Raw genomic sequence first — 111,690 nt, 5'->3', positions numbered from 1 at the left:
GGCTTCACGGCCAGATGCCGGTCGGTCAGCCGCACCGAGCGGACGAGGTCGTCGAGGCGCGCCTTGAGCGCCTTGCCGCTCAAGCCTGCCAGCCGCTTCAGAGCGCGGCCGATCAGATGCCTTATCGAATGCGAGCGGTTAAGTGCGGAGTCCGGATTCTGGAAGACGATCTGCATCGCCTTGACCTGGTCGTCGCTGCGGTCCCCCAGCAGCGGCGCCAGCGCCTTGCCCTCGAGCTCGATGCTGCCGCCGTCGTCGGGCGGCACGAGGCCGAGCAGCAGCCTGGCGAAAGTGGTCTTGCCGCTGCCGGATTCGCCGACCAGCCCGAGCGTTTCGCCCGGCCTGAGATCGAGCGACACGTCCTTCACCGCGCGCAGCGAATGGCCATGGCTGGCAAAGGTCTTGTTCAGCCCGGCGACCCGCAATACCGGCGCGGCTGCGGCTTTCGGCGCGGCGGGCGCGTCGCTGGGCGTCGCGCGCGGCAGGGATTGCGCCTTCTCGTGATAGTGGCAGCGCGACAGCCGGCCGCCCAGTTCGTAGAGCGGCGGCAACTCGTTGCGGCAGCGGTCGGTAGCGAGAGCGCAGCGGTCGGTGAAGGGGCAGCCCTTGATGTCGGCCCCGATGCCGGGCAAAAAGCCCGGGATGGTGTCGAGGCGGCCCTGGTCCTTGCGCTGGCCGCCGCGCGGCAGGCAGCGCAGCAGCGCTACCGTATAGGGATGGCGCGGATCGTTGAAGACGGCCTCCGTCGGCCCTTCCTCGACCAGCATGCCGGCATAGAGCACGCCGACGCGATCGCACATGTTGGAGACGACGGCGAGATTGTGGCTGATGAACAGGATCGAGGCCGACAATTCTTGCCGCAGCTGCGCGATCAGGTCGAGCACCTCGGCTTCGACGGTCGCGTCGAGGCCGGTCGTCGGCTCGTCCAGGATCAGCATCGAAGGATCGTTGGCCAGCGCCATGGCGATCGCCACGCGCTGCTGCATGCCGCCGGAAAGCTGGTGCGGATAGCGTTGCATGACGCTGACCGGATCGGAGATCCGCACCCGGTTCAGCATGGCGATTGCGCGATCCTCGGCTGCCTGCCCCGTTTTGCCCCCAAGCTCGAAGATCTCGGTCAGCTGGCGACCGATGCGGATCGACGGGTTCAGCGCCTTGCCGGGGTCCTGATAGACCATTGAGACGCTTTCGGCTCGCATCTTTCTGAGCGCCTCGGCATCGAGCTTCATGACGTCCTGTCCGTCGAGCGAGATCGCGCCGCCTGATATGGAACCGTTTCGCGGCAGGTAGCGCACGACGGAAAGGGCGACCGTGGATTTGCCGCAGCCGGATTCGCCGACCAGCCCATAGGCCTCGCCTTGGCCGATGGTGAGACTGAGATTGCGCAGCACCGCCCGGTTTCGGCCGGAAACACGATAAGCGACCGACAGGTCGTTGAGGTCGAGTGCGTTCTGGGCCTGCGCCTTCCGGGTCTTGGAGGGTTCAGTCATTGAAGGCTCCATGCACGCCGTCGGCCGCCAGGTTGACGCCGATCACCAGCGAGGCGATGGCGAGCGCGTCGAACAGCACGGTCCACCAGAAGCCGCCGCCGATCATGCCGTAATTGCTGGAAATCGAGAGCCCCCAGTCCGGCGACGGCGGCTGGATGCCGAAGCCCATGAAGGAAAGCGTGGCAACCGCGAAAATGGCATAACCAAGCCGCACGGTCGTTTCAACCAGGATCGGCGGAATGACGTTGGGCAGGATCTCGACGAACATCGTATGCAGCGCACTCTCATGCCTGAGCTGGGCCGCGGCGACATAGTCGAGCTCGCGCTCAGCCAGCACCGCCGAGCGCACGGTGCGCGCGATGATCGGCGCGAAGCTCAGGCCGATGACCACGATGACGGTGGTCTTGGACGTGCCGAGCGCCACGATGGCGAGCAGCGCCACGATCACCACCGGGATTGCCATGAAGGCTTCCAGGATGCGGCTGACGACATCGTCGACGATACCGCGGAAGTAACCGGTGAGCAGCCCGAGCGCCGTGCCGGCCACCGTCGCCAGCAATGTCGCCAGCGGCGCCACGGTCAGGATGTCGCGCGAGCCGACGATGACGCGCGAGAAGACGTCGCGGCCGATCTGGTCGGTGCCGAACCAGTGTTCGGCCGAAGGCGGCGCCAGCGCGTTGATGATGTCGTCGGCGAGCGGATCGTAGGGCGCGAAATGTTCGCCGAACAGCGCACAGGCGACCCAGAACAGCACAATGGTGATGCCGACGAGGAAGGTGCCGGAGCGAAGCAGCGAGGACAAAACCTCCGCCAGGGGGCTGCGCTGGCGGGTGTCGTCCTGTCTGGCGGGACTGGTCTGGACGGCGCTCATTGTTCTGACCCCAGCCGGATGCGTGGATTGAGCACGGAATAGAGGAAGTCGGCCACAAGGGTGGCCACGGCATAGACGATTCCGATGGTCAGGATGCCCGATTCCAGCATCGGGAAATCCTTGCCGCGCGCAGCGGTGAAGATCAGCGAGCCGATACCCTGGTAGCGGAACAGCGTCTCGATCACCACCAGCCCGCCGATGAGATAGCCGGTCTGGGTGGCAATGACGGTGATGGTCGGCAGCAGCGCATTGCGCAGCACATGGCGCCAGATCACCGTGCGCCAGGGCAGGCCCTTGAGCACCGCGGTTCGCGTATAGTCGGAATCGAGCGCCTCGATCATGCCCGAGCGCGCCATGCGCGCGATATAGCCGAACAGCACCAGGAACAGCGGCAGCGCCGGCAGGATCAGGTAGTAAAGCTGCGTGAAGAAACCGGCATCGCGCGGCCATGCCGCCGAGATCGGCAGCCAGCGCAGCCAGACGCCGAAGATCAGGATCAGGATGATGCCGGTGACGAACTCCGGCAGCACCGTCACCGACAGGCCGCCAAGGCTGATGATGCGGTCGAGCGGCCGGTTGAGGTTGAGGGCCGCGACGACGCCGCCAAGGATGCCGATCGGCACCACCAGCACGAAGGCGACCGCCGCCAGCTTCATCGAATTCCCCAGCGCATCGATGACGAAGGGGGCGACTGGCGAGCGGAAGATGTAGGATGTGCCCATGTCACCCTGGACGAAGTTTGAAATCCAGCTCCAGTACTGGGCAAGCAGTGGCCGGTCGACGCCGAGCGAATGGTTGAGCGCATCGACGGCGCGCTGGTCGGCGAACGGCCCCAATATGGCGCGCCCGACATTGCCGGGCAGCACCTGCCCGCCCAGGAAGACCATGATGCTGAGCAGGAACAGCGTGACGAGCGAAAGCGAGACGCGCCGGACAAGGAAGGAGAGAATGGCTAACACTCCCTGAGTAGCCAGCTCCCGTCAGGAAGCTGGCTGTTATAGGATTGGCTTTCCCTTCCGCTCAGGCCTTCGACGCCTTTTCGAGGAACAGCTGCGACATCGCGGTCGGCTGCACGCCGGCCACGCCCTTCGCCGTCGCCGTCAGATAGTCGTAGAAATAGCCGAAGATGACCGGCGTCTCCTCGAGCAGAAGTTTCTGGATCTTGCCTGCCGTCGCCTTCTGCGCTTCGAGATCGAGGGCCGCGATATAGCTGGTCGCCAGCGCGTCGTAGTCCTTGTTCTTGAAGTGCGCCGCGTTCCACGTGCCTTCGCTCTTCAGCGGGGCGGCAAGATAGACGTTCGGCACGCCGCGGTGGCCGTAGTCGGTGATGCCCATTTCCGAGTCCAGCCAGTTCGATTTGCCGAACACGGCGTCGCCGTAATAGGCGCTCTGGTCGAGGATGTTGAGCTCGAGCTCGATGCCGATTTCCTTGACCCAGTTCTGGATGAGCTGGGCGTATTCGGGGATTTCGAGATAGCGCTCGGTGGTCAGCGTCATCTTGAAGCCCTTGCCCGCGCCCGCCGCCTCCATGAGCTGCTTGGCCTGCGCGATGTCCTGCTTGCGCTGCGGCACGCTCGCATCGGTCGAGGGATAAACCGGGGCGAACGGGCTGTCGTTGCCAGCCACGGCGCGCCCCTTCATCAGGCCCGCGACCAGCTTGTCGCGGTCCAGGCTGAGCGCGATGGCGCGGCGCACGCGCGCATCCTTCATCGGCCCGTCGTCGCAGCGCAGGTGCAGTTGCTGGTGCGCCGACGATTTCAGGCTGATGATGTCGATGTTGGGATCGTTGAGCAGCGCCACGCCAGACAGGACAGGCATCTGGTTGATGATGTCGACCTGCCCGCCCTGCAGCGCCAGGATCATTGGCTGCATGTCGGCAAAGAAGGTGAATTCGGTGCGTTCCGGCAGCGCCTTCTCGCCCCAGTAGCCTTCGTTGCGGACGAAGGACGCGCCGACCTTTGGCGTGTATTTGTCGATCTTGAAGGGCCCGGTGCCGTCGAAGCTCTTTTCGTAGTCGCCCTTGTAGCTCGCCGGCACGATCACGGCGTTGTAATTATCGGACGACACCATGTAGGGAAAGTTGCCGTTCGGGGCGTCGAGGTGGAATTCCACGGTGTAGTCGTCGACCTTCTTGCTGGCGCCCTTCGACAGGATGCCGGTGAACACCGACAGTGCGTTGGACGAGTTGGCCGGGTCGGCGATCCGGTCGATGCTGGCCACCACGTCGTCGGCCTTCATCTCGCCGCCGCTATGGAACTTCACGCCCTTGCGCAGCTTGAAAGTCCACACCGAGCCGTTGTCGTTCGGCTTCCAGCTTTCAGCCAGCGCCGGCTTGAGCACGAGATCGGGGCCGTCGACGCAGAGGAACTCCGCGACTTGCTGCATGATCAGCAGGCCGCCGGCATCGGCGATGGTGACAGGGTCGATCGTCGCCGCCGGCACGCTGCTTGCGACGCGGATCGTGGCGCCTGGCGCGCCTTGCGCCCGGGCGAGCGACGGCATGGCACCGAGGCCCGCGGCCGTGGTGATGCCGCCCAGCAGCGGCAGCGACAGGCCGAGCAGGCTGCCATGGCGGATGAAGTCGCGGCGGCTGACACGGCCGTCGACGAGACCGTCGATGAGGTGATTTTCGAGCGGCGAGCGATTGCGCCGGATGAGGTCGAGAATGCGATAATTCTTGCTCATGGGTTTGACCCTTTCCCCTGTTTCTTATGGTTGACGAAAATTCGCGACTATACCGTTTCCGGTCGCCAGAGGCCTGTAGACCGGGACTGTAGCACGCGGTTTTGTCCGGTCCATCCAGTCCTTGGCGCGGACGTGCCGGTTTCTGGGCTGCACTGCTTCCTCTAGTCCGTGGCCACCCTTTCCGACCGGGATCGCGGCGGCTGGCTTCTGCTGTTGTGGCCGGCCGCCCTCATCTAGTTCAGCGGCAAACGACGGTAAGTTCCGGGCTTTGCCGGATCGTGATATTTGTTGCAGGGCCCGTTCTCGGCGAAGTTGCGATGGCAGGCAGCGAGCCGTTCTCGCGACAATGTGATGCCGAGACCGGGCCCCTCCGGCACAGGCACGACATTATTCCTCGGGCAAAACGGTCCTTCCTCGGTGATGTCGGTCGGTTGCATGCGAAACAGCGACTGGTTCGGTTCCCGTATCCAGCCGAGCGCCGCGCATAGATGCAGGTAGGCGGCGCTGCCGATGCCGCTGTCGCCGCTGTAGCACCAGAAATCGATGCCGGCGTGCTCGCAGGCGCCGACGAAGCGCAGCATGCGGCCGATGCCGCCATGCGCGGTTGGATTGCCGACGAAGGCGTCGGGCACCTTGAGGTCCATGGCGCGGGCGATGTCGATGTTGTGGGTCGAGAACGGGATCGAGCAATGGCGCCTGAGTTCGCGCATCTCCTCGATCGTCGCCACTGGATCCTCCCAATTGCGCACGCTAAGCTCTTCCAGCGGCCGTGCCAGTCGCCGGGCGGTGCTGAGCGAATAGGCCTGGTTGGAATCGATGCGGATCATCGCATCGTCGCCGAGCTTCCTGCGGATCAATTCGATCATCTTCAGCGAGATTTTTGGATCCTGCGTCGAGAACTTCCCTTCGAAGAAGGTCGTTCCGTGGGTCTCATGAAGCTCGACGCAGTAGTCGGCGACTTCCTCCGGCGTCGTCTCGCCTTTCACCCTTGGCCCGTCGCCGCGCAGCGAAAAGTAATCGGTGAACGGGATCTCCTTGCGCACGGCGCCGCCGAGCAGTTGGTAGAGCGGCTGGTTCCACACCTTGCCGCGCAGGTCCCAGAGCGCCATCTCGATCGCGCCGAAGGCCATGATGCGGGCGCGGTCGTTGATCGACTGCACGCCGGTCCAGTAGGGGAGGCAGACATGCTCGGCGCCCGCGATGTCGAAGGCGTCGCGGCCCACGAGCCGCGGTGCCAGGATGTCGTTGATGATCGCGGCTGCTGCCGGCGTCGGTGCTTCGCCGAGGCCGATCAGGCCATCTTCGGTCTCCACTTCGACAATGGTCGGCGAGAAGCCGTCGAGTTCACCGAACACCCAGGCATAAGGCGCCTCGAGCCTGAGGTTGATCGGCGTCGCCTTGATGCCGCGGATTTTCACCGGCCGACCTCGAAGAAGGGCTTGCCGAGAAGATCCGGGACGACGTCGATGCCGAGGCCCGGACCATCCGGAACGCCCATGCGGCTGCCGGTGACCGGCGGCTTGTTCGACGCCGTGCGCACCGTCACCCATTCGTGGAACGCGATGGCGTGCAGGCGGCGCTCCTGCGGCGTCGACAGCGACAGATGCGCCATGGCTGCCGTGTCGATCTCGGCGCCGCCGGTATCCTCGACGGTGATCATGAAGCCGAGGTCGACGGCGACATCGCGGATCAGCCGGGTCCTGCCGACGCCGCCGAGCCGCGAGATCTTCAGCGTCAGCCCGTCGGCCGCGCCCCGGCGATGAATTTCCAGCATGTCCTCCAGCGAGGTGACCGATTCGTCGAGCACCATCGGCTTGTCGAGCATGCGGCGCACCGACATGTTTTCCTCGATCGTCGTGCAGGGTTGCTCGAATGTGTAATCGATCGAGCGCGTCGCATCAGCGAACTGGCGCGCCTGGTAGTGCGTCCAGCCGGCATTGGCATCGCAGAAGATGACAGTGTCTTTCGGCACTGAGGCGGCGACCGCCGTGACGCGTTCGATGTCGTCGCGAACGTTGCCGCCGACCTTGACCTGCAGCCGGTGGAAGCCGTCCTGGACGATGCGCTTCGCAAGTGCGGCCATGGCATCGACGCTGCCATGGGTGACGACCTTGTAAAGCTCGGCCGTATCGCTCTCCTTGCCGCCCAGCATCGTCACCAGCGGCACGTCGGCGGCGCGCGCGGCGAGATCCCAGCAGGCCATGTCGAGCGCCGACTTGATGTAGGGATGCCCTTTGAACACGATGTCCATCAGCCGGCCGATGCCGGCGAGGCCGCGCGGGTCGTGGCCGATGAGGTGCGGGGCGATCTCCATAACGCCGGCACGGGCGCCCGCCGGGAAGGCGGCCGAATAGAAATTGCCGAGCGGCGCCATCTCGCCCCAGCCGGTGATGCCGTCATCGGAGGTGATCGATACGATCACTGCGTCGAAGGCGTCGGCGACGCGCCCCTTCGACATGCGATAGGGGCCGTCCACGAAGGGCTGCGCGACATGGTAGGCTTTGATGGTTGCGATCTGCACGTTGATGTCCGTTGTCCGCTGGGGAAGGATCAGGCGCCTTTCGACGGGCGCCGTTCGAGAGCGCGCGCGTAGGCAAGAAGCTCTTCGAAGTCGTGGTCTATATGCTCGCGGGCGTGGCGCTGGGCAGCGCGCATGTCGTCGCCCTTGAGCAGCCGCACGTAAGTCTCGTGAACGTTCTCGGCAGGCACCGCTTCGTTGCGTGCCTGCTGGTGCAGGGCAAAATACATCTGCAACCGGCTGGTCAGCCGTTGCCATGTTTCCAAAAGAACGGAATTGTCGGCCCATTCGTGAATCAGGCCATGCAGTTGCAGCGCGGTTTCGATCTGCCTTGTGGTGTCGCGGTCGCGCGTCGCCTGCTTCACCGCCTCATGGCGCCGGTCGAGCTCATCGAAAAAGCGCTGGTCGCGCAGCTCCCATGTCCGCTCGATGGCGAATTCGTCGAGCACCTTGTTGAGCGAGTAGACATCGTCGATGTCCTTGGCGGTGACATTGATGACGAAGGTGCCGGCATAGGGGATGCTGGTCAGGATACCTTCCTGCACCAGCTCGCGCATCGCTTCGCGCAAAGGCGCGCGGCTGACGCGCATCTGTTCGGAAATCCTGAGCTCGTTGAGCTTTTGGCCCGGCTCCAACTGGCCGGTTAGGATTGCCCGTCGCAGCAGCGCCACGATCTCCGCGCGTCGGGTCGTATCCGCGATTGGACTGAAATCCGCCTTTGCCATCCCGGCCACTCCCGACGAAACAAAGGCAAGACAAGCAGATTGTCGACAATCTAGCAAGGACTTTTGCGGCTTTTTTCACATCGCCGGTACTGGCCGGGCGGAGCTGCTCGCAAAAGCGGCGCCCGCGACCTGTGGGAAGGCCGGGGCGCCGCGCTGAAACCGGGCCTGCGGGGGAGTCAGGTGGCCGGTTTCTGTGGCAGTGGCGAAATCGGCATTCCAGGGCCGATCTTCTGCAGATTGCCTGTTATCACCTGGTCGCCTTCCGTGACTCCGCTCAGGATGGCGACCAGGTCGCCGCTGGTCGGCCCGGTCGAGACCAGCCGCTGGTCGACCGTGTTGCCCTTGCCGACGACGTAGAGATATTTGCCGAGCTGGCTCGAACCCAGTGCCACCTGCGGCACCATCAGCGCATCGGGCTGCTGTTTGACGTGCAGCCGGACGCGGACATATTGGCCAGGCAGCAGCGCGAACTTGGCGTTGCCGATGGTGGCGCGCGCGGTGATGGTGCCGGTCGAATGGTCGATCGTGTTGTCGATGAAGGTGAGTTCACCCTTCTGATGGGCTTCGGTCTCGCCCGGGAGCAGCACCTCGACCTCGATCGGGCCGGCGGCACGAGCTTCCTCGATCTGCGCCAGATCGCTCTCGCTCGGATTGAAGGTTACATAGATCGGGTCGAGCTGCACCAGCGTGTTGAGCACCGTGCCGGCGACGCTGACCAGCGTGCCGATCGAGGCCTGGTTACGGCCGATGCGGCCTGCGAAGGGAGCGCGAATCTCCGAATAGCTCAAATTGAGCTCGGCCGAGCGGACCGCCGCCTGGTTGAGCGCCAGCGACGCCTGCGCCTCGCGCAAGGTGCTGGTGCGCTGGTCGAAGCTGTCCTTGGCCAGATAGCCGCTCTTGGCGAGCTCGGTGCCGCGGCCGAGATTGGAGCGGGCATAGTCGAGCGTCGCTGTATCACGCTGCACCTGCGCCTTCGCCTGGTCGAGCGCCGCCTGGAAGTCCTGCGGCGCGATCTTGTAGAGGAGGTCGCCCTTCCTGACGTCGGCGCCGTCTTCGGCGGCCTGCTCTTCCAGGTAGCCCGGCACTCTGGCCTGCAGCGTGACGCTGCGGATCGGTTCGGTGCGGGCGGCATAGTCGAGATAGATCGGGATCGTCTTCTTCACCACGCTGGTCACCGGCACCGGCATGACGAATGCCGCGGGAGCGGGCGTTGCCGCTCCGGCCGTGCCGGCATTGAGGCTGAGGCTGCCCATATCGAGCAGGTGAACGCTCGCCACCGAGATTGCACCCAGCGCGACAGCGGCGCCCAAAGCGATTTTCCATTTACGCATGTTCAGTCTCCAATCTTATTCGGCCGCTTGCGCCATGGGCGGCAAGGCGGGTTCGGCAGTTGGTTCGGAATGCAGGGAAGCGGGCTCGTCGCCGCCGCGCCGTTCGCGCAGCTGTTCGATGACCGCATAGAAGACCGGCACGAACACCAGCGACAGGATGGTCGCCGCCACCATGCCGCCGAAGACGGTGGTGCCGATAGATTGACGGCTGGCAGCACCGGCGCCGGTCGCGAACATCAGCGGCAGCACGCCCAGGATGAAGGCGAAGGCCGTCATCAGGATCGGCCGCAGCCTCAGCCGTGCCGCTTCCATCGCCGCTTCGACGATGCTGAGGCCTTCTTCGCGCCGTCGCCGGGCGAACTCGACGATCAGGATGGCGTTCTTCGCCGCCAGGCCGATCAGCATGACGAAGCCGATCTGCGAGTAGACGTCGATCTGCATGCCGCGCACCCACAGCACCACGAACGCGCCGAACAAGGCGAGCGGCACTGCCAGCAGCACCATGAACGGCATCGCCCAGCTCTCATATTGCGCCGCCAGGATCAGGAAGACGAAGACGATGGCGAGGCCGAAGACGACCGACGCAATCGATCCCGCCTTGAGCTCCTGGAAGGTGATGCCGGTCCATTCGAAGCCGAAATCCCTTGGTAGAGCCGTGGCGGCGGCCCGCTCCATGGCGGCGACCGCCTGGCCCGACGAATAGCCGGGCGCGGCGCCGCCATTGATCGAGGCCGAGGCGTTGTTGTTGTAGTGCGGCACCGTTTCCGGGCCGACGAACGGCACCAGCTTGCCCAGCGTGCTGAGCGGCACCATGCCGCCGGAGGCATTGCGCACATAGAGCCGCGAAATGTCGGCCGCACCCGCGCGTGCATCCTTGTCGGCCTGGATGGTCACCCGGAAGGTGCGGCCGAACAGGTTGAAGTCGTTGACGTAGAGCGAGCCGAGATAGATCTGCAGCGTGTTGAAGACGTCAGGCAGGTTAAGCCCGAGCAGCTTCGCCTTGGCGCGGTCGAGGTCGTAGTTGAACTGCGGCGTCGAGGTCGAGAACGGGGAGAAAAGCTGCTGCGGGTTGATTTCCGGCTGCTTGCGCGCCTCGGCGATCACGGCTTGCGTTGCGTCGTTGAGCGCGGTGCTGCCGCGGCCGGTAAGGTCCTCGACGACGAATTCGAAGCCGCCCGTGGTGCCGATACCCGGGATCGAGGGCGGATCGAAGGAGAGCGCGAACGCCTCCGGGATCTGCATCAGCTTGCCGCGCACGTCGGCGACGAGCTTGGAGGCGCTCTGGTCGGGGCCACGCTCTTCCCACGGCTTCAGGATGGCGAATTCGACCGCGGAATTCGACTGCGCCGCACTGGTCAGGAAGTTCAGGCCGCTGATCGAGCCGACGATGTCGACGCCGGGCGTCGATTGCAGGATGTCGCGCGCCTTCTGCGCCACCGCGTCGGTGCGTTCCAGCGAAGCGCCGTCGGGCAACTGGATGACGACGAAGAAATAGCCCTGGTCCTCGACCGGAAGGAAGGTCGAGGGAAGCTTCGCCCAGACGAAATAGGTGGCGACCAGCCCGGCCGCGAACAGGCCGAGCATGATCCAGCGCAAACGGATGAGGATGCGCACGCCATTGGCATAGGCATGCGACAGCCTGTCAAAGCCCGAATTGAACCAGCGGAACAGCACGAATTGCGTGCCTTGGCGATGGCGCAGGAAGGCGGCGCTCAGCGCCGGGCTCAGCGTCAGCGAATTGAAGGCGGAAATGCCGACCGAGATCGCCACCGTCAGCGCGAACTGGTTGTAGAGGCGTCCCGAAACGCCGGGGATGAAGGCGACCGGCACGAAGACGGCCATCAGCACGGCTGTGGTGGCGATGATCGGACCGGTGACCTCGGCCATGGCGGCTTTCGTCGCTGCCAGCGGTTTCAGCCCGGCCTCGAGCTGTCGTTCGACATTCTCGACCACCACGATGGCATCATCGACGACAAGGCCGATCGCCAGCACCATGCCGAGCAGGGAGAGCATGTTGAGCGAGAAGCCCATCATCTCCATGACGACGAGCGTCGCCACCAGCGACACCGGAATGGCGATCGTCGGAATGATTGTGGTGCGCCAGCTTTGCAGGAAGATGAACACCACGGCGACGACGAGAACCAGAGCCTCGCCAAGCGTGATCAGCACGTCATGCATGGAGGCCGAGACGAAGCGCGTCGTGTCGTAGTGCATGGCATAGCTGACGCCCTTGGGGAAGCGGGCGGACAGCTCCTGCATCTTGTCCTTGACGCGCTGCTGCAAATCGAGCGCGTTGGAGCCGGGCATCTGGTAGACGGCGAGCACCACGGTCGGGTCCTTGCCGAAAAAGGCCGACGACGAATATTGCAGGGCGCCGAGCTCGATGCGGGCGACGTCGCGCAGCCGCACCAGCGAGCCGGTGGTGGTGTTGGCGCGCACCACGATGTCGCCGAACTCCTTGGGATCGCTCAACCGGCCGACGGCATTGACCTGCATCTCGAAAGCGGTGCCGGCAGGCGCCGGAGACTGGCCGATCTTGCCGGCGGCCACCTGGACGTTCTGCTCGGCAATGGCGTTCTGGACGTCGACAGCGGTGATGCCGAGATTGGCGAGCTTGTCCGGATCGAGCCAGACGCGCATCGAATAGCGCCGCTCGCCGAATATCTGCACGTCACCGACACCGGGCAGCCGCTTCAGCGGGTCGACCACTTGCAGATAGGCAAGGTTCGACAGCGCCACCGGATCGACGGAGCCGTCGGGCGAGGTGAGATTGACGATGAGGACAAAGTTCGGATTCTGCTTCTTGATCGTCACGCCGCCCTGATTGACGATCGCCGGCAGCGACGAGGCAGCCTGCGAGACGCGGTTCTGGACGTCGACGGCGGCGGTGCTCAGGGAATAGCCGACATCGAAGGTGATGGTGATCGTCGAGGAACCGTCATTGGAGCTGGTCGACGACATGTAGGTCATGCCTTGCACGCCGTTGATCTGCTGCTCCAGCGGCGTCGTCACAGTGTCGGCGACCACCTGCGCGCTGGCTCCCGGATAGTGGGCGCTGACCACGACCTGCGGCGGTGTGATGTCGGGAAACTGCGAGACGGGCAGCAGGAAATAACAAATCGTCCCGGCGAGCACCATGATGATGGCGATCGCCGAGGCGAAGATCGGGCGGTGAATGAAGAAGTTTACCACGACACGCACGCCTCTCCGGCTGCTCTTGCCCTGCCGAACGCAGTGGCAACCCTGGACAGCCTCTGGCCGCGTCCGAACTCTTCCGACGAACGGAGCAACGGCACCTCGCCGCGCTGCGAACCGGCAAGCGTGCGCAGCATTGTTTCGAAAGCACGCGGATCGACCCCGTCGGCTTTCATGACCAGCCGGATCATCGGATCCCGAACGGCTTCATCTATGGTAAGATCGCGGCGCTGTGGCATTGGCCGGCTCCTTGTCTGTCGATTCGCAGCCCATGCTCGCGAACCGTTTTTCATCTCTTCACCGGCCGGAGCCGCATGAAATGCAATTTTTCGCCCGCCCCGATCTGGCCGGACCAGATCACGGTCTTGTTATTGACGGCGGACGCCATAGGTGTTACCAGTAAGTAACATTCTGGAAGTTACAGACCGGTAACACCCTAGTCAAGAGGTGGCCGAGGGATTTTTGGAAACGAAGGAGATCAATGATGACAGACGGCGTCGTGGAGCGTCCTCGTCCTCGGGATCGGATCCTGGAGACGGCGCGCGACATGTTCCACAAGCACGGCATCAAGGGCGTCGGCGTCGACGCCATCACCGAGGCTGCCGGCACGAACAAGATGACGCTCTACCGTCATTTCGAATCCAAGGACGATCTGATCATCGAATGCCTGCGCGCCACCGCATCAAAGGCCGGCGCGATGTGGGACGCATTCGAAGCCGAGCACCCGGGCGACAAGCTCGCGCAACTGCATGCCTGGGTTCGCAAGGCGGCCGAGATGCTTACGGCCGATTGCCGGGGCTGCGACATGGCCAACGCCGCGGTTGAGCTGACTGAACCCGACCATCCGGCCAGGCGCGTGATCAAGGAACTCAAGGAAGCCCAGCGCGAGCGCCTGGTGGCGCTCTGCCGGGGCGCCGGCATCGGCCAGGCCGAACTTCTGGCCGATACGCTTTCGCTGCTGTGCGAAGGCGCGCGCGTGAGCGTGCAGACCGTTGGCACCGAAGGTCCCAGCGCGCAATTGGTGCGCATGGCGGAAGGGTTGATCCAGTCCTTCAGGGGCGGAGCCGCCGCGGGCTGATCCATCGGCAAGGCTCATTGGCGCCGGACAGCGCGTGCGCTTCCGGTCTGCCGTGGCTTTGATGTTGCGTGGATTCCCTGCCGTTCCCGGAAATGTCCGGCATGCAATAAAAAAGCCCGCTGCCGGGAGGAGGTGGCAGCGGGCTCGATTTCGAATGTGGTGCGGGAGGAGGTGCACCCCACTCAGCGCCGGCATCGCATCTGGGAGGAGTAGATGGCCGACAACCAAAAGCTATGAGTTGCCCAATGATTCGGCAATCGTGAATCGTGCATAGCAGCTGTGCAGATTCGCCGTATCGCTCGCGACGTGATCGGAAGGCCTCGCGGCCCGCGTCACTGCACCGGGACGTTTTCCCGGAAGATCAGCCGCGGCTCGATGAATTTCCGCGTCAGGTAGGGCGCCGATGATGCGATCGAGCCAAGCAGGCGGATGACCGATTGCTCGGCGATCAGCCTGGCATTCTGGTCGATGACGACGTCGGCGAGATCGTCGACGAGATAGCCGCGCGTTTCCCTCGTCAGGTCGTGACAGATGAATACCGGCTTGCGGTTGGGCCTGGCCTCCCGGATGGCCTTGGCAACGCCGGAGCGTCCGGCTCCAATGCAATAGATGCCGAGCAGTTCCGGCTCGTTGCGCAGCGCCTTCATGGTTTCGGCATAGCTGGCACCGGTCTCGTCGTTGATCTCGACGGCGCTGCTGACGCTCAGGTTGGGGAACTCCTCGCCGAGCACGGAGCGGAAACCCATCTCACGTTCCTCATGGCCGCGATAGGAGCGCGAGCCGACCACCATCGCCAACTGGCCCTCGCGGTCGGCGAGGAAGCGCCCCATCAGGAGTGCGGCGGTCCGTCCCGCCACCCGGTTGTCTATGCCGACATAGGCCGAGCGTGGTGCGGCCGGAATATCGGACACCAGCGTCACCAGGCGAATGCCGGCCTCGACGATGTCGCGCAGGATGTTGCGCGTCCTGGGATGATCGACGGCGATGACGCCGACGCCGTTGGCTTTCAGCGACAGGTTTTCGACGGCGGTCTGCAAAGCGTTCGGCGAGATTCCGGCGAGGTTGTGGATCCGGCACGAGGCAACGAGCGGCAGGCGCGAGGCATAATCCTCGATATGCCTGGCCAAATCCTGCATGAAGGCGTTGCTGCCGATCGGCAGGAAGAATTCCAGATTGGCCGGCCGCGAGGGGAGCGTTACCTGATCGGCGACCGGCAGATAGCCGAGCTGCTTGGCGGCCTCCATGACGCGCTGCCGGTTGGCCGCGCTGACCCCCTTCCGGTTGTTGAGCACCCTGTCGACCGTCGCCGTCGACAGTTCGCAGTTCCTGGCGATGTCAGAGACGGTGGCTTTCATGCCGCAACCCTATTGCCGATGCGATGGCACGCCAGACGGGCGATTTGAGCGGCGCCGATCGCGCCCATCGCCCGGATGCCCATTCTGCTGTTTCGCCAGGGATGTTGCGCTCGTCCTCAATGCGACCCCTTGCCATCGGCGATGGCGTCGCGGATCTCCTTGTCCGACATGCCGGTGATGACGCGTTCAACCTCCGCCACGCTGGTCGTCTTGGGGTCGATGTCCCCGGCCACCACCTTGCCGCGCCGCATGACGACGATGCGGTCCACCACCTGGAAGACATGGTGGATGTTGTGCGCGATGAAGATGCAGGAATGGCCGGAATCGCGCGCGCTGCGCACGAAGCTCAGCACGCCCTGGGTTTCGGCGACGCCGAGATTGTTGGTCGGTTCGTCGAGGATGATGAGATCGCTGTCGAAATGCATGGCGCGCGCTATCGCCACCGCCTGGCGCTCGCCGCCGGAGAGCGAGCCGATCGGCGTCGTCGGCGGAATGTTCTTGGAAATGCCGACCTGCTTGAGTAGGTCGCGGGCGACCGTGTTCATCGCCTCCTGGTCCATGCGGTTGAGGAAGCGCGGCGGCTTGATCGGCTCGCGCCCGAGGAACAGATTGCGGGCGATCGACAGCTGCGTGACCAGCGCCGAGTCCTGGTAGATGGTCTCTATGCCGTTGGCGATGGCGTCGCTGGTGTTGCGCAGGTTCACCTTCTTGCCGCGGATGAAGATGTCGCCGCTGGTCAGCGGCACCGCGCCCGACAGCACTTTGATCAGCGTCGACTTGCCGGCGCCATTGTCGCCGAGCAGGCCGACGATCTCGCGCTCGTTGACATGGAAATTGGCGTCCACCAGCGCCTGCACGCGCCCGTAGGACTTGCGGATGTTCTGCATGCGGATCAGTGGCTCGGCCATGGTTCACGTCCCTGCCTGATGCCGGCGTTCCAGCCATGAATGAAGCGCCATCATGCCAAGGATGATCGCGCCGATGAAGATGTTGTAGGCAAGGCCGGGCACGCCGATCAGCACGATGCCGTTGCGCATGACGCGCAGGATCAGGATGCCGAGCACGGTGCCGATGATGGTGCCGCGCCCGCCCGTCAGCGCCGTGCCGCCGATCACCACCATGGCGATGACCTCGAGTTCGTAGCCGGTGCCGCTGTTGGGGTTGGCCGCCGAGGTGCGCAGCGAGGAGATGACGCCTGCAAGCGAGGCCATGACCGAGGACAGCACGAACAGGCCGATCTTGACGCGGCTGACATTGACGCCGCGCGCCCTCGCAGCGTTCGGGTTGCCGCCGGCGGCCTGGATCCAGTTGCCGGTGCGGCTTTGCGTCAGCACATAGCCCAGCGCGATGGCCGCGGCGATGAACCAGAACAGCGACATGTAGATGCGGAACGGGCCGATGAAGAAATCGCCGACCAGCGCCTCCGCCAGCCAACTGCCCTCGGCGCTCCAGGTGCGCTGCGGAAAGCCGTCGGTGACGAACAGCGCGGTGCCGCGCACCACCAGGAGCATGCCGAGCGTGACCAGAAAGGACGGGATCTTGAGCTGCGTGACGAACCAGCCATTGACCAGGCCGATGAAGGCGGCGACCAGCAGCGCGACAACGAAGCCCATCTCCAGCGAGGTGAGGCCGCTGTTGAACAGCGTCCACATCAGCACCGGCGAGAAGCCGAACAGCGAGCCGACGGAAAGGTCGAATTCGCCCGACGTCATCAGCAACGTCATCGCCAGCGCGATCAGCCCGAGCTCGACCGTGAAGGCCAACGTGTTGGAGATGTTCTGGGGTGACAGGAAGTCGTGGTTGAAACCCCAGAAGACGGCGATCTCGACGACGAGCAGCACGAAGGGGCCGAATTCCGGCCGCGCGATCAGGCCTTGGACAAGCGAACGATTTTCCACGTGTAACCCGCGACTGGTTGGAATGGGCCGGACCATCGGGCCGCATCAAACGGCTCGATACCAGGCGAAAGGGCGGGACGCCGCACGCCCGGTGGACGCGCGGCGCTGGAGATCAGGGGCTATTTGCCGGACAGGATCTTGTCGTAGATCTCGGCGGTATCTTTCTCATAGAGCGCGCCGGTGATGACGTTGAAGCCCGGGGGAATGCCGCTTGCGGCCATGTTGGCGAGCGACAGCGCGACATAGCTGGTCGCTTGCGGATCCTGCCACTGGCCGGCATTGACGTAGCCGTTCAGCACTTCCTGGGTGGTGTCGAGCGAGTTGCCCCAGCCGACGACGGGGATTTCGCCGGGCTTGACGCCGACTTGGTCGAACACGCGTTTGATCGAGCCGGTGACGAGGTCGCCAAGGCCGATGATCGCCTTCACCTTGGCCTTGTTGGCGGTGAGATAGTCGACCATGCGGTTGATCACCTCGGCCTGGTCGAGCGTCGCCTCGGTCACCTCATAGGTGATGCCGAGCGGCTCGAACACGCTCTTGATGCCTTCCTCTTCCTGCACGCCATAGGTGGCGCCGGGAATCTCGACAGGCATCCAGACGAAGTCGCCCTTCTTCACCAGGCCCTTGTCGACCAGATACTGCGCCCAGTGCTTGCCGAAGGTGACATTGTCGCCGCCGACATAGGCGTTGAAATTGGCCTTGGGATCGGGCGTGTTGAAATTGATGATCGGAATGTTGGCCGCGCGGGCTTCCTTGACGATCTCGACAAGGCTGCCCGGATCGGGGCTGGTGGTGGTGATGCCGTCGGCCTTGGCCGAGATCGCGGCCCGCACCGCCTCCTGCTGCGAGGCGACGTCGCCATTGTGGAACGAGGTGTTGACGGTATTGCCGGTGTCCTTGGCCCATTGCTTGGCGCCGGCAAGGAAGTATGTCCAGACCGGATCGGCCGGGCCGCCATGTGAAATCCAGTAGAACGTCTTGGCCTGCGCCGCCGCCGGAATGACCGTCAGCGCGACCAGCAGGCCGTATAGAACCACTCTTAACCGTGTCAGCATTTGATTTCCTCCCGTTTGAAACTGATCAGTTCGAAACCGCCCTCTTGATCGGGCAAGACCGCGTCCTCCTCGCCAACGCCGTGTTGGATGATCAGAGCATCCTCTTTTTCGACAAATGGCAAGCCTCCACCTGTCAGTCGTAGTCGGCGCCTGACGGGGCGCCATCAGCGGTCCCATCAGATTGCATCAGTTCGGATGATTTTCGCGGCAGGCGATACCGGCCTCGAGGGTCGCCGGAGCGATGATTGACCGCCCTCGGGTGAACCCAGAGCTAGAGGAGGCCGGCCCTGGCAAGATCGTGCATCAGATGGCTGGCGCCGTAGGTCCAGTGCGGGCAGTCCGGCGACAGTCGCACCCGGTTGACCAGCGCGCCGAATTTCTCCGACGAGATGGTGACGATGTCGCCGACCTTATGGGTAAACCCCTTGCCCTTCTCGCCGCGGTCCTTCGAAGGCACGAACATGGTGCCGAGATAGAGCGCCAGGCCGTCCGGGTACTGGTGATGCGGGCCCATGGCAGCCGCTACGAGCTCTTCGGGAGAGCGGCTGATCTCGGCCATCGAGCTCGCGCCCTCCAGCGAGAACCCGTCCTCACCTTCCACTTTCAGCCGGACCACGGCCCGCTTTACGTCGTCGATGGAGAACGTGCCGTCGAACAGGCGGATGAAGGGGCCGAGCGAGGCGGAGGCGTTGTTGTCCTTGGCCTTGCCGAGCAGCAGTGCGGAACGCCCTTCGACATCGCGCAGATTGACGTCGTTGCCGATGGTGGCGCCGACGATCCTGCCGCTTGAGGCGGCGATCATGGCGATCTCCGGCTCCGGATTGTTCCAGGTAGAGACGGGATGCAGGCCGACATCGGCGCCGAAACCGACCGAGGCCATCGGCTGGCATTTGGTGAAGATCTCGGCGTCGGGGCCGATGCCCACTTCCAGATATTGCGACCAGGCGCCGCGTGCGATGAGCTTGGCCTTGATCTCCATCGCCTCCGGCGAACCGGGCTTGAGCTTGGACAGATCGTGGCCGATCAGCCCGGCAATGTCGGCGCGGATGGCGTCGGCCTTTTCCGCCGAACCGCGCGCCTGTTCCTCGATGACACGTTCCAGCAGGCTGACGACGAAGGTGACGCCCGAGGCCTTGATCGCCTGCAGGTCGACGGGGGAGATGAGATAGGGCCTTGCCGGATCACGCGCGGCCTCGAAACTGTTGGCCGCGATGTCATCGAGCGAGCCGATCGGCTTGCCCTTGGCCGAGCGCACATAACCGGCCGGATCGGCCATCTCGCAGATACCGCGCACGGTCGGCGCCGTGCTCGACGTGATGTCGAAGACGGTGCCATCACGCACCGTGACCACCAGGGGATGCGAGGCGTCGCTGCTTCTGGCGCGCCCGACAAAAAGGCCTTCGGCGGGCAGATGCATCGGGTTTGTCATGCGTGCGGTCCTCTGATCATCAAAAATGCGGCTTGCCGGTTCGGCGCGGCACTTTCACCGGATTCCTGTCAAAGGTCTATCCCGTTTGTGGTGAGCCAGGCGCCATGTCTGCCGGCGTCGTCGGCGATTGGCGTACCGCAAGGAAGCACTCCTTCGGGGGTTGAATGCATGCGGCGGTGCGGGAGTCCCGACGCCTGCGTCATTTTCCGGCTTGCGTTTGTTCTCGTTTTGTTCTAACATGCCCAACCTGAGTCAATTGGCGGACGAGATCAGTATGAGTGGGCAACCCGCATTCGGAACCGCGAAGAACGGCCAGGCCTTTTTCCGATGGGAACAGGCCGGGAAGCATTTCCACCGGCTGTTCTTTGCCATCCTCGTCGGCAGCGCGATTGCTGGTCGTCTCGCGCGAAAGGCCATTGCCTTGAACCGTGAGTTCGGATTGCAAGGCTGGCTGGTTCCGGAAAATCACATCCACGTCTCGCTTGTCGGCCTCGGCGACCATGAGGAGTACCCGCAGGAGTTGGCAGAGGCCGCCTGTCATATCGGATCGATGATCGTTGCAAAGCCCTTCGAGGTCTCGTTCGATCGCCTGTCGGCTTTTGGCGGTGGTGCACTGGTCCTGCGCGGCAGCGATGGCAATCCGCCGCTGCAGAAGTTCTGGCGTGACCTCACGGCGGTGATCTCGGACAGCCCGCTAAAACCCTTTCTCACCAGGTCCATCGAACCGCATGTCACATTGCTTCGTGATGAAGTGGGCGTTCCCAGCATTCGCGAGCGGTCGATCGATCCGATCGGCTGGACTGTCCGGGATTTTGTGCTGATCCACAGTCTCATTGGGAAGGGCGCCTACAAGCAGCCCGGACGTTGGCGGCTGACCGGCCAGGACGATGCACTGCCCGCCATGTGAGAGCCTGGAATCGTCCTCGCATAGTCCGCGCGGTCCATCATCCTGACATGGCATGTCAGCTACCAGACGGCACGACGATGGCAGGCCGCCAACCTTTCCCTATTTGCAATGCGTCTGAACAGGAGGAACACATGACCAACACGGAAATTGCCAAGGATTTCACGGAGCTTCTCAAGCGCGGTGACTACGAAAGTGCTGCCGAGAAATACAACGCCGACGACATCGTCAGCTATGAGGCCATGGAGGGGCCGATGGCCGTCTGCCGCGGCAAGGACGCCGTCAAGCAGAAAGGCCAGTGGTGGCAGGAAAACAACGAAGTCCATGGCGGCTCGGTCGAGGGCCCTTATGTCAACGGCGACCAGTTCGCCGTGCGCTTTACATTTGACATAACGCCCAAGGCCACGGGCCAGCGTGTCACCATGGACGAGGTTGGCCTGTACACGGTCAAGAACGGCAAGATTGCCGAAGAGCGCTTCTATTATTGAGACGGGTTTTCGGCTGTCGGCACATTTCGCCGCATCCTGAGCGGCCAGGATCATGTCCTGGCCGCTATCCGACCTGATGCACATCGTCGTCACGGATCGGCGACCGCGCGCCCGCCATTGAAGAAACTTACTCTTCGATGGTTCTGCCGGGCCGCTGGCAAAGCGCGCCGGGGCTGCTTAATCTGCGGCCAGATTCGAAGTCCGGAAGGCACCTGTTTTGACGATCACCATGTACGGCATCACCACCTGCGACACGATCAGGAAGGCCCGCGTCTGGCTGGATGGCCACGACGTGCCTTACCGGTTCCACGACTATCGGGCCGAAGGCATCGAGGCGGGCAGGCTGGATGGCTGGGTCCGCAAGGTCGGCTGGGAAAAGCTGCTCAATAAGGGCAGCACCACGTTCCGCGAGTTGCCGGACAAGGATAAGCAGGGCCTGGATGAAAGGAAGGCCAAGGCACTGATGCTGGCCAAGCCGACGATGATCAAACGGCCTGTGCTCGAGGTTGGCGACCGCATCCTGGTCGGGTTCAAGCCGGATGTTTATGAGGCGGCGGTGGTCGGGAAGTAGGGCGCGGTACACTCTCAATTCGTCATCCTAGGGCGGAGCAAGGAGCGAAGCGACGCGGCGCAGACCCTAGGATCCATGCCGTTACTTTTGGGCGTCGCAGCCGTGCTGATTCTGCTCCGTTGCATTTCCGGACGGACGTCACGGCATGGATCCTCGGGTCAAGCCCGAGGATGACTAAGGGACAGGTCACTGTCCTCTCAGATACCCCGCCAGTGCCACGGCATTGTTGTGCGCCTCGTCATGGGCGCCGTAGAGCAGCGTCACCTTGCCGTCGCGGAGCAGGGCGCGCAGTTGCGCCACGGCCTCGCCATTGCCTTCCAGTTCGGCACGATACCGCTTCTGGAACTCGGCCCATCGTTCGGGCTCGTGCCCGAACCACTTGCGCAAGTCGGTGCTCGGCGCGATGTCCTTCAGCCATAGCGCCAGCGCGGCATGCTCCTTGCTGACGCCACGTGGCCAGACTCGATCGACCAGGACCCGCTGCCCGTCATCGAACGAGGGTGGTTCATACACCCGCTTGACCGCGATCTCGAAGGCCATCCGCTCTCCTTCGTGCGCTCTCGTCAGGCCCACTCGCCCTTGCGCATGACCGGCACGCGACTGCCGTCCCTGCCGACGCCGTCGATGTCGATCTTGTCCGAGCCGATCATCCAGTCGATGTGGATGAAGCTCTTGTTGCCGCCGCGCTCCGCGATCTCGGCCTGGCTGAGCGAGGCGCCGTCGACGAAGCACTTCGAATAGCACTGGCCGAGCGCGATGTGGCAGGCGGCGTTTTCGTCGAACAGCGTGTTGAAGAACAACAGGCCGCTCGCCGAGATCGGCGAGGAATGCGGCACCAGCGCCACTTCGCCAAGCCGGCGTGCGCCCTCGTCGGTGTCCAGCACTTTCTTCAGCACGTCCTCGCCCTTCGAAGCCTTCGCCTCGACGATCCTGCCGCCCTCGAAACGCACCGAGATCTCGTCGATCAGCGTGCCCTGGTAGGAGAGCGGCTTGGTCGATGAAACATGGCCTTCAACCCGCCGCGCATGTGGCGTGGTGAAGACCTCCTCGGTCGGGATGTTGGGATTGCAGGTGACGCCGTTCTTGGCGGTGGAGGCGCCGCCCATCCACTCATGGCCGTCGGCCAGCCCGACCGTCAGGTCGGTGCCCGGCCCGGTGAAATGAAGCGAATGGAAAGCATGGCCGTTGAGCCATTCGGTGCGGCTGCGTAGGGCCGCATTGTGCGCCTTCCAGTTGCCGATCGGATCTTCCACGTCCACCCGCGACGCGGCGAAGATGGCGTCGGCGAGCTTGGCCACCGCAACGTCGTCGGCATCATCGGGGAAGACCTGCTTGGCCCAGGCGAGATCGGGATAGGCGACGATGTTCCAGTTGATGTCGAAGCCGGTGATCTTTTCCAGCGCCGGCTGGTAGGCCATCGAATTGGCCTTGTTGGCGCGCGCCACGTTCGCCGGGTCCTGCGCCGACAGGAGCGAAGGATCTTCGCCGCGCACGGCAAGTCGCGCCGCATTGTTGGAGAAGGCTTTGGCCATGCCTTCATAGAGCCAGCCGGCGGCGCGGTCGAAGCCGGCGTCCGCGCCATAACGAAAGCGCGCCAGCGTGATCTCGTCATCGTTGAAGATCGGCGTCACCAGCCCCGCGCCGGCCTTGTAGGCATGCTCGACGATGCGCCGGGTCAGCGGCAGCGCGGCGATGGAGGAGGTCAGCACCAGGTCCTGCCCGGGCTGCAATTGCAGCCCCACCTTGATGGCGACTTCGGCCAGCCTGTCGAGCTTCACCGGGTCGATCGTTGCGGAAACGCCGCGCGAATGTGTGGTCATGATCCTGCCTGCCGTAGTTTGATGTCGGACTCTACATAGACCGGCGCCACGGTGCTTTCCACCGTGATCGCATCGCTCGTGCCCGTCTTCGCGGAGCCGAACCGCGCCATCGTCGCCTCGATCTCTTCCCTGATCCAGAGCTTGAAATCCCGGACCTTGCGGCTTTCGGCCTTGGCGGCGGAGGTCACCAGCCAATAGCCAAGCCCGCTCTGGGCGCGGATCCCGAACGGCGCGACGAGCCGCCCGTCGGCCAGCGCGTCGGCGGCGAGCAACTGCCAGCCCAGCATCACACCATGGCCGGCAATCGCCGATTCCAGGCAAAGCATCGGATCGGTGAAGCGAGCGCCCTTCAGGAAAGTGACTGGTTCGACACCGGCGGCGTCGAACCAGCTTTCCCAGTTGATCATCGCTCGTTCGTCGGTAATCGCGCAGGTCTGGGCAAGGTCTTCGATCGATTTCAGTTTCTTCGCTATCGAGGGCGCGCAGACCGGGAACACCTCTTGTGCCAAAAGCAACTCCGCCTTGCTGGCCGGCCATGTGCCGTCGCCAAGCCGGATGGCGATATCGATATCGGAATGGTCGAGGTCGGCCAGCCGCACCGAGGCGTCGATGCGCAACAGCACGTTGGGATGCCGGGTGAAGTGATGCGACAGCCGCGGCAGCAGCCATTTCGAGGCGAATGCCGGCGCCACGGAAACCACCAGCGTGCATTGGCGCGCCTCGTCGGCCAGCGCCACGGCCTGGGTGAGCTCGCGGAAACCCGCGCCGAGGCGCGTCGCGAACATGGCGCCGAATTCGGTCAGGACCAGCCCCTTGGCCGTTCTCTCGAACACGGCCTGGCCGAGCTGCTGCTCCGCGCGCTTTATCTGCTGGCTGACGGCGCTGGCCGAAACGTTGAGTTCGCCGGCGGCCGCGGCGAGCGAGCCGAGACGGGCGACGGTCTCCACGGCGCGAAGGCCGTTGAGGTGGACGCGGTTGAGCATGGCCATTGAGTTTTTCTAAACCAGCGGGGCTGAAATCTCAATTGAAAGTGATGCCGAAAGCGCAGACTTTATTCACGGGACAGGCCTGCGGAGGCTGACATGTTGAGGCTGTTATCGTCGCTCAAGATAGTATTCCCTGTGCACGAGCCGCCAGACGGCTGCGAAATGGTCGCCTGGCTGGCCGATCCGCTTGCGCATCCCGTGCTCGACGCCATGTCGGAGCGTGAGCTCGGCGACATGCCGTTCCGGCTGACGGCGCGACGCACCGCCCACGAGACGGCGCAAGCGGGCTGCCGCTGATTGGTGCTGACGGCCCGGCGCCTGGCCCAACGCAAGCGCGTTGTGTCGCCGATCTTCGCACTTATTGTGCACCGCGATGACATCCGCCACCTCAACAGCGCTGCGGTTCGCTTTCGCCGGCATGATCGCCATGGCTGTCGCCATGGGCATTGGTCGTTTCGTCTATACGCCGATCCTGCCCGGCATGATGGAAGAACTCCATCTGTCGGCGGCCGATGCGGGCTGGATCGCGTCAGCCAATTATCTCGGCTACCTCGCCGGCGCCTTCGCCGCGGCGGGCGGCTGGGCGCATGGGCGCGAGCGCCTGCTGATGCTGGCCGGCCTCGGCGCCAGCGCCTTGCTTGCCGCGCTGATGGGCTTGTCGGATACGATCGCCGCCTTTCTCGTCATCCGCTTTCTTGCAGGCCTGGCCAGCGCCTTCGTCATGGTGTTCCTGGCCAGCATTGTTTTCAGCCATCTTGCCGCGGCCGGCCGCAGCGATCTGCAGGCGTGGCATTTCGGCGGCGTCGGCCTCGGCATCGCCCTGTCCTCGGTGCTGATGGCGGCCCTGGTCAGCGAACATGCCGGCTGGGCGGCGGGCTGGCTGTGGTCGGCGGCGATCTCGGCTTGTGGCTTCGTCGTCGTGGCGCTGTTGGTGGACAGCGGTCCGCTGGCCAGCGGCGATACCGGCCGCGAGCCGGCGCTGCCAAAAGACCGCTCGCTGACCAAGGTGATCGTCGCTTACGGCTTGTTCGGCTTCGGCTACGTGGTAACGGCGACCTTTCTTGTCGCCATTGTCCGGCAAGGCGGCGGCGGACGCGTGTTCGAGGCGGTGGTCTGGATGGTCACCGGTCTTGCCGGCTTTCCCTCGGTCTGGCTCTGGCAGAAGATATCGGCACGGATCGGCCTTTACGCGACCTATGCGCTGGGATGTTTCGTCGAGGTCGTCGGCATTGTCGCAAGCGTCGCGGTGGGCGGGCGCACCGGGCCGCTGCTCGGCGGCCTGCTCGTTGGCGGCACGTTCATTGCCATCACCGCGATCGGCCTGCAGACCGCGCGGCAACTGGCGCCACAAGCTCCCCGGCGGACCTTCGCCTTGATGACGGCTTCGTTCGGTCTTGGCCAGATCATCGGCCCGATTGCCGCCGGGCTCCTGGCGCAGGCGTCGGGCGATTTCTTCCTTGCCTCGATCGCCGCCGCGGCCGTTCTGGTCGCCTCCGGCGTCATCATATGGTCGGCCGCGCCAAAATCGCCATGATTGTGGGTTTGCTCGGTGCCGGGCATCGGGCATGGGCATTTTCTTTCCCCCTAATGTGTGACTTTATGCCCGCTGAACTCAGCTGATTTGCGCAAAAACCGAGGAATTCGCCACAGTGTTCGTATCCTTCTTCCCGCAGCCGAAGCTGTTTTTCTCTTCGGCCGCCGTCTGGAGCCTTGCGGCGATCCTGTTCTGGTTTTTCGGGGGTGAGCAACTGGGCGCCGTCTTCGGCCTGCCGCCGGCAGCAGCCGGTGCACCGCCCATTATCGGCATCGCCGTCCTCGTCTCGAAGCCGTTTCTCTGGTTCTACATCTACTTCGCGTTTTGCGTGGTCGCTTTCTATGCGTTCTGGAGCTGGTATTCGCCGCATCCGTGGCAACGCTGGTCGATCCTGATGACGGCGGTCATCCTGTTCTTCATCTATTTCAATGTGCAGGTCAGCGTCGCCGTCAACGCCTGGTACGGGCCCTTCTTCGACTATGTGCAGGGGCTGATGTCGGGCACCGGAAAATCGACCAACGCCGAATTCTACATTGGGCTGGCCGATTTCTCGTGGCTTGCGCTGGTCGGCATGAACGTGCAGGTGGTCAACGCCTTCATCGTCAGCCATTGGATCTTCCGCTGGCGCACGGCGATGAACAACTACTTCGTCGAGAACTGGGGCAGGCTGCGCCACATCGAAGGCGCCTCGCAACGTATCCAGGAGGACACGATGCGGTTTTCCCAGATCATGGAAGATCTGGGTTCCAGCTTCGTCCAGTCGATCATGACGCTGATCGCCTTCCTGCCGGTCATGATCCAGTTGCAGGCCCATATAACCGAGTTGCCGATCATCGGCGCGATCCCCCAGCCATTGGTGGTCGCGGCACTGGCCTGGTGTCTGTTCGGAACGATTTCGGTCATGATTGCCGGCATGAAGCTTCCAGGGCTGCAGTTCCGCAACCAGCGCGTGGAGGCGGCCTACCGCAAGGAGCTCGTTTACGGCGAGGATCATGCCGACCGGGCCCAGCCCGCCACCACCGCCGCGCTGTTCGCCAATGTTCGCCACAATTATTTCCGGCTGTATTTCCACTACATCTATTTCAATGTCGTCCGGTACACCTACCTGCAGGCCGACAATATTTTCTCGCTGCTGATCCTCGGGCCGTCGCTGGTCGCCCACAAGATAACGTTCGGCGCGCTGAACCAGATTTCGAATGCATTCGGCAAGGTGACAGGTTCCTTGCAGTTCCTGCTCACCTCCTGGTCGACCATCGTCGAACTGCAATCGGTGCATAAGCGCCTGCGCGCCTTCGAGGCGACGCTGCAGGGCGAGCCGCTGCCGGAAATCGACCAGCGCTATCTGGCGCGGCAAGGCGCCGAGGATCCCGCTTAAGTCAGGAAAGACCTGGGTGCGAAACGGGTCGGCGGCTCAGCCGCCGACGGAAGCCTGCTTCTGGCCAGAACCCTGCCGCGAGATGTAATCGCGAAAACTGATGCATTCGACGTCTGATTTGACGCAGACCTCGCCGGCAAAACGCTCCAGCGCGTTCCAGTAGGCGCCGTCATTCATCAGCGCGAAATGGAAGCCGAGTTGCAGCGGAACGCGCTTGCCCCGGTATTGATCCTCGAAGGCGGCGCGGAAAGCCTGGTAGGTGCGGTCCGCGAACTCGCCTGCCTTGCTCGGCCGCTCGAAGCCGCCGGAATGCCTGACATAGAGATTGTAGTCCATGGCGATCACCGGCCGCGATTTCGGTCCTTCCGGGATCTGCGGCAGTGAAAAGCGCGCGAGGCCGGCGGTGGTCGGCGGCTGGACCGGGCCGCGCGAGACGCCGCTGGCGTCGAACCGGTAACCGGCGGCGGGCAGCGCCTCGTAGAGCGCCTTGCTCGTCGACAGATAGGGCGCGCGGAAGCCAACCACCGCATGCCGCGCGAAATCGCGCCAGCCGGTCGGCTCGGGCTCGATGCCGTTGATCGCATAGGCGTTTTCGAGGATGTGCTCGAACGAGGCGAACTCTTTCAGCCAGTCGGCCTTGCTCCAGTCCTTGCCGTCGAAATGGCCGCAGCCATGACTGGCGATGTCATGGCCTTCCGATGCCGCAAGCCCGATCTGCTCCAGCCGCTGGCTCACTTCCTGCGTCGAGGCGGCGAAGCCGATGTTGGATTTGCCCGATGTCTTGCCCGGCGCGGTGTATTGGCTGCGCGTTTCCGATGACAGCAGGAAGACACAGGAGAGGAAATAGGTGAAATGCGCTCCGGTGCGCTTCGCCAGCGCCCGGCTGCGCTTCCATTGCGAGATGTCGCGGGCGCTGTCGAAGGAGATGATGACGACCTGCTTCGGCCTTGCCGGCAAAGGCGCCCGCGAGCCGGGTGGATCGGCGAAAGCCGCACCGGCCGTGGCAAGCGAAGCGAGACAGAACGCGGCAACGCGAGACGAAAAGGATATTGGCAACAGCTACTGACCCCGGGCGGTTTTGGCCCCGCTATAGCGCAAATGTGGCGTGGGTGCGGTGGCCTTTTCGTCCGTTTGCCCCGCGAATAGGTGATTTTCCGGTCGAACCCCTTCCATGCCGACAAAATTTCGCTAAAACGCGGGCTCGCGAACGCTCCGGCCCGGGGCAGGAATGGTTTTATTGATGTCCGACGACAGTTTTATCCGTGAAGTCAACGACGAGATCCGTCGCGAACAGGCGCAGAAGCTGTGGGACCGTTTCGGCCCGGCCCTGCTTGTGGTCGCGGTGCTGGTCGTGCTCGGCACCGCCGCCTTCGTCGGCTACCGCTACTGGGACGAGACCCGCGCCAACCGTTCGGGCGATGCCTTCTCGCAAGCGTTGAAGCTGGCCAATGACGGCAAGAACGACGAGGCGCTGGCCGCGCTCGATCAATTGGAGAAGGATGGCTACGGCGCCTATCCGCTGCTCGCCCGCATGCGCGCGGCCACCGTCAAGGCCGACAAGGGCGACGTCGACGCAGCCGTCAAGGATTTCGACGAGGTGGCGGCCGACGCCGCCATTCCCCAGGGCATTCGCGACATGGCGCGGTTGAGGGCGGCGCTGCTGCTGGTCGATCACGGCTCCTTCGCCGATGTGTCGAGCCGCGTCGAGGCCCTGACCTCGGACACCAACACGCTGCGCCACACCGCGCGCGAGGCGCTCGGGCTGGCCGCCTGGAAGGAAGGCAAGACCCAGGATGCGCTGAAGCTGTTCGACCAGATCGCCGCCGATGACGGTGCCCCGCGCAACACCCGTGAACGGGCGACCCTGATGTCCGAGCTGATCCGCGGCTCGGGCAGCGCGTCGTGACATATGAGCTTCAAAGTCGCCATCATTGGCCGGCCTAACGTCGGCAAATCGACTCTTTTCAATCGGCTGGTGGGAAGGAAGCTGGCGCTTGTCGATGACACGCCGGGCGTCACCCGCGACCGCCGCGTCCATGCGGCAAAGCTTTACGACCTGCATTTCGACGTCATCGACACTGCGGGTTTCGAGGATGCCGCCGCCTCGACGCTGCCCGGCCGCATGCGTGCGCAGACCGAGATCGCTATCCGTGAGGCCGACCTGATCTTCTTCACCGTCGACGCCAAATCCGGCCTGTTGCCGGACGACCGGACCTTTGCCGAGATCGTGCGCAAATCCGGCAAGCCGGTCGTGCTGGTCGCCAACAAGGCCGAGGCGAAGGGCGCGCAGGGCGGCATGCTGGAGGCCTGGGAGCTCGGGCTTGGCGAGCCGGTTCCGGTCTCGGCCGAACACGGCCAAGGCATGCCCGACCTGCGCGACGCGGTGATCGCCGCACTTGGCGAGGCGAGAGCCTTTGGCGAGGATGAGGACGACGACGAGGAGATCGCCTCCAGCGAGGTGCTGATCGGCGAGGATATCGCCGATCCCGACGCCGACGAGGTGCCGGCCTATGACGACACCAAGCCGATGCGCATTGCCGTCGTCGGCCGCCCCAATGCCGGCAAGTCGACGCTGATCAACGCGCTGATCGGCGAGGAGCGGCTTTTGACCGGACCGGAAGCCGGCATCACCCGCGATTCCATCTCGGTCGATTGGGACTGGCGCGGCCGCCGTATAAAATTGTTCGACACCGCCGGCATGCGCCGCAAGGCCAGGATCCATGAAAAGCTCGAGGTCATGTCGGTGCAGGATGGCCTGCGCGCCATCCGCTTCGCCGAGATCGTCATCATCGTGCTCGACGCCACCATCCCGTTCGAGAAGCAGGATCTCCAGATCGCCGACCTGATCATCCGCGAGGGCCGCGCGCCGGTGATCGCCTTCAACAAATGGGACCTGATCGACAATCCGCAGGAACTCTTGGCCGAACTGCGCGAAAAGACCGAACGGCTTTTGCCGCAGGCGCGCGGCATGCAGGCGGTGACGGTTTCGGCCGAGACCGGACGGGGCCTCGACAAGCTCATGGAAGCCGTCATCCGCACGCACAAGGTCTGGAACAGCCGCGTCTCGACCGGCAGGCTCAATCGCTGGCTGGAAGGCATTCTTGCGCATCATCCGCCGCCCGCGGTTGCCGGTCGCCGGCTGAAGGTCAAATATGTCACGCAGGCCAAGACGCGCCCGCCGGGCTTCGTCGTCTCGTGCTCGCGCCCGGATGCGATGCCGCAATCCTATGTCCGCTATCTCACCAACAGCCTGCGCGAAGCCTTCGACATGCCGGGCGTACCGATCCGCATGGCGTTGAGGACTTCGGACAATCCCTTTGCCGGCAGGGCCAAGAAGCGCTGACGTCCGGGGGAAGGGTGCCAACCCTTCGACGCGGTGTAGACCCTGGAATGACGAAGAGGGGTTGCGACCAGGGCCTAGGCGACCTTCAGCAGGTTCTCATCCGTCCGCGCGCCCTCCGGTAGTGCCTGCCGCGCCGCTTCCAGCAGGATATCGGCGAGGCGGGCGGCCACCGGTTCGGGTTCGGCATCCCTGCGGTGCAGGAACAGCGTCATCCTGGGCAGCGCCGGCAGACCGGCAATCTCCGGCGTCATCGCGCTGACGCTGGCCGGCAGGCCGATGTCGGTGCGGATCGTCAGCCCGAGCCCGGCTGCAACAGCCGCCCAGATGCCACCAAGGCTCGGGCTGGAGAAGGCCATGCGCCAGGGCAGGCCGGCGCGGTCGAGCGTTTCGGTTGCGACCGTGCGCAACAGGCAAGGTGCTTCCAGCGCCACCAGCGGCAGCGGCTCGCCATGGCGCAGGCTGGTCTCGATGCGCTTTGCCGGGCCGATCCAGCGCATCTGCACGTCGGCGACATGCTGGCTGTATGGCAGCGTCGCGCCGCTGTGCCAGGCAAGTGCGATGTCCAGGCTGCCCGAGATGATCCGCTCCGCGAGCTCATGGCTGCGCGCGATGCGGGCCTCGATCTTGACTTTGGGATGGGCACGGGCGAAGCGGCCGAGCACGTCAGGTAGCACCGCCTCGCCAAAATCCTCCTGCAGGCCGAGCCGCACCCAGCCTTCCAGCTCGACATCATGGATGGCGGCGGCCGCCTCGTCATTGAGCTCGACCAGCCGCCGCGCATAGCCGAGCATGGTCTCGCCAGCTTCCGTCAGTGCCAGCCCGCGTCCCGACTTGCGGAAGATAGGCGTCGCCGCCTGCTCCTCCAGTTTCTTCAACTGCGCGCTGACCGCCGAGGTCGAGCGGCCAAGCCGGTCGGCCGCCTTGGCGAAGCTGCCAAGCTCCATTCCGGTGACGAAGCTTCTGAGGACGTCGAGGTCGAATGTCACGCGTCGCATGATAATCCCGTTTTTTAGGATTGTGCGTCAAAAACTTCCTGATTTTATGGACAAAGCTATGGCGATAGACATGCGCCGTCAAGGCCGGTCACCGGGCCGCAAACGGGAATGAAACCATGTCCGCCATCGTCACCCGCACCGATTGTCAGTCGACGCCACGGGCCGAAGGCTCCGGCTCCAGGACCTTCGCGCCCAACCACCGCTGGAAGGTGCTGGGCATCGGCGTCGCCGCCAATGCCGGTTTTTCCGCTACTTTCTCCGGCATACCGGCAACCGCGGTGCTGATGCGGCAGGGCTATCATCTCGGCAATGCTCAGCTCGGCCTGGCGCTTGGCCTTCTCGGTCTGGGCGTTGCGCTCAGCGAACTGCCCTGGGGCCTGCTCACCGATCGCTGGGGCGATCGCCGTGTGCTTTTGACCGGGCTCGGCGCCACGGCGGCATGGCTGTTCCTGATGGCGTTGCTTGTCGTTCCATCCCCGTCCGGCGTGCCGGGCGTTCATGTCCTGGCCGCCGCCTTGCTCGCCACCGGCCTGCTCGGCGGCAGCGTCAACGGTTCGAGCGGCCGCGCCATCATGGGCTGGTTCCGCGAAGGCGAACGCGGATTCGCCATGAGCATCCGGCAGACGGCGGTGCCGCTTGGCGGCGGGCTGGGCGCTCTTGTCCTGCCCTCGCTTGCCGCCAGGCATGGCTTCGCGGCGGTCTATGGCCTGCTCGCCGCCTTCTCCGTGATCTCCGCCTTCTTCGCCTGGCGCTGGCTGCACGAACCGCCGACGCAGGGTTCGGCCGCGCCGACCGTTCTGGCCGGGCCCCCGCCGCTGCGCAATGTCGAGGTCTGGCGCATCGCAGCGGCCATCGGCCTGCTGTGCTTTCCGCAAGTGGCCGTACTCACCTTCGCATCGGTCTTCCTGCACGACTTCGCCGGCATGGGGACCCTGGCCACCAGCGCAAGCCTCGCCGCCGTGCAGACCGGCGCCATGGCGATGCGCGTCTGGAGCGGCCGCTTCACCGACCGCCACGGCAACCGCCGGCCGTTCCTGCGCCTGTGCAGTGCGCTCAGCGCGCTTGCCTTCACGCTGCTCTGGCTGCTGGTCCTGGCCGGCCCGACCACATCAGGCGGCCAGCCCGTCGCTATGGCCACGCTTCCCGTGATGCTGATTGTCGCAGGCATCCTGGTCTCCGCCTGGCATGGCGTCGCCTACACCGAGCTTGCCACGCTTGCCGGCGCTGGCCATGTCGGCACCGCGCTCAGCCTGGCCAACAGCTTCGTTTTCATAGGTTTCTTCCTGGTTCCGGTGGCCATTCCGGGGCTCTTGCATCTCTGGTCCTGGCCCGGCGTTTGGTTGTCGGCGGCGGCGTGCGCGTTGATCGCGTGGCCCATCTTCCTGCGGCCGGCCTCCATGTCCGTCCCGCCGCAAAACCGCCCCACTTCGCAACCACGAGCCTGAGCCGACCGGGAAAACCCGATCGAAGCTGTTAACGTCCCATCAAGGTTAATGCATCATTTTGCTCTCCAGTGGGGTCAGTAGCGTTCCTGGAGAGAGTTCCGTGCATCGACGTGTCTTGACGCGCCTTGTTGCCGTCGCCGGTGAGAAGAAACGCAGCCTCGTGGCACCTTTCATCGTCGGCCTCGGCATCTGGATCGGATTTCCGACGGTTTCCGCCTACCAGGATATGACGAGCCTCGTTTCCGGCCTCGAGGCGCCGACCCGCTGGAATTCCTATGTCGAGAAATCCGTCGCCGGATCGGTCCATGCCGCCGAGATGCCGTTTGTCGACGACGCTGTGACGGGTTCGCTCTCCGGATCGGGGGTGCGCCTGCCCGGCGTCGGCGCCGTCTCCTTTCGCGGCAAGGGCGGCAAGGTCAGCACGACGCCCGATGAGGACCGCATTGTGCGCGCCGACAAGAAGGGCCGCATCGTCCAGATCTCTCCCGTCGCCCCGCCGAAGAACTTCAACGCCGGCTCGATCTTCGAGCGCACCTCATCCCTGCTGCGGCCCAGCATGGACAGCGGCCTGAAGATGGCTTTCGCCAAACCCCAGATCAAAGGCAAGGAAATCCAGATCGCCGCGGCATTCCACGCGCGTGAGGACAAGAAGCCGGATCCCGGCGTGTCGCCCATGCTTGCCGCCCTGGTCAACAACGATCATCCGGATGTGCTGGCGACGGCCTATGCGCAGGCCGCGCCCGATTATGCCAAGGCGTCGCCCTTCGAGGCCCTGCTCCAGGACGAGGAGCCCAACAACGGCCGTTTCATCCCGCCGATGGCCAAGGGCGACCATTCGTGGATCCAGAATCCACTTCCGGCGAGCGTCTTCTCCAAGCCCGAGCAGAAATGCCTGGCCAACGGCATCTATTTCGAGGCGCGGGGCGAATCCGTGCGCGGCCAGGCCGCCGTCGCCCAGGTCATCCTCAACCGTGTCCGCAATCCGGCCTATCCCAATTCGATCTGCGGCGTCGTCTACCAGAACGACAGCTGGTTCAACCGTTGCCAGTTCTCCTTCGCCTGCGACGGCAGGAAGAAGCGCATCGACAACCCGGTCGCCTACAAGACCGCGCAGGATGTCGGCATGGCGGTGACCGCCGGCAAGGTCTTCATTCCAGAAGTCGGATCGTCGACCCATTACTATGCCAATTACGTCCATCCCAACTGGGCGCGTACGATGCAGAAGATGACCAAGATCGGCCTGCATATCTTCTACCGCACCTATGGCGGCGGCTGGAGCTGAACGCCCGATAGGCGTCCATATTTTTGCGCGGCTGCGCGGTCTCTCGAAGAGCCGTCGCGCGGAGGATTCGCTCAAGGCGTCCGCGCCGCCATGGCGGGCACGATGTCGCACCTCTCTATTATATTGATTTCATTGTATAAAATACATGGTAACGAACTTCCGCCCGTGGCTTGACGGGCGCAAACCCTCTAACTATGTTGCCGGCGACTTTAGAAGCGGACGGACGGTGACGGTCTGCCCGGGCAGGGGGGTTGCGATGGCCGATGAAACTGGGCCAGGCGGAACCGGAGAAACCGGCCGCGGCAAGCAGCACGAAGCCGCCATCCGCGACGACGAACTTGAGCGCCGCCGGCGTGAACTTGAAGCATCGCTTGCGACAAGACGGCCGGACCGGCTCGAGGGGAAAGACGCGAAACCAGTGACCGGGTACGGTCAGGCACTCAAGCTGTCCAGCGAGTTCATCGCCGGGGTGGTGGTCGGTGCCGCCATCGGCTGGATCATCGACCGTCTGGCGGGGACATCGCCATGGGGTCTGATCGTGTTTCTGCTGCTTGGTTTTGGCGCGGGCGTGCTCAATGTCATGCGTTCGGCAGGCGTTGTGGCGGAATTCGGACAGGGCGACAAATCGCGCTCTGGCCGCAACGACAGCAAGTGACCGCTCTTCAGGCGGCATTTGGAAATAGCCGCCTTTCGACGGGCGGCATGGTAACAAGGCCGCATGCGGCACTGACGGGGTTTGAACGTGGCAGCTGACAAGGTCGATCCGATCCACCAGTTCCATATCAACAAGCTGATACCGATCGATATCGGCGGCTACGACTTGTCCTTTACCAATTCGGCGCTGTTCATGGTCGCGACCGTGGTCGTCGCCGCGGCATTCCTGTTTCTGACGACGTCGAGCCGCAGCCTCGTTCCCGGCCGGCTGCAATCGATCTCCGAAATGGCCTATGAATTCGTCGGCAACATGTTGCGCGACGCCGCCGGCACGCAGGGCATGAAGTTCTTTCCCTTCGTGTTTTCCCTGTTCATGTTCGTGCTGGTCGCCAACCTGCTTGGCCTGTTCCCGTATTTCTTCACCGTCACCAGCCACATCATCGTCACCTTCGGCCTCGCCGTCTTGGTTATCGGCACCGTGATTGTCTACGGTTTCGGCAAGCATGGCCTTGGTTTCCTCAAGCTGTTCGTGCCGCAAGGCGTGCCGGTGTTCCTGCTGCCGCTGGTGGTGCTGATCGAAGTGATCTCCTTCGTCTCGCGCCCCGTCAGCCTCTCGGTTCGTCTGTTCGCCAACATGCTCGCCGGGCACATCACGCTGAAGGTCTTCTCCGGCTTCGTGGTCAGCCTCTCGGCGCTGGGCGCGGTCGGCGTCGCTGGCTCGGTGCTGCCGCTGGCGATGGCCGTGGCGTTGACCGCGCTCGAACTGCTGGTCGCCTTCCTTCAGGCCTATGTCTTCGCGGTGCTGACCTGCATGTACCTCAACGACGCCCTGCACCCGGGGCACTGATAAAAAATTTCCGGCGCAAGAGTTTTCAACATTGCCGCCGGAATGGAATCGCAACGGAATTTCAGATCCAAAGGAGTTGAACAAATGGACGTAGAAGCAGCAAAGTACATCGGCGCCGGCATCGCTTGCCTCGGCATGGGCGGCGCGGGCATTGGCCTCGGCAACATCTTCGGCAGCTATCTCTCGGGCGCGCTGCGCAACCCGTCGGCCGCCGATGGCCAGTTCGGCCGTCTGATCTTCGGCTTCGCCGTGACCGAAGCTCTGGGCATCTTCTCGCTTCTCATCGCGCTGCTGGCCCTGTTCGGCTGAGCCCCTGTTTGGCTGAGCCGCTATTTGGCTAAGCTATGGGAAGATTGGACAGGCCGGCCGCGAGAGCGGCGGGTCTGATATCAGGGGATAGTCCATGTTCGTGACATCTGCCTTTGCGCAAGAGTCCGCGCCTGCCACCGAGGCTGGCCACGCTGCGACGGAAGGCGACACGCATTCCGGCACCAGCGTGCCTGCCGAAGCTCATGGCATGTTTCCGCCATTCGATCCGGCGACGTTTCCGTCGCAGCTTCTTTGGCTGGCGATCACGTTCGGGCTCTTCTACCTCTTCCTGAAGAGGGTGGTGGTGCCGCGCGTCGGCGGCATCATCGATGTCCGCAACGACCGCATCAGCCAGGATCTCGATCAGGCCGCGAAGTTGAAGGGCGAGGCTGACGCTGCCGTTGCTGCTTACGAGCAGGAATTGGCGGAAGCCAAGAAGAACGCCAACGCCATCGGCCAGCAGGCCAATGACGCGGCCAAGGCGGAAGCCGAGACCGCACGCAAGAAGATCGAGGCCGCGCTCGACGAGAAGCTCGGCGAGGCCGAGGCGCGCATTTCTTCCATCAAGGCCAACGCCATGAAGGAAGTCGGCAGCATCGCCGAGGACACTGCCTCGGCGATCGTCGAGGCGCTGGTCGGCGGCAAGGCCAGCAAGGCCGAGATCGCGGCCGCGGTCAAGTCCGTGGCCGGGTGAGGAGCGCATCATGGACGCCACATCTCTTGCAACGCTCTGGGCCACGATCGCCCTGGTCATCTTTTTGGGTATCGCCATCTACATCAAGGTGCCCCGCCTGATCGCCAAGGCGCTCGATGCCCGCGCCGCCAGGATCAGCAGCGAGCTTGACGAGGCGCGCAGGCTGCGCGAGGAGGCCCAGCAGTTGCTTGGCCAATACCAGCGCAAGCGCAAGGAAGCCGAGCAGGAGGCCGCAGACATCGTCGCCGCGGCCAAGCGCGAAGCCGAACTGCTCGCCGCCGAGGCGCACAAGAAGACCGAGGACTACGTCGCGCGGCGCACCGCTCTTGCCGAACAGAAGATCGGCCAGGCCGAGCGCGAGGCGATCGGCGAAGTGCGCGCCAGCGCCGTCGACATTGCCGTCGAAGCCGCTCGCACGCTGCTCGCCGGCAAGATCGACGCCAAGGCGGGAGCCGACCTGTTCAAGACCTCGCTCGCCGATGTGAAGGCGAAGCTGAACTGAGCTGAAAACAACAGAAATGAAAAAAGCCGCCTGGGAAACCCGGCGGCTTTTTGTTGTGGCGCGGAGGTCAACGCTGCCGATCTCCCCTCTCGTGGGGGAGATGCCCGGCAGGGCAGAGGGGGGCGCGAAGGAACGCCAGCGCTCGATTCAAAATCAGCTGAATTGGGTGCCGATAGTGCAGGGAACCTGGGCAAGACTAACTGATAGGCTGGAGGGACAGCGCCCCCCTCTGTCCTGCCGGACATCTCCCCCACGAGGGGGGAGATTGGCTGTCACCGCCGCTTTCGCCAATCCTACCAACGCAAGATAGATCGAGCCGCCCTAATCCAGCCCGGCGAAGCTCTCTTCTTCCACCACCTCGGCACCTTCAAGCCTGAATGGCGCGAACGACACGCGGTGCAGCCGCGCCACCGGCCCGTGCGTCTCGATCGCGGTGCGATGGCGGACCGTGGCATAGCCCATATGCACTTCGAAGCCATAGTGCTGGTGATGGCTGCCGCAGCCGCACATCATGCGGTCGCGCATCACCTTGGCGACGATCGAGGCGGCGGCGATGGATTGCGAGCGCTGGTCGCCCTTGATCAGCGCGCGCCCCGTGCAAGGCAGGCCCGGCGGCACGTCGCGCCCATCGGCAAGCGCGAGCTTCGGCTGCACCGGCAGGCCGGCGACCGCACGGCGCATCGCCTCCAGGCTCGCCTTGAGGATGTTGCTGCCGTCAATGCCCTCGGCGCTGACCGAGGCCATCGACACGCCGAGCGCGGAGCCGATGATGCGCACGAACAGCGCCTCGCGTTGCAAATGGCTGAGCCGTTTGGAATCGTCGAGGCCGTCGGGGATGTTGGCAGGGTCGAGCACGACCGCAGCCGCCACCACCGGTCCGGCCAGCGGGCCGCGTCCGGCCTCGTCCATCCCCGCGACCGGCCACAGGCCTTCGGCCATCGCCTTCGTCTCGAAGGAGAAATCGGGTTTCTCGACGATTTCGAAGAGAGGCGGAGAATCAGAACGCGCGCGAGCCATGTTGCGGCGAGGTTCGCATCGGCTCTGATTCTCCGCAAGTCCCTCCGGGTCGGGTGGGGCGCCGGACCGGGAGGGCACCGTCTGCAGGCCGAGGCAGGCCGGACGGGATTTTTTCGCCACGGCGGCAAACAGCCGCGGTCGTTCAAAGCAGCATCAACTGCTCCTGGTCCTTGCCGGCGGCGACGAACTGGTCGGTCCGCAGCGTGCGCCGCTCGGCATTGAGACCGAGCCGCTTGGCGGTGATTTCGAAGCGCCGGCCGATCTGCCAGGCGTAAGGACCCGCGCCCTTCATGCGCTTGCCCCATTCCGAATCGTAATCCTTGCCCTCGCGCATCGAGCGGATCAGCGACATCACATGGCGATAGCGGTCGGGATAGTGGCGCAGCAGCCAGTCCTTGAAGATCGGGCTGACCTCGAGCGGCAGGCGCAGCACGACATAGCCCGCCTCGCGTGCGCCGGCATGGTGCGCCGAATCGAGGATGCGTTCCATCTCCTGATCGGTCAGCCCGGGGATGATCGGCGCCACCATGACCGAAGCAGGGATGCCGGCATCCGCAAGCTGCCTGATCGCCTCCAGCCGCTTGGCCGGCGTCGAGGCGCGTGGCTCCATGGTGCGCGCCAGCATGCGGTCGAGCGTCGTCACCGACAACGCCACCTTGGCGAGGCCCCGTTCGGCCATGCGTGACAAGATGTCGATATCGCGCGTCACCAGAGCGGATTTGGTGACGATGCCGACCGGGTGGCCGCGCGCCTCCAGCACTTCGAGGATCTCGCGCATGATCCGGTACTGCTTCTCGATCGGCTGGTAGGGATCGGTATTGGTGCCGATGGCGATGGTCCGCGGCTGGTAACCGTCCTTCGACAGTTCCTTGTCGAGCAGGCGCGCCGCGTCGGGCTTGGCGAACAGCTTGGATTCGAAATCCAGCCCCGGCGACAGGCCCATGAAACTATGCGTAGGCCGCGCAAAGCAATAGACGCAGCCATGCTCGCAGCCGCGATAGGGATTGATCGAGCGGTCGAACGAGATGTCGGGCGATTCATTGCGGGTGATGATGGTACGCGGCTTCTCGACCTGTACCTCGGTCTTGAAGGGAGGCAGTTCCTCCAGCGAGTTCCAGCCATCGTCGAAGACATGCCGGCTGACCGGCTCGAACCGGCCGGACGGGTTGATGCCTGCCGACCGGCCGCGGTTGCGGTCGGGGCGGACGCGCATGCCGCTCTGCTCGATCATCGCGTTGGCCATTTCGGCTCGTCCTGCTCCGAAGGCGGCAATGTCGGCGCGCATGATCGGTTCCATCTTCGCCCGCTCCCAAGGACTGTCCATGTTGTTTCGAATCGCTCTGCTCATGAATTTAATCCTATTTGCCGAACGAGAACAAAGCAAGAACTTTCTATGGTGCGCCGCAAAACTGGCGCTGCGTTCCGCTTTCCGCTATTCGGCACACGATGCTCACCGTTCTTATCGAGACCCACAATGACGAGGAGGGCCTCGCCCGCACGCTGGCGACGCTGATCGGCGGCGCGGTCGAGGGCGTGGTGCGCGAGGTCATCGTCTGCGACACCGGTTCCACCGACCAGACCCATCGCGTCGCCGAGCATGCCGGGTGCCAGTATGCGACCGACGGCGTCGCGGCGGCCATCCGGCACGCGAAAGGCGATTGGCTGTTGCTGCTGGAACCGGGCGCGCGGCTGGTCGACGGATGGATCGACGAGGTCGTTGCGCATACAGCGAGGCAAACCATGGCGGCGCGGTTTTCACGCACACGCGCCGGCCGCGAGCCATTCCTGGCCCGTATCTTCTCGGGAAACCGTGCCTTGGCCGACGGGCTGCTGATCAGCAAGCGCCAGGCCACATCCTTGTCGAAAAGAGCCGGCAGCGCCGAGGCTCTCGCTCGCGGCCTGGCGACCAAGCGGCTGGATGCCGAAATCTGGGCCGCTCCGGCAAAACAAGAGCACCGCCCGTCCAAATGATTTTGCAGCTGCTCTGTCTACGTGCGTTGCACATGTGACGCGCAGCTAGCTTCCGATCACGCGGGTGCCGGCGCGCAGGCCGCGGCTGATGATGGAAGTGGTTTCGGTGTCTCGCGGTCCTCGCGCCGGCGCTTCCACGGCGAGCCGGTCATTCGCTAAAACGCATCTCCACAGGCATCCAGCGAAGACGACGTCTGGCTTGACGCTGTGCCTTGCTTTCCGCGTCGTAGTCGACCGGGATCGGTTCCTGACTGAACGACCTTTGATCGTCCAGGGCGTTGATGATGACGATTGCCCTGGCATCGTCCTCTCCGGCGATTGCGGCGGTATAGACACCGCATTCACCGCAGATCAGGTAGTCGGCCGTCCCCAATCCAAAACGGTATTTCTTCAATCGCTGGATGTCCTTGACTGAGATGACCAGCCTGCCGTCCGGATCGGCGACGGCGCGCGAGCCATGCTTGGTACAGAACGAGCACTGGCAGGCGCGAACCTCGATTTTCGATGGATCGAGCTCGGTTGAAAATCGAAGGCGTATGTTGCCGCAATGGCACCCGCCATTATGCACTGTCATCGCGTCCGCCCGTCTTCAACGGCGATGGCCGCCGCCGCGAGACGATACGTCCTGCCGCATCCGGTTTGGAATGGTCTTTCGAAGGCGAAGGCGGTGTTCTGCCTGGCAAACGCGGCGTGAAACCAGCGCCTTGCCTCGGCTTTCACGGAGCCGACATGCCGCGCCGCAGGTGCTCGTCCAGGCGCGGCATGATCTCGACGAAGTTGCAGGGCATGTGCCGGTAGTCGAGCTGCGCCTTCAAGATGCCGTCCCAGGCATCCTTGCAGGCGCCGGGCGAGCCCGGCAGCACGAAGACGAAGGTGGCGTTGACGACGCCGCCGGTCGCCCGGCTCTGGATCGTGGAGGTGCCGATCTTGTCGTAGGAAATGCGGTGGAACACCTCGGAAAAACCATCCATGCGCTTTTCGAAGATCGGCTCCAGCGCGTCCGGCGTCACGTCGCGCCCGGTGAAGCCGGTGCCGCCGGTGGTGATGACCACATCGATCCCATCATCCTTCGACCAGCCGAGCACCTTGTTGCGGATCTTGTCTCTATCGTCGGTGACGATATCGCGGGCGGCAAGGATGTGGCCGGCTTCCGCGATGCGGTCGGCCAGCGTCTGGCCGGACCTGTCGTCGGCAAGGCTGCGCGTGTCGGAAACGGTCAGCACCGCGATGCGGACCGGAATGAAGGAACGGCTCTCGTCAGTCCTGGCCATGGGCATCTGCCTCCGCCGTCATGCTGCGCGTCGCGGCGACGAACCAGTCGGGTTGCCGGGCACGGATGTCGGCGGCCGCGCGCTTGGCGACGTTGCCGGTCTCGAACAGGCCGAAGCAGGTGGCGCCGGAACCCGACATGCGGGCAAAACCGGCCCCGGCCTTGTTCAGCACCGAAAGTGCCTTGCCGATAGCGGGCTCGATGGCGCGGGCCGCCGGCTCAAGGTCGTTGCGCGTAATCTCCAGCCAGTTGCGCAGGCTGTGGAAGTCGACCACGCGCGGCAGCGGCGGAAGCGCTTCATTGTCGCGCCGCGACAGCGCGTTGAACACGTCGGCTGTCGAGACCGCCTTGCCGGGATTGACCAGCACCAGTCCGAGCGCCGAGAAATCCGGCACGATCGACAACTCCTCGCCGATGCCGCGTGCAATCAGCGGCCTGGCTGCCAGACACATGGGAATGTCGGCGCCGAGCGAAAGCCCGATCCGCGCCAGCGCGGCATCGTCGATGTCGAGTTGCCAGCTTGCCGCAAGCCCGCGCAGAACTGCTGCCGCATCGCTCGACCCGCCGCCGACGCCGGAAGCTACCGGCAGGTTCTTTTCGAGCTTGATGGAGACCGGCGGCGTGCCGCGAGGACCGGCCGCCTGCCGCAGCGCGTCACGCGCCCTGAGCACCAGATTGCGGCCGTCGACGGGAACATCCGGAGCGTAGCGGCCGGACACGCTGAAATCGTCTCGCTCGGCAAGCTCGATCTCGATCCTGTCGCCAAAGCGCGTGAACACCGCCAGGCTTTCGATCAGATGATACCCGTCATCGCGCCTGCCGGTGACATGCAGAGCGAGGTTTATCTTGGCGGGCGCCGGCCATATCCGGACGCGCTGGCCGGATTCCAGGCTCTCGATTGCGAGTGAAATGAGGATCAGTCCTTGGCCAGCCGGTACTCGCCGGTCTTCGGATCCTTCACCAGCGTCCCCATCGCGCCGTTTGCCGTCTGCTTTTCGGTGCGCCGCACCTTGGCGGTTACGCGCTCGGCCTCGCGGATGAAGGTGCGGTAGCCAAAATAAGCGGCGATCCCGACGACGGCGAAGAAAATGATCTGCGGCATATCAAAACTCCTCCCACGCTGGGCCGGCGAAGGGCGGCCGGTCGGGTCGGTTGGCGCATGTCGTCCAAAGGCGGTTTCTGGAGAAAAACGACATGCATGGAACTTCGAGGTTCATGCTAGACGGTTTTGCCGGGTTTTCAAAGCCCGAAGCGCGCCCACAAAGCGCGCTCTTGCGCCGCATCGATCACGCCCCCGGCGGCAGCGGCGGCAATATCGGGCGCCGAAAATCCCTTGCTCGAGCCGAACAGCCCGAAGCGGCCGAACAAACCGCGCGGCGCCGAGATCAGCTTGAGTTGGGTTTTCGCCCCGAACCGCGTCTTGAGCACGGATCGCATGTCGCCGAGCGCATCGACAAGCCCAAGCTCCAGGCCGCGCTTGCCGGTCCAGAACAGGCCCGTGAACAGGTCGGGATCGTCCTTGAGCTTGGTGCCGCGCCGCTCCTTGACCAGATCGATGAAGGTTTCATGCACTTCGAGCTGCAGCGCCTTCAGCCGTTCGATGTCTTCCTTCTTCTCGGGCTTGAATGGATCAAGCACCGACTTGTTCTGGCCAGCGGTGTGGACGCGGCGCTCGACGCCGATCTTCTTCATCAGCTCCGGGAAGCCGAACGAAGCCGAGACCACGCCGATCGAGCCGACGATGGACGACGGGTCGGCGATAATCTCATCGCCGGCGACCGCGATCATGTAGCCGCCCGAGGCAGCGACGTCCTCGACAAAGACCAGCACCTTTCTGTTCTTCTCGGTCGCCAGGTCGCGGATACGCTTGAAGATCAGCCGCGACTGCACCGGCGAGCCGCCGGGCGAATTGATGGAGATGGCGATGGCAGGCGCGTCGAAGGAAAACGCCTTTTCGATCAGCCCGGCGGTGGAGGCAAGTGACAGGCTGGGACGGAACGGGCCGCCGCCCGCCAGGATGGTGCCGTGCAACCGGATAACCGGAATGGTGACGACCGTGGAACGCCAGGATTTCGGCAGCAGGCGGTTGAAAAGGCGTTTCACTGAGGTCGATCTCCGCTCGATGGGTTGCCAGCATGTAGGAATTTCAAGGCCAACGGCAATGCCGCGGCCATCGCGGCCAGTTTGTGTTCAATCTCCGAACAGGGAGGCGAGGCCGTTGTTGATCATCTCCGTCCGTTCCGACGGGCCGTCGCCCGTCTGCGCGTGAAGCATCAACGGCGGCCGGATGGCGAGTTTGCCGCGCGCCCCGAACGTTGCCCTGACGATGATGCGGATCGCCGCGGCATCGGGACGGGGATGCACGGCCAGCATCTCGGCGTCGCCGAAACGGCCCGCGATCGCATCGAGAAGCGAACCGAGTTGCTCGGGCCGCGCGATGACGGCAAGCCCGCCGCGCGGCCTGACCACTGCTGCGGCACTGCGGATCCAGCCCTCTAACAGCCCGTCCTCCATGACATGCGCTTCCTTTCTCAAGCGCTCGGGCGTGGCGCGGTCCTGCGCGGCGTTGAAGGGCGGATTCATGATGACGAAATCGAAATCATTGTCGCCGAGGCCGGCCGCCGTCCTGGCGCGGCCCGAAAGCGCGACATTGGCGACGAGCACCGAAGCGCGGTCGACGAGGTGAGCGTTGCCGGGATGCGCGAGCGTGGCCGCGGCGAAAGCCGCCATTTCCGGCGCGCGTTCGACCAGCACGGCCCGGGCCGTCGGGCAGCGCGCCAGAACGGCAAGTGCCGCGGCACCGGCGCCGGCGCCGAAATCGGCGAGACGCCCGCCGAAGGAGGACGGCACGGCAGCCGCCAGCATCATGGCGTCCATGCCGGCGCGATGGCCGCCATGCTTGGGCTGCACCAGCCAGAACCGGCCGCGATGGAAGGCATCGACCGTGTGGGCTGGCGTGTCCGGGGCGAGGGCGGCTGGCGCGGCGGACATTATTTTTGGCGGATCTCGTTGGCGATGCCGGCATCCGTCAGGATGCGCCGCGCCGCGTCGGCCTTGTCGGCGTCGACCATGACGCGCCGCGGCAGGATGCCGAGCGAGCCGTCGAGCACGCTCATATTCTGGTCGGCCACGAAGCAGCCGATGCCGGCATCGCGCATCAGCGATTCGACGAAGGAGATGATGACCGCGTCGTTGGTGCGAATGAGCTCTATCATCGGACGAAACTCTCAGTTTGCCGCGTTCATGTAAACGCATGCGAGGCCCGAAACCAGAGAAGCCGCGCCAATTCGCCACTTGCCGTGGCCGCGTTCGCCGCCCTAGAGTCCGTAACGGAACTAAGGGTGCCGTCGCACGCGTTACATCAGACGGGAGAGTTTGTCGTGGGTGTCGTTCTCAACATCGAAAACGGAAAGCGGGAACCCGCCTCCATCAAGGATCTGATCGACCTGACGGCGGCCGACATGGGGCGCGTCAACGAATTGATCCTGTCGAAGGCCGGATCCGATGTCGAGATGATCCCGGAGGTCGCCAACCACTTGATCTCGTCGGGCGGCAAGCGGCTCAGGCCAATGCTGACGCTCGCCGCCGCACAGATGTTCGGCTATGCCGGCGAGGGCCACGTCAAGCTCGCTACATCGGTCGAGTTCATGCACACGGCGACGCTGCTCCACGACGACGTCGTCGACGAGAGCGGCATGCGACGCGGCAAGAAGACGGCCCGCATGATCTGGGGCAACCAGGCGAGCGTGCTGGTCGGCGACTTCCTGCTTGGCCAGGCATTCCGCATGATGGTCGATGTCGGTTCGCTGGAGGCGCTCGACATCCTGTCGAGCGCGGCCTCGATCATCGCCGAGGGCGAGGTCATGCAGCTTGCCGCCGCCAAGAACCTGGAGACCACCGAGGACGAGCATTTCGCCGTCATCAAGGCCAAGACCGCGGCCCTTTTCTCGGCTGCCGCCGAGGTCGGCCCCGTCATCGCCCAGGCGACGCGCAACGACCGCGCCGCCTTGCGCTCCTACGGCATGAATCTCGGGCTCGCCTTCCAGCTGATCGACGATGCGCTGGACTATGGCGGCACCAGCAAGGATCTGGGCAAGAATGTCGGCGACGATTTTCGCGAGGGCAAGGTGACGCTGCCGGTCATTCTCGCCTACCGGCGCGGCAGCAAGGCCGAGCGCACCTTCTGGAAGCGGGCCATCGAGGACAATGTCACCGATGACGCCGGCCTCGGAAAGGCGATCGGGCTGATGACCCACCACGGCGCGATCGCCGACACGATCGGGCGCGCCCGTCATTTCGGCGAGATCGCCCGCGACGCGCTGGCGCCGCTGGAGGCGACGCCGCAGAAATCGGCGCTGATCGACGTCATCGACTTCTGCATCAGCCGGGTGAACTGAGCCGCTGCCTTTCACGCAGCTCTCCTTTGGCTCGTGCTGGGGAGAAATCCGTGAATCCGTCTCCGCCGCCTCGACAAGCTGCCCAGCTGCAAATTATCTATAAAACATGGCAAAGGGCACGGACGACACCATCGCGGTGCGCATCGGCAAGGTTCTGGCGGATCGCATCATCTCGGGCGCGATCGAGCCGGGCGCCCGGTTGCGGCAGGACCATGTCGCCGAGGAGTTTAACACCAGCCATGTGCCCGTGCGCGAGGCCTTTCGCCGCCTCGAGGCGCAAGGCCTCGCCGTCAGCGAACCGCGCCGCGGCGTGCGCGTGGCGGCTTTCGACCTCGGCGAGGTCAAGGAGGTCGCCGAAATGCGGGCGGCGCTCGAAGTGCTGGCGCTGCGCCACGCGGCGCCGCATCTGACCTCCGCTATTCTCGATCGGGCCGAGGAGGCCAGCAAGGCCGGCGACAAATCCCTGGACGTCAGGTCGTGGGAAGAAGCCAACCGCGCCTTTCACCGGTTGATCCTGACGCCATGCGGCATGTCGCGTCTTCTCGCCACCATCGATGACCTGCACGCCGCAAGCGCCCGTTTCCTGTTCGCCGCATGGCGCTCGGAATGGGAGACCCGTACCGACCAGGACCACCGGGCGATATTGGCCGCCTTGCGGCAGGGCAACACCGAATCGGCCGCGGCGACATTGGGGCGGCACGTGCAATGGATTGGCCGCAAGCCGGTCAGGACAGCCTCCGGCACCACGCGAGAGGCCTTCGCGATCGTGGGCTAACCGCCTTGCGCAAGGCGTGCCTTGCCATCGTCCGAAAATTGTGGCTTCGATAATAGATCGAAGGCAAAAATTATCTATAATTTTGGATCGACCAAGGGAGCCCCTATGACCGACATCGCGTTCTCGTCCGCAAAACCGTCCTTCAGCCCGCTCCGGCTTCAGGAGCGATCGCTCGGCTGGCAGGCGGGCGCCGTCGTGCTCGGCACCCTGTTCCTGGCGCTGTCCTCCTACATCGAGGTGCCGATGGTGCCGGTTCCGGTGACGATGCAGACCTTTGCCGTGACGCTGGTCGGCGCGCTCTACGGCTGGCGGCTGGGCGCGATCACCATCGCCGCCTGGCTGGCCGAGGGTGCGGTCGGCTTCCCGGTTCTGGCCGGCGGGGCTGCCGGCGTACAACATTTTATTGGCCCGACGGGCGGCTATCTCTTCGCCTTCCCGGTTGTCGGCGCACTGGTCGGCTGGCTGGCGGAGCGCGGTTGGAACGGCGGCAGGGTCGTGCTTGCCTTTGCCGCCATGCTGCTCGGCAACCTGCTGTGCCTAGCCCTTGGCACGGCGTGGCTCGCCGTCATCATCGGCGCCGAGAAGGCTGTTGCCTTCGGCTTCCTGCCGTTTGTCCTCGGTGGCCTGCTCAAGTCGGCGCTTGGCGCCGCCACGCTGATGGCGCTCCCGCGCGGCAAGGCGAAATAGCGCCAGCCGTGACGATAAGGCTGCGCGCTCATCACCTCCTTTGCCTGCTCACCTATGTGGGCAAGGGATACAGCCCCGCATTCACGGCCAACTACGACGGTATCGCGCAGCGCCTTGGCCGGGGCGAGGACATACTGGTCGTGTCCGGCCCGGACGACATCTGCGCACCGTTGCTGGATGAACAGGAGCCACATTGCCTGCGGGACAGCGCCGCCGAGCGGGACCGGCTTGCCGCCCACGATGCCGGCGCCTTGCTCGGGCGACCAATCCGGGCCGGTGCGCGCCTCGATCCCGGTGCGGACATGCTGGCGCGGATGCGGCAGGCCTTCTCGGCCGGCCTCACGCGCGAGGCCTGCCGAGGCTGTGAATGGAGCGGCCTGTGCAGCGCGGTGGCGTCAGGCGGATATCAGGGCGCGCGCCTGCGGCCCTCCGGTCTTCCGGGCACTCCTGACGCCGATGCGCCGGTTTCGGGCTGAAAGCCGTTCTTTGCCGGCATGGTTTGTTAATCGGGTGACCCGATTGTGAATTCGAGGCGGATTGAAGCGTGACCCCAAAAAGGCCATGCTTTTCTCCGAAAGATCGAATCTACGTCGATCCCGCTGACGCGGAGATGGCGCCTGGCTGAAAGGGATACGATGCAGCAGGGACGTGTGCGCTGGCTGACAAGGCTGGCACTTGTGACGGGCATGGCGATTTCGGCGCTGCCGGCCTATGCCAAGCAGACCACCGAACCGGTGAAGATCACATCTTTCTCGGGAGCCTATCTGGCTGCCCGGATCGCCGAGGGTGACAACGACCTGGATAATGCCATTGCCTACTACAAGCAGGCCCTGGCCTTCGATCCAAGCGATACGGGCCTGCAGCAGAGCCTGATGCTGTCGCTGATCGCGCAAGGCCGCTTCGACGAATCCCTTGTCTATGCCGACAAGCTCAAGGAAGTTCCCGACGTCGAACGGTTCTCGCGCCTGGCGCTGGCGGTCGATTCCTTCCACAAGAAGGATTTTTCCAAGGCGCAGTATTGGTTGAAGCTGTCGCTGGAATCCGATCTCGACCGGCTGATCTCCGGCGTCATGTCCGGCTGGGCCCAAGAGGGCGCCGGCGACCCCAGCGAGGCGATGGCATCCATCGACAAGCTGCAGGGGCCGGACTGGTTCGGCCTGTTCAAATCCTTCCACCGCGCGCTGATCGCCGACGCGTCCAACATGCCTGAGAAGGCCGACGCGATCTATGCCGCGACCATGCAGGACACCGCCGCCGGCAGCGCGGCTCCCGAAACATGGATGCGCAATGCGCAGGCCTATGCCTCGTTCCTGGCCCGCAAGGGCGACACGGCCAAGGCGGTATCGGTGCTCGATCAGGCCGAGGCGTTTTCGCCGGGCAAGCTGGAAATTGTCGCCTTGCGCGACAGGATCAGCAAGGGCGACAAGATCCCGCCCTTCATAGCCGGCCCATCCGACGGCGCCTCCGAGATATTGCTCGATCTGGCAACCGCGCTCAATCGCGGCGGCGGTGAGCCTTTCGTCAGGCTCTATCTGCAATATGCGCTGGCGCTGAAACCCGACAGCGATGCCGCCCTGGTGCAGCTTGCCGCCGTTTCCGAACAGCTGAAGGACGGCGAGGGGGCCATCGCGCTCTACCGACGGATACCGGATACCTCGCCGCTGAAGGAGCTTTCGGACTTACAGCTTGGCCTCAACCTGGCCGATCTCGATCGCCATGACGAGGCGATCACGCATCTGAAGGCCTTCGTCGATAAGCATCCCAGCGACATGCGCGCCTATCTGGCGCTTGGTGGGGTCTATTCGTCGAAGGAGGATTTCCGTTCCGCCGCCAATCTCTACGACAAGGCCGTCGAGGCGCTGAAGGCGCCGACCGCCGCCAACTGGAATATCTTCTACCAGCGGGGCATCGCCTATGAGCGGCTGAAGGAATGGCCGAAGGCCGAGCCGAATTTCCGCAAGGCGCTGGAATTGCAGCCCGACCAGCCGCAGGTGCTGAACTATCTCGGCTATTCCTGGGTCGACATGAATATGAACCTGAAGGAAGGCCTGGCGATGATACAGAAGGCCGTCGATCTCAGGCCGAGCGACGGTTACATCGTCGACTCGCTGGGCTGGGCCTATTTCCGCCTCGGCAGGTACGATGACGCGGTGCGCGAAATGGAACGCGCGGTGTCGCTGAAGCCGGAAGATCCGGTGCTGAACGACCATCTCGGCGACGCCTATTGGCGCGTCGGCCGCAAGCTGGAAGCCACCTTCCAGTGGAACCAGGCGCGCGACCTGAAGCCGGATCCCGACGTGCTTGCCGCCTTGCAGCAGAAGCTGATGAAGGGACTGCCGCCGATCGAGTCCAACACGGCGCAGGAAACCCCCAAGGTCAAGCCGGCGCCAGCCGCGCCGAAGGGCTAAGATGAAATGATCTTGCTCGCGAACGGGGCCCTTGTCGGGCCCCGTTTTCGTTGGCAGCCGTGTCAGAACAGCTTGCGGTAGACGACGAAGCCCGAGCGTTCGCCGATCCTGTCGTAGAGCTTCATGGCGGTGTGATTGGTCTCGTGCGTCAGCCAGTAGACCCGGCCCGAACCGGCCGCCTGCGCCCGCTCGTAGACGCCCTCGATGAGAGCCCGGCCGATGCCCTTGCCGCGCAAGGTCTCGTCGGTGAAAAGATCCTGCAGGTAGCAGTTTGGCGCGATCGCCGTGGTGCTGCGGTGGAAGAGGTAGTGCACGAGGCCGACGAGCCGTCCTTCACTTTCGGCAACCAGCGCATGCACCGGCTCATAGGCGTCGAAGAAGCGCGACCATGTCATGGCAGTGATCTCGCCTGCCAGCGCCGTCTCGCCCGAGCGCCCGTAAAACGCGTTGTAGCCGTCCCACAGCGGCAGCCATTGCGCGAAATCCTGGCGCGTGACCGGGCGGACGGTGATGGAGTTGGGCATGGCTGACCTGTTGTCTGGCGAGGCGGAGTTGTGAGCGTTCACCAGAAGGCACGTGCTCATCGCCGGCAATGGGCCAGCCGCTCGCAAAGCTTTCGACATGCCTCGCGACGCCCGCGCCTTGCTTGACGCTTCGCCGCCGTGTCTCTAGGACGGGGCCGCAAGTCAGCCCTTGCAGCCGAGGCCACCGTGACGATTGAAATCCCCGCCCATATGCATCCCAGCCGCTCCTTTCAGGGGCTGATCCTGACTCTGCACAATTACTGGGCGGACTATGGCTGCGTGATCCTCCAGCCCTACGACATGGAGGTCGGTGCCGGCACCTTCCATCCGGCCACGACGCTGCGGGCGCTTGGACCGAGGCGCTGGAACGCCGCCTACGTCCAGCCTTCGCGCCGCCCCAAGGACGGCCGCTACGGAGAGAATCCGAACCGGCTGCAGCACTACTACCAGTATCAGGTGATCCTGAAGCCCAATCCGCCCAATCTGCAGGAGCTCTATCTCGGCTCTTTGGCGGCGATCGGCATCGACCCGCTGCTGCATGACATCCGCTTTGTCGAAGACGATTGGGAAAGCCCGACGCTGGGCGCCTGGGGCCTTGGCTGGGAATGCTGGTGCGACGGCATGGAGGTGTCGCAGTTCACCTACTTCCAGCAGGTCTGCGGCATCGAATGCGCGCCGGTTGCGGGCGAGCTCACTTATGGTCTGGAACGGCTGGCCATGTATGTGCAGGGCGTCGACAATGTCTACGACCTCAATTTCAACGGCCGCGACGGCGCCGACAAGGTCACCTACGGCGATGTCTTCCTGCAGGCCGAGCAGGAATATTCGCGTCACAATTTCGAATACGCCGACACGACGATGCTGCTGCGCCACTTCGACGATGCCGAGGCCGAATGCAAGGCACTGCTCGATGCCGGTGCGCCCGCATCGAACGACAATCTGCCTGTGCACCGCATGGTGTTTCCCGCCTACGACCAGTGCATCAAGGCCAGTCACGTCTTCAACCTGCTCGACGCGCGCGGCGTGATCTCCGTCACCGAGCGGCAGAGCTACATCCTGCGCGTGCGCAATCTGGCGAAAGCCTGTGGCGAGGCGTTCTTGAAGACGCAGGCCGGCGGATTGGCGGCCTGATCTCAGGCACCCTCCCTCATCAAATCGAGGGAAGCGTTGATCGGCGATAGAATCTGGCCGCTCGGGCCGGCTATTATGCGCAATGCTTGGCGCACGCCCGGCATCGAGAAGGCGCCATGGGCCTGAGCGGTGAAGCAGGCGCTGAGCGCCAGGATTTGCAAAAGTCTGGATACCGTTTTCATGGTCGTTCAGCCAATAGCTCTCTGCCTGAGCGTGGGTCGCTTCAGCGCTGCGTTCGGTTCATGGAAATCTTTGATCCAAGGACGGGTGGGATCATCCCGTCCCGACAGGACGCCCAAAATTTCTGGAAAGGGTGACAGCGGCCAGCCGAGTTGCTATGGCCTCTTTACCTCCCCCTGGATGGGGGAGGTCGCCGCGAAGCGGCGGGTGGGGGTGACAGCGCGACTTCTCATGCCGAAACTCGATCGGTTCAAACTGCGGTCGGTGCAACGGCTTCGTGCGGCGATGACCGACGAAGAACGCATCTTGTGGCGGCACCTATGGCGCATCCCGGTGGAAAGGCACTCATTTCGCAAGCAGGCGTCGGTCGGTATTTACTTCCCTGATTTCATCTCGCACCGCCTGAAGCTGATCGTCGAGGTGGACGGCGCTCACCACAGTTTCGATCGTCAGCAACGACACGACGAAATTCGGACAAAATGGTTCGAAAGTCAGGGCTATCGTGTCATCCGTTTCTGGAACCACGAAATCAAAAACGAACTGGATTCCGTGCTCGATACGATCTATGCGGCGGTGGAAGAACGAAAATCAGACCTTCGCCCGTCAGACGCCGAAGGCGCTTGAGATTGAGACGCCGCCACCCCACCCCGGCGCTGACGCGCCGACCCTCCCCATCGAGGGGAGGGTGAGGAGCTATCCATGCCTGACCTGCTTCTAGAACTTCGCTCCGAGGAAATCCCGGCCCAGCCGCGCGCCCGCAGCGCCGGAGGCGCGAGGACGCGCGAACAGGAAAATGGCATGCGGGCGGAGACACTCTGATGCCGGATCTTTTGCTCGAACTTCGCTCCGAGGAAATCCCGGCCCGCATGCAGCGCAAGGCGGCGGGCGATCTGAGGAAGATGCTGACCGACGGCCTGGTCGAGGCAGGGCTGACCTACGAGGCGGCGCGCGAGTACTGGACACCGCGGCGACTGGCGCTCGACATCAGGGGCCTGACCGCGCGCTCGAAGGATATCCGCGAGGAGATCAAGGGGCCGTCGACGACGGCGCCGGAACAGGCGGTCCAGGGCTTCCTGCGCAAGGCCGGGCTTTCCTCGGTCGCCGAGGCACACGTCCATTCCGACCCGAAGAAAGGCGATTTCTACGTCGCCCATGTCTCGAAGCCGGGCAGGGCGGCGGAAGAGATCATCGCCGGGCTGGTGCCTGACATCATCCGCAATTTCCCGTGGCCGAAATCGATGCGTTGGGGGCCGGCCTCGGCCAAGCCCGGCTCGCTGCGCTGGGTACGGCCGCTGCAATCGATCCTGTGCACCTTCGGTCCGGAAACCGAGGAGCCGGTCGTGGTCGATTTCGAGATCGACGGCATCCGTTCGGGCAATGTCACTTACGGCCACCGCTTTCACGCGCCCGGCGAAATCACCGTGCGCCGCTTCGACGATTATGTAAGCAAGCTGGAAGCGGCCAAGGTCGTGCTCGACGCCGACCGGCGCAAGGAGATCATCCTTGCCGATGCCCGCAACCTCGCTTTCGCCAACGGGCTGGATCTGGTCGAGGACGAGGGGCTTTTGGAAGAGGTGTCCGGGCTGGTGGAATGGCCTGTCGTGCTGATGGGCGCGTTCGAAGACGCTTTCCTGGCCATTCCGGCCGAGGTGATCCGCCTGACCATCCGCGCCAACCAGAAGTGCTTTGTGACATCGCGCCCAATCTCCCCCCTCGAGGGGGAGATGTCGGCGAAGCCGACAGAGGGGGTCGGCACGACGGGACGCGACTCCCTTTCGCACACAGAGGACGCCGGCGCTCCACATGAGACGACCCCCTCTGCCCTGCCGGGCATCTCCCCCTCAAGGGGGGAGATCAGCGAACTTTCCAACCGCTTCATCCTCACCGCCAACATCGAGGCGAGCGACGGCGGCAAGGAGATCGCCCAGGGCAACGGCAAGGTGGTGCGCGCGCGCCTCTCCGACGCGCTCTATTTCTGGACGACCGACCAGGGCGATCTGCCCGATCTCGCCGAGCTCGAGGCGTCGGCGAGAAAGTTCGGGCTTGACCTGAAGAAGCCTCTCGACCAGCGCATCGCGCGCCTCGACCACCTCAATGTGACCTTCCATGCCAAGCTTGGCACGCAGGGCGCGCGCGTGGAGCGGATCAGGCGATTGGCGGAGGAACTGGCGCCGCTCGTCGGCGCCGATCCCGCGCTCGCCGCTCGCGCCGCGGTTCTCGCCAAGGCCGATCTGACCACCGAAGTGGTCGGCGAGTTTCCCGAATTGCAGGGCGCCATGGGCCGCAAATACGCGTTGCTCCAGGGCGAGCATCCGTCCGTGGCGGCAGCCATCGAAGAGCACTACAAACCGCAGGGGCCGTCCGATTACGTGCCGAGCGATCCGGTGTCGATCGCCGTCGCGCTCGCCGACAAGCTGGATACGCTTGTCGGCTTCTGGGCCATCGATGAAAAACCGACCGGCTCGAAGGATCCTTACGCGCTGCGCCGCGCTGCGCTCGGCGTGGTGAGGATTTTGGTCGAGAACCGCATTCGACTGGGGCTGACGACGATCTTCGGCAGCGCCTCCATGAATTACACGGTTGGCAGTACGGATCAGGTCCGAGACCTCCTCGCCTTCTTCCACGACCGCCTGAAAGTCTACCTGCGCGATCAGGGCGCTCGCCACGACCTGATCGACGCTGTCATCACGCCGCAGTCGGATGACCTGCTGCAGATCGTACGCCGCGTCGAGGCGCTCGGCACTTTCCTCGACACCGAGAACGGCAAGAACCTGCTTGCCGGCACCAAGCGCGCGGCCAATATTTTGGCTGCCGAGGAGAAGAAGAAAACGGCGATCGCCGAAACCGTCGAGCCCGCGCTGTTCCGCGAGGATGCCGAGAAATCGCTGTTCGCGGCGGTGAATCAGGCCGAGAAGCAAGCCGGCGAAGCGATTCAAAACGAAGACTTTTCCGCCGCCATGCTGGCGCTTAGCGTTTTGCGCGAACCGGTTGATTCATTCTTTGAACGCGTTCTCGTGAATGATGAGGATCAGGCCGTGCGCGCCAATCGATTGGCGCTGCTCGCCCGCATCCGCGCGGCCACCGACCAGGTTGCGGATTTCTCCAAGATCGCGGGCTAAAGAGACTTCAGGCGGCGACACTCGTCCACGGCGCAAAAGCGGCCTGTCCGGCAATGGTGCCGGACGCCGGATCGACGTCAAGACAGCCGCTACTTGAGCTTGCCGACCCCAGGGACGGGCTGCTGCGCTGCCGCCGCCGGCGCGGCTGCCGGTGATGTCGCCGGGGGCTTCTGCCCATTCGCCGCCGGTGCCGCCGAAGCGGTGGCGGTTGCAGGGGCAGTGGCCGGCGCCTTGGCCTGCGTGGGCGTCGAGAAGGCGCTGCCGACGATACCGCCGCGAATGATCATCGGGTTTTGCAGGAAGCCGTGCCGCGCCTCAGGCGCGTTCGGGATCGCCGCCACCTTTTCATAGGTGACGTCAGGGTCGCCGAGTGCGGTGACCGACCGCGTATCGCCTGCCTGGGCAGCGTCGGCTGCCTCCAGCGTGACAATGGACGGCGTTGCGGACGGCGCTCCGGGAAAGACCAGTGACGAGGCCTGGGCCCCGCCGGCCATCGCCGCCAGAGTTACACCCAGCGTTCCCCAAATACGCACAGACACGATGAAAGCTCCCCATTACCCGGAAGCCCCACGATAGCGGGTCGGAATTGATGCCGGCTTTCGCGGAACCGTAGCATTTTAGGGATTGTTAAATCGCCAAGGACCGGGCTTGCCCCTTGGACGCCATCGTACTACGCAGCCGGCATTCGTGAGGTGACCAGAGTGGCTGAAATTCTTGCCGTCGGCGAGGCGATGGAACGGGCATTGGCGCTGCTTGAAAGCGGCGAGGTGGTCGCCATTCCGACCGAGACCGTCTATGGGCTCGCCGGCGACGCCACCAACGGCATCGGCGTGGCGCGCATCTTCGAGGCCAAGGGGCGGCCGCGCTTCAACCCTCTGATCGCCCATATCGCCGATATGGAGATGGCCGAGCGCATCGCTGTGTTCGATCCGCTGTCGAGGAAATTGGCGCTTGCGTTCTGGCCAGGTCCTTTGACGCTGGTGCTGCCGCAGCGGCCCGGCAACGGCACCCATCCTTTGGTCACCGCCGGGCTCGACACGATCGCCTTGCGCATGCCGAGGGGCTTTGGCGGCGACCTGATTGCAAGGCTCGGCCGGCCGCTTGCGGCCCCCAGCGCCAATTCCTCCGGCAGGATCAGCGCGACGACGGCGCACGCCGTGGCGGCTGATCTCGGCGCACGCATAAAGCTGGTCGTCGATGGCGGGGCGACGCCGGTCGGGCTGGAATCGACCATCGTCAAGGCCGAAGAGGGAAAATTGCGTCTGCTGAGGCCCGGCGGGATTGCCGCCCAGGAAATCGAGGCGGTCGTCGGCATGGAGTTGTTGCGCGGCGCCGACGCCGGTGTCGAGGCGCCGGGCATGCTTGCCTCGCACTATGCGCCTGACGCCGCGGTGCGGCTCAACGCCGGGACCGTCGGCGAAGGCGAGGCGCTGCTGGCCTTCGGCAAACGTCGCGCCGAAGGCTGGCAAAACGCGGCCGCCTGCCTCAATCTGTCCGAGGCTGGCGACCTGCGCGAAGCGGCGAGCAATCTTTTCGCCTACATGCAGCAACTCGATCGCAGCGGCGCGCGGATCATCGCCGTCGAACCGGTTCCCTTCGACGGGCTCGGCGAAGCGATCAACGATCGGCTTTCGCGGGCCGCCGCGCCGCGTGACAATAGCTTGCCGCCAACATAGTTTCGCGCACATGACCGACATCGCCGAGATTCCCGACACCGCTCTCATCGACCGCTTCGCGGCGATCGTCGGTGAGAAATACGCGCTGCGCGACCAGCGCGATATAGCACCCTACATCACCGAACGGCGCGGGCTGTGGCATGGCGCGACATCGCTTGTGCTGCGGCCAGGCAGCGTCGAGGAGGTCAGCCGGATCATGCGGCTGGCGACCGAGACGGCAACGCCGGTCGTGCCGCAAAGCGGCAATACCGGGCTGGTCGGCGCCCAGGTGCCGGACAACTCCGGCCGCGAGATCGTGCTGTCCCTGTCGCGGCTGAACCGCATCCGCGAGATCGATGTCTTGTCCAACACCGTGACGGCGGAGGCCGGCGTCATCTTGCAGACGTTGCAGGAAGCGGCCGATGCCGCAGACCGGCTGTTTCCGCTGTCGCTGGCCGCGCAGGGCTCCTGCCAGATCGGCGGCAATCTTTCCTCCAATGCCGGCGGCACCGGCGTGCTGGCCTATGGCAATGCGCGCGAGCTTTGCCTTGGCGTCGAGGTGGTGCTGCCGACGGGCGAAGTGTTCGACGATCTGCGCAAGCTGAAGAAGGACAATACCGGCTACGACCTCAAGAACCTGTTCGTCGGCGCCGAAGGCACGCTCGGCATCATCACGGCCGCGGTGCTGAAACTGTTCCCGAAGCCGAAAGGTCGCGAGGTCGCGTTCGTCGGCCTGCCGTCGGCCGCGGCGGCGCTGTCGCTGTTCAGCCTGGCGACGGACCGCGCCGGCGCCGCGCTCACCGCCTTCGAACTGATCGGCAAGCGGCCCTACGATTTCACGCTGGCGCATGCCCAGGGCGTGGTGCGGCCGCTGGCGCAGGATTGGCCGTGGTATGTGCTGATGCAGATCTCGTCCGGCCGTTCACCGGAAGATGCCAGGGCCTTGATCGAGGACGTGCTCGGGGCCGGGCTGGAACAGGAAGTCGTCGGCGATGCGGTGATCGCGGCCAGCCTTGCGCAAGGCGATGCCTTCTGGAATTTTCGCGAGGTGCTGCCCGACGCGCAGAAGCCCGAGGGCGCCTCGATCAAGCATGACATTTCGGTCCCGGTGGCATCGATCCCACGTTTCATCGAAGAGGCCGCCGGCGCGGTGGCTTCGGTCAGCCCCGGAGCGCGCGTGGTCTGCTTCGGCCATATGGGCGACGGCAATCTCCACTATAACATCTCGCGGCCAGTCGACGGCGACGACCAGGCGTTCCTCGATCTCTACCACCCCATGAACAAGGCCGTGCACGACGTCGTGCGCTCCTTCCACGGCTCGATCTCGGCCGAGCACGGCATCGGCCAGTTGAAGCGGGACGAACTGATCGCCACCGCCCCGCCGATGGCGATAGACCTGATGCGCAGGGTCAAGCAGGCCTTCGACCCGGCCGGCATCATGAATCCTGGTAAGGTTATCTGATCCTTTCGGATTCAAGCGCTCGGTCGCATTCCGATAACCATCCCCGTGATCAGCAAAATTTAACCGACTTTCTTAAGCGCGGCGGTAAGGAGGCCGCGCTACTGTTTCCCCATAACGAGGCCGGGAAAACTGGCCCGGAGAGAACCGGACACCGGCTCTCAGGAGAAACAGGAAGGCATTCAATGAACACTGGACTGAAGCCAGTCTGGGCGGGACGCAACATGCGCCTCGACCCATTCCGCCTGCCGCAGGTGGTAAGCTACGCCACGCGCGACGACTATGGCGACGTGACCTTCACCATCGACCACCGTGGCGCCGTGATCCGCCGCCTGCTCGAGATGAGCGGCGTACCGGCGATCATCGCTCTGCCCGCCAATGCGTTCCGCGGCGTTGCCGCCCGCGCGATGGAGGACCCGGAAGGTAACGTCACGGTGACTTTGGAACTCCTGCACAATGATCCGATGCTGTCGGTGCCGCTGCTGGTGGCCGACGATCTCGACGACGTCGCCGCCGACTGGCGCGCCTGGGCCGACGCCTATCGCCTGCCGATGCTGTTGATCGAATCGGACGGCATCGCCCGCACGCTGGAGGAATCGCTCGGCGCGGCCATCAAGACGCTGCCGCCGCAGGATCGCCGCAAGGGCCGCGTTTCGACCATGCGCCGCCCGCGCTTCCTCGCCCGCCGCAGGGCGGGTGACCTCGGTCTCAGGCTGGTGATCGGCGGCGAGGAGATCATCGCGCGCGAATAGGCTGAAATTCTGTCTGGAAGGCTGGCGCCGGCTGCCGCCACCTTCTCTCCGTAAACGGGGAGAAGGGAAAGAAAACTATACCAGCGGCTTCAGCGCCACCCACAGCGCGCCGCCGATGAGGCCGAGGAAGATCAGCCAGCCGACCTGGTTGTTCGACCTGAACAGCCGCAGGCATTGATCCGGATTGTCGATATCCAGCACCAGGATCTGCCGCGCCATGTGGGCGCCGGCGGCGATAAGTCCGGCCAGAGCCACGACAGGGGCCTGCGCCGAAGCGAAGGCGATGGCGAAGCAGACAAGCGCGCCGCCATAAAGCCCGGCCAGCCACGATTTGGTATTGTCGCCGAACAGGCGCGCGGTCGAGCGTACGCCCACGATGGCGTCGTCTTCCTTGTCCTGGTGCGCATAGATCGTGTCGTAGCCGATCACCCACAGGATCGAGCCGAGATAGAGCATGACGGCCGGCCCGTCCAGGTCGCCGAACTCAACCGCCCATCCCATCAGCGCGCCCCAGGAAAAGGCAAGGCCGAGAACCAGTTGAGGCCAGTTGGTGATCCGTTTCATGAATGGATAGATGGCGACGATGGCCAGCGAACAGACGCCGAGCAGGACGGCGAAGCTGTTGAACTGCAAGAGCACGGCAAGTCCGACCAGTGCCTGCAGGATGAGAAACAGCCATGCCCCCCGCCGCGTGACCTTGCCCGACGGAAGCGGCCGCGAGCGCGTGCGCTCGACCTGATTGTCGATGTCTTCGTCAGCCAGGTCGTTGTAGGTGCAACCGGCGCCGCGCATGGCGATGGCGCCGGCCAGGAACAGCACGAGATACAAGGGCGCCGGCAGCAGCGAAGGCAGCGGATCGCCCGGGCGCGGGTAGGCGCTGGCCGCGAGAGCCGCGGACCACCAGCACGGCCACAGAAGCAACTGCCAGCCGATCGGCCTGTCCCATCGGGCAAGCTGCGCATAGGGCCATATCGGCCGCGGCAGCACGCGGTACACCCAATGGCCGTTCGGCGCGTCGGCGACGCGGCCCTGGGCTGCTTTCGACTGAACCGTTTCCATGAACGATGGAGTGGCAGCAGCCGCGCAAACCGTCAAGCGGCGAGCAGGGCAGTGGCATTCGTCAGCGCTTCAGGAGGCGAAGATGTCGCGGGCGGAGAACCAGCTCTTTGCCACGTCGACGAAGGCCAGCACGGCATTGGGCAGGCGCTGGTGCGTGTCATGGGTGAGGATGATGCGCTGCATGGGCAGCGGATCGGAAAGCGGCTTGCAGACGAGAGGCAAGCCGTCATAGCTGCGGTCGCCATGCGGCCTCGTGTAACTGACGGCGACGCCGAAGCCGTTGGCCACCATGCTGCGCTGGAGTTCGAACGAGCTTGTCTGCCTGTCGGCGACCGGCGACAGGCCACGGCTGCGGAACAGGTCCAGCATGTGCTGCCAGCTATGCGGCTGGTCCGTCGTGATCAGCGGATAGGCGGCCAGATCGGCCAGGCTGACATCGGGACGATCCGCCAGCGCGTGTCCAGCCGGCAAAAGCGCGTGCGGCCTGAGCTCATGCAGCAGGATGCGGGCGAAATGCGAAGGCAGCCCAAGATCATAGGTGAGCCCGAGGTCGACGGCGGCATCGCCGAGGCGCCGCCCGAGCGTCTCGAAGGTCTCGTCGCGCACGATCACTGCAACCTCAGGATGGCGTTCCGAGAAGGCGCGGATCAGGGCCGGCGCGAAATAAGGCGCCAGATCTTCGAAGCATCCGAGCACCAGTTCGCCCCCGAGCGCCGACTTGCGCGAGCCGAGACCGATGAGCTCGTCCGTCTCGGCAAGGACCTGTTTCGCCTTGGCCACCACGGCGCGGCCGAAGGATGTCAGCGAAACGCCGCTTCCGCGCTGGCGCACGAAGAGTTTCTGGCCGAAATCCTGTTCGACCGCGTCGATCGCCACCGAAATGGACGGCTGTGAGACGTTCAACGCCCTGGCTGCGCCGGTAACGCTGCCGTGGCGAGCGACGGCAACCAGATAGCGCAGCTGCGTTAGGGTCAGACTCATAGAGTGGCACTATGTGACAGATGAGAAGTTATTATTTTACTGAATGAAAGAGGCTTGCGATAGTGGCATCGATCCCTGAAAGGAGAATGCCATGGCTTCCCAGACCGCACCTCGCGCGATCGACACAGGCTTGATCGATGCGCGGACAATAGCGGATTACCAGCGCGACGGCGCTGTCTGCATCCGCGGCGCTTTCAAGGACTGGGTCGAAACGATTGCCGCCGGCATCGAGCGGAACATGCAAAACCGCAGCGCCACCGCATCGGATATCGCCAATGGCCGCGGCAGCTTCTTCGACGACTACTGCAACTGGGAACGCATTCCAGAATTCGTCGAGCTGGTGCGCGAATCGCCGGCGGCCGAACTGGCGGCCGCGGTGATGCGGTCGCGCACGGCGCAGTTCTTCCACGATCATGTCCTTGTCAAGGAACCGGGCACGCAGAAGCCGACGCCCTGGCATCAGGACATCCCCTATTATTTTGTCGACGGCCGGCAGACAGTGAGCTTCTGGATCCCTATCGACCCTGTAAAGGAGGCAACGCTGCGGCTGATTGCCGGCTCGCACAAATGGGACAAGATGATCCTGCCGGTGCGCTGGCTCGACGACAGCAATTTCTATGGCGACGAGGGTGACTACCTGCCGGTGCCGGATCCAGACACGGACTCCTCGCTGGAGGTGCTTGAATGGGAAATGGAGCCGGGCGATGCTATCCTGTTCGATTTCAGGACAGCGCATGGCGCACGCGGCAACCTCACTGCGGCGCGGCGGCGGGCGCTTTCGCTGCGCTGGGTCGGCGACGACGCCCACTATGTCGAACGGCCGGGGCGCACCTCGCCGCCCTATCATGGCCATGGCATGCAGCCGGGGCAGAAGCTGCGCGAGGACTGGTTCCCGATCGTCTTCCAGAGCTGAGGCGCTTGCCCGAAATCGGCGGCGGAGGACGCCGCCGATTTTCTGGCAGGGGTAACGTTCCCGTGCGCAATTTCGACCAAATCGCCCGGATGCCTTGACCCGTCGTCCAGAGAGCAATAGCGGGTTCTTTGGAAGATTACAGGCATCAAGAGGTGGCCATGAACGTTCTTCTTCTCGGCTCCGGCGGCCGCGAACATGCGCTCGCCTGGAAGATCGCCGCGTCGCCGTTGCTGACCAAGCTCTATGCTGCGCCCGGCAATCCTGGCATCGGCCGCGAGGCGGAGCTGGTCAAGCTCGACATCGCCGATCATTCCGCTGTCGCCGCCTTCTGCAAGGACAAGCAGATCGACCTCGTAGTGGTTGGGCCGGAAGGGCCGCTGGTGGCCGGCATATCAGACGATCTGCGTGGCTGGGGCATCCGCGTCTTTGGCCCGTCGCGTGCGGCGGCGCGGCTCGAAGGATCGAAGGGCTTCACCAAGGATCTCTGCGCCAGATATGACATCCCCACCGCCACCTATGGCCGTTTCTCAGAACTGGCATCGGCCAAGGCCTATGTCGAGAAGATGGGCACGCCGATTGTCATCAAGGCCGATGGCCTTGCCGCGGGCAAGGGCGTCACGGTCGCAATGACGATGGATGAGGCGCTGGCCGCGCTCGACGCCTGTTTCGACGGCTCTTTCGGCACGGCCGGCGCGGAAGTGGTGATCGAGGAGTTTCTGACCGGCGAGGAGGCCAGCTTCTTCTGCCTGTGCGACGGCACTACAGCACTGCCCTTCGGCACCGCGCAGGATCACAAACGCGTCGGCGACGGTGATGTCGGCCCCAACACCGGCGGCATGGGCGCCTATTCGCCGGCCCCGGTAATGACGCCGCAGATGGTAGAGCGCACCATGCGCGAGATCATCGAACCGACCATGCGTGGCATGGCTTTAACGGGTGCATCCTTCGCCGGCATTCTCTTCGCCGGGCTGATGATAACGGACGAAGGGCCGAAGCTGATCGAATACAACACCCGCTTCGGCGACCCCGAATGCCAGGTGCTGATGATGCGGCTGAAGGACGACCTGCTGGTGCTGCTCAATGCCGCCGTCGATGGCCAGCTCGCGCACATATCGGCGCGCTGGAGCGACGAGGCGGCACTGACCGTCGTCATGGCCGCGAGGGGCTATCCCGGGACGCCCGAAAAAGGCTCGGTCATTCGCGGGCTCGATGAGGCTGCCAGCCAGGGCGCCCAGATTTTCCATGCCGGCACCGCCATCAATGGCGGTGCGCTGGTCGCCAATGGCGGTCGCGTCTTGAACGTCACCGCGGTCGGCGCGACTGTCGGCGAGGCGCAGGAGAAGGCCTATGCCGCGCTCGACCGTATCGACTGGCCGCAGGGCTTCTGCCGCCGCGACATTGGCTGGCAGGCCGTGGCGCGCGAAGCGGCAGGAGCAAGCTGACCGCAAGCATCCGGTCGCACAAATTCAGCGTTTGCCGCGGTCGGGTTCGGTAGAAGCGGTGCTCACCGGGTCCGCCGCCGCAGCGAAGGCGGCGTCGAGTTGCGCTGGGGTACGCTGCCCGGTGCGCTTCCAGGAGACATATTGGACGATGCCGAAGATCGGCCGCCGCGGCACCGTCTTCACGACAGGCATGCGGAACCCGTCGCGGAATTTCGACCAGCGCGAACCAAGCACCGCGACCATTTCCCCGAAACTCGGCGGCGTCGCCACATCGGCGTAGATGAGGGTGGTCTTGCCGGCCAAAGCGGCTTCGCGCGAGAGCGGCACCGGTACGCTGGCGAGATAATCCGCGGGCACGTCGATCAGCCCGCCGAACGGCCATTGCTGGCGCAGCGTGGCGGCATCTGTCGGCGCGACGTTGACGTCGATGTCGTCCGGCGTCCCGGCTACCCTGTAGGGGCAACGGAAGCGGCCGCAATTGGCCTGCGCGGAAAACTGCCAGAGCGCATAGCCTTGCCAGTTGCCGATGGGAAAATGCACGTCGATGTCAGGCTTGTAGCGCGCGTACCAAAGCGGCAGCCGCGACAGCAGCCGGTATTTGTAGCTGTTGTCGGCGATATACTGGGCGGTCTTGCCATTGGTGTAGAGTACCGGGAAGCGGCCGATGCGCCGATGCACCTGGCGCACGAACGCCTCGGCGTCGTCGAGCGACATCCATTGCGCGGGATCGATGCCTTCGATGTCGAGGGCCATGAGGTCGTCCGGCGCGGGATCGGCGAAATCGAGGAAATTATTGGCCTGCTCGACCGGATTGCCGGGGCGGGCGAGGTGATAGGCGCCCCATTTCAGGCCGAGCGCCTTGGCGACCACCTTGCGCGTCTGGAACAGTTCGCGCGTCACCGCATGGCGTTTCCACAGTGCCTTGCAGAGTTTGACCTCGGTATCGTCTCCGGAGCAGGAATAGGGCGGCGACATGCCGTCGGAGGCTTTGTTGATGAAGCCGACGACGCGCTTGTCCGTGGCAAGCTGCGCCCAGTCGATGGAATTGTATTCGTAGGCATCGACGACAAGCGCCCGGTCGGCACTTTTCCACGGCTCGGAGAAATCCGAGGCCCTTGCCGCCGTTGTCAGCGCCATCATCGCCGCGAGAGCGATCGCTGGGCGGCGAAGAAGATGCGCCGTTCTCTTCAAACAGGAATCCCCGTTGATCAAAGGCAAATCCTGGACCGCTATGGTTAAGGATTCGCTTTCAAGGCAATGCGGTCCGTCAGCCGAACAGCTTCAACGCCGTCGCTACTGATAGGAACAGCGACAACCGCCGGTCTTGAAATGGCCTGAAACCATATTTGCAATAGAAGGCGGCGGCCATGTCGTCCTTTGCGTCGACGATCAGTGCGAAGGAAGCAGGAGCAGCTTGGGCGCAGCGCCGAAGTGCATCCACGATCAGTATCGATCCTACTCTTTTTCCCTGATATCGGGTATCAACTGCCAACCTTCCGATCAATATGGCGGGCAGGACCGGGTAACGCGGTAGGCGTCTTGTCAGGTCTTCCGGCAGAGAAGTGATGGGCACATTTGACGCTGCAAGAGTGTAGTATCCGGCAATGAGATCGACATCACGGTCCGCGGCGACAAAGCAGTTGCTAACTCGGCGTTTGACGTCCTGGCTTGCCAACTCGTGTAGATATTGGCCGAGTGCCAGCACGCCACAGCTGAATGTCTTACGATCATACGATCCGCCCAGCGGCTCGATGATCAAGCCTAGACTCACCGGGATTCGACGACAACTCGCTTGTAGGCGTCGGCGGCTTTGCGCAGCGCTTCATTAGGTTCGGGCGGATTGAGAATGGCCTCTACCAGAGCGAGCTGATCCTCGATGGACAGGCGGATGATAGCGATCTCCTCAATGGTGCGTTGTGCAGCTTCCTGCGCTGCGGAGACCACGAAGTCGCTGACGCTGCGGCCCTGGATTTCGGCGGCACGTTTCATCACACTCAGCATATCCGGGGATATCCGAGCTTCGAGACGGGAGGTACGGGTCAGTTGGTTTGTCATTTCGATCACCTCTAGCACGGTATGTACGGGAATACATATCAAGTGCGACGGTCAGCGCGGCCGAATGGCTGAACTTCAAACGGATCCGGCGCGGGCTGTTGCGGCAGCGTGCCTTCGGCCGCGCGTTTGCGATGATGGGCGATCGAGCATTTCGGCGAGCACAATATACCGCGATCCGACCAATAGGCGGCGCCGTTTTCCAATTCACCGTGATAATATGAGAACCCCGCCGCCCGGTAGGGCAGGCCGCACTCGATACAACGGTAGGCGTCAGGTCTGGCAAGCATGAGTTGGTTTCCAGTCGGCTGGTTCTGGTCTGTTGCCGGTCGATTTTGACCCGGCGTCCATCGCATTTAATACGAGCCGGCGCGATTGCAAAATCAGCGTGACAAAATTTGACGTTTACGTAAAAAGAAGATGGGCGATCGCCCAAAGGCGAATACGGTGTGTGGCAAGCAGGTCCCACTCAGGTCCTAGGATCAGCCTGGCCGATGCATCAGGAGGAGCGAGCGGCATGTATCTGGCACCGGTCGAGGACATCGCGTTCACCCTCAAGCATGTGGCCGGCCTGAAGCCTGCCCTCGATGACGGCACGTTCGGCGATCTCGGCGAGGATCTCGTCGACGCCGTTCTTAGCGAGGCCGGCCGCTTCGCCACCGAAGAGGTCGCGCCGCTCTACAAGATTGGCGACGAGCACGGCGCGGTGCTGAAGGACGCGGCAGTGACCATGCCGCCGGGCTGGAAGGAACTTTATCGCCGCTGGATCGACGGCGGCTGGAACGCGCTCTCCGGCCCGGAAGGATATGGCGGGCAGGCGCTTCCGACCATGCTCGGCGTCGCCGCGCTCGAAATGTGGAATTCCGCCGCCATGGCCTTCGGCATTGGCCCGACGCTGACCATGGGTGCGGTCGAGGCGCTCGACAAGCACGCTTCGGAAGAGCTCAAGGCCAAGTATCTCGCAAAGCTCGTCTCCGGCGAGTGGATGGGCACGATGAACCTGACTGAGCCGCAGGCCGGCTCGGACCTCGCTGCCTTGCGCACGCGCGCCGAACCGGCCCGCGACGGCACCTACCGCATCTTCGGCCAGAAGATATTCATCACCTATGGCGAGCATGATCTCACCGACAATATCGTCCATCTGGTACTGGCGCGGCTGCCTGACGCGCCTGCGGGCACGCGCGGCATCTCGCTCTTCCTGGTGCCGAAATTCCTGGTCGGCGCGGACGGCTCGCCTGGCGCACGCAACGACGTCTTCTGTTCGGGCCTCGAGCACAAGCTCGGCATCCATGCCTCGCCGACCTGCACCATGATCTATGGCGACGGTTTTCAGGGCGCCAAGCCCGGCGCCATCGGATGGCTGATCGGCGAGGAGAACAAGGGGCTGGCCTGCATGTTCACCATGATGAACAATGCCCGCCTCGCCGTCGGGATGCAGGGCGTGGCGGTCGCGGAAGCCGCGACCCAGAAGGCGATCGCCTATGCCAATGAGCGCCGCCAGGGCAAGGCGGCGGATTACGCCGGCGCCGGCATGGCGCCGATCGTCCATCACCCCGACGTGCAGCGCAATCTCCTGACCATGAAGGCGCTGACGCAGATCGCGCGGGCGATCAGCTATTCCTGTGCCCATGCCATCGACCTGGCGCGCGTATCGTCTGGTGACCAGGCGGCGCATTGGCGCGACCGGGCCAACCTGTTGACGCCGCTTGCCAAGGCTTTTTCGACCGATATCGGCGTCGAGGTCGCCTCGCTTGGCGTCCAGGTCCATGGCGGCATGGGTTTCATCGAGGAGACGGGGGCTGCGGCACTCTATCGCGACGCCCGCATCGCGCCGATCTACGAGGGCACCAACGGCATCCAGGCGATCGATCTGGTGACCCGAAAACTGCCGCTCGGCGGCGGCGAGCATGTGCACGGCTTCATCGCCGAGCTTGCCGCTGTCGCCAGCGCCGTGCGGACATCAAATCTCGAAGGGTTTGGCCATACGGCCGATGCTCTCGACCGCGGGCTCGACGATCTGACGCAAGCGACACGTTTCCTGCAAAAACTGTCGGCCGATGGCCGGACTGGCGAGGCGCTTGCCGGCGCGACACCCTATCTCCGGCTGGTCTCGCTTGCAGCCGGCGGCGCCTACTTGGCGCGGGGCGCCCTTGCCGATCACGGCCGCGTCGCCCTTTGCCGCTTTTTCGCCGAAAACCTGCTCGGCGAGACAAGTGCCTTGAAGGAGCGCGTTGTCGACGGCGCCGCAAGCCTCGCCGCTGCCGGCAAGACATTGATTTCCGCCTGACGTTCACAAGGAAAGAACCGTGACAGACCATATCCTCGTCGAGCGCCAGGGCGCCATGCAGATCATCCGCATAAACCGCCCGGACAAGAAGAACGCGCTGACGCGCGCCATGTACGCCAAGATGTCGCAAACCTTGGCCGAAGGGGATGCGGATCCGGCAATTCGCGTCCATGTCTTTCTCGGCGTGCCCGGTGCCTTCTCCTCCGGCAACGACCTCGCCGATTTCATGGTCGTCGCGACTGGCGGCGAAGGCGGCACGGAAGTCTGGGATTTCCTGATGGCGCTGGCCAGGGTCGAAAAACCCATCGTCTCCGGTGTCGACGGCATCGCGGTCGGCATCGGCACCACGCTCAATTTGCACTGCGACCTGACCTTCGCCACGCCGCGCACCGTGTTCAGGACACCCTTCGTCGACCTCGGCCTTGTGCCCGAAGCGGGATCGAGCCTGCTGGCGCCGCGCATCCTGGGCCAGCAGGGCGCGTTCGCGCTGCTCGGCCTTGGCGAAGGCTTCTCGGCCGAACGCGCCAAGGCCGCTGGTCTGATCTACGAAGTTGTCGAGGAAGGAGCGCTGGAGGCGTCGGTTCTGGCGGCCGCCGGCCAGATCGCCGCCAAGCCGCCGCAGGCGCTCAGGATCGCGCGCGACCTGATGCGCGGCTCTCGCGAGGACCTCGTCGCCCGCATCAACGTGGAAAGCGAGCATTTTCGCGAGCGGCTGAAATCGGACGAAGCCCGCGCTGCACTGACGGCATTCATGACCAGAAAAAAATAGTTCGGCCCCCGCCTCCCTTAGATGGGGAGGTCGGCCCGCAGGGTCGGGTGGGTGGAGCGCCGACCTATCCCGCGTGCCTCGGTCGCCACTGGCCAGCCCGGGCTAGGCGCAGTGAGGATGTCGGCGCTAGTTTACAAACTCAGGGATAAAGCCGCGTCTTCTCCCAACCGCCCCCGGCATTGCGCGAAAACACCACGCGGTCATGCAGCCGAAACGGTCTGTCGTGCCAGAACTCGATCGTCTTCGGCACGATGCGGAAACCCGACCAGTGTTTTGGGCGCGGAATCTCGCCGATGGCGTAGCGGGCCGTGTATTCGGCCACCGCCTTTTCCAGCGCGAACCGGCTTTCCAGCGGCCGCGACTGTTTCGAGGCCCAGGCGCCGATGCGGCTGCCGCGCGGCCGTGTCGCGTAATAGGCGTCGGCTTCGGCATCGCTGACGATCTCCACCGGCCCGCGCACGCGCACCTGGCGGCGCAGCGATTTCCAGTGGAAGCACATCGCCGCCTTCATGCTGCCTAGGATCTCCCGGCCCTTGGCGCTTTCGAAATTCGTGTAGAACACGAAGCCGCTCTCATCGAATCCCTTGAGCAGCACCATCCGCACATCCGGCATGCCCTCGGCATCGACGGTTGCCAACGCCACGCCGTTGGGGTCGTTCATTTCGCTTTTGGTGGCGTCGTCCAGCCATGCGGCAAAAAGGCGAAACGGCTCGGCGGCCTCGGTAAAGTCACCGCTTGTTAACTCAGTCTCACTCATAGTTTTTCTCAAATTTTCATCAAACAGGGGAGGTTGCCGATTGTCGCGTATCGCGCAAGCTTTTGACAGCAGGCAAGGCAGCCTATTTGCTTCAGCCAGCGCCAAAGCCGCGATCGTGATGATTGCCTTGCCGCTTGCCGCATGTGGCGCGGGCGGCTTCGGCCTGCAAAAAGCCGAGGTCGATCGCTCGATCCTGACCGGCAGCATTTCAGCTCCAGCCGCGTCGGCCGATTCGGACCGCGATTCCGACCAGACGACGATCGGCAACGCGGTGTCCTCCGCCGACATCGAGCAGCTCGGCGGTCAAGCCGTGCCGTGGGCCAATGCCGGTACGGGTTCGCGCGGCTCCATCACCGAACTGGCGGAATTGAAGGACGGGGGTCAGACCTGCCGCCGCTTCAAGGCTTCGCGCGAAAGCTTTGACGGCGTTGCCATGTTCGCGGGCGAACTTTGCCTGGCCAGCGCCGGCGGCTGGCGCATGCAGGACTTCAGGGCGCTTTGATCTTCCACCTCTGAAATAACGTCCAGCACTGGAATTTCTTCCTATGCGAGCGCATATAAGAGGCGACTATGGACTCACTCTTTCTCCAGGGCAGGAAGCATGCGCGACCCCTATGAGGTGCTGGGCGTTGCAAAGAACGCATCGGCCAAGGACATAAAATCGGCGTACCGCAAACTCGCCAAGAAGCATCATCCGGACCAGAATCCGAATGATCCCAAGGCGAAGGACCGTTTTGCCGCGGCCAATCAGGCCTATGAGATCGTCGGCGACGAGAAGACCCGTGCCGCTTTCGATCGCGGCGAGATCGACGCCGACGGCAAGCCGCGTTTCCAGGGCTTCGAGGGCGCCCCCGGTGGCGGTGACCCCTTCGGCGGTTTTCGCCGCCAGCAGCAGGGAGCCGGTTCGCGATTCGAGTTCCGCTCCGGACGCCCTGGCGGCGATCCGTTCGATGGCAACAGCGATATCTTCAGCCAGATTTTTGGCGACGTCTTCTCCGGCTCGCGCGGCCCCGGCCAAAGCGGGGCAGGAATGGGTGACCGCCGCCAGCCGGCAACCGCCGCCGACCTCAATGTCACGCTCGACGTTACCATCGAGGAAGCGGCGAACGCTGAAAAGGTCACGGCGATGTTCCCTGACGGCCGCAAGGTGGCGGTCAAGCTGCCGGCCTATGTCGAGGACGGGCAGACCATCCGGCTGAAGGGGCAGGGCGAGCAAGGGCCGGGCCAGCCCGGCGACGCGTTGGTCAAGATCTGCTTCCGCCGGCATCCGCGCTACCGCCTGGAGGGCCGCGACCTGCATGCCGATTTGCCGGTGGGGCTGGCCGATGCCGTGCTTGGCGCCAAGGTGGCCGTAGAAACGCCGACCGGCAAGCTCGCGGTCAACGTTCCCGCCTGGTCGAGCTCGGACAAGGTCCTGCGCCTGAAGGGCAGGGGCCTGCCGGAAAAGGCCGGCGGCCACGGTGATCTCTACGCCCATGTGCGCATCATGCTGCCGGAAGGCGGCGACAGCGCGCTCGAAGGGCTATTGCGCAGCCAAAAAGGCTGATTGGCGGCTCTTGTCCCCGAACTGTCCCGTTTGAGCGCTTGAAGGGGCTCTGTGCCTGTGCGATAGGGCTCTCCACAAATAAGAAATCTTGCGGAGAGCACGCATATGGCGGGTGGACAGGGCCTGATGGCCGGCAAACGCGGCCTGATCCTCGGCGTCGCCAACAACAGGTCGATCGCCTATGGCATCGCCAAGGCATGCGTCGACCACGGCGCCGAGATCGCGCTGACCTATCAGGGTGAAGCGTTCAAGAAGCGGGTCCAGCCACTGGCTGCGGAACTCGGCGCCTTTGTCGCCGGCCATTGCGATGTAACTGATCCGGCGAGCCTCGACGAGGTTTTCGCCAATGTCGCCAATCATTGGGGCAAGCTCGACTTCCTCGTCCATGCCATCGCTTTTTCCGACAAGGACGAACTGACCGGCCGCTATGTCGAGACGACGCGCGATAATTTCCTGCGCACGATGGACATTTCGGTCTATTCCTTCACCACCATCGCCAAGCGCGCCGAGGTGCTGATGACCGATGGCGGTTCGCTTTTGACGCTGACCTATTACGGCGCCGAAAAGGTGATGCCGCATTACAACGTCATGGGCGTCGCCAAGGCCGCACTCGAGGCCAGCGTGCGCTACCTCGCCGTCGATCTCGGGGCCAAGAAGATCCGCGTCAACGCGATCTCGGCAGGCCCGATCAAGACGCTGGCCGCTTCCGGCATCGGTGACTTCCGCTACATCCTGAAGTGGAACGAATACAATTCGCCGCTGAAGCAGACGGTCACCCAGGAAGAGGTCGGCGATTCCGGCGTCTATTTCCTGTCCGACCTGTCGCGCGGCGTCACCGGCGAAGTGCATCATGTCGATTCCGGCTATCACGTCGTCGGCATGAAGGCGGTTGACGCACCCGATATTTCGACGGTCAAGGATTAACTCCCTCCGCCTATCCTCCGCCCAGGCCCTGGCCCGACCTCCGGAAGACCTGATGTACCCGCTGGTTTATATCGTGCGCCACGGCCAGACCGCGTGGAATGCCGAATTCCGGCTTCAGGGGCAGGCCGATACCGACATCAACGCGCTCGGCCGCGAGCAGGCGAGCGCAAACGGGCATCGGCTGGCTGACCTGATCTCCAATCCAGCAGAGTTCGATTTCGTCGCCAGCCCGATGCGGCGCACGCGCGAGACCATGGAGCGCATTCGCGCCGCCATGAAGCTCGACCCGGCTGCCTACGGGACCGATCCCCGCCTTGTTGAAGTGAATTTCGGCGACTGGCAGGGTTTCACCTTTGCCGAGCTGGAGACGCAATTTCCGGGTGCGAGCAGGACGCGTGCGCTGGACAAATGGAACTTTCAGCCGCCGGGCAAAGATGCCGAGAGCTACCAGATGCTGCTCGAACGGGTAAAGCCGTGGTTCGACGCGCTCGAGCGCCAGACAGTCTGCGTGACGCATGGCGGCGTCATGCGCACCTTGTTTCGCTTCGTGCTTGACATGGCCGAGGACGATGCGGCGAAGCTGGCGATACCGCAGGACCGCGTGCTCAAGCTGGAAGGCGACACCTTGGGATGGCTTTAGGCACCCGGCACGATCCAGGAAGGCTCATGCAGGCCGCCGGCGCAGGTGCATAAAACGGCTGTAACGGCTCAACAAACGCCGAACAGCCGATTTGCATTGGAAGCCTAGTCGGAGTCGCTGTCAGGCAACTGCATATCGGTGACCACGTTTTCGCCATTGGTCACGTCATAGGCAATGACGATGTCCATGCCGGGCTTCAGCGCGTCGAGATCGGTTTCCGCGTTCAGCTTGTAGGATTTGCCGTCGTCCAGCGTCAGGGTCAGCGCGTCCTTGTCGATCTTCTTGATCAGGCCTTCGGTCTGCCCGGCGAAAGCGGCGGTGCAAAGCAGGAATGTGGCGGCAACAGCGCCAATCAGGGTACGCATCATCGTCCTCTTTGGTATTGCGCCGGCATGGGTAGCGGCGGATCCTCAACGGCGAATGGAGCAGAGCAGAAACCAATCGAATGTGTCAAAACTAAATCCGAAGATCACGGTTTGACCCCTGTGGAAAACGCCAATAGAAGGCAGCTTCAGTCGGCTCCGATGCCGGGCAAGGCACTTTGCGATGTCTCACAACACGTTCGGCCATCTTTTCCGCGTCACCACCTGGGGCGAAAGCCATGGGGCCGCATTGGGCTGCGTGGTCGACGGCTGCCCACCCGGCATCCGCTTCACGCGTGACGAAATCCAGGCCGAACTCGACAAGCGCCGGCCCGGCCAGTCGCGCTTCGTCACGCAGCGCCGTGAGCCTGACGAAGTGAAGGTGCTGTCGGGCTTCATCCTTGACGATGACGGCGAGACGATGATCACGACAGGTACGCCGATCTCCATGCTGATCGAGAATGTCGACCAGCGCTCGAAGGACTATGGAGAGATCGCCCGCCAGTACAGGCCGGGCCATGCGGACTACACCTATGACGTCAAATACGGCGTGCGCGACTATCGCGGCGGCGGCCGATCCTCGGCGCGCGAGACCGCGGCTCGGGTCGCCGCCGGAGCCCTCGCCCGCAAGGTCGTGCCGGGCATGGTGGTGCGCGGTGCACTGGTATCGATGGGCGAGAAGTCGATCGACCGCGCCAACTGGAACTGGAATTTCATTGGCGACGCGGACAATCCGTTCTTCACGCCGGATCCGGCGTCCGTTCCCGTTTTCACGAGCTATCTCGACGGCATCCGCAAGGCGGGTTCCTCCGTCGGCGCCGTGATCGAGATCGTCGCCGACGGCGTTCCGGCCGGCCTCGGCGCGCCGATCTACGCAAAGCTCGACCAGGATATCGCATCAGGCCTGATGTCGATCAACGCCGTCAAGGGCGTCGAGATCGGCAACGGCTTCGAGGCCGCCCGCATCACCGGCGAACAGAATGCCGACGAGATGCGCATCGGCAATGACGGCCAGCCGGTGTTCCTGTCCAACAATGCCGGCGGCATCCTTGGCGGCATCTCGACCGGCCAGGCGATCATCGCCCGCTTCGCCGTCAAGCCGACGTCTTCAATCCTGACGCCCCGGAAGTCGATCGACAAGGACGGCAACGACGTCGAAGTGATGACCAAGGGTCGCCATGATCCGTGTGTGGGCATTCGCGCCGTACCGATCGGCGAGGCGATGGTTGCCTGCGCAATCGCCGACCATTATCTGCGGCACCGAGGACAGACCGGAAGGGAGTAGGCAATAGGGAATAGGCAGTAGGCTTTTTTCCTTTCCCCTACTGCCTTATTGCCTACTCCCTATTCCCTGCGAGCGAAGCGAGCATTCCATGTCTTACGACCAGAAGAAGATCGTCGAAGCAATCCGGGCCTTCGAGCGCGGCGAGATCGTCGTCGTCATGGATGATGACGGGCGCGAGAACGAGGGCGACCTGATCGTCGCCGCCGTCCATTGCACGCCGGAAAAGATGGCCTTCATTGTGCGCAACACTTCGGGCATCGTCTGCACGCCGATGCCGCGCGAGGAGGCCAAGCGCCTCAACCTTGCGCCGATGGTCGCCGACAATGATTCGGCGCACACCACCGCCTTCACCGTCAGCGTCGATTTCAAGCATGGTACCACGACAGGCATTTCGGCCGACGACCGCACGCTGACCGTGCGCAATCTCGCCAACGGCAATGTCGGCGCCTCCGATTTCGTCCGCCCCGGCCACATCTTCCCGCTCATCGCGCGCGAAGGCGGCGTGCTGATGCGTTCGGGCCATACCGAGGCGGCCGTCGATCTGTGCAAGCTCGCCGGCCTGCCGCCGATCGGCGTGATCTCGGAACTGGTCAATGATGACGGCACCGTCAAGCGCGGCCCGCAGGTCGCGGCTTTTGCCGAGGAGCACGGCCTCAAGCAGGTTTCTGTCGCCGACCTCATTGCTTACCGGCAACGCAAGGAAACGCTGGTCGAACGCGTGGCGTGCTCCGAGATCGACACGCTCGGCGGCAAGGCGCAGGTCTTCACCTACACGCTGCCGTGGGATTCCATGCACCATGTCGCCGTCGTCTTCGGCGACATCCGCGACGGAGAAGAGGTGCCTGTGCGTCTGCACTCCGAGGACGTGGTGACCGACGTCTTCGGCACCAGCCACCGGCTGGACGCCATCATGAAGGCGATGGGCGAGCGCAAGCGCGGCGTCATCGTCTATCTGCGCGAGGGCTCGGTCGGTGTCGCCCACCAGGAGCGCAACCGGCCGGCGAGCGGCGACCGGGAGGACCACGAAGAGGCGCGCCGCCGCGAGAATGAATGGCGCGAGATCGGGCTCGGTGCTCAGATCCTGAAGGATCTCGGCATTTCCTCGATCAATTTGATCGCCTCGCGCGAGCGCCACTATGTCGGCCTCGAAGGTTTTGGCATCCACATCGCCAAGACCGAGATTCTCTAGGTTCGACGGCGGCAATAGCGTCCGATCCGCTGAACCGGACGCGTCATGGTTCATTCCGCGGCAGCGACGGCCGCTTCACACCCATCCAACTCGCATTTGTGAGTGGCAAGACTGCGCTGGCCGAGCAGCACCGTGACCAGCGCGATGCCGCCCGCGACCACCGAGACCCAGAACCCGTTCTGGGCGCCGAACGCATCCACCACCGCGCCGGCGGCGAAAGAGCCCAGCGCCATGCCGATGCCGATTCCCGTTGTCACCCAGGTAATGCCCTCGGTCAGCATCGCTTCCGGCACATGCCGTTCGATCAGGCCGAATGCCGTGATGAAAGTCGGCGAGATCGCCACGCCGCTGATGAAGACGGTCAGCGCCAAAATCGGCACGCTGTCGGCGGTGAGCGGCAAAATCGTGCTGACTGCGATGATGGCGACCGCGACGGTCAGCTGGCGCTGTAGCGGCGTCTTGAGGTTGAGCGCGCCGACCACGATGCCCAACACGAACGATCCCAGCGCATAGACGCCGATCACCAGGCTTGCGGCACCGGCTTGGCCGAACTCCTTGGTGATCGCCACGGTGCTCACTTCCGTCGTCGCGAAGGTCGCGCCGATGAAGATCAGGGTGAAGGTGATGATCTGTACCGGCCGCAGGCGGATTGCCGAGCCAGTCGAACCATGGTCCACCGGCCGCACTTTCGGCTCGGTCGATCGCTGCAGGATGAATGCTATCGAGCCCAAAGCGAGAAACAACGTGCTCGCCAGCATGCCTGCTTCCGGAAACAGCGCCGCACTGAGGCCCACCGACAGCGCCGCGCCGGCGATATAGACCAGTTCGTCGGCCGCCGATTCGAAGGCGAAGGCGGTGTTCATCTCCGGCCGGCCGCGAAAAAGCTCGGTCCAGCGCGCGCGCACCATTGCCGGCATGCTGGGCATGGCCGCTGCCAGCAGCGCCGACACGAACATTGTCCATACCGGCCAATCCTGGTTGGCCGACGCAATCAGCAGCAGGAATGCCAGCACGGAGATGATGGTGGTGGGCACGACGATCCATGTCTGGCCGAGGCGGTCGACCAGCCTGGAGATCTGCGGCGCCAGGAAAGCGTTGGCCAGCGCGAATGTCGCCGAGACGGCACCCGCCAGCCAGTATTCGCCACGCGTCTGCGACAGCATCGCCACGATGCCGATCGGCGCCATGGCGATCGGCAGGCGCGCCATGAAGCCTGCAGCGGCAAAGCCCTTGGCGCCAGGGGCTCGAAAGATCTCGGAATAGGGGTTCTGCATGGTCCGTTCCTCGACAAAAGGCGATTCGGAAATTACATACGATGCGTATGAACACTAAATAGATCATACGTCGCGTATGTCAATTGGCATACGTGACGTATGTGGATAAGGCCAGAAGAGATGCACAAGCCCCGCAGGGAAATGATCGCCGAAACGCGCGCCAAATTGATTGCCGCGGCCCGGCATGCGTTCGGAACGATCGGTTATGCCGAGGCATCGATGGATGATTTCACCGCATCGGCAGGGCTGACGCGCGGTGCGCTCTATCATCATTTCGGGGACAAGAAGGGGCTTTTGCAGGCGGTTATCGCCGAGATAGACGCCGAGATGGCGGCACGGGTGAATGAGGTTGCAGCGAAAGCACCGACCCGCTGGCAAAGCTTCGTCGACGAATGCACGAGCTACATCGAAATGGCGCTGGAGCCGGAAATCCAGCGCATCATGTTTCGGGACGGTCCGGCCGTGCTGGGGGATCCCGCGCAATGGCCGAACGCCAATGCCTGCGTCGCGTCGATGACCGATCACCTGACGACGCTGCAGGGCGACGGGGTGGTTGTCCCGGGCGTAGACCCCGAGACCGCGGCACGGCTGATCAACGGGGCGAGCAGCCAGGCGGCGCAGCGGATCGCCAATTCGAACGACCCGGAAGCGACGTCGAAGACCGTGGTGGCGGCATTCAAGCAACTGCTCGAAGGATTGTTGAGGAAGGATGCCGGAGCCGCCTGACGACGGCAGGCCGCCGGCAGCGCGCTGCGCATGCCGTATCCGAAATCAAATCAAGGGTTTGTCAGACTTTTCGCATGTTGCCGCCTTGAGGCGTGCGATCGTTGATTTGAGCGGAACTTCGCCCTGTCCGCAAAACGTCTCGCTCATGATCAGCTCGGGCAGCGGCAGCCGCCGCCCCCAGCCATGTGTTTCGAGGTCCGGTTTCGGCGCGAACTCCGAGACACGGCCGACACAGAGATAGGCCACCGGCGTCACATGCTCGGGAATCGACAGAAGGCCTTTCAACGCCTGCGCCTCGATAATGCTGACCCAGCCAACGCCGACGCCTTCGGCGCGCGCCGCCAGCCAGAAATTCTGCACCGCGCAGACCGTGCTGTAGAGATCCATCTCGGGATTGTGCCAGCGTCCCAGCGGCGAACCCTGTGAGCGTCGGCGGTCGCAGGTGATACAGATATTGAGCGCGCTTTCGCAGATGCCTTCCAGCTTGAGCTTGCGGTAGAGCGCCCGCCGCTCTTCCTCGATCGCCGGCAATTCCTGCTCGCGCGCCGCGAGGAACAGGTCGCGCACCTGTTCCCGTCGTTCGGTGCCACGAATGACGATGAAATTCCATGGCTGCATGAAGCCGACCGATGGCGCGTGATGGGCGGCAAGCAGCAGCCGCGCCAAGACCTCGTCGTCGACGGCCTCTGATGTAAAATGGCTGCGGACATCGCGCCGCGTGAACATGGCGCGGTAGACCGCATCGCGCGCCATCTGGTCGAATCCGTCACCCACGGGGATGGTCATATTGTCCGGCATCGCTTGTCCCCTTGCGATTGCAATCAACTGCCGTCCGCCTGACCATGCGGATGACGATGCCTGCCAGGCCGGTCTTCTGGCTCGGGATCAACCCGCATCCGGCGCCTTCCCGTCATCGACAGTGGCATTTACCGGCGCGGTCCCCCTTACAGCGTTGGGCACGCCACGGTATCAAACCGTGTTCCCGATTCTCCCGCTCGCGGCGGGCACCAGGCAGTGGCCGGGACTTTACGACGAAGCCCCTGCGCCGCCAATCCCCGCGGCGACGCGAACGGACGCAAGCGCGATTTTCCCCAACCATCAGGCCGCAACGCATGGCCATCGCCGCGCCAGGGCACTAGATAGGGAGCATGGCCACTCGTCTCTACACCCATCCGATCTTCCTCGAGCACATCACGCCACCCGGCCATCCGGAGCGGCCGGACCGCTTGCGCGCAATCGAGCGCGTGCTCGACGACGAGGCTTTTGCCGCGCTCGATCGCCTCGAGGCGCCACAAGGCGACGAGGCCACCATTCTCTACGCGCATCCCGAGGATTTCGTCGAGCGGGTACGCGCCGCCATTCCCGATACGGGCATCGCCCGCATAGATGCCGACACAACGGCCAGCCCGAAGAGCTGGCAAGCGGCGATCACCGCGATCGGCGCCGCCAACGCCGCCGTCGACGACGTCTTTGCCGGCAGGGCAGACAACGTTTTCGTCGCCGCCCGGCCGCCCGGCCATCATGCGGAGAAAGCGACGGCGATGGGCTTCTGCCTGTTCAACACGGCGGCCATCGCCGCACGTTATGCACAGCGCAAACACGATATCGAACGCGTCGCCATCGTCGACTGGGACGTGCATCACGGCAACGGCACGCAGGATGTTTTCTGGGACGATCCGTCCGTGCTTTATTGCTCGACGCACCAGATGCCGCTCTACCCCGGCACCGGAGCAAAGAACGAAACCGGCGCCGGCAACATCGTCAACGCGCCGCTTGCGCCGCAGACCGGCAGCGAGGCGTTCCGCGATGCCTTCCTGTCGCGCGTGCTGCCCTCGCTCGACAATTTTGCACCCGACCTGATCATCATTTCGGCCGGCTTCGACGCGCATCATCGCGATCCGCTGGCCGAGATCAACCTGACCGAGGATGATTTCGACTGGGCGACCGGCCAACTCATGCAGCGCGCGGCGCGCCACAGCGCCAACCGGCTCGTCAGCCTGCTCGAGGGCGGCTACGATCTGCAAGGATTGGCATTTTCGGTCGCCGCCCATGTCGGGCGACTGATGAAAGGATGAATGATGGCTGGTGAAATCAACGAAGACGTCAAGGCGATGAGCTTCGAACAGGCTCTCGACGCGCTGGAGAAGATCGTCGATGATCTGGAGCGTGGCGATGTGCCGCTCGACCAGTCGATCAAGATCTACGAGCGCGGCGAGGCGCTGAAGGTGCATTGCGACCGGCTGCTCAAGGCGGCCGAGGACAAGGTGGAGAAGATCAGGCTGTCCCGCGACGGCAAGCCGGTCGGGACGGAGCCGCTGGACGCGGATTGAGGCACGCAGCCGTCTCTCTGGTTTTTGACACGATCATGATTGAGGATAGAACGCGTCCCGATTGAAACGGCTCCAGGACAAGAGGAGATACGGAAGCGATGTGCAGAAACATCAAGACCCTGTTCAATTTTGATCCGCCGGCGACCAACGACGAGGTGCGCGATGCAGCCCTTCAATTCGTTCGCAAGCTGAGCGGAACGACGCGGCCTTCGAAGCAGAACCAGCACGCATTCGACCATGCCGTCGAGGCCATCGCGGCGTCGGCGCGCGAGCTTCTCGATTCGCTTGAAACCAACCAGCATCCGCGCAATCGCGAGGAGGTTGCGGCCAAGCTGCGGGCGAAGGCGGCGATCCGCTTTGCCTGATCTGGCCAAAGCAGCCATCGGCCGCTGACAAGGAGAGTTCATGAGCTTCTTTCCCGGGAAGGATCCTGAAGCCGGCGATGCCTTTGCCGGCGACCAGATCGAATTGATGGTCATTCCGAACGCCAAGGACATTGGCGGTTTTCAGGTTCGCCGCGCCTTGCCGACCGCCAAAAGGCGGCTGGTCGGTCCCTTCATCTTCTTCGACCGCATGGGCCCGGCCATCCTGCGTGCCGGTCAGGCGCTCGACGTCCGGCCGCATCCTCATATCGGCCTGTCGACGGTCACCTACCTGTTCGACGGCAGGATCAGGCATCGCGATTCGCTCGGCACCGAGATGGTGATCGAGCCGGGTGACGTGAACCTGATGACCGCCGGCCGCGGCATCGTCCATTCGGAGCGCACGCCGGAAGAACTGCGCGGCGCGCCGATGTCGATCTCGGGGCTGCAGACATGGTTGGCGCTGCCGGACGGCAAGGAGGACGTGGCGCCGGTTTTCGAAAACACCGCTGTCGCGCGGCTTCCCGACATCGACGCGGAAGGCGTCAGCGGCCGCATCGTTATAGGCGATTTCCAGGGGCTGCGTTCCCCGGTGCGAGCCGATTCCGAGACGCTCTACGCCGACCTCAGGCTGGCGCCCGGCGCCAGCGTGAAAATCCCTGCCGACGCGGAAGAACGCGCCATCTATACGCTGGAAGGCGAGGTCTCGATTTCCGGCGACGTGTTTCCGGCGGAACGGCTGCTGGTGTTCCGGCCCGGCGACGAGATCGTCGTATCCTCACAGGCTGGTGCCCATTTCATGCTGTTCGGCGGTGCCTCGCTGGGCTCGAAGCGCTACATCTGGTGGAATTTTGTCTCGTCCTCCAAGGAGCGCATCGAACAGGCCAAGCAAGAATGGAAGACCGGCCGCTTCGACATCGTTCCCGGCGATGAGGAAGAGTTCATTCCACTGCCGGAAGGCTGAGGAAATCGACGACGGGGCGTGCCTTTCGCGTCATTTGGCAGGCATTTACTTTCGCCTGCCGGCGGCCTATCCCGCGCATGAACAGAAGCTTGGGCCTACCCGTGAACGCAACGCCGCATACGCCGCTTCTCGACAAGGTCCTCATCCCGGCCGAGCTGCGCACGCTTTCCGAAAGCGAATTGCCGCAATTGGCATCAGAGCTCCGCCTCGAACTGATCGACGCGGTGTCGCGCACCGGCGGTCATCTCGGCGCCGGGCTTGGCGTGGTCGAACTGACCGTGGCGCTGCACTATGTCTTCAATACCCCCGATGACCGGCTGATCTGGGATGTTGGCCACCAGGCCTATCCGCACAAGATCCTGACCGGGCGCCGCGATCGCATCCGCACCCTGCGCCAGGAGGGCGGCCTCTCCGGCTTCACCCGCCGCACCGAGAGCGAATACGATCCGTTTGGCGCCGCCCACTCCTCGACGTCGATATCGGCCGGCCTCGGCATGGCGGCGGCCCGCGATCTTGCCGGCGGCCGCAACAATGTCATCGCTGTCATCGGCGACGGCGCCATGTCGGCCGGCATGGCCTACGAGGCGATGAACAATGCCGGCGCGCTCGATGCCCGCCTGATCGTCATCCTCAACGACAACGACATGTCGATCGCCCCGCCGACCGGCGCCATGAGCGCCTATCTGGCGCGCCTGGCCTCTGGCAAGGCCTATGTCGGCCTGCGCGACTTCGGCAAGAAACTGACCTCGTATCTTGGCAAGCGTGCCGACCGTGCCATCACCAGGGCGGTCGAGCATGCGCGCGGCTACGTCACCGGCGGCACGCTGTTCGAGGAGCTCGGCTTCTACCATATCGGTCCGATCGACGGCCACAATCTGGACCATCTGATCCCGGTGCTGAAAAATGTCCGTGACAATGGCAAGGGCCCCGTGCTGATCCATGTCGTCACCCAGAAGGGCAAGGGCTACGCGCCGGCCGAGGCCGCGGCCGACAAATATCACGGCGTCAACAAGTTCGACGTCATCACCGGCGCTCAGGCCAAGGCCCCGGCCAACGCGCCGGCCTATACCAAGGTGTTCGCCGAAAGCCTGATCCGGGAGGCCCAGGAGGACGAGCGCATCGTCGCCGTCACCGCCGCTATGCCGGGCGGCACCGGGCTTGATCTGTTCGGCGAAGTGTTTCCGGCCAGGACCTTCGACGTCGGCATCGCCGAACAGCATGCGGTGACGTTCGCGGCCGGCCTCGCGACCGAAGGCTACAAGCCGTTCGCGGCGATCTATTCGACCTTCTTGCAACGTGCCTACGATCAGGTCGTGCACGACGTGGCGATCCAGAAATTGCCGGTGCGCTTCCCCATCGATCGCGCCGGCTTCGTCGGAGCCGACGGCGCCACCCATTGCGGCGCCTTCGACACCACCTTCCTGGCCTCCCTGCCGGGCTTCGTCGTCATGGCGGCGGCCGACGAGGCGGAACTGCGCCACATGGTGCGCACCGCGGCAACCTACGATGACGGCCCGATCGCCTTCCGCTATCCGCGCGGCAATGGCGTCGGCGTCGACATGCCCGATCGCGGCTCGGTGCTCGAAATCGGCAAGGGCCGCATCATCAGGGAAGGCGGCAAGGTGGCACTCCTCTCCTTCGGCACGCGCTTGCAGGATTGCCTGATCGCGGCCGAGGAACTGGGCGCGTCCGGGCTTTCGACCACCGTCGCCGATGCGCGCTTCGCGAAGCCGCTCGACGAGGACCTGATCCGACGGCTGGCCCGCTCGCACGAGGTTCTGGTCACGGTGGAGGAGGGCGCCGTCGGCGGCTTCGCCAGTCACGTTTTGCAGTTCCTCGCCCATGAGGGCCTGCTGGAAAGCGGTCTGAAAGTGCGCCCGCTTGTGCTACCGGACGTGTTTGCGGACCACGCCAAGCCGGAAAAGATGTATGCCGATGCCGGTCTCGATGCCGCCGGCATCGTCCATACGGTTTTCACCGCCCTCGGGCAGGCGGTCCGCGCCCAGCGCGCCTGACTCGACACATCAAGCGCTTGAATCGGTTTGCCGGCTCGATGTCGTAACGCATTGTTGACATTGCGGTTTGGCGTTTTGCTTACCGTGTCTCTTGCCCGTTTTTCAACGGCACGCTGCTAGGTTCTGGCCAGGCAGGGAGACAACAACAGTGAAGACGCTTCTGTGCGGCATGGCGATCCTGACCGCCATCGCAGCGCCGGCCATCGCCGGAACGCGCTACGAACGCAATCTCGAGAAGGCGGCCGCGGATATAGTCGCCAGCAGGATGGGGCATATCAGGGGCGGCTTCTCCTACAAGCAGCTGCCGCAGCTTGTTGTCCCGCCGGACGCCGCATCGGCATCCGCCGCGCCAGTCGAGCGCCCGCGCAGGGAAGTTGCCCGCGATCGGGATGACGGCCTGTCTCCCGCCGTCGAACGGCAGGCTCCCCGCACCATCTTCTGATCTCGCCCAAATCAAACCACCCAAATCAAAACCACATGTCGCGCACGCAGCGGCCGTCGCGCGGCAGATCGTCGTAGGTCTCGAGACCGTCGAAATGGTCGATCGGCAGGTCGGCCACGGCTTCCGGCGGCGCAAGCCTTACATTGACGGCGATCCGCGTGCGGCCGGACTCGGCTGGGCGCAAACCGCGCCAGGCAAGCACGCACGCACATGTCGGGCAGAACAGGATCTCGAGCGTGGGTTCGGCCTTGCCGGCACGTTTATAGCTTTTTATCGGCCCCACGACGCGGATACGTTCATCGACAAAGTCGTAGGCCCAGAGCGTGCCGTAACGTCGGCACAGCGTGCAGTTGCAAGCGGTGATCGGCCCGGGATCGCCCTTCAAGGTCCAGTGGGCCGCACCGCAATGGCAGGTTCCCGTAAGCATCCGTCCTCCTTCGCCTTCGGCAGCAAAACGGCGTTTCTTCCTTATCATCGTGGCCGACCTGATGCGATATGCGACTGGCCGCGAGCGGCTCTCTGCGGTCGCTGCCCTGCGGCGATGTTGCTTCTCCTGCTCCAATCTCCTTGCCTTCGCCGCCGGCTTTCGCCAAGGAAGACCGATGAATTTTCCCCGGCCAGCCAGCACGCGCCAGCGGCTCGACGATCTGCTCGTAGCGCGTGGGCTGTTTTCCAGCCGCTCGCGTGCACGTGACGCGATCGAACGTGGTACGGTAACTGTTGATGGCGTCATTGGCCGCAAGCCGGGTCAGGCCGTGCAACCGGAATGCGTCATCGCCGTTGATGACCCGGCCCAAGGCTATGTCTCACGCGCGGCGCTGAAGCTGATCGCCGGGCTCGACCATTTCGGCCTCGATCCGGCCGGCTGTGAGGCGCTCGACATCGGCGCCTCGACCGGCGGATTCACCCAGGTCCTGCTCGAACGCGGCGCGACCCATGTCACGGCGATCGATGTCGGTCACGGACAGATGCATGCTGATATCGGCAAGGACGCGCGCGTGACGGTCATCGAGGGGCTGAACGCCCGCGATCTCTCAACCGCCGATCTTGGCGGCCGGAGTCCGGACTTCATAGTCTCCGACGTCAGTTTCATTTCACTGAAACTGGCCCTGCCGCCTGCGCTTGCCATCGCCAAGCCGGGTGCCGCAGCGATGTTTCTGGTCAAGCCGCAGTTCGAGGCGGGTCGCGAGGCGATCGGCAAGGGCGGCCTGCTGAAAGACCCCTATCATGCCGCCCGTGTCGCCGGCTTGCTGCAGGATTGGCTGGATGCCGTGCCCGGCTGGCGCTCGCTCGGCTTGCATCTGTCGCCAATCGAGGGCGGTGACGGCAATCGCGAATTCCTGCTTGGTGGGGTCAAGGACCGATGAGCGCACGCTTCACCATCAAAAAGCTTGGCGCCCAGGGGGATGGCATCGCCGACACCGAAAGCGGCGATCTGTTCATTCCTTTCACGCTGCCAGGCGAGGTCGTCACCGCGGCGCGTGAAAGGGATCGCGCCACGCTGATGGCGCTGATCGAGGCCTCGCCCCTGCGCATCGAACCCGCCTGCCGACATTTCGGCGAGTGCGGCGGCTGCGCCCTCCAGCATTTGGAGGCGCAAGCCTATCAGCAGTGGAAGCGCGAGAAGGTCGTGCATGCGCTGAGAGGCATCGATTGCGAAATAGGCGGTCTGGTCGCCTGCGCGCCGCACACGCGCCGCCGCGTCGTGCTCGCCGCCAGGCGCACCGAAACAGGCATGCTGCTCGGCTTCAATCGCCATCTGTCGCCGGAAATCATTTCCATCTCCGAATGCCCGATCTCGCTGCCTGGGATCGTCAGCGCGCTCGACGGCTTGAGGGCACTCGCCGAATTGATCTGCGCCACCCCGAAATCGTTTCGCATGGCGGTCACAGTGACGGATTCCGGCCTCGACGTGGCGGTGCATGAATCGGGCAAGCTCGGCGAAAACCAGCGCCGCATCGCCGCCAATTTTGTCATTGCGCAGGGCTTTGCCAGACTGTCCATCGATGACGAGATCATCATCGAGCCGAAGAAGCCTGTCGTCATGTTCGGCAGCGTTGCCGTCGCGGTGCCGCCGGGCGCCTTCCTGCAGGCGACGGAGGCAGCCGAACGGACCATGGCCGATATCGTCGGCGGACATCTGAAACGTGCCAAAAAAATTGCCGATCTCTTCGCCGGCTGCGGCAGCTTCGCCCTGCGGTTGGCCGCGAGATCGGAAGTGCATGCGGTGGAGGGCGATGCGGCCGCACTTTCGGCGCTCGATCGGGGTTCACGCTTCGCCACCGGCCTGAAACGCGTGACCGGCGAGCGCCGAGACCTGTTCCGCCGTCCGCTGACGTTCAAGGAGTTAAACGCCTTTGATGGCGTTGTCTTCGATCCGCCCCGCGCGGGCGCGGAGGATCAGTCGAAGCAGATCGCCCGCTCGGATGTTCCATTCGTTGCCGCGGTCTCCTGCAACCCGGTGACGCTCGCGCGGGATTTGCGCATCCTCATCGACGGCGGCTACGCGGTGAAAAGCGTGACGCCGATCGATCAGTTTCTGTGGTCGCCCCATGTCGAGGCTGTTGCCTTGCTGGAGAAGCCGCGGAAAAGACGTTAGGCGCTTAGCCCTGCTCAGCGAGACTGGTCGCGTCATGCAGTCTGCCCCGAAATCCCAGCCAGATTTATCGCTAAAGTTGTGGATCATCGCCACTGCGGTTGAATCTGCCCCGCAAAAAGGCATAATCCAAATTGGGATAGGGGGAGAAGATGATTTCACCAGGTTTTGTTGCCGAGATTTTTGGTTCGGCTCTCATCATGGCGCTCACCGGTGCGGTGCTCGCTTGGATCTTGAGAAAATTCACGCGTGTGGGGCTGGTGCCATCCTATGCGCTTGGCGTCGCGGTCATGACGTTTGTCGGCGCTGCGCTCTATGTCTCGGGCCATGATGGGACCGTCGACTACCTGAGTGCATGGACCCAGTACGCGATCGGCGGCGTTATCGGCTTCCTGATCCTGTATGCCACGTCGCGCCGGTCTGTGAGCAAGACCTAGCAGACTGGCCACGAGGCGGCTTCAAACCCTTGTGCCGCCGACCGTCATCTGGTCCATCCTGAGGTGCGGCTGGCCGACGCCGACCGGCACGCCCTGTCCAGCCTTGCCGCACATACCGATGCCGTTGTCGAGCTTCATGTCATTGCCGATCATCGAAACGCGGTGCATGGCGTCGGGCCCGTTACCGATCAGCATGGCGCCCTTGATCGGTTGCGTCACCTTGCCGTTCTCGATCATGTAGGCTTCGGTGCAGCCGAACACGAACTTTCCGGAGGTGATGTCGACCTGGCCGCCGCCGAAGGAGACGGCATAGATGCCGTTCCTGACCGAGGCGATGATCTCGTCCGGCTCCATGTCGCCCGATGTCATGTAGGTGTTGGTCATGCGCGGCATCGGCTGGTGCGCGTAGCCCTCGCGCCTTCCGTTGCCGGTGGCCCGCATGCCCATCAGCCGGGCGTTCTGGCGGTCCTGCATGTAACCGACCAGCTTGCCGTCCTCGATCAGCACGTTGCGCGCCGAAGGCGTGCCTTCATCGTCGACGGTGAGCGACCCGCGTCGTTCCGCGATCGTGCCGTCATCGACGACGGTGACGCCCTTTGCCGCCACCTGCTGGCCCATCAGGCCGGCGAAAGCGGATGTCTTCTTGCGGTTGAAGTCGCCTTCCAGCCCGTGGCCGACGGCCTCGTGCAGCATGACGCCGGGCCAGCCGCTGGAGAGCACGATGTCGAAAGTGCCGGCCGGCGCCGGTACGGCTTCGAGATTGACCAGCGCCTGACGCAGCGCCTCCTTGGCGGCGTGCTTCCAGCTGTCCTCGACGAGGAAGTCGCCGAACGCCTTGCGTCCGCCCATGCCGTAGGAGCCGCTTTCCTGGCGGTCGCCGTCGCCGACCACCACCGACACGTTCACCCTGACCAGCGGCCGGATGTCGCGCACCACCTGGCCGTCGGCGCGCACGATCTCGACATGCTGCCAGGACGAGGTCAGCGATGCCGAGACCTGGCGCACGCGCGGATCCTCGGCGCGCAGCCATGCGTCGACTTCCTGCAACAGCTTCGCCTTGGCCTCGAAGGAAGGGGAGGGGATCGGGTTCTCATCGCCATAGAGATGGCGGTTGGTGCGGGCGGGCGCGGCGGCAAGCGTTCCGGAATAACCGCCCTTGACGGTCGAGACGGCGTTAGCCGCGCGTCGCAGCGAAGCCTCGGACAGGTCGCTGGAGTGGGCATAGCCGCTGGCTTCGCCGGCAACCGCGCGTAGGCCGAAACCCTGGTCGGTGTTGAAATTGGCCGTCTTCAGCCGACCGTTGTCGAACATCAGCGCTTCGCTCTCGCTGTATTCGACGAACAACTCGCCATCGTCGGCGCCGTTGATGGTCTCTGCGACGATCTCCTTGACGCGATCGTCGGAAATATCGAATTGGCCGATAAGGCTGTTCATGGCGTATGTCCGTGGATGAATGGTTATATCCGGGATGTAGGCGCGAAGCCGCGCCCAGACAATCGCCAATCGTCATTCAAATGCAGGGCGGCGGCGTCCCGGATCTATCCCAGGTCCGGAAAACCTATCGTTGATCGGCAGCTCCCGGGTCGAGGCGCGGGAGTCTACGGCAGGGCCGCAAATCCGTCGGCAAAACCCTTGAGGTCCACCGGGATGCCGATGCCTTCTTCTGGCGTCTGGAAGACGATGAACGTGGCCGACGTGCCGGTCTTCAGCGTATCGAGCAGCGGCTTCTCGAGAATGACCTCAGCGTAGCAGCCGTCCTGGAAGCAGCGCACGAAATAAGCGCGGCCGATATCCTTGCCGTCGACATTGAGGCCGAGCCCGTTGGGCAAGAGCACGCCGAGCGGCGCCAGCACGCGCAGGATCTCCGCCTTGTTGTCGGCGGTGCGCAGCACCACGACCGACAGCCCCATCTCGGGGCGGTCCTCGGCGACGACGTTCTGCATCATCACGCATTGTTCGGACGTGGCGCCGGCCGGCGTGTCGCAGATGATCGACCACGCGCCATGGGTCGAGCGCACCGTGCCGCTCGGCTGGGCCGCGTTGGCCTGGCCGGCGGCCGACAAGCCGGCGACGGACAAGGCGGCGAGAAAGATGACCTTCGCCAAGGGGCTCGAAAGCCCAAATCCCGACAGCCAAGAGTTCATGACGGCTCCATTGCGAATCACGGCACTTTAAGCCGCGCCAAAGCCAAGTAAAGGACGAGACAGCGGCCGAGCCGCCACGAAAATGCCCATGCGGCGCTTTTCCTAGCCAATTTCGCCCGAATTACGACGCCAGGCGCGCCGGCCGGCAGGAAGCAGCCGATCCGTTGAACATAGCCGATTCGCCATGGCGGCCGCCGCCTTCAAAGATGCATTCCGGCTTGCGCGCAAAAATGCCGCACGGTTTCCTCCGCTCCTTTCTTGCGGAGGGAAAAAGAGTATGGTTTGAACCAGCTTGAGACAGTCGGGATTCCCGTCCCGGCATTGTTCGTTATTCTCGTGGACACAGCCGCGAGGAACTGGGAGACGAAGAGGGCGATGAGAAATTTCCTGGCAAACGCCAAGCTTCCAGCAAGTGCCAAGTTTCTAAGCGCTTGTGCCGTTACCACGTTTTTCGCCGGCACGGCCGCCCATGCCGATCAGCCCGTCGAGTGGGAGACGACCTTCCAGGCGCCGGCAACCGACATGATGCGCCAGATCGAGTGGTTCGGAAACTACACGATGTGGTTCATCATCCCGATCACCGCCCTGGTATTGGTCCTTCTGATCTACTGCATCGTGAAATTCCGCGCGAGCGCCAACCCGGTTCCGTCCAAGACCAGCCACAACACGCTGATCGAGGTGATCTGGACTGTCGGCCCCGTCGTCGTCCTGCTCTGCCTCGCCATCCCCTCGTTCCAGCTCTTGACCGCGCAGTACACGCCGCCGGAAGAAGCCAAGCTCACCGTCAAGGCGACGGGCAACCAGTGGAACTGGGATTACGAATACCAGACCGACAACACGCTCTCGTTCAACTCGGCGATCCTCCAGGATGGCGACCGTGCCGCCGCCGGCAAGGAAGATCGCAAGGTCTATCCGCGCCTGCTTGCCGTCGACAACGAGATGGTGGTGCCCGTCCACACGATGACCCGGGTGCTCGTCACCGCGACCGACGTGATCCATTCCTTCGCCATGCCGTCCTTCGGCATCAAGATCGATGCCATTCCCGGCCGCACCAACGAGACCTGGTTCAAGGCGGAGAAGGAAGGCCTCTACTACGGCCAGTGCTCGCAGCTCTGCGGCAAGGACCATGCCTTCATGCCGATCGCCATCCGCGTCGTCTCCGACGCGCAGTTCAAGACCTGGCTGGCTGCGGCCAAGACCGATCTGCCCGGCGCCAACAAGACGCTGATGGCCGAGGTCGATGGCCAGAACAAGGTAGCGGCCGCCGGCAACTGATGCCGCGGGTTAGCAAGATTTAGGGAACGGAGCGGAACATGGCAGACGCTGCAGCTCACGACGGGCACGACCACAAGCCTTATCATGGTTGGGTGCGCTGGGTTTATTCGACCAACCACAAGGACATCGGTACGCTCTACCTGATCTTCGCGATCATGGCCGGCATCATCGGCGGCGCGCTGTCGGTCGCCATCCGCATGGAGTTGCAGGAGCCTGGCATCCAGATCTTCAGCGGTCTGGCGCAGATGGTCTACGGCATGAACGGTGACGCCGCGATCGACGGCGGCAAGAGCATGTACAACGCCTTCGCCACGGCGCACGCGCTGATCATGATCTTCTTCATGGTCATGCCGGCCCTGATCGGCGGTTTTGCCAACTGGATGGTGCCGATCATGATCGGCGCCCCGGACATGGCGTTCCCGCGCATGAACAACATCTCGTTCTGGCTGCTGCCGCCGGCTTTCATCCTGCTGCTTATCTCGATGTTCGTGCCGAGCGCGCCTGGCGCCTACGGCGTCGGCGGCGGCTGGACGCTCTATCCGCCGCTTTCGACCTCCGGTCAGCCCGGTCCGGCCATGGATCTGGCGATCCTGTCGATCCACATCGCCGGCGCGTCCTCGATCCTGGGTGCCATCAACTTCATCACCACCATCTTCAACATGCGCGCGCCAGGCATGACGCTGCACAAGATGCCGCTGTTTGCTTGGTCGGTGCTGGTCACCGCATTCCTGCTGCTGTTGTCGCTTCCGGTCCTTGCCGGCGGCATCACCATGCTGCTTACCGACCGCAATTTCGGCACGACCTTTTTCGCTCCCGATGGCGGCGGCGATCCGCTGCTGTTCCAGCACCTGTTCTGGTTCTTCGGCCATCCGGAAGTGTATATCCTGATCCTGCCGGGCTTCGGCATCATCAGCCATATCGTCTCCACCTTCTCGCGCAAGCCGGTGTTCGGCTATCTCGGCATGGCCTACGCCATGGTCGCGATCGGCGCGGTCGGCTTCATCGTCTGGGCGCACCACATGTACACGACCGGCCTGTCGCTCGACACGCAGCGCTACTTCGTCTTCGCCACCATGGTCATCGCGGTGCCGACGGGCGTGAAGATCTTCTCCTGGATCGCGACGATGTGGGGCGGATCGATATCGTTCAAGCCGCCGATGCTGTGGGCGCTGGGCTTCATCTTCCTGTTCACGATCGGTGGTGTTACCGGGGTTCAGCTGGCCAATGCCGGTCTCGACCGGTCGCTGCACGACACCTATTTCGTGATCGCGCACTTCCATTACGTGCTGTCGCTGGGGGCGGTGTTCGCCATCTTCGCCGGCTGGTACTACTGGTTCCCGAAGATGACCGGCTACATGTATTCGCCCGTCATCGCCAACACCCATTTCTGGGTCATGTTCGTCGGCGTCAACCTTGTCTTCTTCCCGCAGCACTTCCTCGGCCTTGCCGGCATGCCGCGCCGCACCATCGACTATCCGGACGCGTTTGCGGGCTGGAACATGGTGTCGTCCTACGGTTCGTACATTTCGGCCGTCGGCGTGGTGATCTTCCTCTATGGCGTGTTCGAAGCCTTCCAGAAGAAGCGGATCGCTGGCGCCAATCCATGGGGCGAGGGCGCAACGACGCTGGAATGGCAGCTGCCGTCGCCGCCGCCGTTCCACCAATGGGAGCAGCTGCCGAAGATCAAATAAGGCGGCAGCCCGGAATCGAAACCGCCGGCCTGCCGGCGGTTTCGGCCAAACGGAATATGGATTTGAGTACGCATGGCCCTTGTCGACGAAACCAGCATTGACGAAGCGGGCTTCCGCATGTCGGAAGCGACGGCGGGTGATTTCTTCGCCCTCCTGAAGCCGCGCGTCATGTCGCTGGTGGTGTTCACCGCCTTTGTCGGACTGGTCGCGGCACCCGTGACCATCAATCCGCTGCTGGCGGTGATCGCGATCCTGGCTATTGCCATCGGGGCTGGTGCCTCCGGCGCGCTCAATATGTGGTACGATGCCGATATCGACGCGGTGATGACACGCACCGCCACCCGCCCGGTGCCGGCCGGCCGCATCCAGCCCCACGAGGCGTTGAGCTTTGGGTTGGTGCTTTCGGTTTTGTCGGTGATGACGCTCGGCGTGCTGGTCAACTGGCTGTCGGCGGCGCTGCTGGCCTTCACCATCTTCTTCTATGCCGTCGTCTACACAATGTGGCTGAAGCGCTGGACGCCGCAGAACATCGTCATCGGCGGTGCTGCCGGCGCCATTCCGCCCGTGATCGGCTGGGCCGCGGTGACCGGCACGGTCAGCCTGGAGAGCGTCGTCCTGTTCCTCATCATCTTCCTGTGGACGCCGCCGCATTTCTGGGCGCTGGCGCTGTTCAAGTCGCAGGATTATGAACGCGCCGGCATCCCGATGATGCCCAATGTCGCCGGCCCGGCGTCGACCCGCCGTCAGATCTTCGCCTATGCTCTGGTGCTGGCCCCGGTCGGTGTGCTGCCGTGGCTGCTTGGCTACACCACGCCGTTCTATGGCGTGGCTGCCCTGCTGCTCGGGCTCGGCTTTGTCTGGTATGCGTGGAAAGTGCTTGGCATGTCCGACGACGATCGCGCGATGAAGCCAGCCAAGGCGTTGTTCGGCTATTCGCTGCTCTATCTCTTCGCCATCTTCGCCGTCTATCTCGCCGACAGCGTCGTCGAACGTGCACTTGCGGTGGGTGGAGCATGAGCATGATCGAAGACAAGCTCGAAACGGTCACCTTGACCGAACGCCAGCGGAAGGCCCGGCGCAACCGCTCGGTCGCCATCGGCGTAGCCTTGGCCGTGCTGGTCGTTATCTTCTATATCGCGACGATCGTGAAGTTCGGTCATAACCTCTCTGGCACGATGTGAGGCGGGAGATGGGTGTCGACACGAGCGCCAAACCGGCCGGGCACAACAGCAACCGCCTTGTTGCGGCCGTCTGCCTTGCCTTCTTCACCGGCATGATCGGCATGGCCTATGCCGCGGTGCCGCTGTACAAGATGTTCTGCCAGGCGACAGGCTATGGCGGCACGACGCAACGCGTCGAGAAGCAGTATGCCGGCCGCGTGCTCGATCGCGAGATCACCGTCCGCTTCGATGCCAATATCGCCGGCGTGCCGTGGGATTTCCAGCCGGTCCAGCGCTCGATGACCATGAAGATCGGCGAGACGGTGCAGGCGCACTATCAGGCGACCAACAAGTTCGATCGCCCCATCACCGGCCGCGCCACCTTCAATGTCCAGCCTGAACTGGCGGGTCCCTATTTCAACAAGGTCGAATGCTTCTGCTTCACCGACACCACGCTGAAGCCCGGCGAAACGCTTGACATGCCGGTCCTGTTCTACGTGGACCCCGATATCGTCAACGTGCCGGAACTGAAGGACGTGAAGACGATCACCCTGTCCTACACGATGTTTCCGGTCGAGAAGAACAAGCCGGTCGCATCGTCGGAGCCGGTCCAGGGCAACAGCAAGACAATTTCAAATACCGAAGGAAATCTCGGGGGTTGATATGGCAGACGCGCACGCAAAACATCACGACTATCATCTCGTCGACCCGAGCCCGTGGCCTTTCCTGGGATCGATAGGGGCGCTCGTCACCGCCTTTGGCGGCGTTTGCCTCATGGAATACCTGAAGGGCGGCTCGTTCCCGATCTTCGGCTTCAACATCGCCAATCCGTGGCTGTTCTTCATCGGCCTCGCGATCGTCCTCTACACCATGTTCGCCTGGTGGTCGGACACGATCAAGGAAGCGCATGAGGGCCATCATACGCGGGTCGTGTCGTTGCATCTGCGCTATGGCATGATCATGTTCATCGCCTCCGAGGTGATGTTCTTCGTCGCGTGGTTCTGGGCCTATTTCGATGCCAGCCTGTTTCCGAGCGAAGCCCATCAATATGCCCGCACCGCGTTCACCGGCGGCGTCTGGCCGCCGAAGGGCATGGAGGTTCTCGATCCTTTCCATCTGCCGCTCTACAACACCGTGATCCTGCTGTTGTCGGGCACCACGGTCACCTGGGCGCACCACTCCCTTATCCACGGTGATCGCAAGGGCCTGATCAACGGGCTGGTGCTGACCGTCGGCCTCGGCATGCTGTTTACCATGGTGCAGGCCTACGAGTACATGCATGCTCCGTTCGCCTTCAAGGATTCCATCTATGGCGCCACCTTCTTCATGGCGACCGGCTTCCACGGCTTCCATGTCATCATCGGCACCATCTTCTTGGCCGTCTGCCTGATCCGGGCCATGAAGGGCGATTTCACGCCCAAGCAGCATTTCGGTTTCGAGGCTGCCGCATGGTACTGGCATTTCGTCGACGTGGTCTGGCTGTTCTTGTTCGCCTCGATTTATGTCTGGGGATCGGTCGGCGCGGTAATCGAAGCCCATTGATACCGGTCTGATGATTTTTGAAGGGGCGGCTGCGGCAACGTGGCCGCCCTTCTTCTTTTCGGTGCAATGCGATCCGGGCGGTTGCGAGGGCGCGCAGTGTCGATGCCGGCGGCATGATCATGATCCACGGCCAGCCGAACGGATTCGGCGGCTGCTTCAATTGGTCGGCTGGACCGACGGCGGCATTGCCGTTACGGACTCCGGCATGGACGAAGTCTGGGCAGTGGTGGTCGATGGAATACCCATCAGGATTGAGCGGTAAGCAATGAGCGACGACAAGGCGATCTGGCCTCCGATCGACCCGATTTCGGCGGGCTTGCATGGACGCTGCCCGCGCTGCGGCGAGGGGCGGCTGTTTTCCGGCTTTCTCACCGTAGGCAAACGCTGCACCAATTGCGGTCTTGATTATTCCTATGCCGATGCCGGCGACGGGCCCGCGGTTTTCGTCATCCTGATCATCGGCTTCATCATCGTCGGCCTGGCGCTCTGGGTCGAAGTGACGCTGAGCCCGCCGCTCTGGCTGCATCTGCTGGTCTGGATCCCGCTGGCGCTGGTGCTGTGCCTGACGGCGCTCCGGCTGATCAAGGGAGTGCTGCTTACGCTGCAGTACCGCAACAAGGCGGCCGAGGGCCGGCTGGATCGCGGCGAATGACCGACATGTCCGCCAAGGGCGGTCGTTCGCGGCCAGGATCGGTATTGCTGCTTGGCATTGGCCTCGTCCTGCTCCTGATCCTGCTGGCGCTCGGCACCTGGCAGGTCCAGCGCCTGCACTGGAAGGAAGGTCTTATCCAGACCATCGACCAGCGCACCCACTCGCCGCCGCTCCCGCTGGCCGAGGTGGAGAAACAATTCGCCTCAACTGGGGACGTCGACTACACGCCGGTGACGGTGACCGGCACGTTCCTGCATTCCGGCGAGCGGCATTTCTACGCAACATGGGAAGGCGAAGCCGGCTTCAACGTCTACACGCCGCTGGCCCTCGACGATGGCCGCTTCGTCCTGATCAATCGCGGTTTCGTGCCATACGATCTGAAGGATGCCGCCAAGCGCGCCAAGGGACAGGTCGCGGGCAAGGTCACGGTCACCGGCCTCGCTCGCAATCCGCTGCCGGCAAAGCCGTCGATGATGCTTCCCGACAACGACGTGGCGAAGAACATCTTTTACTGGAAGGACCGTGACGTGATGGCGGCGAGCGCTGGCTTGCCGGCGAGCGCCAAGCTGGTGCCAATCTTCATCGACGCCGACAAGACGCCGAATCCGGGCGGTTTGCCCATCGGCGGTGTCACCATCATCGACCTGCCGAACAGCCATCTGCAATATGCTATGACCTGGTATGGGCTTGCCGCGGCACTTGCCGCCGTTCTCATCCTGCGGCTTCGCAGGCCAGCGAAAGAGGAATGAGCGCGACCGACCCGCTTGAAGGGCCATCGCCCTTGACAGGACGGGGGTAGGCACCTCATTTCGGCTCTGATCAAACGGCCCGGATTCATGCTTCAGACCACGACAAAGCCTTCTCTGACGATCCGCCTCTGCCAGCCGCGCGGTTTTTGCGCCGGCGTCGACCGTGCTATCCAGATCGTCGTGCTGGCGCTGAAGAAATATGGCGCGCCGGTCTATGTCCGCCACGAGATCGTGCACAACCGCTATGTCGTCGAGGGTCTGCAAAGCCTTGGCGCCGTCTTCATCGAGGAACTTTCCGAGATCCCGGCCGAACATCGGCAGTCGCCCGTCGTCTTTTCCGCGCATGGCGTGCCGAAGTCGGTACCGGCGGATGCCCAGGCGCGCAATTTGTTCTATCTCGACGCCACCTGTCCGCTGGTCTCCAAGGTCCACAAGCAGGCGATGCGCCACCAGCGGCTCGGCCGCCACGTGCTCCTGATCGGCCATGCCGGACACCCCGAGGTCATCGGCACGATGGGACAATTGCCGGAGGGCGCGGTAACGCTGATCGAGACCGAAGCCGATGCCGCGAGGCTTGCGCCGGCGGACCCGAAGGCGCTCGGCTTCGTCACCCAGACCACGCTATCGGTCGAGGACACGGCCGGCATCATCCGCGCGCTGCAGGACCGCTTTCCCGACCTGCAGGCGCCGGCGGCGGAATCGATCTGCTATGCCACCACGAACCGTCAGGAAGCGGTCAAGGATACCGCCGCGGGCGCCGATCTCTACCTGATCGTCGGCGCGCCCAATTCCTCCAATTCGCGGCGTCTTGTCGAAGTGGCTGAGCGTGCGGGGGCTGCGATGTCGCTTCTCGTGCAGCGCGCCGCCGAGATTCCGTGGGATGACATCGGCGACATCTCGACGCTCGGTCTGTCGGCGGGGGCATCCGCCCCGGAGATCATCGTCGACGAGATCATCGATGCGTTCCGCCAGCGCTTCGATGTCACGATCGACCTGGCCATCACGGCCACTGAAACGGAGGATTTTCCCGTCATGCGGGTACTGCGCGATGTCGAACTGACGGCGGCCGACATGGCTTTCGTCAACGGGGCGCCGTAAGGCACATGGCGGTCTACACCGACGTTGCGGAAGGCGAACTCGGCGCATTCCTGAAGCACTACCCAGTCGGCGATCTCCTGTCCTACAAGGGCATCGCGGAGGGCACCGAGAACTCGAATTTTTTGCTGCACACCTCCAGCGGCTCCTACATCCTGACGCTCTATGAAAGACGGGTCGAAAAGGCGGATCTGCCGTTTTTCCTCGGGTTGATGGGCCATCTCGCCAAAAAGGGCGTGTCCTGCCCACTGCCGGTAACCGCGCATGACGGCAGCGTCATCGGCACGCTGGCGGGCCGGCCGGCCGTCATCATCACTTTCCTCGAGGGTCTCTCGCTCCGGCGGCCGACATCGATCCACTGCGCCGAGGTCGGCAAGGCGCTGGCCGCCCTGCACCTGGCCGGAGCCGACTTTCCGATGACCCGCCCCAATGCGCTCGCCATCGACGGCTGGCGCAAGCTCTGGTCGGCAGCCCGCGACCGTGCCGACGAGGTCGAGCCGGGCCTTGCGGCCGAAGTCGACGCCGACTTCGCCGACTTCGAGCGGAATTGGCCGAAGGGTCTCCCGGAAGGCATCATCCATGCCGATCTTTTCCCGGACAATGTGTTCTTTCTCGGGGAGAAGCTCTCCGGCCTGATTGATTTTTATTTCGCTTGCAACGACCTCTACGCCTATGACGTCGCCACATGCCTGAACGCCTGGTGCTTCGAGAAGGATTTTTCCTTCAATCTCACCAAGGGCAAGGCGCTGCTTGCCGGCTACCAGGATATGCGGCCTCTGAGCAATCAGGAAAAGGCAGCACTTCCGATGCTGGCACGGGGCTCGGCGCTGCGTTTCATGCTGACCCGGCTGTATGACTGGCTGACCGTTCCCGATGGCGGGCTGGTGATGAAACGCGATCCGACCGAATACATCAGGAGAATGCGGTTTCATCGGACGATCAAATCTGCTTCGGAATATGGGCTGGCATGAGCAAACACGTTGAGATCTTCACCGATGGCGCCTGTTCGGGCAATCCTGGCCCGGGCGGCTGGGGCGCGATCCTGCGCTTCAACGGCGCCACCAAGGAACTATCGGGTGGCGAGGCCGAGACGACCAACAACCGTATGGAATTGCTTGCCGCCATCTCGGCGCTGAATGCGCTCAAGGAACCTTGCACGGTCGATCTTCACACCGACAGCAAATATGTCATGGACGGCATTTCAAAGTGGATCCATGGCTGGAAGAAGAACGGCTGGAAGACCGCCGACAAGAAGCCCGTCAAGAACGGCGAACTCTGGCAGGCGCTGGATGAAGCCAATCGGCGTCACAAGGTCACCTGGATCTGGGTCAAGGGCCATGCCGGCCATACCGAGAACGAACGCGCCGACGAACTTGCTCGTGAGGGCATGGCGCCGTTCAAGAAGGGCCCGGTCAGGCTTGTTTCTACCCCACCCAAGCCGGTCTCGCAGTCCAAACAGCCGGCGGTGGCAAAGGCGCGGCGTTCGACCCAAAGCTATTGAATTCCGGGGCGGCACCATCCCCAGGCTGGGATCTCTGTCATGCCGGGCCTGCGCTATGTGACGCATCCCCAGGTTCAGGTGGACGCCAAGATTCCGGTGCCGGAATGGGACGACGCGCGCCGAATTGTCCACGGGTGACGGCCGATCGGCAGGCCGGCACAGCCGCAGATCCTCAGCGGATCAGCAGCGCCGTACCGTAGAGTCCGAAAGCGAACACGGTGTGTGACACCAGGTTCAGCGCCCGTACCTTCATCGGGTTGGGCCGCTTCGACGCTGCCCAGCCCGCGCCCATGCCGGGCGCCAGCAGGAACCAGCCGGCGCCGACCGTGACCATGCCGAGGATGAAAGCCGGCAGGAAAGTCGGCGCGACAAGCCAGCCCGCTCCGGCCACCACGACAAGGATGATGCCGTAGACGATGCCGACAAAATAGTGAAAGGCCCAGCCCAAAGCCGATTCGTGTACATAGGGCGTCGCATCGCCAATATCGTCGTGAAAGACTTTTTCCCGTAAATGCCAGACCCAGCGGCCAACGGGGGCCCAGTTCGGCCGTGCTTGACCGAACATCTTGTAGAGAAGAAAGGCCCAGATATCCATCAGTAGCGTGGCGCCGACGCCGATCGCCACGCTACGCCAGGCGATGTCGAACGTCATGGTCAGAGCAGTTCGAGGATCTTGGCGGCGCCGGATTCATCGACGCCGGGCTTGGTCTCGACATTGAGGGCGGTGACCTTGCCGTCATCGACGATCATTGAAAACCGCTTCGACCGAAGACCCATGCCTCCGCCGGAGAAGTCGGCGTCGAGGCCGATCGCCTTGGCGAAGTCGCCATTGCCGTCGGCGAGGAACAGGATCTTGCCTTCACCGCCGGTGAAGCGCGCCCAGGCGCCCATGACATGGACGTCGTTGACCGAAACCACGGCGATCGTATCGACACCGCGCGCCAGGATGGCGTCGCGGTTCTCCAGGTAGCCGGGCAAATGATTGTTGCTGCAGGTCGGCGTGAAGGCGCCCGGCACAGCAAACAGCACGACCTTCTTTCCCGCAAAAATCTCGGCCGTCGTGATCGGCTTGGGACCGTCGGCAGTCATCGTCTTGAACGTCGTATCGGGCAGTCTGTCGCCAGCGGAAATGGTCATGAGTTCCTCGCTTGGGAGAATGGGGAAGGACGTAGCCTTGGGTAGCGAACTATGCGGTTTCCCGCAACCATCGCGGGGGCTGGATCAAGGGAAAGGCAAGAGCCCTTCGACCGCGCCTGCCGAACTCGTCAGCGTATAGTGAAGTCCGCCATCCGTGGGTGTCGTCGATGGCCGGTCGAGGATTGGCACGGTGAAGACCAGCTTGCCGTCCTTCTGGCTACGGGCCGGCGAACCGAACATGTAGTCGCGGTCTCCTGCGACGAAGAAGTCCGCCGCTTCCGGATCGCCGGGAAAGCTCGCCTCCACAACCAGCGTTTCATGGTCGCCCGGCAGCACGTTGATGCCGAAGTCGGATCTTGCCGGCGCGGGCAAGGCGGCGAAGCTCGCCTTGACCAGCTCCGCGTCCTCGGCATTGTCCGGGTCGGAGCCGGGGTCGACGGTCAGCCGCGTCTGCACAGGGATGCATATCGTCTCGCAAATGCCGAGGAAAATGTCGGCGTCGATGACGGACGGATCCTTCGCGGCCGACAGCGTGAACGTCACCGGCAGCGAGACCGGATAGTCGTAGCCCGCCCATTTGCCGTAGCCGTCGTCATGACGCTTCGGCGCCGGGAAGGAGAGGCTGGCATCGGAAATGTTGGTGCTGGCGGAGATATCGAGTTGCGGCGGCACACCCGCGTCGCCCGGGTCGCGCCAATAAGTCTTCCAGCCAGGCTTGAGCGCTATGTCGAGAACGCCCCGGATGCGGCCGGCATCGTCGGGCTTGCCGCTCGTCACCAGCCGTACCTTGCCGCCTTCGCTGTTGTACCAGGCGGACGAAGAGGCCGCGGCTGGGAGTGTGATTGCCGATCCGATAACGGCGCCGAGCAACAGGATTTTCAAGCTTTGCATGGTGATGATTTGATCGTCCGTTCATGGCCGTGCAATGATTTCATGGTCTTGCCGGTATCATATTTGCGTGACCTTTGCCGCAGGTAATGATCGGCCGGCGGCACGGGCTTGGTCGAAAACCGGCGCGGTACATCTTTTCGGCGCCCGGGAAACGCGTTACCCTCTGATTATGGACTTGTTGCGCCACAAGAAGACAGCCGCCGGCAGCGGCTTTCTCGACGATCAGTTCCTCATTGCCATGCCCGGCATGAAGGACGACCGTTTCACGCGCTCGGTCATCTACATCTGCGCCCACAGCGACGAGGGCGCGATGGGCCTGATCATCAACCAGACGCAGCAGATGCTGTTTCCGGACCTTTTGGTGCAACTTGGCATCATGAACGAGCACGAGGCGATCCGGTTGCCCGCCCGTACCCGTGATTTCGTCGTTCGCAATGGTGGGCCCGTCGACCGCAGCCGCGGCTTCGTGCTGCATACGGGCGATTACCGGGTGGAGTCTTCGCTGACCGTTTCCGACGATGTCTGCCTGACCGCGACCGTCGACATATTGCGCGCCATATCGTCGGGCCGGGGACCCCGTCACGCGCTGATGGCGCTGGGCTATTCGGGTTGGGGCGCCGGCCAGTTGGAAACCGAGATAGCCGAAAACGGCTGGCTGACCTGTCCGGCCACTCCGGAGCTTCTGTTCGATACCGACATCGAGCGCAAATACGACCGGATTCTCGCCTCGATCGGCATCGACCTCGCGCATTTGAGTGTAGCGGCCGGCCACGCCTGAGCTCCAGCGGCGTGAAAGCCAACTACGCCTGCGTCAGCGGATACTGTTCCTTCAGCGTCTTCAGCACCTGATCCCCGGGCATCGGGGCGCCGAACATGAAGCTCTGCACATATTCGCAGCCCATCTGGCGCAGCTCCAGCGCGTCGCGCTCGTCCGAAATGCCTTCGGCGACCACCGACAGGCCGAGCTCATGCGCCATGCTGACCATGGATTTGAGCAGCACGGCGCGTTTGGGCGTGCTGTCGTCCACGAAACTCTTGTCGATCTTGATCGTGTCGAAGGGAAAGCGCGTCAGATAGGCGAGCGAAGAATAGCCGGTACCGAAATCGTCCAGCGACAGGCCGATGCCGAGCTGCTTCAGCTTGGTCAGCACATGGGCAGTCTGCTCGGGATTGTCCATAACCAGCGATTCCGTGAGCTCGAGCCGGAAGCAGCGCGGCTTCAGATTGGCCCGCGCAATCACGGAGCGGACGTCGCTGACCAGGTCGCGGCGGATGAGCTGGCGGCTGGAAAGGTTGACCGAAACCGACAGCGGAGCGTCGCCGATCTGCTTTTGCCATGCCGCCAGATCCTCGGCGGCCTGCTGCATGGCGAACAGCCCAAGCTGTACGATCAGCCCGCAGCTTTCGGCGACCGGAATGAAATCCGCCGGCGGGATCATGCCGCGGCGCGGATGGTCCCAGCGCAGCAATGCCTCGAAGCCGGCGACGCTGCCATCTTCCAGCCGAACGATCGGCTGGTAGGCAAGCGTGAATTCGCGCCGTTCGATGGCACGGCGCAGGTCGGATTCGAACTGCAGCCGATCGGTGCCGACGGTGCGGAAGGCCGGGCGGAACGGTTCGATCCTGTCGCCGCCGAAGCGCTTGGCCTGATGCATGGCAAGCTCGGCGTCCTTGACCATGTCCTCGGCCGAGGTCTGCGCCGAGGTCCAGGTGATCAGCCCGATCGAGGCGGTCAGCACGATCTCGCGCTTGGCAAAGGTGATCGGGGCGTTGATGGCATGCTTGATGGCGTCCGCCACCGCCGCGATGCGGGCCGGGTCCTGCTCGGAAAGCAGCATCAAGGCGAACTGGTCGCCGGCGAAGCGTGACAGCGAGTCCTTCGGCTTCAAGAGCCGGTGCAGGCGTCGCGCGATGGTGAGCAGGATGGTGTCGCCGGCCGAGATGCCGAGCCCGTCATTGACCTGCTTGAAGCGGTCGATGTCGATGACGAAGACGGTCGGGCGCACCTTCTCTTCGGTCCGTGCGATCGAGATGATCGCCTCGAGCCGGTTCATGAACAATTCGCGATTGGGCAGGCCGGTGAGGTTGTCGTGCACCGCGTCGTGCAGCAGCCTCTCCTCGGATTTTTTCTGCTCGGTGACGTCAACCATGGTGCCGACACAGCGGATGACCTCACCGTCCGATCCGATAACCGGGCGCGCGCGCAGCGCAAACCAGTGATAGTGGCCGTCGGCGCCGCGCAACCGGAAGTTCTGCGCCACCTTGCCGCGACGGTGCTCGAGCACCACGTCGAGCGTGGTGCGGAACGTGTCGCGGTCATCGACATGCAGCACCGGCAGCCAGTTGCGGGCTGCACCCCCCAGGCTGTTGGGGGCGAGGCCGAGCTGGATGCTGACGTCGGGCTTGGTGACGACGCGGTCGCGCAGCACGTCCCAGTCCCACACCGTGTCGCCCGAGCCGGCCACCGCCAGCGCCTGCCGCTCGAGGTCGGAGAACAGACCCTGGTGCAGCGCGCCGCCGGCAAAGGCATGCTGCATGACGGTGAAGCCGATCAGCAGGATGATGAGGATCAGACCGCCGCCAAGCGCCGGCTGGGCGATGTCGTTGTCGAGCATGCCGGTTATCGCCATCCACGATCCGCATAGCCACAACAGCACCATCACCCAACTGGGCACCAGCATGATGGCACGGTCATAGCCGCGTATGCCGAGGAAGATGATCAGGCCGAGCCCGGTCAGCGCGGTGGCGGCGAAGGACAGCCTGGCGATGCCCGCGGCGACCGCCGGGTCGACGATGGCGACGCCGGCGATCAAGAGCAGCCCGAGGATCCAGACCAGCGCCCCATAGCTGAAATGGCCGTGCCATCGGTTGAGGTTGAGATAGGCGAACAGGAACACCACGAAGGTCGCCGCCAGGGCCACCTCCGTTCCCGCCCGCCACATCTGCTCGTTGCCGGGCGATATCTCGATGATCTTGTTGAGGAAGCCGAAATCGACGCAGATATAGGCAAGCACGGCCCAGGCGAGTGCCGCGGTCGCGGGGAACATGGAGGTTCCCTTGACCACGAACAGGATGGTCAGGAACAGCGCGAGAAGCCCGGCGATGCCGATGACGATGCCGCGGAACAGCGTGTAGGAATTGACTGAGTCCTTGTAGGATTCCGGGTCCCAGAGATAGACCTGCGGCAGCTTGGGCGAGGCGAGTTCGGCGATGAAGGTGATCACCGTTCCCGGGTTCAGCGTCACCCGGAAGACGTCGGCGTCGGGGCTGCTCTGGCGGTCGAGCGCAAAGCCTTCGCTGGGCGTGATGGCGGCGATACGGGTCGAGCCGAGATCCGGCCAGAAGATGCCGGAATTGACCAGTCGGAAATGCGGCGCCACGATCAGCCGATCGAGCTGCTGGTCGGTGGTGTTGGCAAGCGCGAACACGGCCCAGTCGCCGGTGGAACGGGCGTCATTGGCCTCGACCTCGATGCGTCGTACGATGCCGTCGGGCCCGGGCGCGGTCGAAACCTGGAAGTTTTCGCCCTGGTTGCGGTAGATTTCCACGGCGCCGGACAGATCGAGCGCGACATCGTCGCGAGCGATCTTGATCGGTTCGACGGCAAAGGCCGAGGACGCCGCGCACAGCGTCAGGATCGTCGCGAGGACAAAGGCGAACAGCGGCCCGTTGCGCAGGAATTTCGTCAAAAATCAGTCCTTCGTTCCAGCGCCTGGCGGATCGTCCGCGATCCGGGCGTAGAGGTAGTGGTCCTGCCAGATGCCATTGATCCTGAGGTAGGATCGCAGAAGTCCTTCGCGCCGGAATCCGGCTTTTTCAAGCACACGGATCGACCTGATATTGTCGGGAATACAGGCCGCTTCGATCCGGTGCAACCTCAGCGTATCGAAGGCGAAGCGGGTCACGACCTTGACGGCGTCGGTCATCAGGCCACGGCCGCCGAAGCGCTCGCCGATCCAGTAGCCGACATGCCCGCTTTGCGAGACCCCGTGGCGTATGTTGCCGAGCGTAATTCCGCCAGCCAACCTGCCGCTCGACTTCTCGAATATGAAGAAGGCGATCGCCGTCCCTTGCGCATAGTCCTCGCGGTAACGGCTGATGCGCAGCCGCCATGCCGCCCGGTCAAGCTCGTCCGGCGCCCAGCGCGGCTCCCATGGTTCTAGAAAGGCCCGGCTCTCGCCGCGCACCGCCGACCACTCCCGGTAGTCATTGGTGAACGGCACGCGCAGCGTCACGCGGTCGCCCTTCAGTGCCGGCAGGTCGCGGCGAAAGAAAGGGAGCGCGAACACGGCGCTTGTGCGGGCTTAGACGGCGAGCTTGCGGGCCGTGGTGGGCGTGCCCGGAAGCGAATCGAGGATCGCTTCGTATGGCGCCAGCGTACCCACAGGCCCTACAGCGGTAAGCGTCGGTTTGGTCGAGAACAGCCGTGACGACAGGTCGGTCAAACGATCGACCGTCAGCGCCGACAGCCGCTCCATCAGTTCCTCCTTGGCGATCGGCCGGCCGAACAAGAGCAGCTGTCGCGCGATCTGCGAGGCGCGGCTGGCCGGGCTTTCCGCCGACATGATCAGACCTGCGCGGTATTGCGCGCGCGCCCGGTCGAGCTCTTCCTGCAGGATGTTCTCGCCGGCCTTCTGCAATTCCTCGATGATGACGGGCACCAGTTCGGCGATGTCGCTCTGCCCGGTCGCGGCATGGACGCCGAATATGCCGGTATCGGAAAAGCCCCAGTGGAAGGCATAGACCGAATAGCACAGGCCACGCTTTTCGCGGACTTCCTGGAACAGCCTGGACGACATGCCGCCGCCGAGGATCATCGACAGCACCTGCGAGGCGTAGAAATCGCGCACATGGTAGGCGCGGCCTTCGAAGCCCAGCACGATCTGCGCGTCCATCAGGTCGCGGTCCTCGCGGAAATCGCCGCCAACATATTGCGCATATTGCGGGATGGTGTTGTCGGCCTTGGTGCGGAAGCCGCCGAGCTGCTTTTCCACTTCGCGCACGAAATTGTCGTGCTTGATGTCGCCGGCAGCCACGATCACCATGCGCTCGGCGCCGTATTGGCGCTCGATGAAATCGTGCAATTGCTTCGATGTAAAGGATTTGACGGTTTCCGGCGTGCCCAGAATCGAGCGGCCGATGGTCTGGTGGCGAAAGGCGGTCTCGGTGAACCGGTCGAACACGATGTCATCGGGCGTGTCGTGCGCGGCGCCGATTTCCTGCAGGATCACGTGCTGCTCGCGTTCGAGCTCCTGCGGATCGAATTCCGATTCCTGCAGGATGTCGGCAAGAATGTCGACGGCCAGCGGCACGTCGTCGGAGAGCACCCTGGCATAGTAGGATGTGGTCTCGACGCTGGTGGCGGCGTTGATCTCGCCGCCGACGTCCTCGATTTCCGAGGCGATCTCGAAGGCTGTTCGCCGCTTTGTGCCCTTGAACGCCATGTGCTCGAGCAGATGGGCCATGCCATGCTCTTCGTCACGTTCATTGCGGGCACCCGACTTGACCCAGGCACCCAGGGCAACCGATTCGATGCTTGGAAGGGTTTCGGTGGCGACTGTCAGGCCGTTCGACAGACGGCTTACCTCAACACCCATATGGTTCGTACTCCTTAACGCGCCGCTCGCGCACGGCGGCTGACGTAATCTTCCACCATTTTCAGGTCGGATGGAAGTACCGTGTATTTTTCCTCCGATGTCATCAACCCACCTAGCCATGCGGGCAGCGCGGGTGACACGCCGCTGGCGGCCTCGACGGCAGCCGGGAATTTTGCTGGGTGCGCAGTGCCCAGCACCACCATCGGCACGGCATTCGAAGCCTTGCCGGCCGCGACATGCACGGCTGCCGCGGTATGCGGATCAAGCAGGTAGTTGCTGGCCGCGAGCGTCGAGCGGATCGTCGCGGCGACCTCGTCCATATCTGCGCGGCCGGCATCGAATTCGGCTCGCATCCCTGCGATTTCCGTGGCTTCTATGGTGAAGGCGCCGGATTGTTTGAGCCCGGCCATGTAGCGCCGCACAGTCGCCGGGTCGCGGCCCGACGCCTCGAACAGCAGGCGCTCGAAATTCGACGACACCTGAATGTCCATGGAAGGCGAGGTGGTCGCGAACACGCCCTTGGTGCGGTATTCGCCGGTCGCGAAAGTGCGTGCCAGTATGTCGTTGTCGTTGGTGGCGATGACCAGCCGATCGATCGGCAGGCCCATTTTTTTGGCGGCGTAACCGGCAAAGATATCGCCGAAATTCCCTGTGGGCACGGTGAAGGAGACGGGGCGATCGGGCGCGCCGAGCGACAGGGCCGAGGAGAAATAATAGACGATCTGGGCCATGATGCGGGCCCAGTTGATTGAATTCACCCCCGACAGCGAGACACGGTCGCGAAAGCCGTGATCGTTGAACATGTCCTTGAGCATGCCCTGGCAATCGTCGAAATTGCCTTCGATCGCCAGGGCATGCACGTTCTCAGCCTTCGATGTCGTCATCTGCCGTTGCTGCACCGGCGACACGCGGCCATGCGGGAAGAGAATGAAGATGTCGGTGCGGCTGCGCCCGGCGAAGGCGTCTATCGCTGCTCCGCCGGTGTCGCCCGATGTGGCTCCGACGATGGTGGCATGCTGGTTGCGTTCGGCGAGCACATGGTCCATCAGCCGGGCGAGCAGCTGCATCGCGACATCCTTGAAGGCGAGCGTAGGTCCATGGAAGAGTTCGAGGATAAAAGCGTTGGGGCCGGTCTGGACCAGCGGGCAGACAGCCTCGTGGCGGAAGGTGGCATAGGCCTCCCGCACCAGACGCTCGAACACGGGAGCCGGGATTTCGTCGCCAAGAAACGGCGACAGCACGCGGATGGCCAGCTCGGGATAGGCCAAGCCGCGCATGGCGCGGATCTCGGCCATCGAGAATTGCGGCCACTGGCGCGGCACATAGAGCCCGCCGTCGCGTGCCAGGCCTGTCAGGACGGCATCGCAAAACCCAAGCGCGGGCGCCTCGCCGCGGGTACTCACATATTGCATCGTCACAATTCCGTTACTGCCTTGGGTTTTCGACCCACGCAAGGTGGTTAATTTCTACGCTGGCTCAGTCGCATTTTTGCCGCGCGGTTGATATACGTCACCAGCTTTGCGAGAGGGAAGTGCAGTTTCATGGCGTTTCATACATTCAGCGGTCGCTTTTTCGCGGGTCTTGCGCTCACCGGCTTTATGCTTGCCGCCGCCGGCTGCCAATCAGGCGACAACGGTATGCTGAACCTGGGTTTTGGCAAGAAGGACCCGACCGCGCCACCGCCGCCGCAGGACCCCAAGATTCTGGCCAGCCAGTTGAATGCCTATTGCCCGAGGGTGATGCTTCGCGACGGCACGGCATTCTTCAACACCTACGCCAACGAAGCCCGGAAGCCCAGGCCCAAGCTCAAGAAGACCGGCGACGCCGCGCAGGATGCCGCGGCCCAGGCTGCGGCCGATGCTGCCGCTGCTACTCCGCCGGACGATTCGGCGAGGGTCATTTATCAGGCCTCGATCAGCGACGTGACCCGCGATTGCAGCCGCGCCGACGGACAGCTGACGATGAAGATCGCCGTCGCCGGCAAGATCGTGCCAGGGCCGAAATTCACGCCCGGCACCATCACCATGCCGATCCGCACCGCGGTGATGCATGGCACCGAGGTGCTTTATTCGCAGATCCACCAATATCAGGTCCAGGTTACCGACCCCTCGGTCGCCACGCAGTTCGTCTTCACCGATTCCAACATCGTCGTGCCGGCGCCGACGGCGCAGGACTATCAGGCCTATGCCGGCTATGATGAAAATGCGCCGAAGGCCGCGACCGACAAATCGAAGAAAAACAGGAAGAAAGCCGCCGCGACCAACTAAATCCGCAGGGGTGCTCGTCGGGGCCTAGCGGACGCTCACACGTCCGCCGACCATTCTGATAGGGCGGCCAGCGTGCCGCTCAGATCCGCCCAGCGGCGGATCACCGTCTCGGCGCCCGCCTCCGTCAGCGCATCGGCATGGCCGGGATAGCTATGGGCGGCGCCCGTGAACCCGATGACACGCATTCCTGCCGACCTTGCGCCGGTCACGCCGTGCACGGAATCCTCGATGACGAAAGTGTTTGCCGGATGGGCGCCGAGCTTTTCGGCGGCGAACAGGAACACGTCCGGAGCCGGTTTGGTTTTTCCGGTCGGCGTCTCCATCGCGGAGAAGATGCGCCCGGCAAAGAATGGCAGCAGATGCACCTTCTCCAGCATGAATTCTATCCGCTCCGAGCGTGAGTTGGAGCAGATGCAACGTTGCGCCGTCACCGAGGCGACCGCTTCGCGCACGCCCTCGATGGCACGAACGTCGCTGCGCAGTTTCCGGTCGACCAGCTCTTCGGCGCGATCGATCAGCGAAACCTGGAACGGGATGTTGGACTTCTCCTCAACCCGCATCAGAATGTCCTTGAACGTCAGCCCCGCATAAGTCTCGGCAATCTCCTCGGCCGAGATTTCGTATCCGGACAAGGTCAGGAGCTCGGCCTCGACGCGCGCGGCGATGATTTCGGAATCGACGAGCACGCCGTCGCAATCGAAGATGACAAGGTCTGGCTGGGGCATGGTGATCCGGGCAATGAGAACGGGCAGGCTTCAGGCGGCGCGGCATACACCAACGGGCACGTCGGCGCAAACCGGCGGCGTCCGATCGCTGCCCTTCACCGAATATTTACGCTGATCGGTAACCATAACCGGGAGTCAACAGTAACGCGTGCCTTGGGTGTAAAAATGTCAGCCGTGCGTCTTGTCGACGAGCTTTCCCATGCTCCCCAGCAATCCGAATGGCTGGACACGATCCTGAAGGGCGACTGCGTCGCGGCGCTCGACCGGCTGCCCGAAAAATGCATCGACGTCATCTTCGCCGATCCACCCTACAATCTGCAGCTCGACGGCGACCTGCACCGGCCCGACCAATCCAAGGTCGATGCGGTGGACGACGACTGGGACCGGTTCGAGAGCTTCGAGGCCTACGATGCCTTCACGCGCGCCTGGCTGCTGGCCGCGCGCCGGGTGTTGAAGCCCAACGGCACCATCTGGGTCATCGGCTCCTATCACAACATCTTCCGGGTCGGCGCCAAGATGCAGGATCTCGGCTTCTGGATCCTCAACGACGTCGTCTGGCGCAAGACCAATCCGATGCCGAATTTTCGCGGTCGCCGCTTCCAGAACGCGCATGAGACGATGATCTGGGCCTCCCGCGACCAGAAGGGCAAGGGCTATACCTTCAACTACGAAGCGTTGAAGGCGTCGAACGACGACATACAGATGCGTTCCGACTGGCTGTTCCCGATCTGCACCGGTGGCGAGCGGCTGAAGAACGACAATGGCGATAAACTGCACCCGACGCAGAAGCCGGAGGCGCTGCTCGCCCGCATCATGATGGCCTCGACCAAGCCGGGCGACGTCGTGCTCGATCCCTTCTTCGGCTCCGGCACGACAGGCGCGGTGGCCAAGCGCCTTGGCAGGCATTTTGTCGGCATAGAGCGCGAGCAGGCCTATATCGACGCCGCCAATGAACGCATCGACGCGGTGCGGCCGCTCGACGGCGCGGACCTGACCGTGCTCACTGGCAAGCGCGCCGAGCCTCGCGTCGCCTTCGTCAGCCTGATCGACACCGGGCTGGTGACGCCCGGTGCTACGCTCTACGACGCCAAGAAGCGCTGGGCGGCCAAGGTTCGCGCCGATGGCACGGTGGCGATCGGCGACAGTGCCGGATCGATCCACAAAATCGGCGCCGAAGTTCAGGGCCTGGATGCCTGCAACGGCTGGACCTTCTGGCACTATGAACGCAGCGGCGGCCTGACCCCGATCGACGAACTGCGTCGCATCGCGCGTCTCGGCATGGAAAGGGCAGGGGGCTGACCCTGCCGATTGCCGCGGCTTTGGCGTTGGTTCAAAGTCTCAACGAAGTACTGGAAGCGATTCAAATCACGCCTTGATTCCGAGCCGCTCAAGGTCTGCTTGAAGTGTCTTGGCATCGGTGAACAGCACTGCCTGCCAGCCGGCCGCTTTGGCGCCGTCGACATTCTTCTGGCTGTCGTCGATGAACAGCGTCGCGGACGGTTCGAGCTCGAACGCGGCGACGTGATGGTCGTAGATGTCGCGATCCGGCTTGATCTTGCCGATCTCACCCGAAATGGTGACACCGCGCGGACGATTGAGAAAATCGAAGCGTTTGCGCGCTTCGGCCAGCGTATCGGCGGCGAAGTTGGTCAGCATGGTGACATCGTGGCCGCTGTCGATCAGGCCGACCATGATGGCGACGCTGTCGTCATAGGCATGCGGCACCATGTCGTGCCAGTGGCGGCGAAAATTGCGGATGTTATCCGCGTGATCCGGGTGGTCCGCGATCAGCAGCGTTTCCGCCTCTTCCCATGTCCGGCCGCGGTCCTGCTCGATGTTCCAGTCATGCGTGCAGACATTGTCGAAGAACCACTTTCTCTCCTCGGCATCGGGAATAAGCCGGCTGAACGGGATGTTCGGGTCGTAGTGGATCAGCACTTTGCCGATGTCGAACACGATGTGGCGGATTTCAGTCATGGGGCCTCTCTGCACTGTTCGGTGACGGCTTTTTCGTCGCGCCGGGTATCGCAGCCTCGATTGCCTTTTTCATGACAGTGGGCAGCGCTTCACCCGAAATGTCCGATGGCAGCGACCAGAAATGCCCGGCGGGCGTCTCGCCGGTGCTTCGGGCGAGGAAGATTTCGAGCTCGAGCGCAAAATGGGTGAAGACATGCGCGATCCGGCCGGCTTGTCGCCAGTCGCCGGGAAAGGGTGCGGCCGCCGCTGTGGTCGCGCCGTCCAGCCGCGCCGTCCAGCCGGTCGTCGGCACCTCGGTCATGCCGCCGAGCAGCCCTTTGTCGGCGCGTTTGCGCAGAAGAATGGCACCGTCGCTTCGCACGGCGACGAAGGCTGCGCCGCGCCGCAGCGGTTTGTCGGCCTTGGGCAGGCGCACGGGATATTGTTCAGGATCGCCTGAAACGACCGCGCTGCAGCCCTCGCGCAGCGGGCAAAGCATGCAGCGCGGTCGGCGCGGGGTACAGATCGTGGCGCCGAGGTCCATCATCGCCTGGGCGAAATCGCCGGGCCTCGTCGTGGGAACCATGCGCTCGACACGGGCGCGAATGTCGGCCTTGGCTTCGCTGAGCGGCGTGGCAATGGAGAACAGGCGGGTCACGACACGTTCGACATTGCCATCGACGACGGCAGCCGGCCGGTCGAAAGCGATCGCCGCGATCGCCGCCGAAGTATAGGCGCCGATGCCCGGCAATTCCTTCAAGCCGGCTTCCGTATCCGGAAACCGGCCGTCGCGCCCGGCCACCAGATCGGCGCAGGCCTTGAGGTTGCGGGCACGGGAATAGTAGCCGAGCCCTGCCCAGGCTTTCATCACGTCCTCGACGGGCGCCGCCGCCAGCGCCGCGACATCAGGCCATTTCTCGACAAAGGCGCGAAAATAGGCCTTCACGGCTTCAACCGTGGTCTGCTGCAGCATGACCTCCGACAGCCAGATCCGGTAAGGATCGGGCCGCACGCCACGGGCATTGTCGCGCGGGGTCACGCGCCACGGCAACTCGCGATGATGCACGTCGTACCATGCGAGCAGGCGGGATGCGGTATCGCCAGCTTTGCTGCTGTCACTAGACGCAGCTTTGCTGCTGTCACTAGACGCAGCTTTGCTGCTGTCACTAGACGCAGCTTTGCTGCTGTCACTAGACGCAGCTTTGCTGCTGTCACTAGACGCAGCTTTGCTG

The 111,690-nt window shown here is 63.8% G+C and carries 118 protein-coding genes, 1 pseudogene and 1 riboswitch (1 of these 120 only partly in view); of the genes and pseudogenes, 63 read left to right on the top strand and 56 right to left on the bottom strand.

Annotated elements, in window-relative coordinates; all coding sequences use genetic code 11:
• The 10 genes from FJ973_RS25650 to FJ973_RS25605 all read right to left on the bottom strand — a co-directional run.
• Positions 1-1,490, bottom strand: the 5' portion of a protein-coding gene (locus FJ973_RS25650) for an ABC transporter ATP-binding protein (RefSeq protein WP_140558260.1). It extends 562 nt beyond the left edge of the window; the window shows 1,490 of its 2,052 coding nt (coding positions 1-1,490); it begins with the start codon at positions 1,488-1,490; the stop codon falls past the left edge of the window.
• Positions 1,483-2,361 (bottom strand): ABC transporter permease, encoded by an 879-nt coding sequence (locus FJ973_RS25645; RefSeq protein WP_140497909.1) that lies wholly within the window; start codon positions 2,359-2,361, stop codon positions 1,483-1,485. Before FJ973_RS25645 ends, FJ973_RS25650 begins: the two co-directional genes overlap by 8 nt.
• Positions 2,358-3,311 carry an ABC transporter permease gene (locus tag FJ973_RS25640; RefSeq protein ID WP_140498118.1) on the bottom strand — a complete coding sequence of 318 codons (954 nt, stop codon included), beginning with the start codon at positions 3,309-3,311 and terminating at the stop codon, positions 2,358-2,360. Before FJ973_RS25640 ends, FJ973_RS25645 begins: the two co-directional genes overlap by 4 nt.
• A gap of 70 nt (positions 3,312-3,381) precedes the next feature.
• A complete protein-coding gene (locus tag FJ973_RS25635; protein WP_140497911.1) occupies positions 3,382-5,046 on the bottom strand; it encodes an ABC transporter substrate-binding protein in 1,665 nt (554 codons plus the stop codon).
• Between the two features lie 233 nt (positions 5,047-5,279).
• Positions 5,280-6,464: a mandelate racemase/muconate lactonizing enzyme family protein gene (locus FJ973_RS25630; protein ID WP_140497913.1), complete on the bottom strand. Its 1,185-nt coding sequence runs from the start codon at positions 6,462-6,464 to the stop codon at positions 5,280-5,282.
• Complete coding sequence (locus FJ973_RS25625) at positions 6,461-7,567, bottom strand: mandelate racemase/muconate lactonizing enzyme family protein (RefSeq protein WP_140558258.1); 1,107 nt, start codon at positions 7,565-7,567, stop codon at positions 6,461-6,463. The genes FJ973_RS25630 and FJ973_RS25625 overlap by 4 nt, the downstream gene beginning before the upstream one ends.
• Positions 7,568-7,596: 29 nt before the next feature.
• Positions 7,597-8,289 (bottom strand): GntR family transcriptional regulator, encoded by a 693-nt coding sequence (locus FJ973_RS25620; protein WP_140558256.1) that lies wholly within the window; start codon positions 8,287-8,289, stop codon positions 7,597-7,599.
• 176 nt (positions 8,290-8,465) lie between these two features.
• The gene (locus FJ973_RS25615; protein ID WP_140558254.1) at positions 8,466-9,620 is read right to left on the bottom strand and encodes an efflux RND transporter periplasmic adaptor subunit; all 1,155 of its coding nucleotides are present in this window, start codon (positions 9,618-9,620) and stop codon (positions 8,466-8,468) included.
• Between the two features lie 15 nt (positions 9,621-9,635).
• The gene (locus FJ973_RS25610; RefSeq protein ID WP_140558296.1) at positions 9,636-12,812 is read right to left on the bottom strand and encodes a multidrug efflux RND transporter permease subunit; all 3,177 of its coding nucleotides are present in this window, start codon (positions 12,810-12,812) and stop codon (positions 9,636-9,638) included.
• A complete protein-coding gene (locus FJ973_RS25605) occupies positions 12,806-13,054 on the bottom strand; it encodes a hypothetical protein (RefSeq protein WP_140497921.1) in 249 nt (82 codons plus the stop codon). Before FJ973_RS25605 ends, FJ973_RS25610 begins: the two co-directional genes overlap by 7 nt.
• A gap of 245 nt (positions 13,055-13,299) precedes the next feature.
• Between FJ973_RS25605 and FJ973_RS25600 the strand changes: the two genes are divergently transcribed.
• Positions 13,300-13,893 (top strand): TetR/AcrR family transcriptional regulator, encoded by a 594-nt coding sequence (locus FJ973_RS25600; RefSeq protein WP_140497923.1) that lies wholly within the window; start codon positions 13,300-13,302, stop codon positions 13,891-13,893.
• Between the two features lie 332 nt (positions 13,894-14,225).
• On the opposite strand, the gene FJ973_RS25590 is transcribed toward FJ973_RS25600, so the two are convergent.
• The 6 genes from FJ973_RS25590 to FJ973_RS25570 form a co-directional block, all read right to left on the bottom strand.
• Positions 14,226-15,248 (bottom strand): LacI family DNA-binding transcriptional regulator, encoded by a 1,023-nt coding sequence (locus FJ973_RS25590; RefSeq protein WP_140514733.1) that lies wholly within the window; start codon positions 15,246-15,248, stop codon positions 14,226-14,228.
• A gap of 116 nt (positions 15,249-15,364) precedes the next feature.
• On the bottom strand, positions 15,365-16,156 hold the full coding sequence (locus FJ973_RS25585; protein ID WP_140497927.1) for an ATP-binding cassette domain-containing protein: 792 nt from the start codon (positions 16,154-16,156) through the stop codon (positions 15,365-15,367).
• Positions 16,157-16,159: 3 nt separating this feature from the next.
• A complete protein-coding gene (locus FJ973_RS25580) occupies positions 16,160-17,146 on the bottom strand; it encodes an ABC transporter permease (protein WP_140558252.1) in 987 nt (328 codons plus the stop codon).
• A 119-nt stretch (positions 17,147-17,265) separates the two neighbouring features.
• On the bottom strand, positions 17,266-18,201 hold the full coding sequence (locus tag FJ973_RS25575) for a substrate-binding domain-containing protein (RefSeq protein WP_140497931.1): 936 nt from the start codon (positions 18,199-18,201) through the stop codon (positions 17,266-17,268).
• Positions 18,195-18,323, bottom strand: coding sequence for a hypothetical protein (locus FJ973_RS31650; protein ID WP_281406201.1), 129 nt, complete (start codon positions 18,321-18,323; stop codon positions 18,195-18,197). The genes FJ973_RS25575 and FJ973_RS31650 overlap by 7 nt, the downstream gene beginning before the upstream one ends.
• A gap of 149 nt (positions 18,324-18,472) precedes the next feature.
• Positions 18,473-19,630 carry a fumarylacetoacetate hydrolase family protein gene (locus FJ973_RS25570; RefSeq protein ID WP_140558250.1) on the bottom strand — a complete coding sequence of 386 codons (1,158 nt, stop codon included), beginning with the start codon at positions 19,628-19,630 and terminating at the stop codon, positions 18,473-18,475.
• A 238-nt stretch (positions 19,631-19,868) separates the two neighbouring features.
• Here FJ973_RS25570 and FJ973_RS25565 point away from each other — a divergent pair, with 238 nt between their 5' ends.
• From FJ973_RS25565 to FJ973_RS25555, 3 genes are all read left to right on the top strand, one after another.
• Positions 19,869-20,537 (top strand): 2'-5' RNA ligase family protein, encoded by a 669-nt coding sequence (locus FJ973_RS25565; protein WP_246675947.1) that lies wholly within the window; start codon positions 19,869-19,871, stop codon positions 20,535-20,537.
• Between the two features lie 131 nt (positions 20,538-20,668).
• Positions 20,669-21,022, top strand: a complete 354-nt coding sequence (locus tag FJ973_RS25560; protein ID WP_140497937.1) for a nuclear transport factor 2 family protein — start codon at positions 20,669-20,671, stop codon at positions 21,020-21,022.
• Between the two features lie 217 nt (positions 21,023-21,239).
• Complete coding sequence (locus FJ973_RS25555) at positions 21,240-21,593, top strand: ArsC family reductase (RefSeq protein ID WP_140514738.1); 354 nt, start codon at positions 21,240-21,242, stop codon at positions 21,591-21,593.
• Between the two features lie 186 nt (positions 21,594-21,779).
• Here the strand turns inward: FJ973_RS25555 and FJ973_RS25550 are convergent, their stop codons facing one another.
• The 3 genes from FJ973_RS25550 to FJ973_RS25540 are packed head-to-tail and all read right to left on the bottom strand — an operon-like array spanning position 21,780 to position 24,402.
• Positions 21,780-22,133 (bottom strand): DUF488 domain-containing protein, encoded by a 354-nt coding sequence (locus FJ973_RS25550; protein ID WP_140514740.1) that lies wholly within the window; start codon positions 22,131-22,133, stop codon positions 21,780-21,782.
• Positions 22,134-22,156: 23 nt separating this feature from the next.
• Positions 22,157-23,413, bottom strand: coding sequence for an aminopeptidase (locus tag FJ973_RS25545; RefSeq protein WP_140558248.1), 1,257 nt, complete (start codon positions 23,411-23,413; stop codon positions 22,157-22,159).
• Positions 23,410-24,402: a LysR substrate-binding domain-containing protein gene (locus FJ973_RS25540; RefSeq protein ID WP_140558247.1), complete on the bottom strand. Its 993-nt coding sequence runs from the start codon at positions 24,400-24,402 to the stop codon at positions 23,410-23,412. Before FJ973_RS25540 ends, FJ973_RS25545 begins: the two co-directional genes overlap by 4 nt.
• Positions 24,403-24,495: 93 nt before the next feature.
• Here FJ973_RS25540 and FJ973_RS25535 point away from each other — a divergent pair, with 93 nt between their 5' ends.
• The 3 genes from FJ973_RS25535 (at position 24,496) to sbmA (ending at position 27,308) form a co-directional block, all read left to right on the top strand.
• Positions 24,496-24,696, top strand: a complete 201-nt coding sequence (locus FJ973_RS25535; RefSeq protein WP_140520836.1) for a hypothetical protein — start codon at positions 24,496-24,498, stop codon at positions 24,694-24,696.
• 76 nt (positions 24,697-24,772) lie between these two features.
• Positions 24,773-25,933 carry a YbfB/YjiJ family MFS transporter gene (locus tag FJ973_RS25530; protein ID WP_140520835.1) on the top strand — a complete coding sequence of 387 codons (1,161 nt, stop codon included), beginning with the start codon at positions 24,773-24,775 and terminating at the stop codon, positions 25,931-25,933.
• Between the two features lie 115 nt (positions 25,934-26,048).
• Positions 26,049-27,308 (top strand): peptide antibiotic transporter SbmA, encoded by a 1,260-nt coding sequence (gene sbmA, locus FJ973_RS25525; RefSeq protein WP_140497950.1) that lies wholly within the window; start codon positions 26,049-26,051, stop codon positions 27,306-27,308.
• A 36-nt stretch (positions 27,309-27,344) separates the two neighbouring features.
• Here sbmA and FJ973_RS25520 read toward each other — a convergent pair whose 3' ends face one another.
• On the bottom strand, positions 27,345-28,358 hold the full coding sequence (locus FJ973_RS25520; RefSeq protein WP_140558293.1) for a polysaccharide deacetylase family protein: 1,014 nt from the start codon (positions 28,356-28,358) through the stop codon (positions 27,345-27,347).
• A gap of 190 nt (positions 28,359-28,548) precedes the next feature.
• On the opposite strand from FJ973_RS25520, the gene FJ973_RS25515 reads away from it, so the two are divergent.
• Together FJ973_RS25515 and der are read left to right on the top strand one after the other, a co-directional pair.
• Entirely contained in the window at positions 28,549-29,214 is a 666-nt protein-coding gene (locus tag FJ973_RS25515; RefSeq protein ID WP_140514747.1) for a tetratricopeptide repeat protein, read from the top strand.
• A 3-nt stretch (positions 29,215-29,217) separates the two neighbouring features.
• The gene (der, locus tag FJ973_RS25510) at positions 29,218-30,651 is read left to right on the top strand and encodes a ribosome biogenesis GTPase Der (RefSeq protein WP_140497954.1); all 1,434 of its coding nucleotides are present in this window, start codon (positions 29,218-29,220) and stop codon (positions 30,649-30,651) included.
• A gap of 74 nt (positions 30,652-30,725) precedes the next feature.
• Here der and FJ973_RS25505 read toward each other — a convergent pair whose 3' ends face one another.
• Positions 30,726-31,646: a LysR substrate-binding domain-containing protein gene (locus FJ973_RS25505; RefSeq protein ID WP_140497956.1), complete on the bottom strand. Its 921-nt coding sequence runs from the start codon at positions 31,644-31,646 to the stop codon at positions 30,726-30,728.
• A 116-nt stretch (positions 31,647-31,762) separates the two neighbouring features.
• On the opposite strand from FJ973_RS25505, the gene FJ973_RS25500 reads away from it, so the two are divergent.
• The 7 genes from FJ973_RS25500 (at position 31,763) to FJ973_RS25470 (ending at position 37,379) form a co-directional block, all read left to right on the top strand.
• Positions 31,763-33,091 carry an MFS transporter gene (locus FJ973_RS25500; RefSeq protein ID WP_140558245.1) on the top strand — a complete coding sequence of 443 codons (1,329 nt, stop codon included), beginning with the start codon at positions 31,763-31,765 and terminating at the stop codon, positions 33,089-33,091.
• Between the two features lie 100 nt (positions 33,092-33,191).
• Positions 33,192-34,373 carry a cell wall hydrolase gene (locus tag FJ973_RS25495; RefSeq protein ID WP_140514754.1) on the top strand — a complete coding sequence of 394 codons (1,182 nt, stop codon included), beginning with the start codon at positions 33,192-33,194 and terminating at the stop codon, positions 34,371-34,373.
• 256 nt (positions 34,374-34,629) lie between these two features.
• Positions 34,630-35,028: an AtpZ/AtpI family protein gene (locus FJ973_RS25490; protein ID WP_140558291.1), complete on the top strand. Its 399-nt coding sequence runs from the start codon at positions 34,630-34,632 to the stop codon at positions 35,026-35,028.
• 87 nt (positions 35,029-35,115) lie between these two features.
• The gene (locus FJ973_RS25485; protein ID WP_140497962.1) at positions 35,116-35,874 is read left to right on the top strand and encodes a F0F1 ATP synthase subunit A; all 759 of its coding nucleotides are present in this window, start codon (positions 35,116-35,118) and stop codon (positions 35,872-35,874) included.
• A gap of 84 nt (positions 35,875-35,958) precedes the next feature.
• On the top strand, positions 35,959-36,183 hold the full coding sequence (locus FJ973_RS25480; RefSeq protein WP_140497964.1) for a F0F1 ATP synthase subunit C: 225 nt from the start codon (positions 35,959-35,961) through the stop codon (positions 36,181-36,183).
• Positions 36,184-36,277: 94 nt separating this feature from the next.
• A complete protein-coding gene (locus tag FJ973_RS25475; RefSeq protein ID WP_140497966.1) occupies positions 36,278-36,877 on the top strand; it encodes a F0F1 ATP synthase subunit B in 600 nt (199 codons plus the stop codon).
• Between the two features lie 10 nt (positions 36,878-36,887).
• A complete protein-coding gene (locus FJ973_RS25470; RefSeq protein WP_140514758.1) occupies positions 36,888-37,379 on the top strand; it encodes a F0F1 ATP synthase subunit B in 492 nt (163 codons plus the stop codon).
• Between the two features lie 321 nt (positions 37,380-37,700).
• On the opposite strand, the gene FJ973_RS25460 is transcribed toward FJ973_RS25470, so the two are convergent.
• A complete protein-coding gene (locus FJ973_RS25460; RefSeq protein ID WP_140514759.1) occupies positions 37,701-38,396 on the bottom strand; it encodes a ribonuclease HII in 696 nt (231 codons plus the stop codon).
• 142 nt (positions 38,397-38,538) lie between these two features.
• Entirely contained in the window at positions 38,539-39,693 is a 1,155-nt protein-coding gene (locus tag FJ973_RS25455) for a PA0069 family radical SAM protein (protein WP_140514951.1), read from the bottom strand.
• Positions 39,694-39,842: 149 nt separating this feature from the next.
• Here FJ973_RS25455 and FJ973_RS25450 point away from each other — a divergent pair, with 149 nt between their 5' ends.
• The gene (locus FJ973_RS25450; RefSeq protein ID WP_140558243.1) at positions 39,843-40,367 is read left to right on the top strand and encodes a glycosyltransferase; all 525 of its coding nucleotides are present in this window, start codon (positions 39,843-39,845) and stop codon (positions 40,365-40,367) included.
• 148 nt (positions 40,368-40,515) lie between these two features.
• Here FJ973_RS25450 and FJ973_RS25445 read toward each other — a convergent pair whose 3' ends face one another.
• The 7 genes from FJ973_RS25445 to FJ973_RS25415 all read right to left on the bottom strand — a co-directional run bounded on the left by FJ973_RS25445 (position 40,516) and on the right by FJ973_RS25415 (position 44,852).
• Complete coding sequence (locus FJ973_RS25445) at positions 40,516-40,941, bottom strand: hypothetical protein (protein WP_140558241.1); 426 nt, start codon at positions 40,939-40,941, stop codon at positions 40,516-40,518.
• 142 nt (positions 40,942-41,083) lie between these two features.
• The gene (gene moaB, locus FJ973_RS25440) at positions 41,084-41,638 is read right to left on the bottom strand and encodes a molybdenum cofactor biosynthesis protein B (RefSeq protein WP_140558239.1); all 555 of its coding nucleotides are present in this window, start codon (positions 41,636-41,638) and stop codon (positions 41,084-41,086) included.
• A complete protein-coding gene (locus tag FJ973_RS25435; RefSeq protein ID WP_140558237.1) occupies positions 41,625-42,527 on the bottom strand; it encodes a 4-(cytidine 5'-diphospho)-2-C-methyl-D-erythritol kinase in 903 nt (300 codons plus the stop codon). Before FJ973_RS25435 ends, moaB begins: the two co-directional genes overlap by 14 nt.
• 26 nt (positions 42,528-42,553) lie before the next feature.
• Positions 42,554-42,739 (bottom strand): hypothetical protein, encoded by a 186-nt coding sequence (locus tag FJ973_RS25430; RefSeq protein WP_140497980.1) that lies wholly within the window; start codon positions 42,737-42,739, stop codon positions 42,554-42,556.
• 137 nt (positions 42,740-42,876) lie between these two features.
• Complete coding sequence (locus FJ973_RS25425) at positions 42,877-43,740, bottom strand: S49 family peptidase (RefSeq protein WP_140558235.1); 864 nt, start codon at positions 43,738-43,740, stop codon at positions 42,877-42,879.
• Positions 43,741-43,827: 87 nt separating this feature from the next.
• A complete protein-coding gene (locus FJ973_RS25420; RefSeq protein WP_140497984.1) occupies positions 43,828-44,628 on the bottom strand; it encodes a methyltransferase in 801 nt (266 codons plus the stop codon).
• On the bottom strand, positions 44,628-44,852 hold the full coding sequence (locus FJ973_RS25415) for a DUF2007 domain-containing protein (protein ID WP_135901951.1): 225 nt from the start codon (positions 44,850-44,852) through the stop codon (positions 44,628-44,630). The genes FJ973_RS25420 and FJ973_RS25415 overlap by 1 nt, the downstream gene beginning before the upstream one ends.
• 165 nt (positions 44,853-45,017) lie before the next feature.
• Here FJ973_RS25415 and FJ973_RS25410 point away from each other — a divergent pair, with 165 nt between their 5' ends.
• The 5 genes from FJ973_RS25410 (at position 45,018) to FJ973_RS25390 (ending at position 49,904) form a co-directional block, all read left to right on the top strand.
• The gene (locus FJ973_RS25410; RefSeq protein ID WP_140497986.1) at positions 45,018-46,034 is read left to right on the top strand and encodes a polyprenyl synthetase family protein; all 1,017 of its coding nucleotides are present in this window, start codon (positions 45,018-45,020) and stop codon (positions 46,032-46,034) included.
• A 106-nt stretch (positions 46,035-46,140) separates the two neighbouring features.
• On the top strand, positions 46,141-46,809 hold the full coding sequence (locus FJ973_RS25405; RefSeq protein WP_140547324.1) for a GntR family transcriptional regulator: 669 nt from the start codon (positions 46,141-46,143) through the stop codon (positions 46,807-46,809).
• A gap of 105 nt (positions 46,810-46,914) precedes the next feature.
• Positions 46,915-47,496, top strand: a complete 582-nt coding sequence (locus tag FJ973_RS25400; RefSeq protein WP_140497991.1) for a biotin transporter BioY — start codon at positions 46,915-46,917, stop codon at positions 47,494-47,496.
• A gap of 8 nt (positions 47,497-47,504) precedes the next feature.
• Positions 47,505-47,972 (top strand): DUF1284 domain-containing protein, encoded by a 468-nt coding sequence (locus FJ973_RS25395; protein ID WP_140497994.1) that lies wholly within the window; start codon positions 47,505-47,507, stop codon positions 47,970-47,972.
• Between the two features lie 159 nt (positions 47,973-48,131).
• On the top strand, positions 48,132-49,904 hold the full coding sequence (locus FJ973_RS25390; RefSeq protein WP_140558233.1) for a tetratricopeptide repeat protein: 1,773 nt from the start codon (positions 48,132-48,134) through the stop codon (positions 49,902-49,904).
• A gap of 62 nt (positions 49,905-49,966) precedes the next feature.
• Here FJ973_RS25390 and FJ973_RS25385 read toward each other — a convergent pair whose 3' ends face one another.
• Positions 49,967-50,428 (bottom strand): GNAT family N-acetyltransferase, encoded by a 462-nt coding sequence (locus FJ973_RS25385; protein ID WP_140558231.1) that lies wholly within the window; start codon positions 50,426-50,428, stop codon positions 49,967-49,969.
• A 210-nt stretch (positions 50,429-50,638) separates the two neighbouring features.
• Here FJ973_RS25385 and FJ973_RS25380 point away from each other — a divergent pair, with 210 nt between their 5' ends.
• The 3 genes from FJ973_RS25380 to glyS all read left to right on the top strand — a co-directional run bounded on the left by FJ973_RS25380 (position 50,639) and on the right by glyS (position 54,858).
• On the top strand, positions 50,639-51,559 hold the full coding sequence (locus FJ973_RS25380; RefSeq protein ID WP_181165179.1) for a glycine--tRNA ligase subunit alpha: 921 nt from the start codon (positions 50,639-50,641) through the stop codon (positions 51,557-51,559).
• A gap of 129 nt (positions 51,560-51,688) precedes the next feature.
• On the top strand, positions 51,689-52,363 hold the full coding sequence (locus FJ973_RS31490; RefSeq protein WP_224617678.1) for a DUF559 domain-containing protein: 675 nt from the start codon (positions 51,689-51,691) through the stop codon (positions 52,361-52,363).
• Between the two features lie 194 nt (positions 52,364-52,557).
• The gene (glyS, locus tag FJ973_RS25365; protein WP_140558229.1) at positions 52,558-54,858 is read left to right on the top strand and encodes a glycine--tRNA ligase subunit beta; all 2,301 of its coding nucleotides are present in this window, start codon (positions 52,558-52,560) and stop codon (positions 54,856-54,858) included.
• An 89-nt stretch (positions 54,859-54,947) separates the two neighbouring features.
• Here the strand turns inward: glyS and FJ973_RS25360 are convergent, their stop codons facing one another.
• Entirely contained in the window at positions 54,948-55,397 is a 450-nt protein-coding gene (locus FJ973_RS25360) for a hypothetical protein (protein ID WP_140558227.1), read from the bottom strand.
• Between the two features lie 162 nt (positions 55,398-55,559).
• Here FJ973_RS25360 and FJ973_RS25355 point away from each other — a divergent pair, with 162 nt between their 5' ends.
• The 3 genes from FJ973_RS25355 to FJ973_RS25345 all read left to right on the top strand — a co-directional run bounded on the left by FJ973_RS25355 (position 55,560) and on the right by FJ973_RS25345 (position 58,724).
• A complete protein-coding gene (locus tag FJ973_RS25355) occupies positions 55,560-56,534 on the top strand; it encodes an L-threonylcarbamoyladenylate synthase (protein WP_181170957.1) in 975 nt (324 codons plus the stop codon).
• Positions 56,535-56,544: 10 nt separating this feature from the next.
• Entirely contained in the window at positions 56,545-57,975 is a 1,431-nt protein-coding gene (locus tag FJ973_RS25350) for an FAD-binding oxidoreductase (RefSeq protein WP_140558224.1), read from the top strand.
• Between the two features lie 182 nt (positions 57,976-58,157).
• A complete protein-coding gene (locus FJ973_RS25345; protein WP_140498020.1) occupies positions 58,158-58,724 on the top strand; it encodes a DUF6101 family protein in 567 nt (188 codons plus the stop codon).
• A 75-nt stretch (positions 58,725-58,799) separates the two neighbouring features.
• Here FJ973_RS25345 and ubiA read toward each other — a convergent pair whose 3' ends face one another.
• Positions 58,800-59,783: a 4-hydroxybenzoate octaprenyltransferase gene (gene ubiA / locus FJ973_RS25340; protein ID WP_140558222.1), complete on the bottom strand. Its 984-nt coding sequence runs from the start codon at positions 59,781-59,783 to the stop codon at positions 58,800-58,802.
• A 69-nt stretch (positions 59,784-59,852) separates the two neighbouring features.
• Positions 59,853-60,764 carry a LysR family transcriptional regulator gene (locus FJ973_RS25335; RefSeq protein WP_140558220.1) on the bottom strand — a complete coding sequence of 304 codons (912 nt, stop codon included), beginning with the start codon at positions 60,762-60,764 and terminating at the stop codon, positions 59,853-59,855.
• A 91-nt stretch (positions 60,765-60,855) separates the two neighbouring features.
• Between FJ973_RS25335 and FJ973_RS25330 the strand changes: the two genes are divergently transcribed.
• Together FJ973_RS25330 and purD are read left to right on the top strand one after the other, a co-directional pair.
• Positions 60,856-61,677: a phytanoyl-CoA dioxygenase family protein gene (locus tag FJ973_RS25330; RefSeq protein WP_140558219.1), complete on the top strand. Its 822-nt coding sequence runs from the start codon at positions 60,856-60,858 to the stop codon at positions 61,675-61,677.
• Positions 61,678-61,835: 158 nt separating this feature from the next.
• A complete protein-coding gene (gene purD / locus FJ973_RS25325; protein WP_140558217.1) occupies positions 61,836-63,119 on the top strand; it encodes a phosphoribosylamine--glycine ligase in 1,284 nt (427 codons plus the stop codon).
• Positions 63,120-63,143: 24 nt separating this feature from the next.
• Here the strand turns inward: purD and FJ973_RS25320 are convergent, their stop codons facing one another.
• From FJ973_RS25320 to FJ973_RS31485, 4 genes are all read right to left on the bottom strand, one after another.
• Positions 63,144-64,259, bottom strand: a complete 1,116-nt coding sequence (locus tag FJ973_RS25320) for a glycoside hydrolase family 25 protein (RefSeq protein WP_140558289.1) — start codon at positions 64,257-64,259, stop codon at positions 63,144-63,146.
• Between the two features lie 127 nt (positions 64,260-64,386).
• Positions 64,387-64,878, bottom strand: coding sequence for a GNAT family N-acetyltransferase (locus tag FJ973_RS25315; RefSeq protein ID WP_224684799.1), 492 nt, complete (start codon positions 64,876-64,878; stop codon positions 64,387-64,389).
• Between the two features lie 8 nt (positions 64,879-64,886).
• Positions 64,887-65,174 carry a DUF1778 domain-containing protein gene (locus FJ973_RS25310; protein ID WP_140514791.1) on the bottom strand — a complete coding sequence of 96 codons (288 nt, stop codon included), beginning with the start codon at positions 65,172-65,174 and terminating at the stop codon, positions 64,887-64,889.
• 38 nt (positions 65,175-65,212) lie between these two features.
• Positions 65,213-65,461, bottom strand: a complete 249-nt coding sequence (locus tag FJ973_RS31485; protein WP_140514793.1) for a hypothetical protein — start codon at positions 65,459-65,461, stop codon at positions 65,213-65,215.
• 227 nt (positions 65,462-65,688) lie between these two features.
• On the opposite strand from FJ973_RS31485, the gene FJ973_RS25300 reads away from it, so the two are divergent.
• Entirely contained in the window at positions 65,689-67,458 is a 1,770-nt protein-coding gene (locus tag FJ973_RS25300) for an acyl-CoA dehydrogenase (RefSeq protein ID WP_140514795.1), read from the top strand.
• A 19-nt stretch (positions 67,459-67,477) separates the two neighbouring features.
• Positions 67,478-68,227, top strand: coding sequence for a crotonase/enoyl-CoA hydratase family protein (locus FJ973_RS25295; RefSeq protein ID WP_140498037.1), 750 nt, complete (start codon positions 67,478-67,480; stop codon positions 68,225-68,227).
• A 139-nt stretch (positions 68,228-68,366) separates the two neighbouring features.
• Here FJ973_RS25295 and pdxH read toward each other — a convergent pair whose 3' ends face one another.
• Positions 68,367-68,984, bottom strand: coding sequence for a pyridoxamine 5'-phosphate oxidase (gene pdxH, locus FJ973_RS25290; RefSeq protein WP_140498039.1), 618 nt, complete (start codon positions 68,982-68,984; stop codon positions 68,367-68,369).
• A 40-nt stretch (positions 68,985-69,024) separates the two neighbouring features.
• On the opposite strand from pdxH, the gene FJ973_RS25285 reads away from it, so the two are divergent.
• From FJ973_RS25285 to FJ973_RS25270, 4 genes are all read left to right on the top strand, one after another.
• Positions 69,025-69,486 carry an RT0821/Lpp0805 family surface protein gene (locus FJ973_RS25285; RefSeq protein ID WP_140558216.1) on the top strand — a complete coding sequence of 154 codons (462 nt, stop codon included), beginning with the start codon at positions 69,025-69,027 and terminating at the stop codon, positions 69,484-69,486.
• A 99-nt stretch (positions 69,487-69,585) separates the two neighbouring features.
• Complete coding sequence (locus tag FJ973_RS25280; protein WP_140558214.1) at positions 69,586-70,530, top strand: DnaJ C-terminal domain-containing protein; 945 nt, start codon at positions 69,586-69,588, stop codon at positions 70,528-70,530.
• A 105-nt stretch (positions 70,531-70,635) separates the two neighbouring features.
• On the top strand, positions 70,636-71,454 hold the full coding sequence (gene fabI / locus FJ973_RS25275; protein WP_140558212.1) for an enoyl-ACP reductase FabI: 819 nt from the start codon (positions 70,636-70,638) through the stop codon (positions 71,452-71,454).
• Positions 71,455-71,506: 52 nt separating this feature from the next.
• On the top strand, positions 71,507-72,094 hold the full coding sequence (locus FJ973_RS25270; protein WP_140520815.1) for a histidine phosphatase family protein: 588 nt from the start codon (positions 71,507-71,509) through the stop codon (positions 72,092-72,094).
• A gap of 104 nt (positions 72,095-72,198) precedes the next feature.
• Here FJ973_RS25270 and FJ973_RS25265 read toward each other — a convergent pair whose 3' ends face one another.
• Complete coding sequence (locus FJ973_RS25265; protein WP_140498049.1) at positions 72,199-72,459, bottom strand: DUF1344 domain-containing protein; 261 nt, start codon at positions 72,457-72,459, stop codon at positions 72,199-72,201.
• A gap of 181 nt (positions 72,460-72,640) precedes the next feature.
• Here FJ973_RS25265 and aroC point away from each other — a divergent pair, with 181 nt between their 5' ends.
• Together aroC and ribB are read left to right on the top strand one after the other, a co-directional pair.
• Entirely contained in the window at positions 72,641-73,741 is a 1,101-nt protein-coding gene (gene aroC, locus FJ973_RS25260; RefSeq protein ID WP_140558211.1) for a chorismate synthase, read from the top strand.
• An 88-nt stretch (positions 73,742-73,829) separates the two neighbouring features.
• Positions 73,830-74,930: a 3,4-dihydroxy-2-butanone-4-phosphate synthase gene (gene ribB, locus FJ973_RS25255; protein WP_140514808.1), complete on the top strand. Its 1,101-nt coding sequence runs from the start codon at positions 73,830-73,832 to the stop codon at positions 74,928-74,930.
• Positions 74,931-74,980: 50 nt separating this feature from the next.
• Here ribB and FJ973_RS25250 read toward each other — a convergent pair whose 3' ends face one another.
• Positions 74,981-76,204 carry an MFS transporter gene (locus FJ973_RS25250; RefSeq protein WP_140558209.1) on the bottom strand — a complete coding sequence of 408 codons (1,224 nt, stop codon included), beginning with the start codon at positions 76,202-76,204 and terminating at the stop codon, positions 74,981-74,983.
• 120 nt (positions 76,205-76,324) lie between these two features.
• Between FJ973_RS25250 and FJ973_RS25245 the strand changes: the two genes are divergently transcribed.
• Complete coding sequence (locus tag FJ973_RS25245; protein WP_140498058.1) at positions 76,325-76,930, top strand: TetR/AcrR family transcriptional regulator; 606 nt, start codon at positions 76,325-76,327, stop codon at positions 76,928-76,930.
• Positions 76,931-76,975: 45 nt separating this feature from the next.
• Here FJ973_RS25245 and bluB read toward each other — a convergent pair whose 3' ends face one another.
• Entirely contained in the window at positions 76,976-77,728 is a 753-nt protein-coding gene (gene bluB, locus FJ973_RS25240) for a 5,6-dimethylbenzimidazole synthase (RefSeq protein ID WP_140520811.1), read from the bottom strand.
• Positions 77,729-77,776: 48 nt separating this feature from the next.
• Positions 77,777-77,957, bottom strand: a riboswitch (cobalamin riboswitch).
• Between the two features lie 121 nt (positions 77,958-78,078).
• On the opposite strand from bluB, the gene FJ973_RS25235 reads away from it, so the two are divergent.
• The 6 genes from FJ973_RS25235 (at position 78,079) to FJ973_RS25210 (ending at position 83,043) form a co-directional block, all read left to right on the top strand.
• Positions 78,079-79,005, top strand: coding sequence for a histone deacetylase family protein (locus FJ973_RS25235; RefSeq protein WP_140558208.1), 927 nt, complete (start codon positions 78,079-78,081; stop codon positions 79,003-79,005).
• A gap of 3 nt (positions 79,006-79,008) precedes the next feature.
• Entirely contained in the window at positions 79,009-79,260 is a 252-nt protein-coding gene (locus tag FJ973_RS25230) for an exodeoxyribonuclease VII small subunit (RefSeq protein ID WP_140558206.1), read from the top strand.
• 98 nt (positions 79,261-79,358) lie between these two features.
• The gene (locus FJ973_RS25225; RefSeq protein WP_010914875.1) at positions 79,359-79,625 is read left to right on the top strand and encodes a DUF2277 domain-containing protein; all 267 of its coding nucleotides are present in this window, start codon (positions 79,359-79,361) and stop codon (positions 79,623-79,625) included.
• A 40-nt stretch (positions 79,626-79,665) separates the two neighbouring features.
• Positions 79,666-80,586 (top strand): pirin family protein, encoded by a 921-nt coding sequence (locus FJ973_RS25220; protein ID WP_140558204.1) that lies wholly within the window; start codon positions 79,666-79,668, stop codon positions 80,584-80,586.
• Positions 80,587-80,663: 77 nt separating this feature from the next.
• Positions 80,664-82,601: a 1-deoxy-D-xylulose-5-phosphate synthase gene (gene dxs / locus FJ973_RS25215; protein WP_181170956.1), complete on the top strand. Its 1,938-nt coding sequence runs from the start codon at positions 80,664-80,666 to the stop codon at positions 82,599-82,601.
• 148 nt (positions 82,602-82,749) lie between these two features.
• Complete coding sequence (locus FJ973_RS25210; RefSeq protein ID WP_140558203.1) at positions 82,750-83,043, top strand: hypothetical protein; 294 nt, start codon at positions 82,750-82,752, stop codon at positions 83,041-83,043.
• A gap of 25 nt (positions 83,044-83,068) precedes the next feature.
• Here the strand turns inward: FJ973_RS25210 and FJ973_RS25205 are convergent, their stop codons facing one another.
• Complete coding sequence (locus FJ973_RS25205) at positions 83,069-83,470, bottom strand: GFA family protein (protein ID WP_140514816.1); 402 nt, start codon at positions 83,468-83,470, stop codon at positions 83,069-83,071.
• Between the two features lie 175 nt (positions 83,471-83,645).
• Between FJ973_RS25205 and FJ973_RS25200 the strand changes: the two genes are divergently transcribed.
• The 3 genes from FJ973_RS25200 (at position 83,646) to FJ973_RS25190 (ending at position 86,076) form a co-directional block, all read left to right on the top strand.
• The gene (locus tag FJ973_RS25200; protein ID WP_140514818.1) at positions 83,646-84,410 is read left to right on the top strand and encodes a TlyA family RNA methyltransferase; all 765 of its coding nucleotides are present in this window, start codon (positions 83,646-83,648) and stop codon (positions 84,408-84,410) included.
• Entirely contained in the window at positions 84,407-85,642 is a 1,236-nt protein-coding gene (locus FJ973_RS25195) for a class I SAM-dependent RNA methyltransferase (RefSeq protein WP_140498072.1), read from the top strand. The genes FJ973_RS25200 and FJ973_RS25195 overlap by 4 nt, the downstream gene beginning before the upstream one ends.
• A 149-nt stretch (positions 85,643-85,791) precedes the next feature.
• Complete coding sequence (locus tag FJ973_RS25190; protein ID WP_140494980.1) at positions 85,792-86,076, top strand: hypothetical protein; 285 nt, start codon at positions 85,792-85,794, stop codon at positions 86,074-86,076.
• Positions 86,077-86,097: 21 nt separating this feature from the next.
• Here the strand turns inward: FJ973_RS25190 and tldD are convergent, their stop codons facing one another.
• A complete protein-coding gene (tldD, locus tag FJ973_RS25185) occupies positions 86,098-87,510 on the bottom strand; it encodes a metalloprotease TldD (RefSeq protein ID WP_140494978.1) in 1,413 nt (470 codons plus the stop codon).
• A 164-nt stretch (positions 87,511-87,674) separates the two neighbouring features.
• Entirely contained in the window at positions 87,675-88,220 is a 546-nt protein-coding gene (locus FJ973_RS25180; protein WP_140494976.1) for an invasion associated locus B family protein, read from the bottom strand.
• Positions 88,221-88,478: 258 nt separating this feature from the next.
• On the opposite strand from FJ973_RS25180, the gene coxB reads away from it, so the two are divergent.
• From coxB to rnhA, 12 genes and pseudogenes are all read left to right on the top strand, one after another.
• Positions 88,479-89,495 (top strand): cytochrome c oxidase subunit II, encoded by a 1,017-nt coding sequence (gene coxB / locus FJ973_RS25175; protein ID WP_181167186.1) that lies wholly within the window; start codon positions 88,479-88,481, stop codon positions 89,493-89,495.
• A gap of 38 nt (positions 89,496-89,533) precedes the next feature.
• Positions 89,534-91,186 (top strand): cytochrome c oxidase subunit I, encoded by a 1,653-nt coding sequence (gene ctaD, locus FJ973_RS25170; RefSeq protein ID WP_140494972.1) that lies wholly within the window; start codon positions 89,534-89,536, stop codon positions 91,184-91,186.
• Positions 91,187-91,258: 72 nt separating this feature from the next.
• Positions 91,259-92,203, top strand: a complete 945-nt coding sequence (locus FJ973_RS25165; RefSeq protein ID WP_140494970.1) for a heme o synthase — start codon at positions 91,259-91,261, stop codon at positions 92,201-92,203.
• 2 nt (positions 92,204-92,205) lie between these two features.
• Complete coding sequence (locus FJ973_RS25160; protein ID WP_140494968.1) at positions 92,206-92,367, top strand: hypothetical protein; 162 nt, start codon at positions 92,206-92,208, stop codon at positions 92,365-92,367.
• A gap of 8 nt (positions 92,368-92,375) precedes the next feature.
• Positions 92,376-93,008 (top strand): cytochrome c oxidase assembly protein, encoded by a 633-nt coding sequence (locus tag FJ973_RS25155; RefSeq protein WP_140514826.1) that lies wholly within the window; start codon positions 92,376-92,378, stop codon positions 93,006-93,008.
• A gap of 1 nt (position 93,009) precedes the next feature.
• Complete coding sequence (locus FJ973_RS25150; RefSeq protein ID WP_140494964.1) at positions 93,010-93,888, top strand: cytochrome c oxidase subunit 3; 879 nt, start codon at positions 93,010-93,012, stop codon at positions 93,886-93,888.
• Positions 93,889-93,965: 77 nt separating this feature from the next.
• Positions 93,966-94,150: pseudogene (locus FJ973_RS31480) on the top strand (hypothetical protein); the annotation flags it as partial.
• A 3-nt stretch (positions 94,151-94,153) separates the two neighbouring features.
• Positions 94,154-94,540 carry a DUF983 domain-containing protein gene (locus tag FJ973_RS25140; protein ID WP_140494962.1) on the top strand — a complete coding sequence of 129 codons (387 nt, stop codon included), beginning with the start codon at positions 94,154-94,156 and terminating at the stop codon, positions 94,538-94,540.
• Entirely contained in the window at positions 94,537-95,289 is a 753-nt protein-coding gene (locus tag FJ973_RS25135) for an SURF1 family protein (protein WP_181168399.1), read from the top strand. Before FJ973_RS25140 ends, FJ973_RS25135 begins: the two co-directional genes overlap by 4 nt.
• A gap of 87 nt (positions 95,290-95,376) precedes the next feature.
• Entirely contained in the window at positions 95,377-96,387 is a 1,011-nt protein-coding gene (gene ispH, locus FJ973_RS25130; protein WP_140558201.1) for a 4-hydroxy-3-methylbut-2-enyl diphosphate reductase, read from the top strand.
• 5 nt (positions 96,388-96,392) lie between these two features.
• The gene (locus FJ973_RS25125) at positions 96,393-97,355 is read left to right on the top strand and encodes a homoserine kinase (protein WP_140558199.1); all 963 of its coding nucleotides are present in this window, start codon (positions 96,393-96,395) and stop codon (positions 97,353-97,355) included.
• The gene (rnhA, locus tag FJ973_RS25120) at positions 97,352-97,885 is read left to right on the top strand and encodes a ribonuclease HI (RefSeq protein ID WP_140494956.1); all 534 of its coding nucleotides are present in this window, start codon (positions 97,352-97,354) and stop codon (positions 97,883-97,885) included. The genes FJ973_RS25125 and rnhA overlap by 4 nt, the downstream gene beginning before the upstream one ends.
• A gap of 172 nt (positions 97,886-98,057) precedes the next feature.
• On the opposite strand, the gene FJ973_RS25115 is transcribed toward rnhA, so the two are convergent.
• From FJ973_RS25115 to FJ973_RS25105, 3 genes are all read right to left on the bottom strand, one after another.
• Complete coding sequence (locus tag FJ973_RS25115; protein ID WP_140558197.1) at positions 98,058-98,537, bottom strand: DUF2938 domain-containing protein; 480 nt, start codon at positions 98,535-98,537, stop codon at positions 98,058-98,060.
• Positions 98,538-98,539: 2 nt separating this feature from the next.
• Complete coding sequence (locus FJ973_RS25110) at positions 98,540-99,022, bottom strand: peroxiredoxin (protein ID WP_140558196.1); 483 nt, start codon at positions 99,020-99,022, stop codon at positions 98,540-98,542.
• Positions 99,023-99,106: 84 nt separating this feature from the next.
• Positions 99,107-99,913 carry a protein-disulfide reductase DsbD domain-containing protein gene (locus tag FJ973_RS25105; protein WP_140514836.1) on the bottom strand — a complete coding sequence of 269 codons (807 nt, stop codon included), beginning with the start codon at positions 99,911-99,913 and terminating at the stop codon, positions 99,107-99,109.
• A 169-nt stretch (positions 99,914-100,082) separates the two neighbouring features.
• On the opposite strand from FJ973_RS25105, the gene FJ973_RS25100 reads away from it, so the two are divergent.
• The gene (locus FJ973_RS25100) at positions 100,083-100,691 is read left to right on the top strand and encodes a YqgE/AlgH family protein (protein WP_140494949.1); all 609 of its coding nucleotides are present in this window, start codon (positions 100,083-100,085) and stop codon (positions 100,689-100,691) included.
• A gap of 22 nt (positions 100,692-100,713) precedes the next feature.
• Here the strand turns inward: FJ973_RS25100 and FJ973_RS25095 are convergent, their stop codons facing one another.
• The 4 genes from FJ973_RS25095 to thrC are packed head-to-tail and all read right to left on the bottom strand — an operon-like array spanning position 100,714 to position 106,922.
• Positions 100,714-103,602: an EAL domain-containing protein gene (locus FJ973_RS25095; RefSeq protein WP_140514838.1), complete on the bottom strand. Its 2,889-nt coding sequence runs from the start codon at positions 103,600-103,602 to the stop codon at positions 100,714-100,716.
• A 3-nt stretch (positions 103,603-103,605) separates the two neighbouring features.
• A complete protein-coding gene (locus FJ973_RS25090) occupies positions 103,606-104,202 on the bottom strand; it encodes a GNAT family protein (RefSeq protein WP_140520802.1) in 597 nt (198 codons plus the stop codon).
• A gap of 15 nt (positions 104,203-104,217) precedes the next feature.
• On the bottom strand, positions 104,218-105,510 hold the full coding sequence (locus FJ973_RS25085) for a pitrilysin family protein (protein ID WP_140494943.1): 1,293 nt from the start codon (positions 105,508-105,510) through the stop codon (positions 104,218-104,220).
• Between the two features lie 14 nt (positions 105,511-105,524).
• The gene (gene thrC, locus FJ973_RS25080; RefSeq protein WP_140558194.1) at positions 105,525-106,922 is read right to left on the bottom strand and encodes a threonine synthase; all 1,398 of its coding nucleotides are present in this window, start codon (positions 106,920-106,922) and stop codon (positions 105,525-105,527) included.
• Positions 106,923-107,051: 129 nt separating this feature from the next.
• Here thrC and FJ973_RS25075 point away from each other — a divergent pair, with 129 nt between their 5' ends.
• A complete protein-coding gene (locus tag FJ973_RS25075) occupies positions 107,052-107,777 on the top strand; it encodes a hypothetical protein (protein WP_140494939.1) in 726 nt (241 codons plus the stop codon).
• Between the two features lie 35 nt (positions 107,778-107,812).
• Here the strand turns inward: FJ973_RS25075 and FJ973_RS25070 are convergent, their stop codons facing one another.
• Positions 107,813-108,502 (bottom strand): HAD family phosphatase, encoded by a 690-nt coding sequence (locus FJ973_RS25070; RefSeq protein WP_140558193.1) that lies wholly within the window; start codon positions 108,500-108,502, stop codon positions 107,813-107,815.
• Between the two features lie 165 nt (positions 108,503-108,667).
• Here FJ973_RS25070 and FJ973_RS25065 point away from each other — a divergent pair, with 165 nt between their 5' ends.
• Positions 108,668-109,801 (top strand): site-specific DNA-methyltransferase, encoded by a 1,134-nt coding sequence (locus FJ973_RS25065; RefSeq protein ID WP_140558191.1) that lies wholly within the window; start codon positions 108,668-108,670, stop codon positions 109,799-109,801.
• Between the two features lie 66 nt (positions 109,802-109,867).
• Here the strand turns inward: FJ973_RS25065 and FJ973_RS25060 are convergent, their stop codons facing one another.
• From FJ973_RS25060 to FJ973_RS31175, 3 genes are all read right to left on the bottom strand, one after another.
• A complete protein-coding gene (locus FJ973_RS25060; RefSeq protein WP_140558189.1) occupies positions 109,868-110,479 on the bottom strand; it encodes an HAD family phosphatase in 612 nt (203 codons plus the stop codon).
• The gene (mutY, locus tag FJ973_RS25055) at positions 110,472-111,542 is read right to left on the bottom strand and encodes an A/G-specific adenine glycosylase (RefSeq protein ID WP_140558283.1); all 1,071 of its coding nucleotides are present in this window, start codon (positions 111,540-111,542) and stop codon (positions 110,472-110,474) included. The genes FJ973_RS25060 and mutY overlap by 8 nt, the downstream gene beginning before the upstream one ends.
• Positions 111,494-111,690 (bottom strand): hypothetical protein (locus tag FJ973_RS31175; protein WP_210240115.1); only part of this gene is annotated, 197 nt, incomplete at its 5' end. The genes FJ973_RS31175 and mutY, both read right to left, overlap by 49 nt.

Origin of the sequence: Mesorhizobium sp. B2-1-3 (assembly GCF_006442495.1) — a bacterium.
GTDB lineage: Bacteria > Pseudomonadota > Alphaproteobacteria > Rhizobiales > Rhizobiaceae > Mesorhizobium.
The sequence above is the reverse complement of the archived record's forward strand: the minus strand, read 5'-3'. Positions and strand labels throughout refer to the sequence as shown.

Bases quoted from the DNA above. Each gene is read 5' to 3' on its own strand.
- FJ973_RS25225 (WP_010914875.1), top strand. From the start codon at position 79,359: ATGTGCAGAAACATCAAGACCCTGTTCAATTTTGATCCGCCGGCGACC.
- FJ973_RS31485 (WP_140514793.1), bottom strand. From the start codon at position 65,461: ATGCTTGCCAGACCTGACGCCTACCGTTGTATCGAGTGCGGCCTGCCC.
- FJ973_RS25245 (WP_140498058.1), top strand. From the start codon at position 76,325: ATGCACAAGCCCCGCAGGGAAATGATCGCCGAAACGCGCGCCAAATTG.
- FJ973_RS25585 (WP_140497927.1), bottom strand. From the start codon at position 16,156: ATGGCCGAGCCACTGATCCGCATGCAGAACATCCGCAAGTCCTACGGG.
- FJ973_RS25430 (WP_140497980.1), bottom strand. From the start codon at position 42,739: ATGCCGCAGATCATTTTCTTCGCCGTCGTCGGGATCGCCGCTTATTTT.
- FJ973_RS25155 (WP_140514826.1), top strand. From the start codon at position 92,376: ATGGGTGTCGACACGAGCGCCAAACCGGCCGGGCACAACAGCAACCGC.
- FJ973_RS25480 (WP_140497964.1), top strand. From the start codon at position 35,959: ATGGACGTAGAAGCAGCAAAGTACATCGGCGCCGGCATCGCTTGCCTC.
- ispH (WP_140558201.1), top strand. From the start codon at position 95,377: ATGCTTCAGACCACGACAAAGCCTTCTCTGACGATCCGCCTCTGCCAG.
- FJ973_RS25535 (WP_140520836.1), top strand. From the start codon at position 24,496: ATGTTGAGGCTGTTATCGTCGCTCAAGATAGTATTCCCTGTGCACGAG.
- tldD (WP_140494978.1), bottom strand. From the start codon at position 87,510: ATGAACAGCCTTATCGGCCAATTCGATATTTCCGACGATCGCGTCAAG.
- FJ973_RS25600 (WP_140497923.1), top strand. From the start codon at position 13,300: ATGACAGACGGCGTCGTGGAGCGTCCTCGTCCTCGGGATCGGATCCTG.
- FJ973_RS25335 (WP_140558220.1), bottom strand. From the start codon at position 60,764: ATGAGTCTGACCCTAACGCAGCTGCGCTATCTGGTTGCCGTCGCTCGC.
- FJ973_RS25250 (WP_140558209.1), bottom strand. From the start codon at position 76,204: ATGCAGAACCCCTATTCCGAGATCTTTCGAGCCCCTGGCGCCAAGGGC.
- fabI (WP_140558212.1), top strand. From the start codon at position 70,636: ATGGCGGGTGGACAGGGCCTGATGGCCGGCAAACGCGGCCTGATCCTC.
- FJ973_RS25470 (WP_140514758.1), top strand. From the start codon at position 36,888: ATGGACGCCACATCTCTTGCAACGCTCTGGGCCACGATCGCCCTGGTC.
- FJ973_RS25560 (WP_140497937.1), top strand. From the start codon at position 20,669: ATGACCAACACGGAAATTGCCAAGGATTTCACGGAGCTTCTCAAGCGC.
- FJ973_RS25135 (WP_181168399.1), top strand. From the start codon at position 94,537: ATGACCGACATGTCCGCCAAGGGCGGTCGTTCGCGGCCAGGATCGGTA.
- FJ973_RS25180 (WP_140494976.1), bottom strand. From the start codon at position 88,220: ATGAACTCTTGGCTGTCGGGATTTGGGCTTTCGAGCCCCTTGGCGAAG.
- FJ973_RS25265 (WP_140498049.1), bottom strand. From the start codon at position 72,459: ATGCGTACCCTGATTGGCGCTGTTGCCGCCACATTCCTGCTTTGCACC.
- FJ973_RS25310 (WP_140514791.1), bottom strand. From the start codon at position 65,174: ATGACAAACCAACTGACCCGTACCTCCCGTCTCGAAGCTCGGATATCC.
- FJ973_RS25320 (WP_140558289.1), bottom strand. From the start codon at position 64,259: ATGATGGCGCTGACAACGGCGGCAAGGGCCTCGGATTTCTCCGAGCCG.
- FJ973_RS25205 (WP_140514816.1), bottom strand. From the start codon at position 83,470: ATGCTTACGGGAACCTGCCATTGCGGTGCGGCCCACTGGACCTTGAAG.
- moaB (WP_140558239.1), bottom strand. From the start codon at position 41,638: ATGGCCAGGACTGACGAGAGCCGTTCCTTCATTCCGGTCCGCATCGCG.
- FJ973_RS25345 (WP_140498020.1), top strand. From the start codon at position 58,158: ATGAACACTGGACTGAAGCCAGTCTGGGCGGGACGCAACATGCGCCTC.
- FJ973_RS25280 (WP_140558214.1), top strand. From the start codon at position 69,586: ATGCGCGACCCCTATGAGGTGCTGGGCGTTGCAAAGAACGCATCGGCC.
- der (WP_140497954.1), top strand. From the start codon at position 29,218: ATGAGCTTCAAAGTCGCCATCATTGGCCGGCCTAACGTCGGCAAATCG.
- FJ973_RS25060 (WP_140558189.1), bottom strand. From the start codon at position 110,479: ATGACTGAAATCCGCCACATCGTGTTCGACATCGGCAAAGTGCTGATC.
- FJ973_RS25190 (WP_140494980.1), top strand. From the start codon at position 85,792: ATGATTTCACCAGGTTTTGTTGCCGAGATTTTTGGTTCGGCTCTCATC.
- FJ973_RS25540 (WP_140558247.1), bottom strand. From the start codon at position 24,402: ATGGCCATGCTCAACCGCGTCCACCTCAACGGCCTTCGCGCCGTGGAG.
- FJ973_RS25475 (WP_140497966.1), top strand. From the start codon at position 36,278: ATGTTCGTGACATCTGCCTTTGCGCAAGAGTCCGCGCCTGCCACCGAG.
- FJ973_RS25220 (WP_140558204.1), top strand. From the start codon at position 79,666: ATGAGCTTCTTTCCCGGGAAGGATCCTGAAGCCGGCGATGCCTTTGCC.
- FJ973_RS25460 (WP_140514759.1), bottom strand. From the start codon at position 38,396: ATGGCTCGCGCGCGTTCTGATTCTCCGCCTCTCTTCGAAATCGTCGAG.
- FJ973_RS25590 (WP_140514733.1), bottom strand. From the start codon at position 15,248: ATGAAAGCCACCGTCTCTGACATCGCCAGGAACTGCGAACTGTCGACG.
- FJ973_RS25530 (WP_140520835.1), top strand. From the start codon at position 24,773: ATGACATCCGCCACCTCAACAGCGCTGCGGTTCGCTTTCGCCGGCATG.
- rnhA (WP_140494956.1), top strand. From the start codon at position 97,352: ATGAGCAAACACGTTGAGATCTTCACCGATGGCGCCTGTTCGGGCAAT.
- FJ973_RS25300 (WP_140514795.1), top strand. From the start codon at position 65,689: ATGTATCTGGCACCGGTCGAGGACATCGCGTTCACCCTCAAGCATGTG.
- FJ973_RS25550 (WP_140514740.1), bottom strand. From the start codon at position 22,133: ATGGCCTTCGAGATCGCGGTCAAGCGGGTGTATGAACCACCCTCGTTC.
- ctaD (WP_140494972.1), top strand. From the start codon at position 89,534: ATGGCAGACGCTGCAGCTCACGACGGGCACGACCACAAGCCTTATCAT.
- FJ973_RS25405 (WP_140547324.1), top strand. From the start codon at position 46,141: ATGGCAAAGGGCACGGACGACACCATCGCGGTGCGCATCGGCAAGGTT.
- ribB (WP_140514808.1), top strand. From the start codon at position 73,830: ATGTCTTACGACCAGAAGAAGATCGTCGAAGCAATCCGGGCCTTCGAG.
- FJ973_RS25620 (WP_140558256.1), bottom strand. From the start codon at position 8,289: ATGGCAAAGGCGGATTTCAGTCCAATCGCGGATACGACCCGACGCGCG.
- FJ973_RS25075 (WP_140494939.1), top strand. From the start codon at position 107,052: ATGGCGTTTCATACATTCAGCGGTCGCTTTTTCGCGGGTCTTGCGCTC.
- FJ973_RS25065 (WP_140558191.1), top strand. From the start codon at position 108,668: ATGTCAGCCGTGCGTCTTGTCGACGAGCTTTCCCATGCTCCCCAGCAA.
- FJ973_RS25615 (WP_140558254.1), bottom strand. From the start codon at position 9,620: ATGCGTAAATGGAAAATCGCTTTGGGCGCCGCTGTCGCGCTGGGTGCA.
- FJ973_RS25490 (WP_140558291.1), top strand. From the start codon at position 34,630: ATGGCCGATGAAACTGGGCCAGGCGGAACCGGAGAAACCGGCCGCGGC.
- FJ973_RS25450 (WP_140558243.1), top strand. From the start codon at position 39,843: ATGCTCACCGTTCTTATCGAGACCCACAATGACGAGGAGGGCCTCGCC.
- FJ973_RS25570 (WP_140558250.1), bottom strand. From the start codon at position 19,630: ATGACAAACCCGATGCATCTGCCCGCCGAAGGCCTTTTTGTCGGGCGC.
- FJ973_RS25085 (WP_140494943.1), bottom strand. From the start codon at position 105,510: ATGGGTGTTGAGGTAAGCCGTCTGTCGAACGGCCTGACAGTCGCCACC.
- ubiA (WP_140558222.1), bottom strand. From the start codon at position 59,783: ATGGAAACGGTTCAGTCGAAAGCAGCCCAGGGCCGCGTCGCCGACGCG.
- dxs (WP_181170956.1), top strand. From the start codon at position 80,664: ATGAACAGAAGCTTGGGCCTACCCGTGAACGCAACGCCGCATACGCCG.
- FJ973_RS25455 (WP_140514951.1), bottom strand. From the start codon at position 39,693: ATGGAACCGATCATGCGCGCCGACATTGCCGCCTTCGGAGCAGGACGA.
- pdxH (WP_140498039.1), bottom strand. From the start codon at position 68,984: ATGAGTGAGACTGAGTTAACAAGCGGTGACTTTACCGAGGCCGCCGAG.
- FJ973_RS25505 (WP_140497956.1), bottom strand. From the start codon at position 31,646: ATGCGACGCGTGACATTCGACCTCGACGTCCTCAGAAGCTTCGTCACC.
- bluB (WP_140520811.1), bottom strand. From the start codon at position 77,728: ATGCCGGACAATATGACCATCCCCGTGGGTGACGGATTCGACCAGATG.
- aroC (WP_140558211.1), top strand. From the start codon at position 72,641: ATGTCTCACAACACGTTCGGCCATCTTTTCCGCGTCACCACCTGGGGC.
- FJ973_RS25350 (WP_140558224.1), top strand. From the start codon at position 56,545: ATGACCGACATCGCCGAGATTCCCGACACCGCTCTCATCGACCGCTTC.
- FJ973_RS25330 (WP_140558219.1), top strand. From the start codon at position 60,856: ATGGCTTCCCAGACCGCACCTCGCGCGATCGACACAGGCTTGATCGAT.
- FJ973_RS25125 (WP_140558199.1), top strand. From the start codon at position 96,393: ATGGCGGTCTACACCGACGTTGCGGAAGGCGAACTCGGCGCATTCCTG.
- FJ973_RS25565 (WP_246675947.1), top strand. From the start codon at position 19,869: ATGCCCAACCTGAGTCAATTGGCGGACGAGATCAGTATGAGTGGGCAA.
- FJ973_RS25575 (WP_140497931.1), bottom strand. From the start codon at position 18,201: ATGCTGACACGGTTAAGAGTGGTTCTATACGGCCTGCTGGTCGCGCTG.
- FJ973_RS25545 (WP_140558248.1), bottom strand. From the start codon at position 23,413: ATGACCACACATTCGCGCGGCGTTTCCGCAACGATCGACCCGGTGAAG.
- FJ973_RS25140 (WP_140494962.1), top strand. From the start codon at position 94,154: ATGAGCGACGACAAGGCGATCTGGCCTCCGATCGACCCGATTTCGGCG.
- FJ973_RS25115 (WP_140558197.1), bottom strand. From the start codon at position 98,537: ATGACGTTCGACATCGCCTGGCGTAGCGTGGCGATCGGCGTCGGCGCC.
- FJ973_RS25235 (WP_140558208.1), top strand. From the start codon at position 78,079: ATGGCCACTCGTCTCTACACCCATCCGATCTTCCTCGAGCACATCACG.
- FJ973_RS25385 (WP_140558231.1), bottom strand. From the start codon at position 50,428: ATGCCCAACTCCATCACCGTCCGCCCGGTCACGCGCCAGGATTTCGCG.
- FJ973_RS25270 (WP_140520815.1), top strand. From the start codon at position 71,507: ATGTACCCGCTGGTTTATATCGTGCGCCACGGCCAGACCGCGTGGAAT.
- FJ973_RS25230 (WP_140558206.1), top strand. From the start codon at position 79,009: ATGGCTGGTGAAATCAACGAAGACGTCAAGGCGATGAGCTTCGAACAG.
- FJ973_RS25415 (WP_135901951.1), bottom strand. From the start codon at position 44,852: ATGATAGAGCTCATTCGCACCAACGACGCGGTCATCATCTCCTTCGTC.
- FJ973_RS25165 (WP_140494970.1), top strand. From the start codon at position 91,259: ATGGCCCTTGTCGACGAAACCAGCATTGACGAAGCGGGCTTCCGCATG.
- FJ973_RS25380 (WP_181165179.1), top strand. From the start codon at position 50,639: ATGCATCCCAGCCGCTCCTTTCAGGGGCTGATCCTGACTCTGCACAAT.
- FJ973_RS25515 (WP_140514747.1), top strand. From the start codon at position 28,549: ATGTCCGACGACAGTTTTATCCGTGAAGTCAACGACGAGATCCGTCGC.
- FJ973_RS25150 (WP_140494964.1), top strand. From the start codon at position 93,010: ATGGCAGACGCGCACGCAAAACATCACGACTATCATCTCGTCGACCCG.
- purD (WP_140558217.1), top strand. From the start codon at position 61,836: ATGAACGTTCTTCTTCTCGGCTCCGGCGGCCGCGAACATGCGCTCGCC.
- glyS (WP_140558229.1), top strand. From the start codon at position 52,558: ATGCCGGATCTTTTGCTCGAACTTCGCTCCGAGGAAATCCCGGCCCGC.
- FJ973_RS25105 (WP_140514836.1), bottom strand. From the start codon at position 99,913: ATGCAAAGCTTGAAAATCCTGTTGCTCGGCGCCGTTATCGGATCGGCA.
- FJ973_RS25390 (WP_140558233.1), top strand. From the start codon at position 48,132: ATGCAGCAGGGACGTGTGCGCTGGCTGACAAGGCTGGCACTTGTGACG.
- FJ973_RS25200 (WP_140514818.1), top strand. From the start codon at position 83,646: ATGAATTTTCCCCGGCCAGCCAGCACGCGCCAGCGGCTCGACGATCTG.
- FJ973_RS25500 (WP_140558245.1), top strand. From the start codon at position 31,763: ATGTCCGCCATCGTCACCCGCACCGATTGTCAGTCGACGCCACGGGCC.
- FJ973_RS25420 (WP_140497984.1), bottom strand. From the start codon at position 44,628: ATGTCCGCCGCGCCAGCCGCCCTCGCCCCGGACACGCCAGCCCACACG.
- FJ973_RS25110 (WP_140558196.1), bottom strand. From the start codon at position 99,022: ATGACCATTTCCGCTGGCGACAGACTGCCCGATACGACGTTCAAGACG.
- thrC (WP_140558194.1), bottom strand. From the start codon at position 106,922: ATGCAATATGTGAGTACCCGCGGCGAGGCGCCCGCGCTTGGGTTTTGC.
- FJ973_RS25645 (WP_140497909.1), bottom strand. From the start codon at position 2,361: ATGAGCGCCGTCCAGACCAGTCCCGCCAGACAGGACGACACCCGCCAG.
- FJ973_RS25100 (WP_140494949.1), top strand. From the start codon at position 100,083: ATGGACTTGTTGCGCCACAAGAAGACAGCCGCCGGCAGCGGCTTTCTC.
- FJ973_RS25160 (WP_140494968.1), top strand. From the start codon at position 92,206: ATGATCGAAGACAAGCTCGAAACGGTCACCTTGACCGAACGCCAGCGG.
- FJ973_RS25635 (WP_140497911.1), bottom strand. From the start codon at position 5,046: ATGAGCAAGAATTATCGCATTCTCGACCTCATCCGGCGCAATCGCTCG.
- FJ973_RS25070 (WP_140558193.1), bottom strand. From the start codon at position 108,502: ATGCCCCAGCCAGACCTTGTCATCTTCGATTGCGACGGCGTGCTCGTC.
- FJ973_RS25400 (WP_140497991.1), top strand. From the start codon at position 46,915: ATGACCGACATCGCGTTCTCGTCCGCAAAACCGTCCTTCAGCCCGCTC.
- FJ973_RS25195 (WP_140498072.1), top strand. From the start codon at position 84,407: ATGAGCGCACGCTTCACCATCAAAAAGCTTGGCGCCCAGGGGGATGGC.
- FJ973_RS25605 (WP_140497921.1), bottom strand. From the start codon at position 13,054: ATGCCACAGCGCCGCGATCTTACCATAGATGAAGCCGTTCGGGATCCG.
- FJ973_RS25445 (WP_140558241.1), bottom strand. From the start codon at position 40,941: ATGACAGTGCATAATGGCGGGTGCCATTGCGGCAACATACGCCTTCGA.